At 39.6% G+C, this 81,281-nt stretch carries 69 protein-coding genes, 1 pseudogene and 1 riboswitch (1 of these 71 only partly in view); of the genes and pseudogenes, 32 read left to right on the top strand and 38 right to left on the bottom strand.

Annotated elements, in window-relative coordinates; genetic code table 11:
* Positions 1 to 527 precede the first annotated feature (527 nt).
* The 9 genes from CIK00_RS09790 to lrp form a co-directional block, all read right to left on the bottom strand.
* Positions 528 to 887: a hypothetical protein gene (locus CIK00_RS09790; protein WP_101768687.1), complete on the bottom strand. Its 360-nt coding sequence runs from the start codon at positions 885 to 887 to the stop codon at positions 528 to 530.
* Between the two features lie 233 nt (positions 888 to 1,120).
* On the bottom strand, positions 1,121 to 2,038 hold the full coding sequence (locus CIK00_RS09785) for a DMT family transporter (RefSeq protein ID WP_101768686.1): 918 nt from the start codon (positions 2,036 to 2,038) through the stop codon (positions 1,121 to 1,123).
* A gap of 349 nt (positions 2,039 to 2,387) precedes the next feature.
* A complete protein-coding gene (locus CIK00_RS09780; protein WP_101768685.1) occupies positions 2,388 to 4,178 on the bottom strand; it encodes a bifunctional metallophosphatase/5'-nucleotidase in 1,791 nt (596 codons plus the stop codon).
* Positions 4,179 to 4,342: 164 nt separating this feature from the next.
* Entirely contained in the window at positions 4,343 to 4,561 is a 219-nt protein-coding gene (locus CIK00_RS09775; RefSeq protein ID WP_101768684.1) for a hypothetical protein, read from the bottom strand.
* A gap of 217 nt (positions 4,562 to 4,778) precedes the next feature.
* Entirely contained in the window at positions 4,779 to 6,086 is a 1,308-nt protein-coding gene (gene serS / locus CIK00_RS09770; RefSeq protein ID WP_101768683.1) for a serine--tRNA ligase, read from the bottom strand.
* Between the two features lie 126 nt (positions 6,087 to 6,212).
* Positions 6,213 to 7,553 carry a replication-associated recombination protein A gene (locus tag CIK00_RS09765; protein WP_101768682.1) on the bottom strand — a complete coding sequence of 447 codons (1,341 nt, stop codon included), beginning with the start codon at positions 7,551 to 7,553 and terminating at the stop codon, positions 6,213 to 6,215.
* Positions 7,554 to 7,625: 72 nt separating this feature from the next.
* The gene (lolA, locus tag CIK00_RS09760; protein WP_101768681.1) at positions 7,626 to 8,246 is read right to left on the bottom strand and encodes an outer membrane lipoprotein chaperone LolA; all 621 of its coding nucleotides are present in this window, start codon (positions 8,244 to 8,246) and stop codon (positions 7,626 to 7,628) included.
* Between the two features lie 104 nt (positions 8,247 to 8,350).
* Entirely contained in the window at positions 8,351 to 11,410 is a 3,060-nt protein-coding gene (locus CIK00_RS09755; RefSeq protein ID WP_101768680.1) for a DNA translocase FtsK 4TM domain-containing protein, read from the bottom strand.
* 478 nt (positions 11,411 to 11,888) lie between these two features.
* The gene (gene lrp, locus CIK00_RS09750; RefSeq protein WP_101768679.1) at positions 11,889 to 12,383 is read right to left on the bottom strand and encodes a leucine-responsive transcriptional regulator Lrp; all 495 of its coding nucleotides are present in this window, start codon (positions 12,381 to 12,383) and stop codon (positions 11,889 to 11,891) included.
* A gap of 648 nt (positions 12,384 to 13,031) precedes the next feature.
* Between lrp and trxB the strand changes: the two genes are divergently transcribed.
* The 6 genes from trxB (at position 13,032) to infA (ending at position 19,569) form a co-directional block, all read left to right on the top strand.
* Positions 13,032 to 13,994: a thioredoxin-disulfide reductase gene (trxB, locus tag CIK00_RS09745; protein ID WP_101768678.1), complete on the top strand. Its 963-nt coding sequence runs from the start codon at positions 13,032 to 13,034 to the stop codon at positions 13,992 to 13,994.
* A 112-nt stretch (positions 13,995 to 14,106) separates the two neighbouring features.
* Positions 14,107 to 15,879, top strand: a complete 1,773-nt coding sequence (gene cydD / locus CIK00_RS09740) for a heme ABC transporter permease/ATP-binding protein CydD (RefSeq protein ID WP_101768677.1) — start codon at positions 14,107 to 14,109, stop codon at positions 15,877 to 15,879.
* The gene (gene cydC / locus CIK00_RS09735) at positions 15,872 to 17,596 is read left to right on the top strand and encodes a heme ABC transporter ATP-binding protein/permease CydC (RefSeq protein WP_101768676.1); all 1,725 of its coding nucleotides are present in this window, start codon (positions 15,872 to 15,874) and stop codon (positions 17,594 to 17,596) included. Before cydD ends, cydC begins: the two co-directional genes overlap by 8 nt.
* A gap of 128 nt (positions 17,597 to 17,724) precedes the next feature.
* Positions 17,725 to 18,429: a leucyl/phenylalanyl-tRNA--protein transferase gene (gene aat, locus CIK00_RS09730; RefSeq protein WP_101768675.1), complete on the top strand. Its 705-nt coding sequence runs from the start codon at positions 17,725 to 17,727 to the stop codon at positions 18,427 to 18,429.
* Positions 18,430 to 18,440: 11 nt separating this feature from the next.
* Positions 18,441 to 19,142, top strand: coding sequence for an arginyltransferase (locus CIK00_RS09725; protein ID WP_101768674.1), 702 nt, complete (start codon positions 18,441 to 18,443; stop codon positions 19,140 to 19,142).
* A 208-nt stretch (positions 19,143 to 19,350) separates the two neighbouring features.
* Positions 19,351 to 19,569 (top strand): translation initiation factor IF-1, encoded by a 219-nt coding sequence (gene infA, locus CIK00_RS09720; protein ID WP_045035821.1) that lies wholly within the window; start codon positions 19,351 to 19,353, stop codon positions 19,567 to 19,569.
* A 160-nt stretch (positions 19,570 to 19,729) separates the two neighbouring features.
* On the opposite strand, the gene clpA is transcribed toward infA, so the two are convergent.
* Together clpA and clpS are read right to left on the bottom strand one after the other, a co-directional pair.
* Positions 19,730 to 22,000 (bottom strand): ATP-dependent Clp protease ATP-binding subunit ClpA, encoded by a 2,271-nt coding sequence (clpA, locus tag CIK00_RS09715; RefSeq protein WP_101768673.1) that lies wholly within the window; start codon positions 21,998 to 22,000, stop codon positions 19,730 to 19,732.
* A 47-nt stretch (positions 22,001 to 22,047) separates the two neighbouring features.
* Positions 22,048 to 22,368: an ATP-dependent Clp protease adapter ClpS gene (clpS, locus tag CIK00_RS09710; RefSeq protein ID WP_080157900.1), complete on the bottom strand. Its 321-nt coding sequence runs from the start codon at positions 22,366 to 22,368 to the stop codon at positions 22,048 to 22,050.
* A gap of 220 nt (positions 22,369 to 22,588) precedes the next feature.
* Between clpS and cspD the strand changes: the two genes are divergently transcribed.
* The gene (cspD, locus tag CIK00_RS09705; RefSeq protein WP_101768672.1) at positions 22,589 to 22,810 is read left to right on the top strand and encodes a cold shock domain-containing protein CspD; all 222 of its coding nucleotides are present in this window, start codon (positions 22,589 to 22,591) and stop codon (positions 22,808 to 22,810) included.
* Between the two features lie 545 nt (positions 22,811 to 23,355).
* Here cspD and icd read toward each other — a convergent pair.
* A complete protein-coding gene (gene icd / locus CIK00_RS09700) occupies positions 23,356 to 24,609 on the bottom strand; it encodes an NADP-dependent isocitrate dehydrogenase (RefSeq protein WP_101768671.1) in 1,254 nt (417 codons plus the stop codon).
* Positions 24,610 to 24,752: 143 nt separating this feature from the next.
* Between icd and CIK00_RS09695 the strand changes: the two genes are divergently transcribed.
* From CIK00_RS09695 to purB, 4 genes are all read left to right on the top strand, one after another.
* A complete protein-coding gene (locus CIK00_RS09695) occupies positions 24,753 to 25,403 on the top strand; it encodes a pseudouridine synthase (RefSeq protein WP_101768670.1) in 651 nt (216 codons plus the stop codon).
* A 374-nt stretch (positions 25,404 to 25,777) separates the two neighbouring features.
* Positions 25,778 to 26,893 carry a tRNA 2-thiouridine(34) synthase MnmA gene (gene mnmA / locus CIK00_RS09690; protein WP_101768669.1) on the top strand — a complete coding sequence of 372 codons (1,116 nt, stop codon included), beginning with the start codon at positions 25,778 to 25,780 and terminating at the stop codon, positions 26,891 to 26,893.
* 14 nt (positions 26,894 to 26,907) lie between these two features.
* Positions 26,908 to 27,525 carry a high frequency lysogenization protein HflD gene (gene hflD / locus CIK00_RS09685; RefSeq protein WP_101768668.1) on the top strand — a complete coding sequence of 206 codons (618 nt, stop codon included), beginning with the start codon at positions 26,908 to 26,910 and terminating at the stop codon, positions 27,523 to 27,525.
* Positions 27,526 to 27,613: 88 nt separating this feature from the next.
* The gene (gene purB / locus CIK00_RS09680) at positions 27,614 to 28,981 is read left to right on the top strand and encodes an adenylosuccinate lyase (protein WP_101768667.1); all 1,368 of its coding nucleotides are present in this window, start codon (positions 27,614 to 27,616) and stop codon (positions 28,979 to 28,981) included.
* A 146-nt stretch (positions 28,982 to 29,127) separates the two neighbouring features.
* Here the strand turns inward: purB and oppF are convergent, their stop codons facing one another.
* The 10 genes and pseudogenes from oppF to moaA all read right to left on the bottom strand — a co-directional run bounded on the left by oppF (position 29,128) and on the right by moaA (position 38,185).
* Complete coding sequence (gene oppF, locus CIK00_RS09675; protein WP_101768666.1) at positions 29,128 to 30,114, bottom strand: murein tripeptide/oligopeptide ABC transporter ATP binding protein OppF; 987 nt, start codon at positions 30,112 to 30,114, stop codon at positions 29,128 to 29,130.
* Positions 30,115 to 30,116: 2 nt separating this feature from the next.
* Positions 30,117 to 31,078, bottom strand: a pseudogene (oppD, locus tag CIK00_RS09670) (oligopeptide ABC transporter ATP-binding protein OppD).
* 153 nt (positions 31,079 to 31,231) lie between these two features.
* Positions 31,232 to 32,143, bottom strand: coding sequence for an oligopeptide ABC transporter permease OppC (oppC, locus tag CIK00_RS09665; protein ID WP_101768693.1), 912 nt, complete (start codon positions 32,141 to 32,143; stop codon positions 31,232 to 31,234).
* Positions 32,144 to 32,159: 16 nt separating this feature from the next.
* Positions 32,160 to 33,080 (bottom strand): oligopeptide ABC transporter permease OppB, encoded by a 921-nt coding sequence (gene oppB / locus CIK00_RS09660; RefSeq protein ID WP_101768665.1) that lies wholly within the window; start codon positions 33,078 to 33,080, stop codon positions 32,160 to 32,162.
* 77 nt (positions 33,081 to 33,157) lie between these two features.
* Positions 33,158 to 34,789 carry an ABC transporter substrate-binding protein gene (locus tag CIK00_RS09655; RefSeq protein WP_101768664.1) on the bottom strand — a complete coding sequence of 544 codons (1,632 nt, stop codon included), beginning with the start codon at positions 34,787 to 34,789 and terminating at the stop codon, positions 33,158 to 33,160.
* 444 nt (positions 34,790 to 35,233) lie between these two features.
* Entirely contained in the window at positions 35,234 to 35,401 is a 168-nt protein-coding gene (locus CIK00_RS09650) for a hypothetical protein (RefSeq protein ID WP_194164781.1), read from the bottom strand.
* Between the two features lie 539 nt (positions 35,402 to 35,940).
* On the bottom strand, positions 35,941 to 36,381 hold the full coding sequence (gene moaE, locus CIK00_RS09645) for a molybdopterin synthase catalytic subunit MoaE (protein ID WP_101768662.1): 441 nt from the start codon (positions 36,379 to 36,381) through the stop codon (positions 35,941 to 35,943).
* Position 36,382: 1 nt separating this feature from the next.
* Positions 36,383 to 36,628: a molybdopterin synthase sulfur carrier subunit gene (gene moaD / locus CIK00_RS09640; protein ID WP_080173503.1), complete on the bottom strand. Its 246-nt coding sequence runs from the start codon at positions 36,626 to 36,628 to the stop codon at positions 36,383 to 36,385.
* A complete protein-coding gene (moaC, locus tag CIK00_RS09635; RefSeq protein ID WP_101768661.1) occupies positions 36,625 to 37,104 on the bottom strand; it encodes a cyclic pyranopterin monophosphate synthase MoaC in 480 nt (159 codons plus the stop codon). The genes moaD and moaC overlap by 4 nt, the downstream gene beginning before the upstream one ends.
* A 91-nt stretch (positions 37,105 to 37,195) precedes the next feature.
* Positions 37,196 to 38,185 (bottom strand): GTP 3',8-cyclase MoaA, encoded by a 990-nt coding sequence (moaA, locus tag CIK00_RS09630; protein ID WP_101768660.1) that lies wholly within the window; start codon positions 38,183 to 38,185, stop codon positions 37,196 to 37,198.
* Positions 38,174 to 38,346: riboswitch (molybdenum cofactor riboswitch) on the bottom strand. It overlaps the preceding gene by 12 nt.
* Before the next feature lie 184 nt (positions 38,347 to 38,530).
* Here moaA and CIK00_RS09625 point away from each other — a divergent pair.
* Both CIK00_RS09625 and yvcK read left to right on the top strand, forming a co-directional pair.
* Positions 38,531 to 38,758, top strand: coding sequence for a hypothetical protein (locus CIK00_RS09625; RefSeq protein WP_101768659.1), 228 nt, complete (start codon positions 38,531 to 38,533; stop codon positions 38,756 to 38,758).
* A 609-nt stretch (positions 38,759 to 39,367) separates the two neighbouring features.
* Positions 39,368 to 40,264 (top strand): uridine diphosphate-N-acetylglucosamine-binding protein YvcK, encoded by an 897-nt coding sequence (gene yvcK, locus CIK00_RS09620; protein WP_101768658.1) that lies wholly within the window; start codon positions 39,368 to 39,370, stop codon positions 40,262 to 40,264.
* On the opposite strand, the gene CIK00_RS09615 is transcribed toward yvcK, so the two are convergent.
* From CIK00_RS09615 to pepE, 4 genes are all read right to left on the bottom strand, one after another.
* Positions 40,226 to 40,585 carry an Hpt domain-containing protein gene (locus CIK00_RS09615; protein ID WP_101768657.1) on the bottom strand — a complete coding sequence of 120 codons (360 nt, stop codon included), beginning with the start codon at positions 40,583 to 40,585 and terminating at the stop codon, positions 40,226 to 40,228. The genes yvcK and CIK00_RS09615 overlap by 39 nt on opposite strands.
* Positions 40,585 to 42,033: a quorum-sensing sigma-54 dependent transcriptional regulator LuxO gene (gene luxO / locus CIK00_RS09610; RefSeq protein ID WP_101768656.1), complete on the bottom strand. Its 1,449-nt coding sequence runs from the start codon at positions 42,031 to 42,033 to the stop codon at positions 40,585 to 40,587. The genes CIK00_RS09615 and luxO overlap by 1 nt, the downstream gene beginning before the upstream one ends.
* Before the next feature lie 371 nt (positions 42,034 to 42,404).
* A complete protein-coding gene (gene uvrB / locus CIK00_RS09605; protein WP_101768655.1) occupies positions 42,405 to 44,432 on the bottom strand; it encodes an excinuclease ABC subunit UvrB in 2,028 nt (675 codons plus the stop codon).
* A gap of 476 nt (positions 44,433 to 44,908) precedes the next feature.
* A complete protein-coding gene (gene pepE / locus CIK00_RS09600; protein WP_101768654.1) occupies positions 44,909 to 45,646 on the bottom strand; it encodes a dipeptidase PepE in 738 nt (245 codons plus the stop codon).
* A gap of 407 nt (positions 45,647 to 46,053) precedes the next feature.
* Here pepE and rsxA point away from each other — a divergent pair, with 407 nt between their 5' ends.
* The 7 genes from rsxA to nth all read left to right on the top strand — a co-directional run bounded on the left by rsxA (position 46,054) and on the right by nth (position 53,011).
* Positions 46,054 to 46,635, top strand: coding sequence for an electron transport complex subunit RsxA (gene rsxA, locus CIK00_RS09595; RefSeq protein WP_045040333.1), 582 nt, complete (start codon positions 46,054 to 46,056; stop codon positions 46,633 to 46,635).
* Positions 46,635 to 47,219, top strand: coding sequence for an electron transport complex subunit RsxB (rsxB, locus tag CIK00_RS09590; protein ID WP_101768653.1), 585 nt, complete (start codon positions 46,635 to 46,637; stop codon positions 47,217 to 47,219). Before rsxA ends, rsxB begins: the two co-directional genes overlap by 1 nt.
* Positions 47,220 to 47,221: 2 nt before the next feature.
* Positions 47,222 to 49,828 (top strand): electron transport complex subunit RsxC, encoded by a 2,607-nt coding sequence (gene rsxC, locus CIK00_RS09585; RefSeq protein WP_101768652.1) that lies wholly within the window; start codon positions 47,222 to 47,224, stop codon positions 49,826 to 49,828.
* A 2-nt stretch (positions 49,829 to 49,830) separates the two neighbouring features.
* Positions 49,831 to 50,877, top strand: a complete 1,047-nt coding sequence (rsxD, locus tag CIK00_RS09580) for an electron transport complex subunit RsxD (protein WP_045040334.1) — start codon at positions 49,831 to 49,833, stop codon at positions 50,875 to 50,877.
* Between the two features lie 14 nt (positions 50,878 to 50,891).
* The gene (rsxG, locus tag CIK00_RS09575; RefSeq protein WP_101768692.1) at positions 50,892 to 51,524 is read left to right on the top strand and encodes an electron transport complex subunit RsxG; all 633 of its coding nucleotides are present in this window, start codon (positions 50,892 to 50,894) and stop codon (positions 51,522 to 51,524) included.
* Positions 51,525 to 51,526: 2 nt separating this feature from the next.
* The gene (locus tag CIK00_RS09570) at positions 51,527 to 52,228 is read left to right on the top strand and encodes an electron transport complex subunit E (protein WP_101768651.1); all 702 of its coding nucleotides are present in this window, start codon (positions 51,527 to 51,529) and stop codon (positions 52,226 to 52,228) included.
* Between the two features lie 147 nt (positions 52,229 to 52,375).
* Positions 52,376 to 53,011 carry an endonuclease III gene (gene nth / locus CIK00_RS09565; protein ID WP_101768650.1) on the top strand — a complete coding sequence of 212 codons (636 nt, stop codon included), beginning with the start codon at positions 52,376 to 52,378 and terminating at the stop codon, positions 53,009 to 53,011.
* 70 nt (positions 53,012 to 53,081) lie between these two features.
* Here nth and motY read toward each other — a convergent pair whose 3' ends face one another.
* On the bottom strand, positions 53,082 to 53,978 hold the full coding sequence (motY, locus tag CIK00_RS09560; protein ID WP_101768649.1) for a flagellar protein MotY: 897 nt from the start codon (positions 53,976 to 53,978) through the stop codon (positions 53,082 to 53,084).
* A gap of 201 nt (positions 53,979 to 54,179) precedes the next feature.
* Between motY and rnt the strand changes: the two genes are divergently transcribed.
* Together rnt and CIK00_RS09550 are read left to right on the top strand one after the other, a co-directional pair.
* The gene (rnt, locus tag CIK00_RS09555; protein WP_101768648.1) at positions 54,180 to 54,842 is read left to right on the top strand and encodes a ribonuclease T; all 663 of its coding nucleotides are present in this window, start codon (positions 54,180 to 54,182) and stop codon (positions 54,840 to 54,842) included.
* Positions 54,843 to 55,315: 473 nt separating this feature from the next.
* The gene (locus CIK00_RS09550; protein WP_101768647.1) at positions 55,316 to 56,638 is read left to right on the top strand and encodes a Na+/H+ antiporter family protein; all 1,323 of its coding nucleotides are present in this window, start codon (positions 55,316 to 55,318) and stop codon (positions 56,636 to 56,638) included.
* Between the two features lie 92 nt (positions 56,639 to 56,730).
* On the opposite strand, the gene grxD is transcribed toward CIK00_RS09550, so the two are convergent.
* Positions 56,731 to 57,069: a Grx4 family monothiol glutaredoxin gene (gene grxD / locus CIK00_RS09545; protein ID WP_101768646.1), complete on the bottom strand. Its 339-nt coding sequence runs from the start codon at positions 57,067 to 57,069 to the stop codon at positions 56,731 to 56,733.
* 329 nt (positions 57,070 to 57,398) lie between these two features.
* On the opposite strand from grxD, the gene sodB reads away from it, so the two are divergent.
* A complete protein-coding gene (sodB, locus tag CIK00_RS09540) occupies positions 57,399 to 57,989 on the top strand; it encodes a superoxide dismutase [Fe] (protein ID WP_101768645.1) in 591 nt (196 codons plus the stop codon).
* A gap of 69 nt (positions 57,990 to 58,058) precedes the next feature.
* On the opposite strand, the gene asd is transcribed toward sodB, so the two are convergent.
* The gene (asd, locus tag CIK00_RS09535; RefSeq protein ID WP_167388542.1) at positions 58,059 to 59,177 is read right to left on the bottom strand and encodes an aspartate-semialdehyde dehydrogenase; all 1,119 of its coding nucleotides are present in this window, start codon (positions 59,175 to 59,177) and stop codon (positions 58,059 to 58,061) included.
* A 719-nt stretch (positions 59,178 to 59,896) separates the two neighbouring features.
* Between asd and nhaC the strand changes: the two genes are divergently transcribed.
* The 4 genes from nhaC to CIK00_RS09515 all read left to right on the top strand — a co-directional run bounded on the left by nhaC (position 59,897) and on the right by CIK00_RS09515 (position 64,178).
* Positions 59,897 to 61,348, top strand: a complete 1,452-nt coding sequence (gene nhaC / locus CIK00_RS09530; protein ID WP_101768644.1) for a Na+/H+ antiporter NhaC — start codon at positions 59,897 to 59,899, stop codon at positions 61,346 to 61,348.
* Positions 61,349 to 61,774: 426 nt separating this feature from the next.
* Positions 61,775 to 62,506, top strand: a complete 732-nt coding sequence (locus CIK00_RS09525) for a nucleoside recognition domain-containing protein (RefSeq protein WP_101768643.1) — start codon at positions 61,775 to 61,777, stop codon at positions 62,504 to 62,506.
* Positions 62,506 to 62,967: a YjiG family protein gene (locus CIK00_RS09520; protein WP_101768642.1), complete on the top strand. Its 462-nt coding sequence runs from the start codon at positions 62,506 to 62,508 to the stop codon at positions 62,965 to 62,967. The genes CIK00_RS09525 and CIK00_RS09520 overlap by 1 nt, the downstream gene beginning before the upstream one ends.
* A gap of 86 nt (positions 62,968 to 63,053) precedes the next feature.
* Positions 63,054 to 64,178 (top strand): M20 family metallopeptidase, encoded by a 1,125-nt coding sequence (locus tag CIK00_RS09515; protein WP_101768641.1) that lies wholly within the window; start codon positions 63,054 to 63,056, stop codon positions 64,176 to 64,178.
* Positions 64,179 to 64,321: 143 nt separating this feature from the next.
* Here the strand turns inward: CIK00_RS09515 and CIK00_RS09510 are convergent, their stop codons facing one another.
* Positions 64,322 to 64,690, bottom strand: coding sequence for a nitrous oxide-stimulated promoter family protein (locus CIK00_RS09510; RefSeq protein WP_101768690.1), 369 nt, complete (start codon positions 64,688 to 64,690; stop codon positions 64,322 to 64,324).
* A gap of 295 nt (positions 64,691 to 64,985) precedes the next feature.
* Positions 64,986 to 65,999 carry a nucleoid-associated protein YejK gene (gene yejK, locus CIK00_RS09505; protein WP_101768640.1) on the bottom strand — a complete coding sequence of 338 codons (1,014 nt, stop codon included), beginning with the start codon at positions 65,997 to 65,999 and terminating at the stop codon, positions 64,986 to 64,988.
* Between the two features lie 76 nt (positions 66,000 to 66,075).
* On the opposite strand from yejK, the gene CIK00_RS09500 reads away from it, so the two are divergent.
* Positions 66,076 to 66,294, top strand: a complete 219-nt coding sequence (locus tag CIK00_RS09500; RefSeq protein ID WP_101768639.1) for a YejL family protein — start codon at positions 66,076 to 66,078, stop codon at positions 66,292 to 66,294.
* A gap of 54 nt (positions 66,295 to 66,348) precedes the next feature.
* Positions 66,349 to 68,217 (top strand): DUF3413 domain-containing protein, encoded by a 1,869-nt coding sequence (locus CIK00_RS09495; protein WP_101768638.1) that lies wholly within the window; start codon positions 66,349 to 66,351, stop codon positions 68,215 to 68,217.
* Between the two features lie 63 nt (positions 68,218 to 68,280).
* Here the strand turns inward: CIK00_RS09495 and CIK00_RS09490 are convergent, their stop codons facing one another.
* Positions 68,281 to 68,553, bottom strand: coding sequence for a hypothetical protein (locus CIK00_RS09490; RefSeq protein ID WP_101768637.1), 273 nt, complete (start codon positions 68,551 to 68,553; stop codon positions 68,281 to 68,283).
* A 276-nt stretch (positions 68,554 to 68,829) separates the two neighbouring features.
* Between CIK00_RS09490 and CIK00_RS09485 the strand changes: the two genes are divergently transcribed.
* Entirely contained in the window at positions 68,830 to 70,452 is a 1,623-nt protein-coding gene (locus CIK00_RS09485) for a GGDEF domain-containing protein (RefSeq protein WP_101768636.1), read from the top strand.
* A 66-nt stretch (positions 70,453 to 70,518) separates the two neighbouring features.
* Here the strand turns inward: CIK00_RS09485 and CIK00_RS09480 are convergent, their stop codons facing one another.
* From CIK00_RS09480 to CIK00_RS09460, 5 genes are all read right to left on the bottom strand, one after another.
* A complete protein-coding gene (locus CIK00_RS09480; RefSeq protein ID WP_101768635.1) occupies positions 70,519 to 72,471 on the bottom strand; it encodes a DNA topoisomerase III in 1,953 nt (650 codons plus the stop codon).
* Between the two features lie 234 nt (positions 72,472 to 72,705).
* Positions 72,706 to 73,794 (bottom strand): tRNA 2-selenouridine(34) synthase MnmH, encoded by a 1,089-nt coding sequence (gene mnmH, locus CIK00_RS09475; protein ID WP_101768634.1) that lies wholly within the window; start codon positions 73,792 to 73,794, stop codon positions 72,706 to 72,708.
* Positions 73,794 to 74,828 (bottom strand): selenide, water dikinase SelD, encoded by a 1,035-nt coding sequence (selD, locus tag CIK00_RS09470; RefSeq protein WP_101768633.1) that lies wholly within the window; start codon positions 74,826 to 74,828, stop codon positions 73,794 to 73,796. Before selD ends, mnmH begins: the two co-directional genes overlap by 1 nt.
* A 247-nt stretch (positions 74,829 to 75,075) precedes the next feature.
* The gene (locus CIK00_RS09465) at positions 75,076 to 75,624 is read right to left on the bottom strand and encodes an NAD(P)H nitroreductase (protein WP_101768632.1); all 549 of its coding nucleotides are present in this window, start codon (positions 75,622 to 75,624) and stop codon (positions 75,076 to 75,078) included.
* A 76-nt stretch (positions 75,625 to 75,700) separates the two neighbouring features.
* Positions 75,701 to 77,713: an NADPH-dependent 2,4-dienoyl-CoA reductase gene (locus CIK00_RS09460; RefSeq protein ID WP_101768631.1), complete on the bottom strand. Its 2,013-nt coding sequence runs from the start codon at positions 77,711 to 77,713 to the stop codon at positions 75,701 to 75,703.
* Between the two features lie 217 nt (positions 77,714 to 77,930).
* On the opposite strand from CIK00_RS09460, the gene sppA reads away from it, so the two are divergent.
* On the top strand, positions 77,931 to 79,778 hold the full coding sequence (gene sppA / locus CIK00_RS09455) for a signal peptide peptidase SppA (protein ID WP_101768630.1): 1,848 nt from the start codon (positions 77,931 to 77,933) through the stop codon (positions 79,776 to 79,778).
* 233 nt (positions 79,779 to 80,011) lie between these two features.
* Positions 80,012 to 81,025 (top strand): asparaginase, encoded by a 1,014-nt coding sequence (gene ansA, locus CIK00_RS09450; RefSeq protein WP_101768629.1) that lies wholly within the window; start codon positions 80,012 to 80,014, stop codon positions 81,023 to 81,025.
* 95 nt (positions 81,026 to 81,120) lie between these two features.
* On the opposite strand, the gene CIK00_RS09445 is transcribed toward ansA, so the two are convergent.
* Positions 81,121 to 81,281, bottom strand: the end of a protein-coding gene (locus tag CIK00_RS09445) for a YeaC family protein (RefSeq protein WP_101768628.1). It continues 163 nt past the right edge of the window; the window shows 161 of its 324 coding nt (coding positions 164–324); its start codon lies beyond the right edge, outside the window; it ends in the stop codon at positions 81,121 to 81,123.

The raw sequence follows: 81,281 nt of genomic DNA, 5'->3' as shown, positions 1-81,281 counted from the left end.
TAAACCCAGCACCAGAAAAAAGCCCTGACTTCCCTACTCTATAACCCCAATTTCACCACAATGAACTACCTTAAAAGGAGACATTTTAATCGGGGAATAATGAGGACATTTTAAAAGAGAGAAAACAACGCGATCTCTATTAATACAAAAAGTATCGATTAGGTCTTATTTTGATAAGTTTTATCCGTAAAAATCAGTCAAAACATCACATTGTTATTTTGTTACTCAGATTAACAATAACGACAATACACATTTAGTGATATTTAACGGACAGAAGCCCTAAAAAGATAAAATTAACCCTACAACGCGCGGATAGTAGATTCCCTATCTCGTTCGTAACCTCACTGTAGGGAATGACGGGGTTGGGGCTTAGTATTAACTGCAATAAAGGGCGAGAGAAAGGCTTGGCATTCACTTTAAGAAATGGCGAGGTATTAGTTCGTATGTTGACGATAACAATCATGACTAATTAGGATTTTAAGTATCGCAATACCGCCACTATAAGCGGTATTTAATATCAAATTTTTTTATTCAGCTAAAAATGGCATAAATGTTCGCAATAATAAAACCAATAAAACACCCAAACCTAAAATAATATATGAGTTTTGCTTAAACTGTCCTCGATAACGATCAACAATGAAAACACGAACATATAGAAAAACAACACTCACCATTAATAGTATTGGAATTTCAATTAGATGGCTCAAACTTTGATGTCCATATCCAACAGAAACCAAACAAGTCCAAACCAACAGCAATACTATTGGTAAGCAAATATCACTCCAATAAAGTGCATTCCTTCTTTTCGCATTAATCCAAGCTAAAGACGCTAAACTTACATAAACAAATAAAATCAAACCAAAAATCAATAAAATTTCAATAACCAATACCTCTTAAAAAATATATCTAATCCGCACTACTCACTTCAAGTCTCTATTTATACCCAAAGCACCAATTGCGTCGTATTTTGATAAATTGTATGCGTGAATAATAAATCACGTTTGTAATAAACCACAATACGCATTTAATAATATTTAGCACCATATACAATCAACAACAACGCATGCTTTTCATCTCGCTACCTCAAGACTCGAAACTAACCAACCGCAGGCGATCAATCTTAGTTGTTGTGCACTACTTTTAAAGCTGAACGCCGCTTGAAAATACCTTTAGGTACTTTAGTCAATAAAATACCCACAAGAAGAGGTAGCATCATGAACAATGATTGTTGAGACAGCGCCTCACCATTGATATAGCTAGAAATCAGTAACGCCACTACAGGGAAAATCAGAAAGCATATAGACGCTTGAAAGGGGGTTGATACCTGCACCAGTTTGAAATACGCAACAATACCGCCAACACTCGCGACAAAGCCAAGGTAAACAACCGCTGACATTGAATCCCACGTGAATGCTTCAACGTTTACGTTTTCACTCACAGCTGAAACTGCAAATAAAAATAGAGAAGCGATGAAGCTCGGTAGTGCGTTGTAAGTTAGCACTTCAATGCCTTTGCAGTGCTTTTGAACTAACACATACATAATAGCGTGCATAGCAACAGCAACACCTAAGCAAACAGTACCAATAAGATAATCATCGCTGCCCATTTGCATTTCATTTGCAAGAATTAAACACAAGCTAACAACAGCTGTAATTAACCCCAATATTTGATGCTTTGCCAATCTTAAACTCAAAAACAGACCTGACATTAACATTACTGCGACGGGCATATTGGCGAAGATTATTGATGCTAAACCAGAAGATATGTATTGCTCACCAAAGATCATCAGCGTAAACGGAATCGCAAAGTACATCAGTGCGACAATAAACAACCATCGACGCTTACCTTTAGGAAATAACAATGGTTGGTTGAGGATTTTTGCCAATACCACGAGTAAAGGGGCTGCCAGTAAAAAACGTAGCGCGGTGGCAAAAATAGGGGGAATAGAATTCAATGCGACTTCCATAGCGAACCAAGTGGTTCCCCAAATTAAGCAAACAGAAACAAAAAGAAAGATAGTGAGTAGCTTTGAATTCATAGTGATCCCTCATTAATAATAATTGTAAATCATTGCAGTGTGGCGCAATAATAATGTATTACAGTATAGAGATATTATTAGGGAAATAAATTTCATTTACATCTATAATTAAAACAATTTATAGAAAATTATTCTATTTTTAATAAATAAGTTATAAATATTTTCTATAAAAATCAAAAATAATAAAGACATCATTCTTCACAAGGTCTATTGGACGGTATTAAATATCGATGAAATTATGGGACTTATAGAAGAAAGACAGCAACATAGAAAGAATAAATAAAGGGCACATGATGTGCCCTTTTATAGCGTACTTAATATAATACAACCAGCAAACGCAATGGATGAATTAGTGCGTATTACGGGTTAAATCAGCTTCTGTTAATGCCGCAGTATTGGTGTAACGACCATTATCAATACTTGGTAATGCAACCTTGCCGCTATTAACCAGTTTAGCGATACGTTGTTGATCAGCTTTTGAGGTTGATAAGCCAATAACCGACCAATCATTTTCAGTTTTACCTGTAATATGGCCTTTTTTAACATCACGAATATAACGCATGGTTAATTGACGAACTGTGCCAGCTTCAGTGCCATAATGGGCTTTTGAATCAAACAGCACCTTAAATTTATGGCCTTCAAGTACCCCACCTTTTTTCGTTAAATGTCCCATACGGTAGCTATTCATGCCTAAATTAATAGTTTGTGCATCCGTAATCGGCTTACCGTTCATTTTAAGATTAGTAATACGATGACCTGCGGCTTTGGTTAAATCAATTTGGTAAGTGACGCCACCGAAAATGTCGTGGGTACTGTATTTTGATGAACGACGTTTAGCATCAAAGCTGTAAGTAAGATCAGTAGGCTTAACACTATTGAAATACCCCGCTGACCATTCCATATAGGTTTTTAAATCTTTCCCTGTCATTTCATAAACCGTGTATTCACCACCTGCATATTCATAGTTAAAGTTAATATCTTTAACTTTAATATCGCCGACAGGTAACGATGGATTCATATTATCAAGGTGTACCGCAATAACATTGGCTTGCGGAGCAAAATAAAAACCGACTTCTTGGAAAAGCGACGTTAATCCAGTGTCATGCAATTGGCTATCAGGAATGCCTTTAATGGTATTTTTCGGCACCAGATCTTGACCCTCTAATTGGCCGATAACTTTATTAGCATCTTGCTGAAGCTTATGATGATAAGGCTTAAAGATAGTTTCCATCGTTGGATCTGATGGTAATTTATTCATATTGTAAGTGAAGCTATCTTTACTGATTAGAGTGTATTTACCCTGTGCATCTTTTTTGAAATTCAAATCAATGCGAGATAACGCGCGACCATATTTATACGGTTCAGTAATAATAACCCCATTGATCATCGCCTTATCTACTTTAACGTGCATATGACCCGCAACAATGGCGGCTAACTCTGGGTTGGCACGTGCAATATCACCTACGCCAGTATCGGCAATGTTATTTTCGTTATCAATACCCATATGCGCCACTAAAATGATGGCATCGGTTTTATCTTTAATTTGGGTAATAACTTTTTTAACTTCCAGACTTGGGTTACTAAAGGTCAGATCTTGCAAGCGATCACTGCCATTAGCAAAAGCCGCGATCATTGGGGTATCCATACCAATGATGCCAATTTTGACACCCTTACGTTCAACAATTTTATAAGACGGTAAAAAAGGAGAGGTTGCATTATGGAAAATATTACCGGCGAGTGGCGTACCGTTAAACGTTGTAATAGTATTTTTAAGTACCTTTAAACCAAAATCAAATTCATGATTACCTAACACATAGGCGTCATACTTCAACTGATTAAAGCCTAACATCATTGGGCTAATGGGATCGTTTTTAAAGGTTTCGATATTATTGCCCTGAATCGCATCACCCGCATCGACTAATATAATCTCAGGATCTTGCTTTCTTAGCTCGCCAACTTTGGTCGCTATTTGGCTTAAACTACCGGATAAGTTAGGTTTATCGGTAGTGTAATCCCAAGGAATAAATCGCCCATGAAGATCTGATGTACCTAAAATTGTAATATCGACTTGTTCTGCATAAACAGATTGTGAACTGACTAAAAGGGAAAATAATACTGTTTTATAAATGTTCTTATTCATTACTTGAATTACTCATCCGTTGATTTAAACCGTATATGGCATAAGAGCATAATTATACACAATCAACATGCCAATATTCCTAGCATGTATAACAATTATGTAATTTATATTTAGGGATGAGGAAATAACAAAGGTCGCTTAACGACCTCTATTACATATTAAAATTAACGTCGTAGCTTACAACAAAATTTATTATACGTATTATCCATGCGACCAATACATTCTTGAGTAGTTATCTCATCTATACGATGTTGTGATTTATAATTATGTAACTCTCGCTCTAAAAGATGCAATGTGTTTTCAACAGCTATAGCAGCATGAGGTTTATTAATAACTATGATTGCTAGTTGTTTAACTAATGTGTCGTAATGCTGATGCGGCATATAATTATCCCTAACAAAAAACTTAAAAGTTAACGAAGCAGTATTTTACATGCCTATCTTATATTTAACGAGCATATCTGATAAAAAACATAATAAATATTCCAACAAAACAAAGGCCGCTTAAAATAAGCAAAAACCCTCTCCATCTTTCTTCCATAAAAAAACCCAGCCTTATCGACTGGGTTTTTAAGTTACATGCTTATTACAGTATCAGTGATTAACCGATATGCGTTGCGTTACGCATGTACTTACGAAGTACTTCAGGGATCATAATACGGCCATCTGCTTCTTGGTTATTCTCAAGAATAGCAACCATAGTACGACCAACAGCAAGACCAGAACCGTTTAGTGTGTGCAGTAGCTCAGGCTTCTTCTCGCCTTTACGACGGAAACGCGCTTGCATACGACGTGCTTGGAAATCCCACATGTTTGAACATGAAGAAATCTCACGGTAAGTTTCTTGAGCAGGAACCCACACTTCTAAGTCGTAAGTTTTGCAAGAACCAAAGCCCATATCGCCAGTACAAAGTACCACTTTACGGTAAGGTAGCTCTAGAAGTTGTAGCACTTTCTCAGCATGACCTGTTAGTTCTTCAAGTGCTGCCATTGAATCTTCAGGGCGAGTGATCTGAACTAGCTCAACTTTGTCGAACTGGTGCATACGGATAAGACCGCGAGTATCACGACCGTAAGAACCGGCTTCTGAACGGAAACATGGTGTGTGTGCAGTCATCTTGATTGGCAAATCTGCTTCATCAGTAATGGTGTCACGCATCATGTTAGTTACAGGCACTTCCGCTGTTGGAATTAATGAAAGCACACGAGGCTCTTCATCATTCACTTTTTCTGTTAGCGGTTGCGTGTGGAATAGATCTTCACCAAATTTAGGTAATTGACCTGTACCAAATAGGCTGTCAGCGTTCACTAGGTACGGTACATACATTTCTGTGTAACCGTGTTCTTCAGTGTGAAGATCTAGCATGAACTGTGCAATTGCGCGGTGTAGACGAGCAAATTGACCTTTCATTACGATGAAACGTGCGCCAGTGATCTTCACTGCACTTGCGAAATCTAAACCACCAGCCATTTCGCCAAGATCTACGTGATCTCGAACTTTAAAGTCATACGATTTTGGTTGGCCCCAACGTAAAACTTCAACGTTCTCTGACTCATCTTTACCCGTTGGTACAGAGTCATCAGCAATATTTGGTACCATTTGAGTAATAGTATCAAGTTGACCTTGAAGCTCAACTAATGCTGTTTTAGCATCATCAAGCTCAGAACCTAGGTTGCCGACTTCAGCCATAATACGTTCAGCTTCAGCGTGATCACCTTTCGCTTTTGCCTGACCAATCGACTTCGATCGCGAGTTACGCTGTGCTTGAAGCTCTTCTGTTGTTACTTGAAGAGACTTACGTTGCTCTTCTAAGTTGCGTAAAGTTTCTACATCAAGGTTAAAACCACGACGCGCGAGTTTTGCAGCTGTTTCATCCAGCTCAGTTCGAAGTAATTTAGAATCTAGCATGCTAATCCTGTGCTCTTAATAGTCTGAAATGCGCGTTATTTAGGCATTTCTTATTAAAATAGTTATAGTTGGGAGGCAATGATAACGAATTATTGCCAATCACTTAACGATACCCAAAAAGCCTTATTATTGGTAGCGCTTTAGCGGGCTTTTTGCATCTAAAGAAGCAAGATAATCCAACTTTTCTGATATTTTTATCTCTAAGCCCCGTTTTGAAGGCTGATAATAAACCCGATCACGAATTTCACGCGGCAAATACACTTCACCAGCGGCATAAGCACCCGGTTCATCATGAGCATAACGATAACCGTCACCATAACCCAATTCTTTCATCAGTTTGGTGGGTGCGTTACGCAAATGTGGCGGTACTTCAAAATCAGGGAATTCACTCGCATCTGCTTTTGCAAGATTGAACGCAACATACACTGCATTACTTTTGGCAGCACACGCTAAATAGACAATTGCTTGGGCTATCGCGCGTTCACCTTCATAAGCACCAACGCGAGTATAACAATCCCATGCCGATACCGCTACTTGCATTGCACGCGGATCAGCATTACCAATATCTTCTGATGCGATCGCTAATAATCGACGCGCAACATACAGTGGATCACAACCCGCTTGCAGCATTCGCGCAAACCAATACAACGCACCATCCGCGTTTGAACCACGAATAGATTTATGTATTGCAGAAATCATGTCGTACCAAAGGTCGCCTTTATTATCAAACCGAGCCACCTTTTCACCCGTCACTTCTGCTAATAATTCAACGGTAATTTGTTTAATACCCTGATCATCTTCTTCAGCCATATCAATCAGCTGTTCAAGATAATTCAGTGCCATTCGTGCATCACCACGCACAAATTCAGCCAATTGGTGTTTTACTTCACCAACAAACACAAAATCAGTTTCACTAATGCCACGTTCTTTATCTATTAGCGCTTGTTCGATCACTTCAAGAATTTCATTATCTTCAAGGGATTTTAATTTATACACCCGCGCACGGGATAACAGTGCATTGTTAAGCTCAAACGAAGGGTTTTCAGTAGTGGCACCAATAAAAGTAACAGTACCATCTTCAATGTGTGGCAAAAACGCATCTTGCTGACTTTTATTAAACCGATGGACTTCATCAACAAATAAAATAGTGCGTCTGCCTGCCATTTTATTATCACGCGCTTTATCTATCGCAGCACGAATATCTTTAATGCCAGAAGTAACGGCAGATACTCGCTCTACTTCAGCATTGGCATAATTGGCGGCCACTTCGGCTAAGGTTGTTTTACCTGTTCCTGGTGGTCCCCACAAAATCATCGAATGCAGTTGACCGGCTTTTAAGGCTCGACGCAGTGGTTTACCTTCACCAAGAATATGTTGTTGGCCAATATATTCCTCTACCGTACGTGGCCGCATTCTTGCTGCCAAAGGTCTAAAATCTGAGGAAAAATCTAGGCTGAGATTATTCAATATAATGACTCCCCTAAGACAGAAAAAGGTGGCTCATTCGCCACCTTTTATAATAATTTAATTCAATAACAATTAGTTACGTTGGTCATCTAACTCAACACCTTTAGGTGGCGTAAAGGTAAATAAACTGGCAGCAGGTATCGTACGTTTAAAATCGCTCAAGACATACTGACTGCGTTGTCCATCAGTTTCAACCACTGAAAAATTACGTACATCACCCGCTTTTGATACCGTGACCACGAATTTATCCATTGATGAGGTTTTATCTTTTGGCGTTAAAGTAAAGGTATCCACTAATTGGGCAACATTATACTTCGACCAATCACTTGCACTATTACGCGTTAACAATACAAATGGCGTTTGCTCTGTGGCGTCTTTAAGCCACATTGCTGTTACTTGCTCAACAAACGGGCTGTAATACCATACCGTTTTACCGTCTGAAACTAATAGGCTTTCATCGGGTGTTTTTGTTTTCCAACGAAATAAATTTGGGCGCTTAATCGATAAATCGCCAGTACCATTCACTAAAACTTCACCATCAGGGCTGGTGACTTTTTGAGTAAAGTTAGCGCTAAATGCATTCACTTTATCAAGACGGCTACTTAGTGCTTGTTGCGGTGTTGCAGCCCATGCACTTGACGCGACCAACATTGGTGCGGCAACTAACATGCTCATTATGAGTTTCTTCATCATATTCGCTAACCTCTTTAGTATTAAACCGCTGTGACAATCACTATCACAGCGGTTTTATTTACACTTTAGTGCTTACAGCAACTGAGTGGTTATATCGTTATTTATTAATCGTGATGCTGTACTGGCGCAGGTGCTAACACTTCACGGTTAGCATTATGCCCCGGTGCACTCACAATACCATGCGCTTGTAATTGATCAACAATACGTGCAGCACGGTTATAACCAATCTTAAATCGACGTTGTACACCTGAAATAGAAGCACGACGCGTTTCTGTTACAAATGCGGCAACTTGATCAAACAACTGGTCTAAATCATCATCACCTGATGGTGCTTCACCCGGCAGTAAACCATCAGCACCTTGGTTTGAATCAACAATATTTTCTATATATTGAGGTCGACCACGCGCTTTCCAATCATTAACCACATTATGCACATCGTCATCAGACGCAAATGCACCATGAACACGAATGGTATGACTTTGACCTGACGGTAAGTACAACATATCACCCATACCAAGCAAGGTTTCAGCACCACCTTGATCAAGGATAGTTCGTGAGTCTGTTTTGGTTGATACCGTAAACGCCATTCGCGTTGGAATATTGGCTTTAATTAAGCCAGTAATAACATCAACAGATGGACGCTGGGTGGCTAATACTAAGTGAATGCCAGCCGCACGAGCCTTTTGGGCTAAACGTGCAATCAACTCTTCTACTTTTTTACCCACAACCATCATCAAATCAGCAAATTCATCAACGATAACCACAATGCTTGGCATTTTTTCCAATAATGGTGGGTATTCGTCCATGGTGTCACCCGCCTTCCACAATGGATCATGGATTGGGTGTCCCGCTTCTGCTGCTTCTTTTAGTTTAGCGTTATAACCGGCAAGACTACGTACACCACACTTTGACAGCAACTTATAGCGGCGTTCCATTTCACCAACACACCAACGCAGTGCATTACCGGCATCTTTCATGTCAGTAACCACTTCCGTTAATAGATGTGGAATACCTTCATAAATTGATAATTCCAACATTTTCGGGTCAATCATAATAAAACGACATTCTTCTGGCGTACATTTGTAAAGTAAGCTCAAAATCATTACGTTTACACCGACAGATTTACCTGAACCTGTAGTACCGGCAACCAATAAGTGCGGCATTTTACTTAAATCAGCAACAACCGCTTCACCTGCAATATCATTACCCAACACGATAGGTAATGCACCACCCACGTTTTGGAATTTCTCACTGGCAATCACTTCCGACATAAATACCGTTTCACGACTTTTATTCGGTAGCTCTAAACCAATGTAAGGTTTACCCGGAATCACTTCAACAACGCGTACTGATGTAGTTGATAATGCACGCGCTAAATCTTTTGATAGACCTGAAATACGGCTAACTTTTACGCCAGGCGCAAGATCAAGTTCATAACGTGTAATAACAGGGCCAGGGTAGATACCTTTAACTTGAACTTTGATTTTATAATCAGCAAGTTTTGATTCAATTAAGGTAGCGATAACTTGTAACTCTTCATCTGATGCTTTTTCAACTGTTTTACGAGGTGGTTGCAACAGATCCAATGTCGGCATCGGTGAAGTAGGAACAGGTAAATCAATATCTCTTTGCATTAAGAATGGATTATCTAATCCGGCAAGGTGTGCTTGTTCTTTTTGCTTATCACGAATACGTTTTAGGAAGATTTCATCATCTGTTAACCCTTCTTCTGAAGTATCAACATCCGCTGTAGGAGCAACATGTTCTAGAGGCGCAACATATGGCTGAGGTGCAACATACGGCGCAGCATGTTCTACTGGCGCAACATATGACTGAGGTTCAACATATGGAGCCGCTTGTTCTACTGGTGCAACATATGACTGAGGTTCAACATATGGAGCCGCTTGTTCTACTGGTGCAACATAGGGTTGCGGTTCAACATATGGAGCAACTTGTTCTACTGGTGCAACATAGGGCTGAGGTTCAACATATGGAGCCGCTTGTTCTACTGGTGCAACATACGGTTGCGGTTCAACATATGGAGCCGCTTGTTCTACTGGCGCAACATAGGGTTGCGATTCAACATATGGAGCCGCTTGTTCTACTGGTGCAACATAGGGCTGAGGTTCAACATATGGAGCCGCTTCTTCTACTGGTGCAACATAGGGCTGAGGTTCAACATATGGAGCCGCTTGTTCTACTGATGCAACATAGGGCTGAGGTTCAACATACGGAGCCGCTTGTTCTACTGGCGCAACATAGGGCTGAGCTTCAACATATGGAGCCACTTGTTCTACTGGCGCAACATAGGGCTGAGGTTCAACCTGATGTGTAACGGTATCCATTAATGGATCAACTGCGGCTACCGCTTCCGTTGAACGAATAATGGGTGTTGTATTCGCAGAGGTATAAACAGGATCTTTACGCTCAAAAGAAGGTTCGCCAGGCTGAGATGGATGAGTATAAGATGATAATAATGGATCATCTTGTTCATCATTAACCTCATGCAGATGCTTAGCGAAAGGCATATCTGATTCGGCCATAATGTCAGTAGCAAACGGACGCATCATTTCATGTTTATCTGAACGTAACTTATTCAGTATCCACGTTAGGCTTGATAATGTTTTCTCGCCTAATTGATCAACAATCGTGGTCCATGAAACACCCGTAAATAAGGTAAAACCAACCGCCCATGCAAACATAAGTAGCAAAGTTGCACCTAATACATTGAGTAATGGTAACGATATATTTGCAACTACGTCACCAATTACGCCACCGGATGAAAAATACCAAATATCATCAAAGTTAAGATCTGCTAAACCACAACTACTTAAAATTAATAAAATTAACCCTAACCAGCGTGTACCGTAGACCATATAATCTAATGACAGCATTCTGGCTCGACGTAGAAAAACAAACCATCCTAATAACACTAAAACAATAGGAATAATGTAAGCCAGTGATCCAAAAATAAAGAACAGTGTATCTGCGACTAATGCGCCAAACGAGCCAGCTTTATTCTGAACAACACCTTCCCAAGCGGTCTGCGACCAAGATGGATCAGCAGGATTAAATGTGACGAGTGCTACCATCATATAAATGGCAACCAAAATACTGATGATCAAAAAACCTTCAATAATGCGTTGCCCACCTGATAAACGCATTTTGGGCAGTTTTTTACCTTTAAACTTCCTCAAGAATAACTCCGGTGTTTCTATCAAATTCGAATATTTTGCCAACATGCTGATATTTTCAGCGCCCAAAGTAAATACTTTGCTGCTAATAACAATCTTGCATCAGATACCAAGCAATATCGTCGGCAAACTCACAAATATAAAGTAAAAATCTTAATGCCATCATTCTATACTAAAAGACCACATTGTCTGTGTTCGTCGCCCTTTAAAATAAAAATTTTTTTAATCGTAAGCAATAAAAGCTAACTATCACAAACGACTCATCGCTATTTATTTTAGACGTTCAGTGATTAAATAAATTCATCATTATGTCAATTCATAGATCTGTTTGGATGATTAAGCATCAATTATTATTTTTATAACGTATATACAAATACACCCTGAATAACAGCAACGTTATTCAGGGTGTATATATTTATTAATTTCATATTGATGTAGACCCGAATATTTATCGAGTCTTAATAACCAAGTTATTGCTTTGCTTAACTTCTTCCATAACAACATAAGTACGAGTATCGTTAACACCAGGAAGACGTAGCAATGTTTCACCAAGCAATTTACGGTAAGCTGACATATCTGATACGCGTGTTTTCAACAAATAGTCAAAATCACCAGAAACTAAATGACATTCTTGAATATCTTCTAGCTCTTGTACCGCTTTATTAAACTGCTCAAAAACATCTGGCGCACCACGATTAAGTGTTATTTCAACAAACACTAATAATGATGCATCAAGAAACTGTGGATTCAATAGTGCAGTATAACCACTGATATAGCCTTGACGCTCTAAGCGGCGCACACGCTCTAAACATGGCGTTGGTGATAAGCCAACACGCTTAGAAAGCTCGACATTTGAAATTCGACCATCTTTTTGAAGTTCATTCAAAATATTACGGTCTATGCGATCCAATTCCTTGGATGGTTTCTTTTTGGTATCTACCATTTAATATTCCACCTTCTCACTTCCTTGCAAAAAAATATACTACATCTTATCTATTTTTAGAATCAAATACTCTAATAGTCAATCAATCTGTGATAAATATCAGACGATCGTGCTATTAAATAACGATATTGTGAGATTGTATTTCATTCCTTATCCCGCGATAGTTACTCTCAGCACCCAAGGATTGAACTAAATGCCACTCATCAAAAACAAATATTTAACCATTTGTACCAAAACAAAGCAGATTATCAAAGCAAATTAATCACATCAATTCAAATACATTAACATGACGTAACCAATCTGTGTTTTTATTGTCTCTCAAACTATCACTGTGATCGTTATACAACTACTATTTGAAAAATAAAAATACCTCTTATTAACTATTTTTCTCACTGGACTTTGTGCTAGATCAAAAAAACACGATCTGACTTTTCACTTTTAGAACTTCAAAAAAAACCCTTGCTACGGTATTTTTGTCGTCAATATAACAGCTATTTTTTATTAAATTTGAGACGGTATTAAACGCTTATCGCCCGAATTCAATAGGACAAGCAAATAATTGATTGTCTGACATCCTCTTCCTTTACGACTGCAATTTACCTACAATCAGTCTTCCATAATAATAATATTATTCAGCCTGGAGAAAAAATGAGTAACGTAAAACATTGTGAACTACTCATCCTTGGTTCTGGACCAGCGGGTTATACTGCTGCGGTCTATGCTGCGCGTGCAAATCTCTCACCAGTAATGATCACCGGTATGCAGCAAGGTGGTCAACTTACTACCACCACTGAAATCGAAAACTGGCCGGGTGATGCAGATGAGCTAACTGGCCCTGCACTTATGGACCGCATGAAAGCGCATGCAGAAAAATTTGATACTGAAATTATCACTGACTTTATTAGCGAAACAGATTTCAGCCAGCGCCCTTTCCGTCTCAAAGGTGAAACGGGTGAATACACCTGTGATGCATTGATTATCTCAACCGGCGCTTCTGCAAAATACATTGGTTTAGACTCTGAAGAAGCCTTTAAAGGCCGTGGCGTCTCTGCTTGTGCGACTTGTGATGGTTTCTTCTACCGTAACCAAAAAGTTGCCGTTATCGGTGGTGGTAATACCGCAGTTGAAGAAGCGTTATATCTGTCAAACATTGCCGCAGAAGTTCACCTTGTTCACCGTCGCGATAGCTTCCGTTCTGAGAAAATCTTAATCAATCGTCTGATGGACAAAGTCGCCAATGGCAACATCATTTTGCACACAGACCGCACGCTTGATGAAGTCTTAGGTGACGACATGGGTGTAACAGGTTTACGCCTTAAAGATACCCAATCAGACGCAACAGAAGAACTTGACGTGATGGGGGTATTTATTGCGATTGGCCACCAGCCAAATACAGCAATATTTAACGGTCAACTTGATATGGAAAATGGTTATATTAAAGTTCAATCAGGCATTCATGGTAATGCAACTCAAACCAGTGTTGAGGGTATTTTTGCGGCGGGTGACGTAATGGATCATAGTTACCGTCAAGCAATTACCTCAGCAGGTACGGGCTGTATGGCTGCATTAGATGCAGAACGTTACCTCGATGCTTTAGCTGACCAAAAATAAAGTATCAAGCCTCTGTTTAGGCAGTAGCTTTTCTTCTTACAGCACTATTGATCTCAACCTATATTGCTGTAAGAGCGACTTACCATAAATACTGTAATGAAACCTTATTTATATGGATAAACAATTACAACGCGATTTGACCAAATGGTTAAAATCCCAAAGTAAACTCGCCAAACGTTGGATGATGTTCAGCATTGGCTTAGGGTTTATTTCGGGATTATTGCTTATCGGGCAAGCGGCTTTATTAGCCAATATTTTGCATCAACTGATCATGGAGCATACGGATAAATACCAGCTTGTTAATCAGTTTGTTGGCCTTATTGTTATTATTGGTTTACGTGCTTTATGTAGCTGGGGGCGAGAAGTTTGTGGTTACCGTTGCGGTGAACAAATTCGACTCCACATTCGCCAACTTATTCTCAACCGCTTACAAAATCTAGGTCCTGCTTATATCAAGGGTAAACCTGCTGGCGTATGGGCAAGTTTAGTGCTTGAGCAAGTAGAAGAAATGCAAGATTTCTTTGCTCGCTACTTACCACAAATGTCACTGGCGGTATTAATTCCGGTGGTTATTTTAGTGGTAGTCTTCCCTCTTAACTGGGCAGCGGGTTTAATCTTCCTTATTACGGCACCGTTAGTCCCATTTTTTATGGCATTAGTCGGTTTAGGTGCGGCAGATGCTAACCGTCGTAACTTTAAAGCGTTACAACGTTTATCAGGCCACTTCTATGACCGTTTACAAGGTTTATCAACCCTACGATTATTTAATCGCGTTGATGTTGAAGCTGAAAATCTAGATGCGGCTTCACATGTATTACGTAAACGCACCATGGAAGTGCTGCGATTAGCCTTTTTATCGTCAGCCGTATTAGAGTTCTTCTCGGCAATTTCTGTTGCCATTGTTGCTGTCTATTTTGGCTTCGCTTTCATCGGCGAACTGAACTTTGGTAACTATGGTGTACCTCTTTCGCTATTTACAGGTTTATTTGTATTAGTGCTCGCACCTGAGTTTTATCAACCACTGCGTGATCTTGGTACTTTCTACCATGCTAAAGCGCAAGCGATTGGCGCGGCAGAATCAATTGTTGAATTTTTAAACATTGAAGCCGATGAAATGAGTAACGGTGAGACACCATTACCCACCCCTGATGCTATTCAAATAACGGTTACTGATCTTGAGGTTCTTAGCCCTGAAGGCCAAGTATTGGCTGGCCCACTAAGCTTTACCATTAATACCAGAGAACATGTGGCATTAATTGGTCCAAGCGGCGCGGGTAAAACCAGTTTACTTAATGCTCTACTTGGCTTTTTACCTTACCGTGGCAGTATTAAAATTAACGATGTTGAACTGAACGAACTTAAACATGATCAATGGCGTCAAGCGATCAGCTGGGTCGGTCAAAATCCATTATTAGTTCATGGTACAGTGCGCGACAATATTACGCTGGGTGATCCAAGTGCCAGTGATGCCGATGTCGACCAAGTTGCCCGCCAAGCTTATGCTGATGAGTTTATTCAGCGCCTTGAAAAAGGTTATGAACATCATGTAGGTGATCGCTCTGGTGGCTTATCTGTCGGTCAAGCACAGCGTATTGCCGTTGCTCGTGCAATGCTACAAAATGGCGCGTTTTGGCTCCTTGATGAACCCACTGCAAGTCTTGATGCTAACAGTGAACGCTTAGTGCTAGAAAGTTTGGCATTAGCGGTTACTGAACGCACCACATTAATGGTTAGCCATCGTCTGGATCAACTCCATGCTATGGACCGTATTCTAGTTATGGATAACGGTAAATTAGTTCAAAATGGCGCTTTTGATACCATTAGTCACCAAGGTTTATTAGCTGAAATGCTCACATCCACTGATAAGAGGGATCTCGATGCGTGATTTAATCCCTTACCTTAAACTCTACCGTAAACACTGGTTTGGTTTAACCTTAGGCATGATTTTAGGCTTATTGACATTATTGTCTGCCATCAGTCTATTAACGTTATCCGGTTGGTTTATTGCTGCCTCTGCGGTTGCAGGTCTAACTCTGGTGGGTAGCCAAACCTTTAATTACATGGTGCCAGGTGCTGGTGTCCGTGGTTTTTCTATGGTGCGTACTGCAGGACGTTGGGGAGAGCGTGTTGTAAGCCATAACGCAACCTTTAAACTACTGGCTGATTTACGGTTATTCTTTTTCCGTAAACTCACACCATTGATCCCCGGTCGTCATGCTAATTTACGTGATGCCGACTTGCTCAATCGCTTAGTTGCTGATGTTGATGCAATGGATCATGTCTATCTGCGTCTAGTTAACCCACTGATTATCGGTGTGTTAGGCATTATTATTGTTACCTGCTTTCTGGCTTGGTTTGATCCCATTATAGGCTTTACCCTTGGTGGTATTTTATTAGCATTAATGATTATTTTACCGATTGTTTTTTATCACTTAGGTAAACGCAATGGTGAAACACTAACTTATGCCAAAGCAAACTATCGCATCACGCTATTAGATTGGATCCAAGGCCACGCTGAGTTATTACTGTTTAATGCAGAAGAACGCTACCGTCAACAAGCCGAAGCAGAACAAGATAAATTACTTGATGCTCAGCGAAAAATGGCAGGGTTAACAGGTATAGCAAACGGTCTATTAATGGCAGCAACAGGTTGGACTCTGGTTATCATTCTGTGGATTGCCGCTAACGGTATTGCCGGCCATGCGCCGGATCCTTTTGTGGCAATGGTCGCTTTTACTACCATGGCAAGTTTTGAAATGATGATGCCTGTAGCTGGTGCTTTCCAGTATTTAGGTCAAACATTATCATCCGCTAAACGCCTAAATGAGATTATTGAGGCAACCCCTGACACCGTATTTGATCCAAAGGGTTACAACGCGATAGCTAAGGGTGACATTTGCTTTAATGATATCAGTTACACCTATTATGGCAGTGATAAACCCGTCGTTAAGCATTTATCACTAGATATCAAACAAGGTGAAAAACTAGCCTTACTTGGCCGTACGGGTTGTGGTAAATCAACCTTATTACAATTGCTAACCCGTAGCTGGGATCCGCAACAAGGATCAATTTCCATTGATGGTGTACCACTGCCAACATGGAGCGAACCGGCATTACGTAACGCAATCACTGTTGTTAGCCAGCGAGTCGACCTCTTTAATGGCTCATTGCGTGAAAACTTAATATTAGCAAAACCTGATGCTACTGATGAGCAATTTGTCGAGGTGCTAGCTAAAGTCGGTTTAAGTAGTTTACTTGATGACAATGGTTTAGATACTTGGCTTGGTGATGGCGGACGCCATATTTCAGGTGGTGAACGTCGTCGTATAGGCATTGCACGCGCCCTACTTCATGACGCCCCTATTCTGTTATTAGATGAACCAACAGAAGGGCTTGATCGTCGAACTGAACAGCAAATATTGACCTTATTACTTGAGTTTGCCAAAGATAAAACAGTGTTATTTATTACGCACCGTTTAGTCGGGCTCGGTAGTATGGATCAAATTTGCTTAATGGATGAAGGTGAGATCATTGAATATGGTCAGCATCAACAACTGCTGGCACAAAATGGTCGATATGCAGAATTATGTCGTCGTATTTAAGCTCTAATTGGTAATCTACTCCAAATATAACGTCAATAATCAATCGAGATTATTGGCGTTTTTTTTATCGGTAGTTAAATGTTATATTAACTACCGTAGCTTTTTGACTTGCATATTGTTGATAATAAATGACGATTTATATACCCGAAATTGATCCTTCATCATTACAATTTCCCGATCCAAGTACCGCCCTTGCCGATCCTAATGGACTACTCGCTTTTGGTGGTGATCTTAGCCCACAACGTCTACGCCAAGCTTATCGTCACGGCATTTTTCCATGGTACTCACAGGGCGAACCTATTTTATGGTGGAGTCCAACCCCACGTGGGATCTTTATTCCACAGCAATTTACACCCAGTAAAAGCTTACGCAAATTTATGCGAAAAGTATCTTATACCGTCACCATCAACCATGCCTGTCATGCGGTGATCCGTCAATGTGCTGAATCTCGTGGCCCAGAGCACACTTGGATCACTGAAGAGATGATTAACGCTTATCAAAAATTACATGATATTGGTGAGTGTCACTCAGTAGAAGTATGGCAAGATCAACAATTAGTCGGTGGTTTTTATGGAATTTCCATGGGCAGTGTTTTTTGTGGCGAATCAATGTTCTCCCTTGCGGATAACGCCTCAAAAATTGCGTTATGGTATTTTTGTTACCATTATTCAAACCACGGTGGCACTCTCATTGATTGCCAAATGATGAACCCCCATCTAGCCTCTTTAGGTGCGAGTGAATTAGATCGTCCGACTTTTTTAACACAATTGCATCAGCAACGAGATAGTGTATTACCCGCTGAATGCTATCACCCTCAAACTTTAGTGTTATAAACGAATTAATGATGAAAGAATTATCCTTACAACTGGGTCTTACACCTGAAGGTGACTGTAATTACTTACCACAACAACGTGATCAACTTGGGGTTGTAATGGATCAACCGTGGTTAACCCCTAATGGTTACGATTTATTAATTAGTTCAGGTTATCGCCGTAGCGGCAGTATCATTTATAAACCAATGTGTAAAAACTGTAATGCTTGTACACCATTGCGCGTTAATTGCACAGAATTCACACCATCTAAAAGCCAAAAACGCCAACAAAATCAATTAAAAAAATTACAGTGGGAATTTAAACAACAATTAGATCCTGATTGGTTTGAACTCTATGAGCGTTATATTACGGTTCGTCATGCTAGCGGCTCAATGTTTCCAGCTAATAAAGAACAATTTTTTGATTTTATTAGTGCATCATGGATGAATATTGCTTTCTTACATCTTTATCAAGATAATCAATTAATTGCAATTGCTATTACCGATGTATTTCCTGATTCACTCAGTGCGGTTTATAGCTTTTTTGAGCCAGATCATAAATTATCATTAGGCACATTATGTGTTCTACTACAAATTGAAATTTGCCATCAAACACAGCGCCAATGGCTCTATCCTGGCTATCAAATTGATCAATGCCGAGAGATGAATTACAAAATTCGCTTCTCACCACATCAAAAATTAATCAATGGTGAATGGATCTCTTCGGTATTATAAAAAAACCAAAGCGGTCAAAATAGCCGCAATAACGACTTATTTACATCACCTTTTGTTAATTAGCTGAGAAAAAATGGATTAATCGCGAACAAAAGCTGACAAAAACAGCTAGCAAGGGTAAAATTACGTCCTAAACTTTACACTCAAACAGTTTCAAGGCATTATCCAGCCCGATCAAGATGAATGGCTGGTAGCCTAAGAGGATTCAATGGCAAAAGAAGACGTAATTGAAATGGCTGGTACTGTACAAGATACACTACCAAATACTATGTTCCGTGTTGAGCTGGAAAACGGTCACGTTGTTACTGCTCACATCTCTGGTAAAATGCGTAAAAACTACATCCGTATCCTTACTGGTGACAAAGTAACAGTGGAACTGACGCCTTACGACCTAACTAAAGGCCGCATCGTCTTCCGTGCACGTTAATCTTTCTCTAAAAGATTAGTGCTGCAAATAAAACCCAGCCTATTTGCTGGGTTTTATTTTAGCGGATGATGATCACAAGTAGTCATAATATAAAAACGCCGCAGATAGTTGTTACTATCTACGGCGTTTTTGTTTATCGCTATATAACTAAAAGAGTACTTTAATGCGCCGCTTCCATCTCACTATTGAATTGGAAATCTAACTCGCCATTAATGTAATCAACACGTACTGAACCACCATTAACTAATGAACCAAACAACAATTCATTCGCAAGTGGCTTTTTAAGGTTCTCTTGAATCACACGTGCCATTGGACGTGCGCCCATCGCCTTATCATAACCTTTATCTGACATCCACTCACGAGCACGCTCAGAGACTTCCATCGATACACCACGAGCATCTAGCTGCGCTTGTAGTTCCACGATAAATTTATCGACCACTTGACCAATAATGTCTTTTTCAAGATGATTAAACCAAATGATATTATCCAGACGGTTACGGAACTCTGGTGTAAAGATACGTTTAATCTCTGCCATCGCATCATGACTATGATCTTGCTGAATAAGACCAATCGACTTACGTACTGTTTCAGTAACACCCGCATTAGTTGTCATTACAAAAATAACATTACGGAAATCAGCCTTACGACCATTATTATCAGTAAGCGTGCCGTTATCCATTATTTGTAATAATAAATTGAACACATCAGGATGCGCTTTTTCAATTTCATCCAGCAGAACAACGGAATGAGGATTTTTAATTACGGCGTCAGTTAATAAACCACCTTGGTCATAACCCACATAACCAGGAGGAGCACCGATTAAACGACTCACTGTATGACGTTCCATGTACTCCGACATATCAAAACGCAACAGCTCAATGCCCATAGTACGCGCTAACTGTACCGTTACTTCTGTTTTACCGACACCCGTTGGGCCTGCAAATAAGAATGAACCAACCGGTTTATTCTCAGCACTTAATCCAGCTCGACTTAATTTGATCGCTTCAGTTAATACACTAATGGCATTATCTTGACCAAAAACCAGCATTTTTAATCTGCTCTCAAGAGTTTTTAGTACGTCACGATCACTGCTGGAGATTGATTTCTCTGGAATACGCGCCATTTTAGCAATCATGGCTTCAATATCACCAACATTGACTGTTTTCTTACGGCGGCTGGCAGGTGCTAAACGACAACGTGCACCGGCTTCATCAATAACATCAATCGCTTTATCGGGTAAATGACGTTCATTAATGTATTTAGCTGATAACTCAACCGCAGCACGAATCGCTTTATTGGTAAAACGTACTTCATGATGCGCTTCGTATTTTGACTTCAAACCCATCAAGATTTTAGTAGTGTCATCTAATGACGGTTCAACCACATCAATTTTTTGGAAACGGCGTGATAACGCACGCTCCTTCTCAAAAATATTGCTGTATTCTTGATAGGTTGTTGAACCCATGCAACGAAGCTTACCGCTACTCAATAGTGGCTTAAGTAAGTTTGCCGCATCAACTTGACCACCGGAGGCTGCACCTGCACCAATAATGGTATGAATTTCATCAATAAACAAAATCGCGTGTTCTTCTTTTTCAAGCTGTTTTAAAATACCTTTAAAACGTTTTTCAAAGTCACCACGGTATTTTGTACCCGCTAAAAGAGAACCAATATCAAGCGAATAAATCACACAATTTTGAATAATCTCAGGCACTTGCCCTTCAACAATACGCCATGCAAGACCTTCAGCGATAGCCGTTTTACCGACACCCGCTTCACCCACTAATAACGGATTATTTTTTCGACGCCGGCAAAGTACTTGTACAGTACGTTCTAGCTCTTGATCTCGGCCAATCAGAGGGTCAATACCGCCTGATTTCGCTAATAGGTTAAGGTTAATCGCAAAATTCTCAAGCTTATCTTCAGAACTACCTTGCTCTGTGCGTTGCTCTTCGGTATTACCTATCTCAGATGGGTTTACGTCATCATTATCACTGCCTTTAACAGTGCCATGAGAAATAAAGTTCACTACATCAAGACGGCTAATATCACTTTTTTTGAGCAAGTATGCTGCATGTGATTCCTGCTCGCTAAAAATCGCAACCAATACATTAGCACCAGTGACTTCACTACGGCCAGAAGACTGGACATGAAACACAGCACGTTGTAACACCCGCTGAAAACTCAATGTTGGTTGGGTTTCACGACTTTCATCATCCACTGGAATTAAGGGTGTTGTTTGTTCAATAAAAGAATCTAGCTCTTTACGCAACAGATCAAGATCAGCACGACACGCTAATAACGCCTCTTGTGTGGCGACATTCTCTAACAGTGCCATCAATAAATGTTCTACCGTCATAAACTCATGACGCTTTTCCCTTGCTCGTGCAAATGCACCATTCAGGCTTGCTTCAAGTTCTTTATTTAGCATAAGGCACCTCCCCTAAAAACCACTCAATATGGCGTGCCGGAAAAAGATTATGCTTTTTCCATCGTACACAACAACGGGTGTTCATTTTCCCGTGCGTACATCATTACTTGCGCAACTTTTGTTTCTGCTACTTCGGCAGTAAAGGTGCCACAAATGGCTTTACCTTCATAATGTACCGCGAGCATTAACTGAGAAGCTTTCTCCAGATCCATGGAAAAAAATGTTTGTAACACATCAATCACAAAATCCATCGGCGTATAATCGTCATTATTTAGTACTACTTTATACATCGATGGCGGCTTAACTTGGATTTCTTCCTTATCTAACACATCAGATTCAGGATTCATCCATTCGTATAACTTACTCATAGTTTTATCTTAGTTCATTAATTCGTGAGCTGGCTATAGCCAAGTTAATAAAAGATTTTATCAAAATGTTACAAACAATACTTGACTGACTAGTTTATTTTACTACATTGTAAATTATAGTAGATGTAATCTGCATCAAAATCGCATTAGTATGCAACAAAACATTACTGAATAAGCAACTAATGTCAAATGGAACTTGAATGCAAAAAGGATGTATAGCATGGCAATAGGTACAGTGAAATGGTTCAATAACGCCAAAGGATTTGGCTTCATCTGCCCCGAAGAAGGTAAAGACGATATTTTCGCTCACTATTCAACAATTCAGATGGATGGTTACCGAACACTTAAGGCAGGTCAACAAGTGAACTACGAGGTTCAAACTGGCCCTAAAGGTTACCATGCAAGTGCTATTGTTCCCGCACAAGGCGATGAAGCCAAATAAGCGGACCCAGTATTAGATGCACATTAAAAGGTGAGATTATCTCACCTTTTATTCGTTAACTTGAAACCAAAATTTTAATGACTGATACAATATACTAATTACCCATCGACTTCGACAGCCATCTGAGGTTATTAAGTATTCGTATTCAATTTTACATTATAATATTCATCTATAGCTAAAAACGCAGTTTTTTACCCCTTGCACTAACTGCATAAAACTCGCATAAAAAAGTTCGATTATCATTCTTTTAAATGCGACTCAAAACGGCAGCATTTTTAACAAAAAACAAACATATTCATTGTAATCCTATCCTATTCCAATTTTAATCAACTGCCTATATCTAGATACTTTTGTTGTTATCTGTTTGAGAGTTAGCGCACGAGTACATAGTGTATTTGATTAATCTACCAACACATTTTTTCTGTTTACCCAACACTTTGGTATTAATAGATTAGTTGCATAATATAATAGGTATAAAAAATAATAGGTATAAAAAAGGCCCAGCAAATGCTGAGCCTTAAACGATTATCTAGCGGTATGAATAATTACATTTGTTCAATCATGTCATCAGCAAATTGTGAACACTTACGTAAATTAGCACCTTCCATTAAACGCTCAAAATCATAGGTTACGGTCTTATTACTGATCGCCGCTTCCATTGAACTAATAATCAAATCAGCCGCTTCTGTCCAACCCATATGGCGTAACATCATTTCAGCAGAAAGAATCAATGATCCCGGATTTACTTTATCTTGACCTGCATATTTAGGTGCAGTGCCATGCGTTGCTTCAAATAAAGCCACTCCATCACCAATATTTGCACCCGGAGCAATACCAATACCACCCACTTGAGCCGCTAAAGCATCAGAGATGTAATCACCATTAAGGTTCATGGTTGCAATAACATCATATTCTTCTGGACGCAGTAAAATCTGCTGTAAGAAAGCATCAGCAATGCAATCCTTAATCACAATTTCTTTACCTGTGTTTGGATTCTTTAACGTCATCCAAGGGCCACCATCAAGTAATTCAGCACCGAATTCTTGTAGCGCAACATCGTAACCCCAATCTTTAAACGCACCTTCAGTAAATTTCATGATATTACCTTTATGTACTAAGGTTAACGAATCACGATCATTATCAAGAGTGTATTGAATAGCGGCACGAATTAAACGTTTCGTTCCCTCTTCTGATACAGGCTTAATGCCAATACCACATTGTTGTGGGAAACGAATTTTCGTCGCGCCCATTTCTTGTTGTAGGAACTGAATAACTTTATCTGCTTCAGCAGTACCTGCTTGGTATTCAACACCCGCATAAATATCTTCTGAATTTTCACGGTAGATAACCATGTCAGTTAATTCTGGACGTTTAACTGGGCTTGGTACGCCATTAAAATAACGTACAGGACGAACACAAATATAAAGATCAAGCTCTTGACGCAATGCAACATTAAGAGATCGAATACCACCACCAACAGGGGTTGTTAATGGACCTTTAATAGCAACTTTATATTCGCGAATAAAATCAAGAGTTTCTTGTGGAAGCCATGCGTCATCACCATAAACTTGGGTTGATTTTTCACCCGTGTAGATTTCCATCCACTCAATTTTTCGGTCTCCGGCGTACGCTTTCTTAACCGCGGCATCCACAACTTTAATCATTGCTGGACTTACATCGATCCCGATACCGTCACCTTCGATGTACGGAATAATCGGGGTATTAGGAACAATCAATTTACCTTCAGCATCTACTGTTATTTTCTGACCTGCTGTTGGTACAATTACTTTACTATCCATTTTAAATCTCCTAGCGTCCATTTGTTAACGTTTTGTAAGAAGCGAGCAAATCATACTTTAAATTTTATCAATACGTCAATTGTGTAATTTTTCACGTATAATAAGTGTGTTCAAATCCTCAACTCTCACAATAACGCGTATTTATGAAGCCAAACACCACAAATCGTCAACCTCTTCGTGCCAATAATGAGCGCAGAGCGTCAAGAAAAATAAATAAACCGAAGCGTCCTCGCGGACCACAAAAAGTGATTTTATTTAACAAACCTTATAACACTTTGACCCAATTTTCAGGTGAACCAGGTGACAGCACCTTAGCTGATTTCATCCCGGTAAAAGATGTTTATCCTGCAGGAAGATTAGATAAAGACAGCGAAGGCTTACTGGTACTAACCAATGATGGTATTTTGCAAGCACGGTTAACGCAGCCTCAATCGAAACAGGCAAAAGTCTATTGGGTACAAGTTGAAGGTGCACCAACAGCTGAAGATTTACAGCAATTACGTGATGGGGTGACATTAAAAGATGGCCCAACATTACCCGCTGGGATTGAAGTTATTGAATCACCACAAATTTGGGAACGTACGCCACCTATTCGTGAGCGTAAAAATATTCCAACCACATGGTTAGCAATTACTTTACGTGAAGGTCGTAACCGCCAAGTTCGTCGTATGACGGCGCATATTGGCTTTCCAACATTACGTTTAATTCGCTATCAAATGGCACAATGGACTGTGGCAGATTTAGCACCAGGAGAATGGAAAGAGATCACTCTTCCAGCCCCAATTCAAGCGTAATTTAGCCTTTTATACTCTTCGCGCTCTATGTTTAACATCAGAGCGCATTATTCCCTTCAATATTCCTTCAATCGTGTAAAACTATTTCCCTCAACAAAAAACTACACATTTTTAGCAACATCCTCTATGATTGCACCAAATAGCAAACGTTTGCTATTTGGTGCAATCAAGCAGTTCTCTGATAAAAAAATATTACCTTTTTTATCTATATATCCGTTTTTAAATGGCTTTTTTTAGCGCTGTTGTCTTTATTCGTACAGCCACTATCGTTAATAACTATTTATTAAAGTGTGATTCTGTTCTCGATCTGTTTCAGGGGCTGGGTTTCTGTTAGAATTATGCCCTTAACACTAAATTAGCGACAGTAGAGAAATATGTCTGATAACAGCCAAAAGAAAGTCATTGTCGGCATGTCCGGCGGCGTAGATTCATCGGTATCCGCTTACCTGCTCCTTCAACAAGGTTATCAAGTTGAAGGCTTGTTTATGAAAAACTGGGAAGAAGACGATAACGACGAATATTGCTCTGCTGCTGAAGATCTCGCTGATGCACAAGCGGTATGTGACAAACTTGGTATTACGCTGCATACCATCAATTTTGCAGCTGAATACTGGGATAACGTGTTTGAATACTTCCTTGCTGAATATAAAGCAGGCCGTACGCCAAACCCAGATATTCTGTGCAACAAAGAAATCAAATTTAAAGCCTTCCTCGAATTTGCTGATGAAGTGCTTGCAGCAGACTATATTGCAATGGGTCATTATACCCGTCGTACTTTCCCAACAGTTGAAGGTGAAAAACCTCAAATGTTGCGTGGTGTTGATAACAACAAAGATCAAAGTTACTTCTTATACACTTTAGGTTATGAGCAAATTTCACGCAGTTTATTCCCTGTAGGTGAACTTGAAAAACCTGAAGTTCGTCGTATTGCAGAAGAACAAGGTTTGATCACCGCGAAGAAAAAAGATTCAACCGGTATTTGTTTCATTGGTGAACGTAAATTTACAGAGTTTTTAGGTAAATACCTACCTGCTCAACCCGGTAAAATTGAAGTTGCTGATGATGGTAGCGTTATCGGTGAACACCAAGGATTGATGTACCACACACTAGGTCAACGTAAAGGCTTACATATTGGTGGTCAGAAAGGTGGTAATGGCCTTGAAGACGCATGGTATGTTGTTGATAAAGATCTAGAACGTAATGTACTTATTGTTGGTCAAGGTAAAGATCATCCTCGTTTAAAATCAAACGGTTTGATTGCCTCTCAGTTACATTGGGTTGATCGTCAACCTATTCGAGAGACAATGGCATGTACGGTAAAAACACGTTACCGTCAGCAAGATCTTGCTTGTACTATTATCCCTATGGATGATGAAACCATTAAAGTAATTTTTGATGAGCCTCAAATTGCAGTAACACCAGGACAATCAGCCGTGTTCTATAACGGTGAACTCTGCCTTGGTGGCGGCATTATTGAAGAGCGAATTTAAAGGAGTTTTTGCGCGTGGCTTACTCTATTTATGATCGAACGATTGCGTTTGCAGGCATGTGCCAAGCAGTCAAATTAGTTCAAGACGTTGCCCGTAATGGCAATTGTGATTCAGCAGCATTATCCACTATGCTCAATAGCATTATGGCAACAGACCCAAGCGATACTATAGGCGTCTATGGTAGCGAAGCTGACTTACGTATCGGTTTAGAATCGATGGTACGCGATATTGATGGTTCATCATCAGGCAATGAAATAACCCGCTACCTTGTGGGTGTGATGGCGCTTGAACGAAAATTATCAGCGCGTCGCGATAGCATGGCACAACTGGGTGATCGAGTGGGTACATTGAAACGTCAAACGGTTCATTTTAACCTTCTTGATGAACAAATGCTGAGTAATATTGCCAGTATTTATTTGGATATTATCAGTCCACTAGGACCTAGAATTCAAGTATCTGGCACGCCAGCGCAATTACAATTACCTAATGTTCAGCATCGCGTTCGGGCACTGTTACTTGCTGCCGTTCGTAGTGCTGTCCTTTGGAGTCAAGTCGGTGGTAAACGCCGTCATTTATTATTTGGTCGTAAGCAAATGTTAGAGCAAGCAAAAATCTTACTCGCTCGAAATTAAACTAACGCATTGCTAACTTCAATTCAGCCTGAAAAATCAGGCTGAATATTAATTTTGTTTTAACCCTCATAAACCAGGAGAGATCAACATGGAACTGTCAGCACTGACAGCTGTTTCCCCAGTAGACGGCCGCTACGGAAGCAAAACAAGCGTACTACGCAGTATTTTTAGTGAGTTCGGTTTACTAAAATACCGTACTATCGTTGAGATCCGTTGGTTACAAAAATTATCCGCTACTGACGCTATTGTTGAAGTTCCTGCATTCAGCGCTGAAGCAAACGCATTCTTAGATCGTATTGCGACTGAGTTTAGCGAACAAGATGCGCTACGTATCAAAACGATTGAGCGTACAACTAACCATGATGTAAAAGCAGTTGAATATTACCTAAAAGAAAAAGTGGCTGAATTGCCAGAACTTCATGCTGTGAATGAATTTATTCACTTTGCTTGTACCTCAGAAGATATTAACAACCTTTCTCACGCGCTTATGCTGACTGAAGCACGTGAAAAAGTAATGCTTCCTGAAGTGCGTAACGTTATTGATGCGATTAAAGATCTTGCGCATCAATTCCGTGATATTCCAATGCTTACACGTACCCACGGTCAACCTGCTTCTCCATCAACGATGGGTAAAGAAATGGCAAACGTGGCATACCGCATGGAACGTCAATATAAGCAAATCGAAAACGTTGATATTCTTGGTAAAATCAATGGCGCGGTTGGTAACTACAACGCTCACCTATCGGCTTACCCTGATATCGATTGGCACCAATACAGTGAAGAATTTGTGACAGCGCTAGGGATCACATTTAATCCTTACACTACGCAAATCGAACCGCATGATTACATTGCAGAATTATTTGATGCGTTTGCCCGCTTCAATACTATTTTGCTTGATTTCGATCGTGATATTTGGGGTTATGTTGCTTTAGGTCACTTTAAGCAAAAAACAATTGCAGGTGAAATTGGTTCTTCTACCATGCCACACAAAGTTAACCCAATCGACTTTGAAAACTCAGAAGGTAACCTTGGCCTAGCAAATGCGATCTTTGGTCACTTAGCACAAAAGCTACCCGTTTCTCGCTGGCAGCGTGATCTAACAGACTCAACGGTTTTACGTAACTTAGGTGTTGGTTGTGGTTATGCAATTATTGCTTATACATCAACCATCAAAGGCATCAGTAAGCTTGAAATAAACCAAGCAGCACTAGAAGCTGAACTAGACCGCAACTGGGAAGTACTTGCAGAGCCAGTACAAACAGTAATGCGTCGTTACGGCATTGAAAAGCCTTATGAGAAGCTAAAAGAGCTAACTCGTGGTAAGCGTGTTAATGGTGAAGGTATGCGTACATTCATTGATGGCTTAGAACTGCCTGAACATGAAAAAGCACGCCTTAAAATGCTAACACCTGCTAACTACATTGGTGATGCAATTAAGCTAACTGATAAGCTATAAATTATCTTCGATATAGATTAGTTTAATAATTAAGGACGTTATCTCATAACGTCCTTTTTATTAACAATAGAATAATGCATTGATAAAATATTATCTAAAATGGAATAACGCATAGTTAATAACAGGTCATTATTCCTCTTTCATAATTAAAGCGCTAGACATGCTACAGTATGCTGATACGTACCCCGTAATTCAGGCTTTTGCTCTGCACAAACAGCGACAGCTTTAGGGCAACGTGTACGGAAAACACAGCCGGATGGCGGATTCATCGGTGAAGGTAACTCGCCTTCTAATAATTCAATCTGTTTATTACGTTCTAATTTCGGATCAGGAATAGGAACCGCTGACATTAATGCTTTAGTGTACGGATGCTGAGGATCGGCAAAAAGGGTTTTACAGTCTCCCATCTCAACGGTATTACCTAAATACATTACCAATACCCGATCTGATATATGTTTAACAACCGATAAGTCATGCGCAATAAAAATTAAACTTAGCCCCATTTCTTTTTGCAAAGATTTAAGCAAATTAACCACTTGCGCTTGAATCGAAACATCAAGTGCAGATACGGGCTCATCACAAATAATCATTTTAGGCTTTAAAATCAGCGCTCGTGCAATACCAATACGTTGACATTGTCCACCAGAAAATTCATGAGGATAACGGTTAATGACATTGGGTAATAATCCAACTTTTGTCATCATCGCCTGCACTTGTTGTTTCACCTCATCTTTAGATAATTGGCTGTAAAATGCTTTTAATGGCTCTGCAATAATTTCGCCAACGGTCATACGTGGGTTTAAGGATGCTAATGGATCTTGGAAAATCATTTGAATCTGTTTACGTTTTTCACGCAACGCACTGTGATTAAGTTTAGTGAGATCTTGTCCTAACCATACTACCTTCCCCTCTGTCGCCTCCACTAACCCTATGATGGCGCGCGCAAACGTTGATTTACCACATCCTGACTCACCAACAATACCTAAAGTCTCACCTTCATAAACGCACACATTAACCCCATCAACGGCTTTTAATTTTGATGGTTGGCTCCAAGGCCATGCTGATTTAGACGCAATATTAAAATGGACTTTAAGATTAGTAATATCTAATAATAATTTCTTTTCCAACTTCATTACTATGCTCCCATATCAGCAAAACAAGCACGTAATCTATCTTGTGCAAATGGCATTAATAGCGGTGATTCTTGCTTACAACGCGGTAATACACGATGACAACGCTCTTGGTATGGACAGCCAACCGGCAAACGCAATAAGTTGGGTGGATTACCAGGGATCGTTGGTAAATCTTCGCCTTCAGTATCTAAACGCGGAATCGCACGCAGTAATCCTTCGGTATATGGATGGCTCGGACGATAGAAAATATCGTTAATATCGCCATATTCCATCGTCCTTCCAGCATACATCACTAACACTTTGTCACAACTTCCCGCCACGCACCAAGATCATGGGTGATCATAATGATCGATGTATTAAAATCTGATTTAAGATCGTTTAATAACGTCATGATCTGCGCCTGTACCGTCACATCGAGTGCCGTTGTTGGTTCATCAGCAATTAACAGCTTTGGTCGGCATAATAATGCCATTGCAATCATGACACGTTGGCGCATACCACCTGAAAACTCATGAGGATACATTGCCATACGTTGACGAGCTTCTGGAATTTTAACCGCATCTAACATTCTTACTGATTCTTCAAACGCTTGAGACCTGCTCATGCCTTTGTGTAATGTCAGCACTTCCATTAACTGTTCACTGACTTTCATATACGGGTTTAGTGAGGTCATTGGATCTTGGAAAATCATCGCTATTTGTTCTGCACGAATCCGATTTAATTCTTTTTCAGATAAATTTAAAATCTCTCGACCTTCAAATTTAGCGCTTCCACTAATAATGCCGTTTTTCGCTAAGATACCCATAATTGCAAATACAGTTTGGCTCTTACCTGAACCCGATTCACCAACAATGCCTAAAGTTTGACCTTGCTCTAGCGAAAAATTCAAATCATTTACCGCAGTAACATTGCCATCAGGAGTCGTGAATTCAACTCGTAAGTCTTTAATTTCTAACAAACTCATACTACTTCCTTGTTATCAACAATAAGCACCGTACATTCTCTTCGGTTATTATTTATTATCCAGTGAATGATATTGGCGATACCTATTTTATTTATTTCACTGTACTGCCCTATAACAGTGGCATTGATCAATAAAATAGGTCGCTGCTTATTTTTATCTATCTTTAGGATCTAACGCATCACGTAAACCATCACCGACATAGTTAAAACAAAATAAAGTGATCATCATAAAACCAGCTGGAAATAATAACTGCCAAATAGCCACTTCCATGGTTTGTGAGCCTTCATTTAATAATGCGCCCCAACTGGTCATTGGCTCTTGTACACCAAGCCCAAGAAAACTTAGAAATGATTCGGTCAAGATCATTGCTGGTACTAATAATGTTGAATAAACAGCGACAATACCTAACACGTTCGGCACAATATGCCGAGTAATAATCCGCCAACGACTAACACCACTGACATGTGCAGCTTCAATAAATTCTTTTCCCCGTAGAGACAAGGTTTGACCGCGAACAATACGTGCCATATCCAGCCAAGAAATAGCCCCGATAGCGATAAAGATCAGCATGATATTTCGACCAAAAAAGGTCACTAATACGATCACAAAAAACATAAATGGAATCGAATACAGAATTTCTAATATCCGCATCATCACCCGATCCGTTTTACCACCAATAAAACCAGAAGCGGCACCATAAAGTGTGCCAATTACCACCGCAACTAAAGCACCTAATAATCCCACCATCAGTGAAATTCGACCACCGACTAAAGTACGCGTATAAAGATCACGTCCAAGACTATCAGTACCAAAGAAATGTCCTTCCGCGCCTAATGATGGCACCGCATGTAACGCGTACCAATCGGTATCATCAAAGGCATATTGGCTCATCATTGGTCCAAAAATAACAGCAAGAGAAATCAGTCCTAAAATAACAAGTGACACCATTGCCGCCTTATTACGAAAGAAACGTGAGCGCGCGTCTTGCCATAAACTACGACCTTCGATTTCAAGGCTTTCTGAAAATTTCTCCAGCGCTTCAATATTATCTTTTTTTGTTAAAATCATAATTATCAGCCTCTTAATAGCGAATTTTAGGATCGATCATCGCTAGCACAATATCGACAATGGCATTGAAGATAATCGTTAACGAACCAATCAAAATCGTAATACCAAGCACTAATGAATAATCACGATTAAAGGCGGCATTAACAAACAGCTTACCGATACCGGGCAAACCAAAAATAGTTTCAATCACTACTGAGCCGGTAATAATGCCGACAAAAGCAGGTCCCATGTATGACACCACGGGTAATAAGGCTGGGCGCAACGCGTGTTTTAAAACAATATGTCGGTAACTCAATCCTTTAGCACGAGCGGTACGAATAAAGTTACTGTTTAGCGTTTCAATCATACTGCCACGAGTGATACGCGCGAAGGTTGCTACATACAATAAAGCCATGCCTAACATTGGCAGAATAACAAACTTTAACGATCCATCTTGCCAGCCACCCGCAGGTAACCACTGTAAATTAATGGCGAAGATATAAATCAACACCGGAGCGAGAATAAAGGAAGGCATCACCACCCCCGCCATCGCGGTCGACATAATGGTGTAATCAAGCCACGTGTTCTGTTTTAACGCGGCAAGAGTGCCAACGGATACCCCCATAACCAACGCAAAAATAAAAGCGAAAAAGCCTATTTTTGCCGATACGGGTAACGCTTTAGACACTAACTCATTAACCGTGAAATCTTTATATTTAAATGAAGGACCAAAATCCCCTTGAACAATGTTGCTTAAATAGGTGGTGTATTGATCAAACACAGGTTTATCTAAACCATATTTAGCTTCAATATTAGCGAGAACTTCCGGCGGTAAAGGGCGATCTGAAGTAAAAGGATTACCAGGAGCGAAGCGCATTAAAAAAAATGAGATGGTGATCAATACCAACAGTGTCGGTATCGCTTCAAAAATCCTTTTAGCAATGAATTTAATCATATTAAAGCTACCGTATTAATTGTGCACGCGAGGGCTGCCTTCAGCATCGAAGACAGCTAATAATTATAATGGCAAGATTATTTAGCGATGAAATACAGATCTTTAGAATAGACGTTGTCTTCTGCATTTTTCATAGGATAACCACCTAATTGTGGATTCACTAAACGGGCATTTACGTAGTGATAAATAGGCATAATCGGCATATCTTGCGCTAAACTTGCTTCTGCACGTTTATAATCTGCTGCACGCTCAGCCGCTGTAGGGGCAAGAATGGCATCATCAATCGCTTTGTCATAATCAACACTGGCATATTTAGGGTAATTCTGTGAGTGACCAGTACGCATAATCGCTAAGAAGGTTGAGGCTTCATTATAATCACCACACCAACCCGCACGAGAGACATCAAAGTTACCTTGGCGTTTACTGTCTAAATAACTTTTCCACTCTTGGTTTTCAAGTTGAGCTTCAACACCTAATCCTTTTTTCCACATTGATGCAATCGCAACGGCAATCTTTTTATGGTTCTCTGAAGTGTTATATAACACTTTAAATGTCAGTGGATTACTCTGGTTATACCCAGCCGCTTCTAATAATGCTTTGGCTTTTTCTAGACGTTGCTTTTGATTTAATTTAGCGTAATCCGGCATATCAACATCAAGACCGTTAGTTGCTAATGGGGTAAAGTTATACGCAGGCGTTTCACCTTTACCCACGATAAATTTCGCCAATACATCACGGTCAATGGCGTAGGATAATGCTTTACGTACATCGCCATTATCAAACGGCTTACGTGCGGTATTAAACTCATAATAATAAGAGCATAAATAAGGGGTTACTTTGACATCTTGCGGATAATCTTTGGTTAAACGCTTGAAATGTTCATTGGGCATTTCATACGTCATGTCCACTTCACCCGCAAGAAAACGATTCATTGCAGCAACTTGGTTTTCAATCGGTAAAAATGTTACTTGGTTAATTACCGTCTCTTTATTATTCCAATAATTATTATTACGGGTTAATACAATACGTTCATTAACAACCCACTGATCCAATTGATAAGCACCATTGGAAACGTAATTGCCGACCTTAGTCCACTTATCACCAAATTTTTCAACGGCATTTTTATTAACAGGCTTCATTGAGGTGTGCACAAGCATTGACGCAAAATACGATAATGGCTTATCTAACGTTACTTTTAAGGTATGGGCATCAACGGCTTCAACACCTAACGTTTCAGGTGGTTTTTTACCCGCAATAATATCAGAAGCATTAGCCATCGTTGTCATATCAAGGTATGACGCATAAGGAGATGCGGTTTTAGGATCAGCAAGACGACGCCATGTATAAACAAAATCATCGGCGGTTACGGGATCACCATTTGACCATTTAGCATCATCACGTAGCTCAAAAATCCACGTTTTATTATCAGTTGTTTGCCACGATTTTGCGACGCCAGCAACCAGATTACCATCGGCATCTTGATTAACTAAGCCTTCAAGTAAATCACGAATAACGTTAGATTCAGGCACGCCCGATACTTTTTGAGGATCAAGAGATTCAGGTTCAGTGCCATTTGCGCGGACTAGCTCTTGTGTGTCAGCTAATTTAACGTCAGCGGGAACTTGCGCTGCAAAAATTGAAAAAGAAGGAAGGGCAACAGCGAGACCAGCGCCAAGTAACAAAGCTTGGGTGATTTTATTCTTATACATGCATTAACTCCAATACATCAATTTATAACGTCCATGACATTTTCAGTAGGTCATATTAATTAATGACAAAATAGTTATTCTCAATCCTAGAGAACAACTATCAAACCGAAGAATTGTCTAAAACATTAACAGGAGTTATATTAATTTGCCACAAACAGACAAATGAAACACATTAAAAACCAAACATTTGCTTAACAACAGCTAGTATCAACTAGATCAATGTCACATTTCTAGTTTTTTACACCTATTATTGGTAAGGTTAAAGCTATTAATATTATCAAAAAGCGTTAACTACCCCCTTTTTGTGGTTATAATTTGTACATTAGTTATAAATCAGAATATAAAACCAATAAAATGGCTAACAACCCATCATAAAATAAACAAGAACAGAATAAAAAAGGCACTACCTAAATAATGCCTTTCTATAAAAATACCTTATCATTATTACTTACTTTCACTGTCTAATTTAATTAACTGCTTGTCTTGACCCACAGCTTGCTCTTTCTGTTCAAGCAACAGCTGCTCTTGATTGCCATCATCATGATGATTATCATTAACGCCAATATCAGCCATCATCTGTTTGACTCTTTTGCAAGACATACGTTTATGCATTATTAACCACTCCATTGTTAAATGATGCCAGTAGACCTTTATGACAACTTTAACTACTTGGTCTTATACCAGCTAAAATAATATCTTTTTTATTTCCACCTTTTAAATATGGCACATAAACCACAACCCCACCAAAAACTCACCAAACAACCACTTATTAATAACAAAACGGAATTAAAAAAATAACAGATAGATTATTTTAGTAAACAACATCATAAGCTGGTAAGGATCCTATAATTTAGCCAATAAGCTCGCTATTATTTAACCACTAAGAAATATATCCTGTACCTACGCCAATTTCTTAGTAATACCTCTGTCATTTCATACGATGAGAATAAGAGTAAAATTATGAGACCTACAGGCTGCATTTCACGACCAAGTCCATCCCGTTTTCGCACAAGTTATGTTCCAACAACGACTGCAAATCGAGATAAGAATAAAAATAAAAAATAGTCTTTATCGTTAATACTTACCAATAAAAAAGCATAAAAAAAGGAGCTAAAATTAGCTCCTTTTTTATATAAATCAGATTATTGGAATTACCATCTATCTGCGGCAGAATTATCAGTTTCTCGCGCATCAACCCAGCGACTTTCTACTGGGGTTTGTTCTTTTTTCCAAAACGGGGCTTTGGTTTTTAAGTAATCCATAATGAATTCACAGGCTTCAAATGCAGCACCACGGTGAGCACTTGTTACACCAACAAAAACGATTTGATCACCTAACTCTAAATCACCAACACGGTGGATCACTCGTGTTTGTAATAACGACCAACGACTACGCGCTTCCACTATAATTTCTTGAAGTGCTTTTTCTGTCATTCCTGGATAGTGTTCTAATGAAAGCCCAGTAACAGCATCACCTTGATTAAAATCACGCACTTTACCGATAAACGTGACGACTGCTCCCGCTTCATTACCTTCAGCAAGTTTAGCGTATTCATCAGCAACAGAAAAATCATCTTGTTGTACTGAAATCATATTAACCCCCAGTGACAGGTGGAAAGAAAGCAACCTCATCACCGTCTTTAATAGCTGTATCTAAGCGGCAAATAGTTTGATTAACCGCAACCAATAATTTACCTGACTCTAATGCTAGCTGCCATTTATCACCACGGCTTAGCAATGCTTGGCGTAAATCATCTGCCGTTGCAAATTCCGCAGCAACTTCAATTTTATCAACACCCACTAACTCTTTAATTTGAGCGAAAAACAATACATTAATCATGCTTCTGCCTTAAAGTGACCCGATTTACCGCCTGTTTTTTCAAGTAATCGAACTTGACTAATAACCATGTCTTTTTGAACGGCTTTACACATATCATAAATAGTCAGTGCAGCAACAGATGCTGCTGTTAAGGCTTCCATTTCAACGCCAGTCTTACCTGTTAATTTACAACGAGATTCAATGCGAACTTTATTTTCAGCGGGCATAGCTTGCAATTGAACTTCAACTTTCGTCAGCAATAATGGATGACATAATGGAATTAAATCCCATGTTTTTTTTGCCGCTTGAATACCAGCGATACGTGCCGTTGCAAACACATCACCTTTATGATGTTGGCCTGAGACAATTAATGCCAATGTTGCAGGGGCCATATGCACAAATGCTTCTGCGCGAGCTTCACGCACTGTTTCGACTTTAGCTGATACATCAACCATGTTAGCTTCGCCAGAAGCATTAATATGGGTAAACTGATTCATTTTTTATTCCCAATAAAAGCGATAATTTAAGTACAGCCGATCGTTCTATTTCGACTGTTTATTTATTATTTATAATCGTGCATCGTGTAGCCTAACCACCAATAGAAGCTAGATTTGGCGTCATTCCAGTTTTCCCTTCATCTAAGAAATGACTCACGGCTTTAGTTTGTAGACTGGCTTGAATACGTTCAATAAGTTGTGATTGCTGGCTATCATCAGCCAATAAGTCGCGCAATTCCACACCATCTTCACCAAAGAGACACAGATGTAACTTGCCTTTTGCCGAGACACGAAGACGATTACAGCTTTCACAAAAATTCTTTTCATACGGCATAATAAGGCCAATTTCACCTAGATAATCAGGATGATAGAAAACTTGTGCAGGGCCATCATTATTGTCTTTTACTTTCAATAACCACCCATTAGCAATAAGATGATTACGAATACTCACACCTGAAACATGATGTTTACTGAAAAGACTATCCATTTCACCAGTTTGCATTAACTCGATAAAACGTAATTGAATCGGGCGAGTTTTTATCCATTCTAAAAACTTTGGTAGTTCTTGAGAATTAAGATCTTTAAGTAAAACAGTGTTGATCTTTACTTGCTCAAAACCAGCATCAAACGCGGCATCAATACCTTCCATTACCTGATGAAACATATTTTCACCGGTAATTTGATAGAACATTTTAGGATCTAAACTATCAACACTAACGTTAATATGGGTTAATCCTGCTTGACGCCATTCATGAACATGCTTCGCCATGCGGTAACCATTAGTCGTAGTGGCTACCTTAGTTATGCCTGGTTGGCTCGCAACCGTACGAATAATATCGGTAAAATCACGACGTAAACTAGGCTCACCGCCTGTAATTCGCACTTTGGTTGTGCCGCAATCAGCAAAAGCTGCAGTCACCCGATGAATTTCATCCAGCGTTAAAAAAGAAGGTTTCTTTTGATCTGCAGGCTGGTAGCCATCAGGTAAGCAATAGGTACATTTGAAGTTACATACATCTGTAACTGAGAGTCGTAAATAATAAAATTTACGTTGAAAACTATCTTCTAATTGTTTAGCCACGGAACACCTTTCCAAATACGGGAGGCCGATTCATTTCTAAACCAACCCTGGTGACATTATGTCACTGGCGTTAATCACTTATTGATATTGATTTTTCTTTTATGAATAAATCAAACAGCACGTAGCAACTTAGTGAAAAAAGCTCGGAGTTATGGCAGTTGTGCCCATCAGTCATTGATTAATTATTAATGTCACACAACGGCATGTCTTATTTAAAAGTATCAGAGTTTTTCGAAAATTGACAAATAACTGAAAAAAACAGGCTGACATTCTACCTTTCGAGCAGAAATACGACAATACTAGTTAGGTATTTAACATTAAAATGATGTCAATAGTGGAGGATTTATGTCCAATATAATCGAATCAGCAACATTGAATGATATTGCGCTTTATCTACAACGAGAAGAAAGCCTTGATTCAGATTCTGCTCATGCAGCAGCTCAGCAAGTATTAGGTAATTTTATTGAAATGCGCAATAAAGGATTAATAAAAGGATGGTATTTTGATGATTTTGGACATTTAGAGTTATTACCAACAGATAGTATTCAATCATGGATCGATCAAACAAAGTAAATAGCGACAAACTCTCAGGCACAATGGTTTTTATTCTGCATATAAATATGGCCAAATACTTAGAATAAGGGGTATACCATTCTTGAATTGCAATTATTTACTTTAAAATCAAAATATTACCTTGTTAACTGCCTTTTTGTGATTTCGGCACCAGACTTGCTTGCCTACAAAAGAAGACATCTAATGAGATAGTGTAATAATAACAACGCTGTATATACCATTATTATTTCAAAAACAGGTATCGGAATTGGCATATTTAGTGATCAATCCTCGCGCCAACAGTTATTATCAACACACTTACAATTTATGTTTAATAAACATTCGGATCTACATCAGTTACATCAGTTACATCATCAGCAAGAATTCCATAATTTAAGTTGGTTATGTCAGCAGTAGCTGGAAATACTCCCCGTATCGACGCAGGAAAAACAAACGCTACTCAACTACATCACCTGTCTTTTCGCTTGCAACTACCTTATGAGCATGATCTAAACCACCATTAAACCTTAAATAATATGATCCATGTCTCAATCAGCGTTAACCAACAAATGCACTAACGCATATCCTTTGTTAAAATATACTCATAATATAATAATTAGAACAAACATTATGTCTACAAAGAGTACGGAAACAACTCGTATAGTCGCCATTGGTGGCGGGCATGGACTCGGACGCGTCTTATCATCATTAGCCGATTACGGTTCACAGGTTACTGGTATTGTAACAACAACAGATAACGGTGGATCGACGGGTCGAATTCGAGCATGCCAAGGCGGTATAGCATGGGGAGATATGCGGAATTGTATTAATCAATTAATAACAGAGCCATCTATTGGTTCAATGATTTTTGAATACCGTTTTCGTGGTAATGGCGAGCTTAATGGTCATAACCTTGGCAACCTAATGCTAACTGCACTTGATAACCTTTGTATTCGTCCTCTTGACGCCATTAACCTGATTCGCGATATGCTTCAGGTTAAGCCTTATATTATTCCAATGTCGGAACACCCTTCTGATTTAGCCGCCATCACATACGACGGTAAAATTATTAATGGTGAAACCAGTGTTGATGAATTAGCAGAAATACCCAAACGTTTATATTTAGAACCAGCGGTACCTGCAACTAAAGAAGCCGTGAATGCTATTATGGAAGCCGATATTATACTATTAGGCCCTGGCAGCTTTTTAACCAGTATTATGCCAGTATTACTGTTGCGTGATATAGAACAAGCATTAAAAGTCAGTACCGCTAAAATTGCTTTTATTACTAATATTGATAAAGAAAAAGGCCCGGCAGGAGAAATGAGCCTTAAAACCATGTTGCATTGGTGCGAACGCGCAATGGAGGGAAGAGTGATTGATACCATCATTACTGATGAGCATCAGCCACAACTTGCGCCTAAATACCAACAAATGGTGCTTGATTTAGCCTCTAATAATCATGAATGGCGTCATGACCGTAACAAACTAAAGCATGCGATTGATAGACTCATTGCTTCCAGCTAATTGTTTATATTCAACTGCCATGCCTGCGACCATTTGTCTAAATTGAGGCAAATGGTCAATCATCCAATCATCTTGACCTTGTCTAACACGAGATTCACATTCCTGTGCCATTAGTGCTAAATCGTCAGCACCGAAACTTGCCGCACTACTTTTAATCGCATGGCTAATATCACCAATTTGATTTACTGATGGTTGATTTGACAGTTTTTTTAAATATTGTTCGAGCTCATCACTAAACACATTCAATAATATCACGACGGTTTCTTCACCGACTTCATCTGCCAATCTTTTTAATGTTTCTGCATTTATATTCGTTGCCATTAATCAACCTCCCGACTACCCACAGCCTCTTGCCAAGTTTGTAATTTACGATAAATGGTTGATGGGCTCACCTCTAATAATCCAGCCGCACGAGGGATATTACCGTCACAAGCATCAATCGCCCATTGAATAGCACGTTTTTCGACTATCCAAAGAGGCTCAACCTTGTCTTTTTGTATATCATCGACAAATGATGAACTTACCGTTGATGTTAATGTATTTAAGTGTGGATAGCTTGTATTTTGAGATGCAATTTCTACGCCAATAATAGCATTTATCGGAGGTGGTACCATTTCCTTCGCAACTTCTTCAGCAGTGTTTAACACCACAATATTACGAATAATATTTTGCAATTCACGCACATTACCCGGCCAAGAATACGATTTAAATAATTGTAAAACTTCAGTTGAAAAACGACTAAAATCTTTTCCCTCTTCTAATGACATTAATCCCAATAATGCATGAGCAATTTCAATAACATCATCACCGCGATCACGTAAAGGAGGTAAAGTAATAGGTATAACATGGAGGCGATAATAAAGATCTTCTCGAAAACGCCCTTCTTGAACTTCTTGCCATGGATTTCTATTAGTTGCACACACAAAACGCACATCAACATGACACGTTTTAGATGAACCCACTTTTTGGTAAGTCCCCGTTTGGATAAAACGTAATAGTTTACTTTGTAAATCCAAATCCATTTCACAAAGCTCATCTAGCATTAACGTACCAGTATGGGCAATTTCTACCGCACCTTGACGTTCTGTCGATGCCCCTGTAAAAGCACCTTTGACATGACCAAATAATTCGCTTTCAATAAGATCTTTAGGAATAGCAGCACAATTTAAAGCAATAAACGGTTTATCATGCCTTGGGCTAGCCGCGTGGATTGCTTCAGCACAGACTTCTTTACCGGTTCCACTTTCACCCATGATAAAGACAGTTGCTTTACTTGATGCTGCGGATTCAATAACACGATACACAGCTTGCATCGGTAAACTGTTACCAATAAATCCTTGATATTGTGCACCATCAGATTGTTTTGCCGATGTATCTGACAATGACTTAGTTTTACCTTTAAATACGTTATTTACTGTTATTCGTAAACGATCCGCTTCACAAGGTTTAATAAGAAAATCCTGAGCGCCTTGCCGAATAGCATCAACGGCAATATCAATTGATCCGTGTGCTGTCATGATAACAACCGGAATATCACTGTGATCTTGTCGCACTAACTGTAAAACTTCCATACCCGTCATATCGGGTAAACGAAGATCTAATAAAATCAGATCTGGAATAGTCTCCTTGATAAAGCTCAGTGCTTCTTTACCCGTGCCGACAATACTCACATTGAGTCCGAGTGGATTTAAGTAAGATTTATATAAGGCAGCCACTGACGCGGTATCTTCCACCATTAATACTTGACGTTGTCGTGTAATGCTTTCCATCGCTCCTCCAAAAACGAACTCCTTACCCTAATTGTAATCAATACAATAGAAACTGGACTCCTAAATTTACATTTTTTATATTATGCCCGATCAAATTGCATAATGGTTTGCATTTTGCGAAATTATTCTTTTTATGCGTTACTGGCACGACAAATAAAAGCAACAATAGGCAATAAATAGACAAAAAAAGCCTTATAGACCCTATAAAAAAGTTGGCATGAGGTATGCAAAACTAATAATGACTCTTATCTTAGGGGTCAACCTAGCCAACTGACGTTGTTTGTGAATTCTTTCACTTAACAATGAAGCCAACCGAAACTTTTTATCGGCTGGCTTTTTTTTTATCGCAAAAATATGATAAAAAATTATTATTAGCTATTGGCAATAAATTGCTGTCTTAATTGATGGATCTTGTCACGAGTATTTGCGGCTTGTTCAAATTCTAAATTCTGCGCAAAGTCATACATTTGTTTTTCTAAACGTTGAATTTCAAGCTCCAATTGTTGCGGGGTTAATACTGAATAAGTCCCTTTCGATTCTGCCACTTTGTGCAGATCAGCGGCTTTATTTCGTGATCTTGAACGCCCACTTGGTGCGCCCAACGCTAATAAATCACCAATTTTTTTATTGAGTTTCTGCGGTATTATATTGTGTTCTAAATTATAAATTATTTGCTTTTCACGTCGACGCTGTGTTTCATTTATCGCGCGCTCCATTGAACCCGTAATACGATCACCATATAAAATAGCTTTACCTTCGATATTACGTGCAGCACGCCCCATAGTTTGAATTAAAGATCTTTCTGAACGTAAAAAACCTTCTTTATCTGCATCTAAAATTGCCACTAAAGAAACTTCAGGAATATCTAATCCTTCACGCAATAAGTTAATACCGACTAACACATCAAACTTACCTAACCGTAAATCACGAATAATCTCAACTCGCTCAACAGTATCAATATCAGAATGAAGGTAACGTACTTTCACCCCATGTTCAGTAAGGTATTCAGTAAGATCTTCTGACATTCGCTTGGTTAACGTCGTAACTAATACCCGCTCTTTTTTAGCCGCTCTAATATGAATTTCAGACAATAAATCATCAATCTGAGTTGCTACGGGGCGCACTTCGACTTCAGGATCAAGTAAACCAGTAGGACGAACAACTTGTTCGGCAATATCCCCACCAGATTTTTCAATCTCATAGTTACCCGGCGTAGCAGAAACATAAATAGTTTGTGGGGCTAACGATTCAAATTCCTCAAACTTCATTGGTCGATTATCAAGTGCGGAAGGAAGTCGAAAACCATATTCAACCAGGTTTTCTTTACGAGAACGGTCGCCACGGAACATCGCACCAATTTGAGAAACCGTAACGTGTGATTCATCAATAATTAATAAACCATCAGCAGGAAGATAATCAAACAAGGTTGGTGGTGGCTCACCCTCGGTACGACCACTAAGGTAACGTGAATAGTTTTCGATACCAGAACAAAAACCAAGTTCATTCATCATTTCAATATCAAACTGGGTTCGCTGTGAAATACGTTGTTCTTCAACTAATTTATTGTTATCCAATAATTGTTGCTTACGCTGGGTTAGCTCAAGTTTGATACCTTCAATAGCTTCTAGAATTTTCTCTCTTGGTGTCACATAGTGGGTTTTAGGATAGATCGTAGTACGGGCTAAATCACGTTGAATAATCGCACCAGTAAGTGGATCAAATGCGGAAATAACTTCAACTTCATCATCAAACAATTCCAATCGAATCGCTTCTTTTTCAGATTCTGCTGGGAAAATATCAATCACTTCCCCTCGAACACGGAACGTACCACGTTCAAAAACAGCATCATTACGTTTATATTGAAGTTCAGCTAAACGACGTAAAATATCACGCTGATTAAGTACATCACCTCGGCGTACATGTAACATCATTTTTAAATAAGATTCAGGATCGCCTAAACCATAAATAGCAGAAACAGACGCGATAATAATAACATCACGTCGTTCCATTAATGCTTTGGTTGCGGATAATCGCATCTGTTCGATATGGGCATTAACCGATGCATCTTTTTCAATAAATGTATCAGTGGTAGGCACATAAGCTTCAGGTTGGTAGTAATCGTAATAGGAAACAAAATACTCAACCGCATTATCAGGAAAGAAATCTCTCATTTCCCCATATAATTGTGCTGCTAATGTTTTATTTGGCGCCATGATAAGAGTGGGCCGATTTGCTTGAGCGATAACATTAGCAATCGTAAACGTTTTTCCTGATCCCGTAACCCCAAGTAACGTTTGCTGTGCCAGACCAGAATCAAGTCCATCCATTAGTTGTTCAATTGCAGTAGGTTGATCACCTGCTGGAGAATAATCAGATACAAGCCTAAACAGCTTACTCATTACATATACTCGTAATAACAATACTGAGTATCATTGTGAGCACCCACCCAATAATGTCAATACTGGTTTGGTTAAGTTTGAGAAGACATCATCAATGTGTCGCGTATCACAAAATAATTCGATCAATACGAACTTATTATTTAAATACCATCCACAGCTTTTACAACAATAATTGCGTCCCGCACTATTTTGTATATCTCTATATTTCTTCATTTTTAATAATATTATTCTATTTGTTTTTTTAAATTATTCCTTATAATTATTGATTTTACGGTTAAGATCACCATTAAATATTTATCAACAGCCCTAAAAACAACGATCCATATCAACATAGTTATCCACAGAAATTGTGGACAACCACTAAAAACCCAAGTCATTAGGCACTTCTTAAAAATCAAGCATTTTCTGTAATATATAAAAAAAGCTAACCTACAGGGTTAGCCTCTTATTTTATCGTCACTGTAATACCAATAACGTTAGTAATTAAGATCCATCAAAAACTGTACATCATCACCTGGTTGGTAATAAATCGGCTCATTGCCATAGCTGAAGAATTTTAGAGGTTTTCCATTGGCTGCATGATAACTAATTTTATTATCGGTTAGAGCTAGCCATGTCCCTTCAGGAATACCAATAACAGGTTCATGTTTATTGACCTCAAGAAACTCTTGAATACGCTCATCACGAGTTTCACCCATATGACCTTCAACAGAGGCTTCTAAATAGTGAGGATTAATCTGGAAAGGTACGAAATTCAATGAAGATAGAATAGCGCCAGTAACAATCGGCATATCATTCGTAGTACGAATAGTAGGGCAACCGATATTCGTTCCCGCACTCCAGCCAATATAAGCTTTACCTTGCTTTAATACCGCTTTACGAATTGGGCCAACTAAACCTAAATCATGTAAGGTTTTATTAAGTACCCAAGTATTACCGCCACTAACGATAATACCATCAGCTTGTTCAATCGCCGTGACTGGATCTTCAGCACGGTGGAGACCCGTTGCGATACAATCTAGACCCAATTTATCAAATGTTGCTTGAATTAAAGCCACACGATCATCATGGCTTGAACGAATAACAGCATATGGGATCACGACAAAATGCTTCGCTCCGGTACGCTTTACTTGCTCAATAATGGCATCAGCAGCAAATTCCATTACATGTGTGTTACCCGCAATTTTACCGTTACTAAGTAATAAAATATCCATTGTTTCATCCTAATAGCTTATGTTGATTCGTTATGCGTGTAATGACGAACACTACTTATATTAAACTCGGCTATATCAAACGCAGAATTGGCTAACTTTACAACCGTCACAATCACAATTTACAAAAACACTCATAAAAAACCGCTATTTTTTATAATGGTGAGCAATACATTTACTGTTAAAAAACACAAAAATCACAATTAAAAACCAAAAACAATGTATTTAATTAACAACCCATATGGGGCTATCAACTTAAAATAAGAAATTTATTGCATTAAAAACTTATATTTCAATCAACTACTCAAATTTAAGGGCATTAATAGATAAAACCCTACCCTTGAGGAGTTGTTATAGCGCTCACAAAATCAGATAATGTTGAGATCTCTTGCAATGATAATGAACTCGGTATGACTGAATACCTTTTACTCCTCATCGGGACAGTGTTGGTTAACAACTTTGTACTCGTTAAATTCTTAGGTTTATGTCCATTTATGGGCGTATCTAAGAAACTAGAAACCGCTATCGGTATGGGCTTAGCGACAACATTTGTGCTAACGCTTGCTTCTGTGTGTGCGTATCTTGTTGAAACCTACATCTTGGATCCATTAGGTATCCAATATTTGCGTACGCTTAGTTTTATACTTGTGATTGCCTTTGTGGTGCAATTTACCGAAATGGTAGTACATAAAACTAGCCCAACGCTTTACCGTTTATTAGGTATTTTTCTACCATTAATCACAACCAACTGTGCGGTATTAGGTGTCGCTTTACTCAATACCAATGAGCACCATAACTTCATTCAATCTGTTATTTATGGCTTTGGCGCGGCAGTCGGTTTCTCATTGGTATTAGTATTGTTCGCTTCTATGCGTGAACGTATTGCAGCAGCAGATGTGCCAGCCCCCTTTAAAGGTGCCTCGATTGCAATGATCACTGCGGGCCTTATGTCTCTTGCCTTTATGGGCTTTACTGGATTGGTGAAATTGTAATGAGCGGGATCTTAATTGCTGCCATTGTAATCGCTGTATTAGCAGCAATATTTGGCATTGTTTTAGGTTTTGCTTCAGTGCGTTTTAAAGTTGAAGCCGATCCTATTGTTGAACAAATTGATGCTATTTTGCCGCAAACACAATGTGGTCAATGTGGCTTTCCTGGTTGCCGTCCTTATGCTGAAGCGATAGCGAATGGCGAAATCATTAACAAATGCCCTCCTGGTGGCCAAGCTACCATTGAAAAACTCGCTGACTTAATGGGTGTCGAAGTGCCTCAGGCTTCAGACGAAGTGACCAATAGTATTAAAAAAGTCGCTTTTATTCATGAAGACATGTGTATTGGTTGTACCAAATGTATTCAAGCCTGCCCAGTGGATGCCATTGTCGGCGGCACTAAATCAATGCACACGGTAATAAAAGACGAATGTACAGGCTGTGACCTTTGTGTTTCTCCTTGTCCTACAGACTGTATTGAAATGATTCCAGTTAAAGAAACGCCCGATAACTGGAAATGGCAACTCAATCAAATACCCGTTGTGAATATTGCTGCGACAGCGAATGCAGAAAAGGTTAAGCCATAGTCATGCTATCGATTATTGAACAAATTAAGCAAGGTAAATTGTGGGATTTCCACGGTGGTATTCACCCTGCGGAAAACAAAGCATTATCCAGTAAGCAACCGATTAAAGCGGCAGGCATTCCTCACGAATTAGTATTACCACTAAAACAACACATAGGTTCTCGTGGTGATATTATCGTCAACATTGGCGATCACGTACTCAAAGGCCAACCACTAACGCAAGGTGATATTGCGATGTGTGTGCCAATTCACGCCCCGAGTTCTGGCACAATCACGGCAATTGAGCAACGCACAACTGCCCACCCTTCTGGCTTAACCGATCTATGTATCGTCATTGCAACTGATAACCAAGATACTTGGTGTCAAACCAAGCAATATCCTGATTATCAAGATCGCGATCCAGCTGAACTGATTGAAGCTATTCGTTTAGCTGGTATTGCTGGCCTTGGCGGTGCAGGTTTTCCAACTGCGCGTAAACTTCAAGGCGGTTTAGGTAACGTTGATATTCTTATTATTAACGCAGCAGAATGTGAACCTTATATCACCGCCGATGATCGACTCATGCAAGATTATGCAGATGAAGTCATCGAAGGTGTACGTATTTTACGCCACATTATTGCGCCAAAATTAACCTTAATTGGTATTGAAGATAATAAACCTGAAGCAATCAAAGCATTAGAAGCCTGTGTCAGTGAAGACGATAATATTATTATTCGTGTTATTCCAACCAAATACCCTTCAGGCAGCTCTAAACAACTGGTTAAGCTATTAACAGGTCGAGAAGTACCGAGCCAAGCACGTTCAACCTCAATCGGGGTTATTATGCAGAACATCGGTACTGCTTTTGCGATTAAGCGCGCCATCGTTAATGGTGAGCCTTTAATTGAGCGCGTGGTCACGTTAACAGGTGAAGCCTTTAAGCAACGTGGAAATGTATTTGCATTATTAGGGACGCCTATTGCTTATTTGCTTGAAAAATTTGGTTATCAAGCCGATAAAAAATACCCTCGCGTCATTATTGGTGGCTCATTAATGGGCTTTACATTGCCACATGCCAATGTACCGATTACCAAAATTACTAACTGTATCTTAACGCCTAAACGTAAAGAATTACCGCTACATACTTACGAAATGGCCTGTATTCGTTGTTCTGCTTGTGCCGATGTTTGCCCATCTTCATTATTACCACAACAGTTACAATGGTATGCAAAAGATAAAGACTACGACAAATGTGAAGAATATAACTTAAGCGACTGCATTGAATGTGGCGCTTGTGCTTATGTCTGCCCAAGTGAAATTCCATTAGTACAGTATTATCGTCAAGCTAAAGCTGAGATTTGGGAACGTAAACAAGATGAAATGAGTGCCGAACGCGCTCGTCAGCGTTTTGAAGCCAAACAACAGCGCATGGAACGCGATAAAGCGGATCGTGAAAACCGATTTGCTAAAGCTGCCACTGATCGTCGCCAAAATATGGCAGCATCTGGTGGTGATGACGCCGTCGCAGCCGCCATTGCGCGAGTAAAAGCCAAACAAGCCGCTGCGGCAACAACACCAACCATCAAACCCGCTGTTGCAGCCGCTATTGCTAAAGCAAAAGCCAAGCAAGCCGCTTCAACATCAGAAGCGAATGCTGAGCCAGATAACAGTGAAATGGCTGCCTTACGTAAGCAGCGTAAACTTCAAGCTCGCGAGCAAAAAGCAGCCAAACATGCTGAATTAATGCAACAACAGCAAGCCGACACTGATCAACCATCTGCGCAAAATACAGATAAGAAAGATGCTGTCTCTGCTGCCGTTGCGCGTGCAAAAGCCCGTAAAGCGGCTCAACAAGCACCAGCAGCTATTGATGCTGAGCCCGTTACCGCTGAGCCTGTTACTAAAGTGAACACTGACGCTGCGGTCGATCCTAAAAAAGCGGCTGTAGCTGCCGCCGTTGCGCGTGCAAAAGCCCGTAAAGCCGCTCAACAAGCACCAGCGGCTATTGATGCTGAGCCCGTTACCGAAGTGAACACTGACACTGCACCTGCTGCCGAAGTAAATACTGACGTTACAGTCGATCCGAAAAAAGCGGCTGTTGCTGCTGCCGTTGCACGAGCAAAAGCCCGTAAAGCCGCTCAACAAGCACAAGTTAGCATCGAGACTCAAGCTCCCGTTAACGATGCAACAACAAACGCTGCACCTGCTGCCGAAGTGAACACTGACGTTGTTATCGATCCTAAAAAAGCGGCTGTCGCTGCTGCCGTTGCACGAGCAAAAGCCCGTAAAGCCGCTCAACAAACACCAACGGTTATTGATCCTGAGCCCGTTGCCGCTGAACCTGTTACCGAAGTGAACACTGACGCTGCGGTCGATCCGAAAAAAGCGGCTGTTGCTGCTGCCGTTGCACGAGCAAAAGCCCGTAAAGCCGCTCAGCAAGCACAAGTTAGCATCGAGACTCAAGCTCCCGTTAACGATGCAACAACAGACGCTGCACCTGCTGCCGAAGTGAACACTGACGTTGTTATCGATCCTAAAAAAGCCGCTGTCGCTGCTGCCGTTGCACGAGCGAAAGCCCGTAAAGCAGCACAACAAGCAAATAAAGCACAATCCAACATTGAGGAAGAATAATCGTGGCTTTTAATATTGCCAGCTCACCCCATGCACATAATCGTCGCAGCACAAGTACCATCATGCGTACGGTTATTTTATGTGCAGCTTTTGGTGTTATTGCTCAATGCTACTTTTTTGGGTTGGGAACACTGATCCAAATTGTTTTCGCCTCTTTGTGTGCACTTACATTTGAAGCAATTGTACTTAAATTACGTCAACGTCCATTAGCACCTTATTTACGTGATAATACTGCACTATTAACTGGGGTATTAATTGGTATTTCTATTCCCCCACTGGCACCGTGGTGGATCACCGTTATTGGCGTATTCTTTGCGATTGTTGTCGCGAAACACCTCTATGGTGGCATGGGTCAAAACCTGTTTAACCCAGCAATGGTTGCTTATGTCGTATTATTGATTTCATTCCCCGTTCAAATGACAACATGGTTACCACCCGCATCATTAAGTGCTAACCCTGTGACCTTTATGGATAGCCTGTCTGCAATCTTTACTGGTTACACACCTGATGGTTTCAGTATCCAACAGCTAAAAATGTCCGTTGATGGCTACACCATGGCAACCCCATTAGATACTCTAAAAACATCGTTAAAAACTGGACTGACAATTGCAGAAGCAATGAAAAAACCAGTTTACGGTACACTGGCGGGCATTGGTTGGGAGTGGGTTAACATTGGTTTCTTATTAGGTGGTTTATTACTGCTTAAATTGCGTATTATTCAATGGCACATTCCAGTCGCAATGCTAACGTCATTACTGGTTATTAGTAGTGTTATGCATGTGCTTGATCCAAGTGTTGCTGCTTCACCGCTATTACATATGTTCTCTGGTGCAACCATGCTTGGCGCATTCTTTATCGCCACCGATCCAGTAACAGCCACAACCACCGTAAAAGGTCGACTGATCTTTGGTGCTTTTATTGGCGTAATGATCTACCTCATTCGTACTTGGGGTGGTTTCCCTGACGGGGTCGCCTTTGCAGTGCTACTCGCCAACTTATGTGTGCCAATCATCGATTACTACACTCGTCCACGCACTTATGGACACTAATAATGAGTATGCCCATGTTTAAATCCATGAAAAAAAATGGTCTGATTCTGGCTGTTTTTGCCTTACTGTCGACAGCATTAGTTTCTCTCACTCACTATTTAACGGCTGATCGTATTTTTGAACAACAGCAACAACAGTTACTGAATACGCTTAATCAAGTTATTCCTGTCGCAAGCCATGACAACCTACTTTATAAGAGTTGTACGCTAGTTAAAGATCTACGTTATATCGGTACTAAATCACCGATGCCCGCTTATATTGCAACTCAAGCGGGTAAAACAACAGGAATTGCAATTGAAGGAATTGCACCGGATGGATACAGTGGCGCAATCAAATTAATTGTTGGCCTAGATACTAAAGGAGTTATCACTGGCGTTCGTATTTTAGAGCAGCATGAAACTCCAGGACTGGGTGATAAAATTGAAACCACTGTCAGTGATTGGATCTATAGTTTCACAGGTAAGCGAGTCAATGGTGCTAACGATCCTAAATTCCATGTCCGTAAAGATGGTGGTGAATTTGATCAGTTTACTGGCGCAACCATTACTCCACGTGCTGTAGTTAAAGCGGTAAAAAATATCTCGTTGTACTGGCAAAATAATCAACAGCAGATCCTAAGCCAGCCACTAGACTGTCCGAGTGAATAATTATGACCACATCTTATAAAGAGTTGATGAAAAATGGCTTATGGTACAACAACCCAACTGTCGTGCAGTTGTTGGGTTTATGTCCATTACTCGCGGTATCATCAACAGCAACCAATGCACTGGGATTAGGACTTGCGACGACCATGGTTTTGGTGATGTCTAACTTTACTATTTCAGTCATTAGAAAATTAGTCCCATCAGAAATTCGCATACCTGTTTTTGTAATGATCATTGCATCACTGGTAACCTGCGTTCAGTTATTAATGAATGCCTATGTTTATGGCTTATATAAATCATTAGGTATCTTTATTCCGTTGATCGTAACTAACTGTATTATTATCGGTCGAGCAGAAGCCTTTGCCTCAAAAAATAAGCCATTACCTGCGGTATTAGATGGTTTATGGATGGGTCTAGGTATGACATCAGCGCTATTTTTACTGGGTGCAATGCGTGAAATTTTAAGTAAAGGCTCATTATTTGATGGTGCCAACCGCTTATTAGGTGATTGGGCGTCAGTACTGCATGTTCAAATATTTCATTTTGACAGTAGCTTTTTACTCGCAATGCTACCACCAGGCGCATTTATTGGCGTTGGTTTCATGATCGCTCTAAAAAATATTATTGATCAATATAAAGAAAAGAAACAATCACCCCAAGAACAACAACCAAAAGTGGAACGTGCACGTATTACTGATGTTAAGTAAGACGGTATTTGTGACTTTTCAGTACTAAAACTGGCTTTCGAGCCAGTTTTACTGTTGCTATAAATATTCTCAAATATGCTCATTATCCCTATAGGTGCTCACCCTTAATCATGGTGATATTGGCATTATATTGCGTCAGGAAAGACTATGAATAATAAAAAACGGGTTCAAATATTAGAACGATTACAAGCTGAAAACCCACATCCACAAACTGAACTGCATTGGACGACACCGTTTGAGTTGCTAATTTCGGTATTACTGTCAGCGCAAGCAACAGATGTCAGTGTCAATAAGGCCATGGATAAGCTGTACCCTATCGCTAATACACCCCAAGCTATTTTTGATCTTGGGGTTGATGGCGTAAAACAATACATAAAAACCATTGGCTTATTTAATTCTAAAGCTGAAAACGTTATCAAAACTTGTCGTTTATTACTCGATAAACATAACGGTGAAATTCCTGAAGATCGCGAAGCATTAGAAGCCTTACCCGGTGTCGGACGTAAAACAGCAAATGTCGTCCTTAACACAGCATTTGGTTGGCCAACTATTGCGGTTGATACTCATATTTTCCGTGTCTGTAATCGCACCAAGTTCGCTATTGGAAAAAATGTCGAACAAGTAGAACAAAAATTACTAAAAGTAGTCCCTGCCGCATTTAAAGTTGATGTCCACCACTGGCTTATTTTACAAGGCCGTTATACCTGTATTGCACGTAAACCCCGTTGTGGTAGCTGCATTATTGAAGACCTTTGTGAGTATAAAGATAAAGTGGAAATTTAATTGTAATGCTGCGAGTAACAAGAGTGAAAGCAGCCTTTCTAGCACGTTCAACCGATAATTTACTTACGTTTTACGCTTTACTACGTCCTAATGAAATCACCACTCGGCGGTTTTGATTACGACCAACAGGGGTTGAGTTATCCGCAATCGGTCTTCTTTTTCCATAGGCTTCGACTTGAATTCGATTTTCAGGTAAACCTAACGCCTTAAAATAGCCTTCAATTTTAGTAGCGCGCTGTTCTGATAAACGCTGACCTTCAACCGTACCGAGGGCGGAATCACTGTATGCCGCCACCAGCACTAAATCAATATCATCCGAATAGCGAACATAATCAGCAATTTGTGCCAATCGTTGCTGTGACATATTATCCAACTCATCACTGTTACTATTATAATGCAGAATTGTAAAGGCTATATCATCAAAGCTAAACGGCATTAATTTAGTCAAACACTGGCTAAAATCTTGATATGCTTTATTAAAATTTACCGCTGACAAACCGACTTCCAATTGGCGTTGTTGCTGTACTGACCACGTTTTATAACTAAAAGTAGGATTACGCCCATCTTCTAGTTCAGCTAACATTTGCCATGCGGTATTACCTTCAATGTACCCATCAAATTGTTTGAAAAACTTCAAATTAATCATCGCATAAGCCGCATCACCCGGCATCCATAACGGTGGCATTGATGTGAGTTTAACGTTACGAGTAGCCCCCAGTTGGCGATTCATTTTTAATTCAAAATGGATATTCATTTTTTTACTTGAAAGAACTGAAAATTGCGCACGGCCATAACTGGGAATAATATGATTAAGACGGCATTCTAATGGGGTATCAACCACTACTTGCCATTGTGATTGGCTTGGTTGAGCCAAATAATTTTTAGCTACAGCCATTGGCATTGAGAAAAACACACTCAGGATCAATCCAATTTGCAACCAAGGTGTTAATAATTTAATTGAATTCATTTTATAACCAAATTAGAAGAAAATAATACAACAGCAATTACAACAATATACTTCTATATCGGCATCCATGATGCGAGCTTTAGCTTTCTCTTCTTTTACAAAATTACTAATTCATAAAATCAAATCCAATAGTTTAACAGCAATGAAATTAAGCCGTTAATCTGCCATAATATCGGATTCTATTATTTTGACAGCAGTGCTATGAGCCAAGATAACCAATTTAACACCCTAAAAAGTCGCTTTCGCGGCTACTTTCCTGTCGTCATTGACGTTGAAACTGCAGGTTTTGATTCAAAAACAGATGCCTTATTAGAAATTTGTGCTGTCACTTTACAGATGGATGAGGATGGTTGGTTAAAACCTGCAACAACTATTCATTTCCATGTTGCACCTTTTGAAGGCGCAATTTTACACAAAGAAGCCTTAGAATTTAATGGTATTCGCGACCCGTTTAGCCCATTACGTGGTGCAGTATCAGAAGAAGTGGCACTGAAAGAAATTTATAAGCAAATCAGAAAAGAACAAAAACACACTGATTGCACTCGTGCGATCATGGTGGCGCATAACGCAACGTTTGATCATAGTTTTGTGATGGCAGCATCTGAGCGTGCAAAACTAAAACGTAACCCATTCCATCCGTTTGCGACCTTTGATACTGCCGCATTAAGTGGGTTAGCATTTGGACAAACAGTGCTTGCAAAAGCTTGCCAAACCGCAGAAATCCCATTTGATAATCGTGAAGCACACTCAGCGCTATACGATACCGAACGTACCGCTGAATTGTTTTGTAAAATAGTCAATAAGTGGAAACAATTAGGTGGGTGGCCGCTATGCACTCCCACAGAAGAGCCATCAGCAGAATAAGTATTTATCCTTCTCCTGCTCTTTATTAAGCCCATCTTAGTATGGGTTTTTTTATACTCCTGCAATAATTCCAACTCAAAAAATTAAATCCGACAATAATCCCCGCGGTTACACAATAAATGCAAACTGAAATAGCATCATTTATAAATACAAAGGGGTAAAACACAACGATTAACGATAAAAATGTAATGATGACAACACCTTAAACTTTTATTTAATAAAACTAACTATAATAAAATCGGATTAAATACCTACCTTTTTTTGTTATATAAAACAATATGATATTTTTTATATGCCCGTTGTTAGATATAAATATCAGTATAAAATTAGTGCTCGACAAATGCTGAAAATCAAGCACACTGTGATATATGAGATCAAAGTCTCATATATCACAATTAAATCGCGTGTTGCAGTGATTATCACTGACAAACAAACGAAGTAATAATACAAACAACGGATGGAACTCACGTTTTATGAACCCTGTAATTATCGCCGTATGCATCATGCTGGTACTCGCTTTAATGCGAGTCAATGTCGTGGTTGCACTTACATTTAGTGCCATTATTGGTGGCCTCATCGGAGGGTTATCCCTTACCGATGCTGTTTCAGCCTTTGAAGGTGGTTTAGGCGGAGGTGCAACAACAGCCCTAAGCTACGCCATGTTAGGTGCTTTTGCTGTCGCTATTTCGCGTTCAGGCATTACCGATGTCCTCGCTCAAAAAGTTATTAAACACATTAGCGGCCATGAAAATATCGCGGCGGCTACTGGTGTAAAATATAGCGTTCTTATCATTTTAGTGTTACTAGCCATTTCTTCTCAGAACGTTATCCCTGTCCATATCGCTTTTATTCCAATTGTAATTCCACCATTACTGCATGTGTTTGCCAAACTTAAACTTGATCGACGCTTAATTGCCTGTGTATTAACGTTTGGTTTAGTAACACCTTATATGGTACTTCCTATTGGTTTTGGCGGTATTTTCCTAAATAATATTCTACTGAAAAACTTACATGATAATGGGTTAGATGTTGTAGCAAGCCAAGTGCCGATTGCCATGATATTGCCAGCTTGTGGGATGTTGTTTGGTTTATTAACCGCTATTTTTGTAAGCTACCGTAAACCACGCGAATACTCAGTAGCAAAAATTCTTGCCAGTGAACCAGAGAAAAAAGTCATTGATATGCGCCATGTTTATGTTGCTGTTGGTGCCATTTTTGCCGCATTAGGCGCACAACTTTATAGTGGTTCAATGATTATCGGCGGCTTAGTCGGTTTTATGGTGTTTACATTTACTGGCGTCATCAAGTGGAAAGAAACCCACGATGTGTTTACTAAAGGTGTGCACATGATGGCAATGATCGGTTTTATTATGATCGCGGCAGCAGGTTTTGCGGCAGTAATGAAAGCAACGGGTGGTGTTGAAACCTTAGTTAACTCATTAGAAGGTGTTATCGGCAATAACAAACCATTGGCGGCATTATTAATGCTCGTTGTTGGTCTATTAGTCACTATGGGAATTGGTTCTTCATTTTCAACCATTCCAATTCTAGCGACTATTTACGTGCCATTATGTTTGTCTTTTGGTTTCTCACCAATGGCAACAATTGCTATCGTAGGTACAGCAGCTGCGCTGGGTGATGCAGGTTCTCCAGCCTCTGACTCAACCTTAGGTCCAACATCTGGTTTGAATGCCGATGGACAACATGACCATATTAGGGATTCTGTAGTACCAACGTTTATCCACTACAACTTGCCATTGATTGCCTTTGGCTGGATAGCGGCAATGATACTTTAGTGATCTAAGACTACGTATTAAATACAAAAAAACCGCCAACAATTTGTGGCGGTTTTTTTATCAGTGCAAAATAACACACTTAGCAAACTAACTTATTCAGCAGCTTGTGCATCACGACGTGCAGCAGACTCTTTAATTAATGTCTGTAATTCACCTTTTTGGAACATTTCCAAAATGATGTCACAACCACCAATTAGCTCACCGTCAATCCATAATTGTGGGAATGTTGGCCACTGTGCATAGATAGGTAATTCAGCACGAATGTCAGGGTTTTGAAGAATATCTACAAACGCAAATTTTTCACCGCAGTTCATTAGCGCTTGTGATGCTTGTGATGAGAAGCCACAGCTTGGTAATTTTGGAGAGCCTTTCATGTACAACAAAATAGCGTTATCTGTAATTTGTTGTTTAATTTTATCGATAGTTTCCATAACTTCCTCGTCCGATTCTAATAATCATTTGTTATAAACCCTACCATTCTACTTGGTTATCGTCACCAATAAAAATACTTTCAAATTATGTTTAGCTGCTCTTTTAAGCAATAAAGCGCAATCTTAGTTATATTGATATCTATTCAGTGGTTATTGACCTTACCAATAACGAGGTATAGGGTATTTTTTTAAGCTTAATGCTTTTAATAAACAAAAAACTTGCTAAAATAAAACGGTCAGATTCAAATAATAAGTAGGCGCCAACGTCTACTAGAAGTAATGTCGGGGGCATAAGCCCAATAACAACAATTAAAATGGAGAATTGAGCAATGGCATTTGAACTACCAGCTCTACCGTACGCAATCAACGCTCTTGAGCCACATATTTCTCAAGAAACGCTAGAATACCATTACGGTAAGCATCACAACACTTACGTTGTTAAGCTAAACGGTCTTGTAGAAGGTACTGACCTTGCTGAAAAATCTCTTGAAGAAATCGTACAGACTTCTACTGGTGGTGTTTTCAACAACGCAGCTCAAGTATGGAACCACACATTCTACTGGCATTGCCTAGCTCCAAACGGCGGCGGTGAGCCAACAGGCAAATTAGCAGATGCAATTGTTAAAGCATTTGGTTCTTTCGCAGAATTCAAAGCTAAATTCACAGATTCAGCAATTAACAACTTTGGTTCAGGCTGGACATGGTTAGTTAAAACTGAAGATGGCGCATTAGAAATCGTTAACACTTCAAATGCAGGTTGCCCTATTGCAGAAGAAGGTCTGAAAATGACACCACTTCTAACTGTCGATGTTTGGGAACACGCTTACTACATTGATTACCGCAATATGCGTCCAAGCTACATGAATGCATTCTGGGCATTGGTAAACTGGGATTTCGCTGCTAAAAACCTAGCCGCTTAATTTACAGTAGTAAAAATACTAAAAACCCGCTTATTTAAGCGGGTTTTTTTATGACTCTAATCTTTAATATTAGGCTTTAGCGGCTAACAAGATACGTAACGTACGTCGTAATGGCTCAGCAGCTCCCCAAAGTAACTGATCGCCAACCGTAAATGCATTAAGGTACTCATCACCCATCGCTAATTTACGCAACCGTCCCACAGGTACTGATAATGTTCCTGTTACTTTCGCTGGACTCAATTCTTGAACAGTTATATCGCGTTCATTAGGGATCACTTTTACCCAATCATTATGGGATGCAATAATCGCTTCCACTTCATCAAGTGGTACATTTTTCTTAAGCTTTAATGTTAACGCTTGGCTATGGCAACGCATCGCTCCGATACGTACACACGTACCATCAATTGGAATAGGGTTGTCTTGCAAACCTAAAATCTTATTGGTTTCAACTGACGCTTTCCATTCTTCTTTGCTTTGACCATTATCACGTTTAACATCAATCCATGGAATCAATGAACCAGCCAGTGGCGCTCCAAATTCTTGAGCAGGAAAATCTTTAGCACGTAATGTTTGCGCGACTTTACGATCAATATCTAAAATCGACGTTGCAGGGTTGGCTAACTCACTAGCAACGGAATCATTAACTACACCCATTTGGCGGATTAACTCGCGCATGTTCTTTGCGCCAGCGCCTGATGCAGCTTGATAAGTTTGTGATGTCATCCACTCAACTAATCCTGCTTTATATAAGCCACCAACGGCCATAAGCATTAAACTAACAGTACAATTACCGCCAACATACGTATTAATGCCGCTATGAATACCTTGTTGGATCTGATCAAAGTTAACCGGATCAAGAGTGATAATTGAATCAGACTCCATACGTAACGTTGATGCCGCATCAATCCAATAGCCTTTCCAACCAGCTTGGCGTAATGCTGGATACACTTTCTCAGTATAACTACCACCTTGGCAGCTAATAATTACATCAAGTCGCTTCAAAGCCTCAAGATCAAACGCATCTTGTAATACACCGGCATCTTTTACAAAATTAGGTGCCGCTAAACCCACTTGTGATGTGGTAAAAAAGACCGGATCGATAACAGCAAAGTCACCTTCCTCAATCATACGCTGCATTAATACAGAGCCCACCATGCCACGCCAACCCACAAAACCTACAGTCATCATTTGCGATTACACTCCCTGTTGTATTGAAATTATATTGAAATTTCTTTATTCATCTATAGAGATTTACAAGATTAAAAACAAGCATAATTTTCAATTATAAATAAAAAAATACTGAAGATTAACATAACCATATTTTACCGCTTAATTATCATTTGAATTTCTTATCAGTCACATTAGGTTTTGTTATCAACAGTAAAAACACAAAAAAAAAGAATAAAAACCAACCGTTAATCGTTCAAAAACAAACTTTAATGTATATTTAAAGAGCTTACTTATGCGTTATGCAACTAAATTAGTAAAAAGTTAACATTGTCATATCTTTGAAAAAAATGCCTTTCCCTGATAATCTTCAGCGCTGTGATTAAGTAGCGAGATAGTTCATAACTCTTATCATTAATAGCTTTTTATGCTTTATCTATTACTTTTTGTACTATTTTTACAGATACACTATGACTTTATAATAAATATAAAACACAACATAAGAACCATCAATTAACACTAAAAGAACAACTAAAGTCAGTGTTTTACGAAAGAGCAGTACCAAAAAGACTTAGATCACAGAAAGAAACATTATTTATCACGATGATAAATCAATTTGATAGAGTAGCGCCGATTCAAGCGCCGTCTTTTTCAATCCGATCTAAAAACCAATGATAAATAGTATTGATTGGTTGGGTTGATCCCAATTTCAACAAACTCGATAAAACAAGGTTAGAAGTATGGAAAAACAGACAATTGTGAAACTACCCTCAGTAATGCAAGTCATTATTGCCCTCGGTATTTTCCTTGCCCTTGCATTCTCTTTTACCTCAAAATTGAATTTGCCAATCCAGCTAGCGTTATACATTGGTTGGTTTGTGATTATTGCATTAGGTATTAAACTTGGACACGATTACAAATCGTTAGAAAAAGCAGCGACTAAAGGTATTGCTAACGGTTTAGGTGCAGTATTAATCTTATTAGCTGTTGGTTCATTAGTCGGCACTTGGATTGCTGGCGGTATTGTTCCCACCATCATCTATTACGGACTTGAAGCGATTCACCCTTCCATTTTCTTGCTAGCAACAATGATCATCTGTTCATTAACCGCATTAGCAACAGGCACATCTTGGGGCGCTGCGGGTACTGCGGGTATTGCGATGATGGGTATTGGTCAAGGTTTGGGTATTCCCGCACCAATGACAGCGGGTGCCGTCCTTTCTGGCTGTTATTTTGGTGATAAAATGTCACCACTATCAGATTCAGTGATCCTTGCCTCTTCAATGTCTAATGTTGAGATCATGGAACACATCAAAGGCATGTTACCTATTGCGCTTATCAGCTATATCATCACAGGTATTCTATTTACAGCAGTCGGTTTCCACTATGCTGGTAGTGTTGATATGTCACAGGTTGATTCTGTAATTGCGGCAATGGATAAGCAATTTGTTATTTCGCCATTATCTTTTATTCCCGTCATTATCGTACTGGTGCTATTAGCATTCCGTTTACCTTCTTTCCCTGTTATTTCATTTGGTTCACTACTCGGTATTGTATGGGCCATTATGGTTCAGGGCATGGATCCTCTTAAAGCGATCAACGCCGCTTGGGCACCATTCTCTATCAGTTCAGGGGTTGAGTTTATTGATGCCATCTTGAACCGTGGCGGTATGTCATCGATGCTGGGTTCAGTAGCGGTTATTATCTTTGGTTTAGGTTTTGGTGGCTTACTTGATAAAGTCGGCGTACTACAAACTATTGCCCGTTTATTTGAGCGTAGAGTCAACTCAGCAGGTAGCCTTGCCGTTTCTACTATTGCAACCGCTTTCTTGGGTAACGTATTTGGTTCAGCAATGTACGTATCATTAATTCTAACGCCAAAAATTTGTGCCAAGAACTATGACCGTTTAGGTTACCAACGTAAAAACTTGTCTCGTAATGCCGAGTTTGGTGGCACGCTCACCTCTGGCATGGTGCCGTGGAGTGATAATGGTATCTATATGGCGAGTATTTTAGGTGTTGCAACCTTCTCTTACGCACCATTCATGTGGCTCAGCTTTGTCTGCATTATCGTTACCATTGTGACGTCTTACATGGGTTGGTTTGTAGATCGTTGTCCACCAGCAAGTGCAGAACAACTAGCAGAAGATGACGAAGATGAACTAATGACAATAAAACGTTTAACGTCATAAGCTGTATTACATCATCTCGATTACATTAACGCACTTCTAAAGAAGTGCGTTTTTTTATTAAAACAAAGATAAAAAAACGCATTTTCCAATCTAGAACTAATAACTCAACCAATTGATACCTAAAAGGTATTTATTAAAAATACGTATATATCCCCCATTCCTACTCGTCACGACATCCCCTTTATTGACTCAACTATCAGCACCTTTATAGAGCCAGTTCACAAATATAAGATCCACATTTCATCAAACTTACTATTCAATCCAACACCTTGACCCTTATCAATATTTCAAACTCATTTTTAATGAAAATACCGCTATTACCAAATTAACCACTAAATACAACATTTGAAAACGTAGCCATCAAAATAATTATCGGTGTTTATTTGGTAAACCATTTTTTATTTTACGTTTTATAAGGATATATCGATGAATAATAATGCAATAGAAGGTCGTAAAGTTACCATTGGCAGCTACCTTGCCCTCATTTTTGCCGTCATTTTCTTTTCAGGCGCACTGCAATCAAATCAATGGTATGGCGTATTTGACTTCACAACCTTAAACGGCTCATTCGGTAATGTGGTTTATTCAGTTAACGATACCGCAGAAGGTGTAGAAGCCGCATCAACCTCATTCCGAGGCAAAGGCGGTAACGGTGCCCGTGATGGCTTTATTTTTGCGCTAACGTTAATTCCAACAGTAATGTTTGCTCTTGGTATGATCAATGTACTTGAACATTACGGTGCACTCGATGCTGCGCGTAAGTTATTAACCCCACTACTACGTCCATTAATGGGTATTCCTGGAAATTCAGGTTTAGCATTAATTGCCTCATTACAAAGTACCGATGCGGGTGCGGCGATGACCCGTCAGTTAAATGATGAGGGCCATCTAACCAAAAGAGAAACCGACATATTCACCATGTTCCAGTTCTCAGCAGGCGCAGCTATTGTTAACTTTTTCTCATCAGGTGCGGTGTTATTTACCTTAACCACAACATCAGGTGAACCCGCTGTTACCTCTTCTATCGGTCTTGCAGTTGCGATTATGTTTATCTTTAAATTCGTCGGCGCAAATATTTTCCGGGTGTATTTAAACATCACCGAAGGCAAAGACAACAAAGACACTAAACCAACGACTGTTGCTCAGGAAAACGCATAATGACTATTACAAAAAAACCAATGATTACTGATATTTTTATTGAAGGCGCTAAAAAAGGTTGGGTAATTGCTACTACCTCAACAGTACCTAACGTATTAATGGCGTTTGTGATCATCAAAGCATTACAAATCACCGGTGCATTGGAACTAATGGGGACATTATTCTCACCTATTATGGCTATTTTTGGTCTTCCAGGTGAAGCCGCGGCAGTATTAATTGGCGCATGGATGTCAATGGGCGGTGCGGTAGGTGTGGTTATTACCTTATTTGACCAAGGTATTTTAAATGGTGAACATATTGCCATTCTTGCTCCTGCGATTTATCTAATGGGCTCACAGGTGCAATACATAGGCCGTATTATGGGTCCAATTCGTACTGAAGGTCGTTACATTCCAATCATGATTGCTATTTCAGTTCTGAATGCCTTTGCCGCTATGTTTGTGATGAACGTATTAGTGTAATGACTTAACGCACTGGAGCTGTCTTCGTTCCAGTGTGGTCCTCTCTTTGATTACCGATAAGCCACCAATGGCTTGGAGCCTTTACTATGTCTTTTTCTCTCAATAATTATATTGAAGAACTACGCCCTCTTATTAATCTTGATTGCGGTACATTAACGGTTGATGGTATCGATGTTGTTGCAACCACCATGGCACAAAAATACCTTGATTTAGGTTGGAATGTTAAACGCATTGATTGTGGTATTGCAGGCACTGGTCTTGAAGTACGTAACAAGCCACTAGCAGATCATATTGATGTAATGCTAATTGGTCACATGGATACAGTATTCCCTGTTGGCACTGCTGCTGCTCGCCCGATGACTCACGATAATGAGCGCGCTTATGGTCCTGGTGTATCTGACATGAAATCAGGCTTATTAAGTGTGGTTTATGCTTTGCGTGATCTTGATCCTACCGCGATCGATGCTTTATCCATTTGTGTATGTATGAACCCAGATGAAGAAATCGGTTCGCTGCATTCAGAAACATGGCTAAAAAGCGTGGCCGTTAATGCTAAACATGTTTTAGTCGCAGAAGCTGCGCGTGCTGATGGCTCATTAGTTAAAGCGCGTAAAGGCATGGCACGTTACCGTTTAAGTTTCCACGGTAAAGCGGCTCACGCAGGTAATGAACCTCAAAATGGTCGCAGTGCGATCACAGAAATGGCACATTGGATTTTAGCGATTAATGCTATGACTGATTTTGACTCTGGCACCACATTAAATGCAGGGGTTGTCAGTGGTGGTGCTGGCGCTAACATTGTGCCTGATTTTGCAGAAGTGGTGGTTGATGTTCGTTTCTGGGATAACGATGAATATGCGGCGGTTGATGCTCAAATTCGCACACTAACAGAAACACCGTTTATTGATGGCGTAACAATTACGGTTGAGCGAGAAGCACATAAGCCGTCAATGGTGCCAAGCCCACAAACTGAAGTGTTAATGGCGCAAGTTGAAGCAGTCGGTCAAGAATTAGGGATTGATATTACGTGGCAAGCGGTTGGTGGCGGTTCTGATGCCAACCTAACTGCAGTATTAGGTATTCCAACTCTAGATGGTTTCGGTCCAATTGGCGCGGGTTTCCACAGTGCTGATGAATGGCTAGATTTAGCGTCGATTGAACCACGTATTCGTTTGTTACAACAAGTACTAGTGAAAATATCGCAACAATAATTGATAAAAAAACATTAAAAAAGGCTGCATTTCTGCAGCCTTTTCTCCTTTTAAGTAATACATAATGGCATTACCAAAGGAGGGACAATCTATTTTCAGTTGTTAGATCAAATCACTATTGGTTGAACGCAATAAATAGTGATTTAACTCGTTTTTGCGATAATATTGGCTTTCGCGGCTGACATTTGGACACTACGTAAATTGTCTAACTTAAAGTGTATAGCCCGAAATGGATGACGCCAAAAATAACGCGGATACGTCCAGCGTAAAATATGGATCATCTGAAGACGCTTCGCAGATTGATAGCAATGCCCAATACAATGCATACAACTTGGTTTCTGTTCACCAAGACGACAACCTGTTACTCTCTCTTCAACATACTCGATAAGACTTTCACATTCAGAGCACATTACGGCTCCACGGTGCAACGTTTTACAATATAAGCGAATCATCGCTTTCACTGTATTCAGTTCACGCTGCGAACGAACTGAATGATTGTTAATAACTATCATAGTTGTGCCATTATCCATCCATCCCCTGCAGTGCCAATGATAAAAATCAAATTTATGCAAAAATCAGAACCTAATGGGCAAAAATCATAACCACAATCGATCTAGTGGTGATTTATCACACTTTAATACATTGTTCGAATAAATTGCGAACAATGTACAAATATAAAAAGATACTCTCGATGTTCAATATCGGCGCTTTAAATAGCAAAAAACCACTGTGATATATGCAAATATTAGTGAGTGCATACTTCACAATGGCTTTATTTGTTACTAACAAGCGGCATAACAACCGTTATTAATTATCGCTATTTAAACGACGTAATAACTGATCTTTTAAATTAGGCGGCGTGCCTTTGATGGTTAATGTATCGGTTTCGGCAGCATAGAAAATACGCTCACCTAATAACATACTGTCAAAGTTAAGTGTCATACCACCACCTGAACCCACAAATTTGGTCAATTTACGCATTGCAGTACGATCGGCAGGAAAACTTTCTTCTAACTCATAACCTTGCTTAGAGGCAAAATCATAAAAGTTAGTGCCGTTATCAGAAGCAGGTAATTCACTCGATAATTCTTTGACGGTAACTTCATCACCAGCTTGCAGCTGACCATTACAATAATCATAGACTTGCTTACGATATTGTTGCTTTTCTTCTTTATCTAAGCGCGAATCTGCACAAAAATCTTCTACGGCTTGCATCAATACTTGATTTTGAACTTTTACATCTAAGCCAATTTCTGCTTGCATGAAATCAAGAAAGAAATCAGCAATTTTGCGGCCGACGCGTCCTTTAATAAAAGTTAAGTAACGCGTTGATTCAGGATTAGTTTCCCATGATGACAAATCAATACGAGCAACGATATCCATTTTATTAATATCAAGATAATCAGTCGCACTGATGCCTAATTGATCAGTTACTTTCATGCTATGGCTCGTCGGTAACATGCCAATAAACAAATAATCAGTTGCCAATGACTGATATTCAGCCATGACTAACGTACCCGCTTCAGCAAATGGATATTTAACTAATTCAGCCTGTAAACGTTGTACTGCTTGATTAGAAAATGTTAGGAAATCTAACTCACCTTGACGAAATTGTTTCAACCAATGGGAAAACTCACTATCTGCTGCAAAATGAGCAAAGCCTTTTGTGCCTTTACTGCTATAAATTCGATGTAATTCAGCAACAAGATCTTCAGTCGCAGAATCATTATCAAGCGTTTGATTTCTAAGATGAATTTCTAGCTCATCTTGGCCGTTTTTTACTAATTGATGTAGAATGACGTTCGAAAGTGTAAGACTCATAATGGAAAAGGTTTTCAGGAAAACTGAACTCTAGGTTATCATAAGTCGTTATCCTAAACATTAAACAAGATTTCCTATGCCAATTACTTCAAAATATAGCACTAAAAAAGTTGAACAAATCATTGATGACGTGTTCGATGTTCTAGACAAACATAAAACATCACCAGAATTAGCCTTAATGGTTGTGGGTGATATTGCTACTAATATTATCAATGCTAATGTACCTGTTGCACAACGTGCTGTTCTTGCACAAAAATTTGCAAAAGCACTACAGGCCTCAATTAAAAAAGATTAAGTTTAACGTTGTATAGTTAAACATGGCATTGAAGACTGAGAAGAATTGACATTTATGGTCGCCAGCACATACAAAGACAAAGTTTCCCTGCTAATTAGTTGGGGACACTGGTTTAGCTTTTTTAATATCATCGCGGCCATGTTATTGGGTACGCGTTATATTATTTATTCAGAATGGCCGACAACAACGATCGGGCAACTGTATCTAGGATTAAGCTGGATCGGACATTTCGGTTTCCTTGTCTTTGGTATTTACATACTGATCCTTTTTCCTGCCAGTTTTCTGATCCCCTCACAACGCTTAATGCGAGTGTTTGCGGTATTAGTTTCAACGGTAGGATTGACGACACTGTTACTCGATACTTATGCCTATCAAAGCGTCGACTTACATTTAAGTCCGCTCGTGTGGGATTTGTTATTAAGCGGTGAAAAAACAGAGTTAAATACACGCTGGCAATATCTATTTATCGTCGTTCCAGTCATATTCCTGATCGAGATGATATTCTCAGAATGGATCTGGCGTAAACTTAGAAAGCTAACCCGTAAAAACGTCGGTGGTCCCATTGCCATCATGTTCGGTCTATGCTTTCTAAGTAGCCACATTATTTATATCTGGGCGGATGCTAACCTTTACCGTCCCGTTACGATGCAACGCTCAAATTTCCCATTGTCATACCCAATGACCGCAAAAACGTTCATGGAAAAACATGGCTTATTAGATCGCCAAGAATATGTTAAACGCCAAGCACAACAAGGCATTAATAACAGTGAAATGATGCGTTACCCCATCGATAAAATTAATTTTATCGATAAAGGTACCAAGCAAAATTTACTGATTATTATGGTCGATAGTTTACGCAGTGATATGGTCAATACCACCACAATGCCAAACCTTACGGCTTTTGCTAATAACAATATTAATTTTACTGATAACTACAGTACCAGTAATAATAATAGTGGTGTCTTTGGCTTACTGTATGGCTTACCAAGTGGCTATGCCAATAGTATTCGAGCGGAAGGAAAATCCCCTTTATTACTTGATACTTTACAAGATCGAGATTATCACTTTGGCTTATTCAGTGGTGAAGGGTTTGAACAACCTATTTATCGTGATGCTATATTCTCAAAAACTCAGCTCGCAACCATTGATAATCTTGATAATGGCAAACGTACCCCAAGTGATCGTTTAGCGTATAATGATTGGCACCATTGGATAGAAAAACAAAAAGTCGATGATCCATGGTTTAGCCTACTTGAATTAACCTCAGTTGATCAATATGAAGAAAGTAGTGATTATCAAACTAAATTTACGCCATCTTTAGGCAGTAATTTACTCCATGATAAAAAAATAAACTCTAATGTATTACTTAAAAATAGCTACCGTAATGCGGCTTATCATATTGACACCATTTTAGGTAAAGTGTTTGCACAGTTAAAAGCACAAGGCATGATGGATAATACTATCGTGGTTGTGACGTCAAATCATGGCACTGAATTTAATGAAACGGGTAATAATAGTTGGGGCTCTGACAGTAATTACAGCAAGTACCAAATAAAAGTACCGATGATCATTCACTGGCCACAACACTCGGCTCAAGTTGTGACCCATCCAACCAGTAACCTTGATTTAGTACCTACATTGATGGAATCACTGTTTAATGTGGCGTCTAACCCATCAAATTACAGTTCAGGTATTAGTCTGTTTGATAATAATAGTGATCGTCGTTGGATCTTAGCGGGTAATAGTAATGATATTGTGGTGATTCAAAAAGGGACTACCACCGTTGTCGATAAATACGGTAATTACCGCGTTTATAACGATAAGTATCAGTTAATGGCTCAAGATAAACCAAAACTGTCGACACTGATGCAAGTTATGCATGAATTAAAACGTTTTTATGTACCAAATGATCTTAATAATTAACGTCAGATAATACTGAAAAAAGCAGCTTTCGAGCTGCTTTTTTTATAATTATCCTTTTTTCACCTACAGATAATCTACCTGATTATCCGCATAGCAATGTTCAAATCCATCTTGCCAGCCATTACGGTATTTTAATACTGTTGCCATTCGTTCAGGATCACGTCGAAAGCCATCAAGATATGTATTCCCTGCGACTGAACGGCTATAACAACCATCCTGATATCCATCAAGATAAGCACGCTCAAAACCAAGCTCTGCTAATTGCTGATGACGACTATTACTGCAACCATTTAATAAACTAAAACTTATCAGGCTCATCAGTAACAGATTCTTCATCTTATAATCCTTTTGTTCTCACTATAATAACGCCAATTAAAAATAATCATTTTTATAATTAGCGCTTTTTCTACAATAGGTTAAGAATAGATAATCAAGTTGAGTTTACGGTGTAAGATTAATAAGAATAATCACTAGTAAAGATGGATTAGATCTCACTTTTTAGTGTAAAACAGAATATATCACTAACTTGTGGCATATATCCTGCTAATTTCACAGATAATAGTTAACAATAACACCATCACTCACTAACTGATTCATGGAATAAGAGTATTAATGAACGAACAGATTGCAGTTTTCTATCAAACAGTTACTAAACAATGCAGTAATGCCCATAGCCTTAGAACTATTTGTGAATTAGTCTGTCGTAATCTTATTCAAAGCTTCTCTGTTAATCACCTGCAACTTATTATTAAATACAATAATGAATGGAAATTATTATTAGAACTAAACAGTAAGGGAATCCAATATTATTTCCCGCCAGCAATAATACCAACAACAAATGAACATTATTATAAAACTGTTCATTATTATAATAATAAAACCGAAGCTTCTATTGATATATTACCTAATTATCGTTATATATTAATTCCATTAAAACATCATTCAGCCATTATTGGTCACTTAACCATTGCCGTCCCATTAGAATCAAACCTTCAACCTAAACACCTGACGATACTAGCAGCATTACTCTCTGCTGAAATCACTACAGAATTAATCAAAAAATCCACAAAAAATCACAATATTGGACGTATCAACGCCGAAAAAGCATTACTTTCTAGTAAGGAACAACAAAAATCATTACTGAGTTATCTTCAAAATATGCATGATATTTCATTCCAATTATGGCGCAACAATATAATGGAAGATATGCTATTTATTGCCGTCGAGGAAGGTAAAAAACGGCTGAATATCGATAGAATGGCTATTTTTCTATTTGATGAACAAAAACAAATGCATGGTACTTTTGGCACCGATATTAATGGTAAGACTGTTGATGAATTTTATTTCAAATCTGCAATCCCTGATCAATGGTATGCCGCTAATACATTAAACGATAAAGAATATATTGCATTTCAAGAAAACACCCCGTTGTATCATGACCTAAAACAAATAGGTTTTGGTTGGAGTGCTTATATTGCTTTATGGGATGAAGATACGCCTATTGGATGGATTGCTTGCGACAATTTAATTACAGGCCAACCCTTATGTAATTATCATCATCAGTTACTTAAACAATATGGTTTTATTATTTCGCAACATATTTTACGGCTACGGGCAGCCGATAAACTTATCAAGCTCAATCATAATTTGGAACAGCGCGTACAAAGTCGAACTAAAGCACTCAATCAAGCTAATGAACAACTCCAAAAATTATCACGGATTGATGCACTCACTAATATCGCTAATCGGCGTGTCTTTGATGAGACAGTAATGACAGAATGGTGTCGAGCTAATCGGCTTGGATTACCACTATCATTACTCATATTAGATATTGATAATTTCAAAACCTATAACGATAAACTCGGTCATGCCGCAGGCGATCAATGTTTAAAAACTATCGCATCAGCACTCTCTAAAGTAGAACGTCGAGCAGGGACATTATTTGCCCGTTATGGCGGTGAGGAATTTGTGCTGTTATTACCAGGACAAGACCAACCAGCCGCAATTAATAACGCCCAACGTTTACTTAATGCAATGCATAATCTCGCATTACCTTTTCCTAGTGAATCTAAAAAAGATAAAGCGATTATGACGGTTAGTATTGGAGTAAGCACCATTATTCCATCTCAAACAATAACTTACGATGAATTTTTTAAAGATGTCGATAATGCTCTTTATCAAGCGAAAGCTGAGGGTAAAGATTGTTTTCGCGTGCTGCTACCTGAACTAATATAACGCAATGAATATTCACACAAGCAACAGCAACATTGAACCAAATAAAATCTAATTAATAATATTTAATCAGCTCTTACGCTTTGGTGTGGCTTTTGTTTTAGCCGCGGTGCCTTTTTTTGCATAGCTACGTTTCTTCGTTCGTGGTGTAAACTCAGGCGATGTTAGTGATCGTAAACTTGGTGGCACATCACTGACTTTTACCTGCTCCATTAAGGCTGTTACTTGTTGTTCTAATGCCGTCATAAACGGTTGATACGCACATTTTCTATCGGCCATATCATGCAGTTGATGTTCCCAATGCGCAGTCATATCAGGATAGGTCGATGTATCGGGTAAGGCGTAAATCAAGCCTTTCCCCGCCTCAGAAGCATGAATGGCTTTACCTTGGCGTTGTAATAACTGGCGCTTAAACAACATTTCTAAAATACCTGCTCGCGTTGCCTCAGTGCCTAAGCCATCGGTATCACGTAGTATTTTCTTTAATGACGCATCGGATACAAACCGCGCAATACCCGTCATTGCTTGTAATAACGTTGCCTCAGTAAATGCTTTTGGTGGCTCGGTCATTTTATCTTTGATCTCACCATCACGGCAGACCAATATGGTGCCTTTATCAAGTGGTGGCACTTTATCTGCTAAGTCACTGTCTTCTTTTTTATCATCACGGCCTAATAATGCTCGCCAACCTGGTGACATTAATTGACGACCTTTAGCTATAAATAGCCCCTGAGCGATAGTGAACACCAACTTAGCATCAGCATATTCTGCGGCTGGATAAAATTGCATTAAGTACTGGCGAGCAATTAACTGGTATATTTTCGCTTCATAACCGGTTAATACTGACGATGATTTAGGGGTTGGAATAATCGCATGGTGAGCATCTACTTTTTTATCATTCCATGCTTTTGATTTTAATGTCGTATTCGCATTATCTACCGCAGAAGCTAACTGGTTATCTGTCGTCGCAATAGCACGACAAACATCATTAGCTTGTTTGAAATGATCCGATGGTAAGTGACGACTATCTGAACGGGGGTAAGTGATCACTTTATGTTTTTCATACAGTGACTGACAGGTCGATAGTACATCCGCAGCACTCATACCAAACCGTTTCGCAGCATCAATTTGTAACGCTGATAACGAATATGGTAGCGGTGGCGCTGTTTTAGTTCGTTTACGTTCAGATTCCGTTACTTCTGCGGGTTGACCTTTAATCCGTGCGATTACATTTTCACACAGTTTACGGTTAAGAATCCGCCCTTCTGAATCTTGATGAGGCTCACACGATTTGCTGGGTTGCCACTTGGCATAAATCGTTTGCTCACCGTAAGCAATTAACGCCAAGACTTCATAAAATGGTTTGGCGACAAAATTAGCAATATCATCATCACGTCGAACAACCAGTCCTAAAATAGGAGTTTGCACTCGTCCAACCGATAACACACCTCGATAACCGCCCTTCTGCCCAAGTAAAGTATAAGCACGAGTCATATTCATGCCATATAGCCAATCGGCACGCGAACGTGCAAGGGCAGAGACAGATAACGGAATAAAATCACGGTTACTGCGCATTGTTGCTAAAGCTTTTTTAACCGCTGCTGGATTTAAATCTGAAATAAGCAGTCGTTGTGCCGCTGCTTTTTTAGTTTTGGATATTTTGACGTAATCAATCACTTCATCCACCAACAATTGTCCTTCACGATCGGGATCACCAGCATGTACTACAGACGTCGCTGTTTTTGCCAGTTTTTTAATAACCGCTAATTGTTGTTTAGCCGCTTGGCGGGGAATGAGTTGCCATTGCTGGGGCACAATCGGTAAGTCTTCCAAGTGCCACTTTTTATAGCGCTCGTCATAAGCATCAGGTTCAACTTGCTCTAACAAATGCCCAATACACCATGTGACAATATCGCCATTACCTACTTCAATATAGCCAGTATTATTTTTATGTGGACGAGGTAATACAGCGGCAATTGCTCGGCCTAAGCTTGGTTTTTCAGCTATATATAAGCAGCTCATGGGGATCTTTATCTGAAAGGATTAATGCTATGACTGTACCGAAAATGAATGCTAACGGCAAGATAACACTGGATATTAAACCAGTACTTGTTTAAGCGGTAATGCTTTTGTGCAACTGATCTTGAAAGATCATCAATGGTTAATGTAATGATCGCTAACAAAAAAAGCCAAACGCATCATATTATATTAATAGATGTGTTTGGCTTTTTATCAAATCGGTTTATAGCAAATAAACTAGCGAGCAGCTAACCAATCTTGTACTTGGTGGTAATCACCTCTAAATACGATACGATCAGCTTTTTTGCTTAATTGGTAAGTATACATAGGATCATAATACTCTTCTAACAAGGGTGCTAACCAAGCATCATGCTCAATTAATGACCCGTTAGATTGCATCATTTTCACTGCATGTTGTTGTGATTTAAGCATCACTTCATAACGTTCAAGGCCTAAACGCTTACGAATATTAAACATGCCTTTTTCTAAATACTCAGCAAATAAAATCCAACCTTGTTCCTCACCGTAATGAGCCACATAATCACGTTGCATTTTAATGACATAATCATCTAATAAACGCGCTAAACGCACATCGACAGGATCTTCAATAACGGCAATATCAGCGTCTTGCATCGCGCGATTGATCGATAAAGGAACAGTGGCACAACCAATGTTTTTACCTTCGTCTTCAAACACAAAATGTTCAATACCACGGTCTAATTTCTTAACCATTTGTACGGCAAGATCATTCTCAAATGCAATCTGAGTTCGCTGTGGTGTAACATAACGACCAAACGATGAACCACGGTGATGTGCCGCACCTTCAAGATCAAGGCCATTAGCCAATACATTAACCATAATAGTCTTACCGCTGCCCGTATTACCGGCAACAATTGACATTGGTTTAGCAGCAACATCTTCAATCGTATCAAGTAAATAACGACGTAATGCTTTATAGCCACCAGTAATAAACGGATAATCAATACCCGCGTCTTTTAGCCATTGCTGAGTAATTTGAGAGCGTAAACCACCACGGAAACAATAAAGGTAACCGTTTGGATTGGCTTCACAAAATGCTTTCCATTGCGCTACACGTTCTGCTTTAACATCACCATTAACTAACTTATGACCAAGCGCTATTGCCGCATCTTGACCTTTGTTTTTGTAACACGTACCAACAGCTGCACGTTCGTCATCCGTCATTAACGGACGACTATGAGCGGTTGGAAATGCACCTTGAATAAATTCAACAGGTGCTCGCATATCCATTAATGGTGTGTCGTTCAAAAACAGATGACGGAAATCTTCGCAATTGGGACGCGACATTAGCAAACCTCAATAAAGATATCGCTATCCATAGGTACAAGTTCACCAATAGCTTCCAGCAAGATGTTATGTTTTTTAGCAATCGCTTTTACTTCAGCTTCGCTACTTGGATCAACGGCTAACAGTAAGCCACCTGATGTTTGAGGATCACATAATAGTGCTTTTTGTTGATCCGTCATTTGACCCACTTTATGGCCGTAGCTCATAAAGTTACGCTCAGTACCACCAGGAACACAACCTTGAGCGATGTAATCATATACACCCGGTAATGTTGGAATTTTATCAAACCAAAGTTTTGCTTTTAGGTTGCTGCCTTCACAAATCTCAGTTAAGTGACCCATTAGACCAAAACCGGTTACATCTGTTAGTGCTTTTACGCCTTCAACATCAGCAAAGTCTGCGCCAGGTTTATTTAGCTTACACATCCAATCGCGTGCCAAACCTTTATGCTCATCAGCCAACTTAGATTGTTTTTCAGCTGTTGTTAATACGCCGATACCTAATGGTTTAGTTAAGAATAGATGACAACCTGCTTCTGCACTGTCATTACGCTTAACACGATCAGTACTAACTAATCCTGTTACAGCAAGACCGAAAATTGGCTCAGGAGCATCAATAGAGTGACCACCAGCAAGAGAAATACCTGCTTCGCGACACACTGAACGGCCACCATCAATCACTTTTTGAGCAATTTCAGGCGATAATACGTTTATTGGCCAGCCTAAAATAGCGATCGCCATGATAGGTTTACCGCCCATCGCGTAAATATCACTGATTGCGTTAGTGGCAGCAATGCGACCAAAATCAAATGGGTCATCCACGATTGGCATAAAGAAATCAGTAGTACTGATCACTGCTTGACCATTACCGATATCATAAACAGCAGCGTCATCTTTACTTTCATTACCGACCAATAAATTAGGATCAGCAAAAGGAGCTAATTGAGAACGCAGAATAGTATCAAGTACTTGGGGAGAAATTTTACAACCACATCCGGCACCGTGGCTGTATTGTGTTAGGCGAACATTTTCCATGACACGCTCCAAAATATAGAAAGAATTAGCGATTCTACTCTAGCCCTCGACAACTGTCATCTTTCCACCCCAAAAGCCGCTATTTTCTATTAAAACAAAGTACCATTAACCGCAATAACCATTAATTAGTGACAAAAAAGGCGATGCCATTCACGGTATTCCACCATAAAACAGCTCTCGCCTTCCATTTTTAATGCCTAAGTCACATCAATTACAGCTTAAATGTGAGTTAGCGTTATATCCGTTATTATAAATACTCAACGTATTGAGCAAGATCGCGCTCATGAACTTTTGCTTCACGGCAACCAATTGAACCTAGATATAAAAAGCCGACAATCATGTCTTCGCCAGTCAGCCCTAATGCTTCACGAACGACGGAATGATATGCCCAAGAGCCTGTACGCCAAAAACCAGAATACCCTTGTGCGACCGCTGCCATCTGCATCGCTTGTGCGGCACAACCCGCAGACAAGTGTTGTTCGATCACTGGTACTTTATGACCAGAGGTCACTTTACTGACAACAGTGATCACCATTGGCGCTCGAAAAGGGGCTTTTGATGCTTTTTCAATCACAAAATCATCAAGATGATCCGCTTTCGCCGCCGCAACAAGAATATTTGCCAGCTTGGTTAACCCTTCACCTTGAGAAACAATAAAACGCCACGGTGTTAAGCCACCATGATCAGGAGCACGTAATCCAGCACGAAAGATATTCTCAAGAACGTCTCCTGCTGGTGCTGGCTCAACTAATTTTGGTAATGAGCGACGATTAAGCAGAAGTGATAGCGCGTCCATAACAACCTCAAAATGAAAATAATTATTGTTTCTCATATAATAAGGCAGTTAAAGCGCAGAACACAAGCCATGGTGATTATAACTTCGCGGCTAATTCAACCCCTTGACGGATCACCCGTTTTGCATCGACTTCCCCTGCATCTTCTGCGCCACCAATTACATGTACCGATACCCCTTGCCGCGTTAATTGTTGCGATAAATTATCGACAGAAGTTTGGCCGGTACAAATAACAATATTATCGACGGCTAATATCTGCGGTTGCCCATCAATAATAAGGTGCAAGCCTTCATCATCAATGGCTTGATAATGCACTCCCGCCCATAATTTTACGCCACGTTTTTCTAATGTTCGACGATGGATCCACCCCGTCGTGCGCCCAGGGCCTTTACCTACTTTTCCTGGTCGACGTTGTAATAACCACACTTGGCGAGGACTATTATAATCACTACTTGGTAGCAAGCCGCCACGATGACATAGACTTTTATCAATATCCCATTCTCGCAACCAACTATCAAGATCATGCTCAGCAGGTTCCGTTAGCATAGTAGCGACATCAACCCCAATGCCACCCGCACCAATGATAGCGACTTTTTCCCCCAGCACTCTCTGCTGACTAATCAGGGTTTGATAATCAATCACTTTAGGATGATCAATCCCCGTAATGGGTGGAATATTCGGTTGCACGCCAGTGGCAATAATAACGTCATCATAATCAAGTAATTGTTCTGCTTTTGCTTCAACCCCTAACCGTACTACAACGCCGGTTTGTTCTAAGCGCCGAGTAAAATAGCGGATGGTTTCTTTAAATTCTTCTTTACCGGGGATCTGCATCGCTAAATTAAATTGACCTCCAACATGATCATTTTTTTCAAACAAATCAACCTTAAACCCGCGTTCTGCCGCAGCAACGGCACACGCCATTCCCGCAGGACCGCCACCAACCACAGCTACTTTCCGTGCTGTAGCCACCGCCGTTAATACCAATTCTTTCTCATAACAGGCTTGAGGGTTAACTAAACAACTGGCGCGTTTACCGACAAAAACATGATCCAAACACGCCTGATTACAGCCAATACAGGTATTAATATCATCAGCGCGATTTTGCTCAGCTTTTAAGACAAATTCAGGATCAGCTAAAAATGGCCTCGCCATTGACACCATATCCGCTTGTCCCTGAGCCAAAATATCTTCGGCCACTTGCGGAGTATTAATTCGATTACAGGTCACGATCGGAATCGAAACTTGCTGTTTAATTTTTTCAGTGACCCAAGCAAATGCAGCCCGTGGTACTTGAGTCGCAATGGTAGGAATTCGCGCTTCATGCCAGCCAATACCGGTATTTAAAATAGTGATGCCCGCCTCTTCTAATTCAAGCGCTAACTGCACCACTTCATCATACGTACTCCCTTGTTCGACTAAATCCAACATCGATAATCGAAAGATAATAATAAAATCATCACCAACACGCGCCCGTACTGCTCGAACAATTTCAATGGCAAAACGAATTCGATTATCATAACCGCCCCCCCAGTCATCGTAACGTTGATTTGATCGCTGACAAATAAACTGATTAATGAGATAGCCTTCAGAACCCATTAATTCAACCCCGTCATAGCCAGCTTCACGCGCAAGTTCGGCACTGTGCGCAAAATCATTAATGGTATTATTAATTTGGCGATGACTCATTTTACTGGGGGTGAATTTAGAGATAGGCGAACGAATAGCAGAAGCACTGACTGCAAACGGTGACATTGCATAGCGTCCAGCATGCAATAACTGCAACGCTATCTTCCCTCCTTGTTGATGTACAGCGGCAGTGATATGACGATGTTTGCGCACATGACGATGATTACTAAGTTCGGCACTTAATGGATGTAATCGACCACGAAAATTAGGCGAAAAACCGCCCGTAACAATAAGTCCAACTCCCGCCTTAGCTCTAATAGCATAAAACGTAGCAAGTTTATGAAAGCCTTCCCGTTCTTCTTCTAACCCAGTATGCATTGAGCCCATCAATACTCGATTACGCAATTGAGTAAAACCAAGATCCAATGGCATCAATAAATAAGGGTATGCTTTATCGTCCATGAACGGCTCCTAATTATTATGGTCTGACCAGTATATTAAGCTTAGATAACAATACCAATCATAGTTAACAAAAAATCAACATTTACATGATACCCCTTACTATTTATAATCAATCGCATATGTTTATTTCACTATTACTAACAATTACACCGTAAAAACACTGTAATTCAATAGTGACTAGGCTACGATACCGCTATCATCATTATCAGGAATTTTCATGAAAGCCATATTCTCAAGGATTGGAAAATTCTTCCTCGCTATCGGGAAGTTAATTAACTTTACTCGCAAATTTGTCCTCAACATTTTGTTCGTTCTTATTATTGGCGCGATAATTTTTGCATTAACCGATGACGATAAGACCACCGATAATACTGAGCCATCAGCATTAGTACTCAACTTGTCAGGTCCAATAGTTGAACAAAAAAACTATGACAATCCACTTGATAGTGTGATGAGTGAAGCATTAGGCAAGCCTGATGTGCAGCAAAATGTATTATTTGATGTTGTCGAAACTATTCGTGCAGCCGCAACAGATAAAGATATCACCGGCTTGGTGCTTAACCTGAAAGGTATGTCTGAAACCAGCCTAACTAAACTACGTTATATCGCAAAAGCCATTGAAGAATTTAAAGCCGCAGGTAAACCTGTTTATGCTTATGGTGATAATTACAGCCAAAGCCAGTACTACTTAGCCAGTTACGCAAATAAAGTATTTTTATCACCTGATGGTGGCGTAATGCTAACGGGTTATGGCACTTACACTCTGTATTATAAGAGCTTACTGGCTAAGTTAGATGTAACTACTCACGTTTTCCGTGTGGGTACTTATAAGTCATTCGTTGAACCTTATATTCGTGATGGCATGTCAGCCGCAGCCAAAGAAGCTAATACCGTATGGTTAACCCAACTATGGGGGGCATTTAGTGATGATGTTGCCAATAACCGCCATATTAAACCTCAAACATTAACACCCAATATCGATGAATTTGTGACTCAACTTGAATCAGTTAATGGTGATTTTGCTCAGTTAAGTAAAAAATTAGGTTTAGTTGATTCACTCGTCACTCGCGATCAAATGACCCAATATTTAATCGATACTTTTGGTGCTAACGACAAGCATAGCTTTAAGCAAATTAGCTATTACGATTACCTGCCACTATTGGTCGACAATCAACAACCATCACCCAATAAAGTAGCGGTTGTTATCGTAAGTGGTGCGATTGTAGACGGTCAAAGTAGCCAAGGTTCTGCTGGCGGTGACACGGTTGCTTCACTATTACGTAAAGCACGTTTTGATAAACAAGTGAAATCCGTGATCTTACGCGTTGATAGCCCAGGAGGCAGTGCGTTTGCCTCAGAGATTATTCGTAATGAAGTTGATGCACTCAAAAGAGCAGGTAAACCTGTTGTTGTATCAATGTCGAGTGTCGCTGCATCTGGCGGTTATTGGATTTCATCCAGTGCTGACGAGATCATTGCTCAGCCAACAACGATCACTGGCTCTATTGGTATCTTTGCTATCTTAACTACCTTTGAAAAAGGCTTAGAAAAACTAGGGGTCTACAGTGATGGTGTCGGCACTACGCCATTTTCTGGTGTCGGTGTCACTCGCGCTCTGCCTGATGGTGTGGCAAAAGTATTCCAACTAGGGGTTGATAATGGCTACCAACGTTTTATTGGCTTAGTCAGTAAATACCGTCATATGTCATTAGCTCAAGCAGATAAAATTGCTCAAGGCCGTGTATGGACAGGTACAGATGCACAGCAACGTGGCTTAGTTGATAAATTAGGTGACTTCGACACAGCCATTACGGCGGCAGTAGAATTAGCGAAAGTAAAAGATTATCAATTAGTATGGATGCAACAACCACTATCACCAGTACAACAATTCTTTAAAGAACTGTCTGGCCAAGTAAAAGTCCAAATCGCAACCATGATATTAGGAGATATGCCATCAACGTTAGCGCCAGTAACGAAAGTGGCCAAAGATCTTACCTCACTCACTAATTTTAACGATCCTAATGGGCGTTACGCCTTCTGCTTAAACTGCAGCACCGTTAATTAAAGACAATTACAGTCTTCAACCCGGCTAATATTGGCCGGGTTTTTTAATGCCTTCACACGCCACCATCCACTAGTCATTAACAGTTAATTACACTGACACGGTGTAATAAATCAGCACACTCCACTACGATCATATTTTAACTCATACAATCACACTGCAAATCTAACTAATCTCGCATCTTCATGCAGTTTGCGTATAATATGCGCACTCATTCGTTCATTCTGAGCTTAAAAATGGAAAGAAAACACATTTACATCGCTTACACTGGCGGTACAATTGGTATGCAAAAGTCAGATCATGGCTATGTTCCTGTTGCTGGTTTTATGCAGAAACAATTGGCAAGCATGCCAGAATTCCATCGTTCAGAAATGCCAGAGTTCACTATCAATGAGTATGAACCACTCATCGATTCATCCGATATGACGCCGATGGACTGGCAACGAATTGCTGATGATATTAAAGTTAATTATGATAAATATGATGGTTTTGTAATTTTACATGGTACCGATACCATGGCTTACACCGCATCAGCATTATCATTTATGTTTGAAAACTTAGACAAGCCTGTGATTGTTACCGGTTCACAAATTCCACTGATTGAGTTACGTTCTGATGGTCAAAGTAACCTATTAAATGCACTTCACATTGCGGCTAATTATCCAATCAATGAAGTGACCGTATTTTTCAATAATCAATTAATTCGTGGTAATCGTAGTACTAAAGCGCATGCCGATGGTTTTGGTGCTTTTATTTCACCAAATTTACCACCGCTATTAGAAGCGGGAATTAATATTACGGTTAACAACATTACCCAAATCGATAAAAAACCAGACGGTGCATTTAAAGTTCACACCATTACCCCACAACCTATCGGGGTTATTACTATGTACCCTGGTATTTCACCTGAAGTGATCCGTAATACGTTACGTCAGCCCGTCAATGCAATGATACTACTGACATTTGGCGTGGGTAATGCTCCACAAAATAAAGAATTATTGGAACAATTAAAGGCAGCGACAGATCGCGGTGTTATTGTTATGAACCTTACCCAATGTCTATCAGGCAAAGTGAACATGGGCGGTTACGCAACAGGTTGTGCTCTTGCAGAAGCTGGCGTATTAAGCGGTTATGATATGACACCTGAAGCGGCATTGGCTAAATTACATTATTTATTAAGCCAAGATCTTACCATGGAAGCGGTTCGTAGCCTGATGCAACAAGATCTACGTGGTGAATTAACCCATTAATCGATAATTAACCATTTAATTACCGACAACATAAAAAGAGCCACTATGGCTCTTTTTATGATCTCACTGGATCCATAATCTCATTAATATGGTAATTACAACTGATCATGATCAAAGCGAGCAATATTATTTTCATTCGCTGCATTATCTGTATCACGGGCCATCGCTGTGATATCAACAGCAAAGTCCCGTTTCAATTCTGCTTTTGATTTGAATTTAATCTCACCACCAGCAGCTACCGTCATATGTTCCGCAT

Origin of the sequence: Photobacterium carnosum (genome assembly GCF_002849605.1) — a bacterium.
GTDB lineage: Bacteria > Pseudomonadota > Gammaproteobacteria > Enterobacterales > Vibrionaceae > Photobacterium > Photobacterium carnosum.
This window is presented reverse-complemented; position numbering and strand designations above follow the sequence as displayed.

Excerpts from the sequence above, each read along its gene's own strand:
- CIK00_RS09495 (WP_101768638.1), top strand. The coding sequence starts at position 66,349 with ATGGTCGCCAGCACATACAAAGACAAAGTTTCCCTGCTAATTAGTTGG.
- infA (WP_045035821.1), top strand. The coding sequence starts at position 19,351 with ATGGCAAAAGAAGACGTAATTGAAATGGCTGGTACTGTACAAGATACA.
- CIK00_RS09615 (WP_101768657.1), bottom strand. The coding sequence starts at position 40,585 with ATGGCAACGAATATAAATGCAGAAACATTAAAAAGATTGGCAGATGAA.
- pepE (WP_101768654.1), bottom strand. The coding sequence starts at position 45,646 with ATGGATATTTTATTACTTAGTAACGGTAAAATTGCGGGTAACACACAT.
- CIK00_RS09490 (WP_101768637.1), bottom strand. The coding sequence starts at position 68,553 with ATGAAGAATCTGTTACTGATGAGCCTGATAAGTTTTAGTTTATTAAAT.
- CIK00_RS09780 (WP_101768685.1), bottom strand. The coding sequence starts at position 4,178 with ATGAATAAGAACATTTATAAAACAGTATTATTTTCCCTTTTAGTCAGT.
- cspD (WP_101768672.1), top strand. The coding sequence starts at position 22,589 with ATGGCAATAGGTACAGTGAAATGGTTCAATAACGCCAAAGGATTTGGC.
- CIK00_RS09550 (WP_101768647.1), top strand. The coding sequence starts at position 55,316 with ATGAACCCTGTAATTATCGCCGTATGCATCATGCTGGTACTCGCTTTA.
- rsxA (WP_045040333.1), top strand. The coding sequence starts at position 46,054 with ATGACTGAATACCTTTTACTCCTCATCGGGACAGTGTTGGTTAACAAC.
- oppF (WP_101768666.1), bottom strand. The coding sequence starts at position 30,114 with ATGAAGTTGGAAAAGAAATTATTATTAGATATTACTAATCTTAAAGTC.
- purB (WP_101768667.1), top strand. The coding sequence starts at position 27,614 with ATGGAACTGTCAGCACTGACAGCTGTTTCCCCAGTAGACGGCCGCTAC.
- CIK00_RS09755 (WP_101768680.1), bottom strand. The coding sequence starts at position 11,410 with ATGCGTTTATCAGGTGGGCAACGCATTATTGAAGGTTTTTTGATCATC.
- cydC (WP_101768676.1), top strand. The coding sequence starts at position 15,872 with ATGCGTGATTTAATCCCTTACCTTAAACTCTACCGTAAACACTGGTTT.
- oppB (WP_101768665.1), bottom strand. The coding sequence starts at position 33,080 with ATGATTAAATTCATTGCTAAAAGGATTTTTGAAGCGATACCGACACTG.
- rsxC (WP_101768652.1), top strand. The coding sequence starts at position 47,222 with ATGCTATCGATTATTGAACAAATTAAGCAAGGTAAATTGTGGGATTTC.
- mnmA (WP_101768669.1), top strand. The coding sequence starts at position 25,778 with ATGTCTGATAACAGCCAAAAGAAAGTCATTGTCGGCATGTCCGGCGGC.
- moaE (WP_101768662.1), bottom strand. The coding sequence starts at position 36,381 with ATGATTTCAGTACAACAAGATGATTTTTCTGTTGCTGATGAATACGCT.
- CIK00_RS09480 (WP_101768635.1), bottom strand. The coding sequence starts at position 72,471 with ATGAGCTGCTTATATATAGCTGAAAAACCAAGCTTAGGCCGAGCAATT.
- lolA (WP_101768681.1), bottom strand. The coding sequence starts at position 8,246 with ATGATGAAGAAACTCATAATGAGCATGTTAGTTGCCGCACCAATGTTG.
- CIK00_RS09460 (WP_101768631.1), bottom strand. The coding sequence starts at position 77,713 with ATGGACGATAAAGCATACCCTTATTTATTGATGCCATTGGATCTTGGT.
- CIK00_RS09570 (WP_101768651.1), top strand. The coding sequence starts at position 51,527 with ATGACCACATCTTATAAAGAGTTGATGAAAAATGGCTTATGGTACAAC.
- moaD (WP_080173503.1), bottom strand. The coding sequence starts at position 36,628 with ATGATTAATGTATTGTTTTTCGCTCAAATTAAAGAGTTAGTGGGTGTT.
- rsxB (WP_101768653.1), top strand. The coding sequence starts at position 46,635 with ATGAGCGGGATCTTAATTGCTGCCATTGTAATCGCTGTATTAGCAGCA.
- lrp (WP_101768679.1), bottom strand. The coding sequence starts at position 12,383 with ATGGTAGATACCAAAAAGAAACCATCCAAGGAATTGGATCGCATAGAC.
- CIK00_RS09655 (WP_101768664.1), bottom strand. The coding sequence starts at position 34,789 with ATGTATAAGAATAAAATCACCCAAGCTTTGTTACTTGGCGCTGGTCTC.
- aat (WP_101768675.1), top strand. The coding sequence starts at position 17,725 with ATGACGATTTATATACCCGAAATTGATCCTTCATCATTACAATTTCCC.
- selD (WP_101768633.1), bottom strand. The coding sequence starts at position 74,828 with ATGGAAAATGTTCGCCTAACACAATACAGCCACGGTGCCGGATGTGGT.
- grxD (WP_101768646.1), bottom strand. The coding sequence starts at position 57,069 with ATGGAAACTATCGATAAAATTAAACAACAAATTACAGATAACGCTATT.
- asd (WP_167388542.1), bottom strand. The coding sequence starts at position 59,177 with ATGATGACTGTAGGTTTTGTGGGTTGGCGTGGCATGGTGGGCTCTGTA.
- CIK00_RS09625 (WP_101768659.1), top strand. The coding sequence starts at position 38,531 with ATGTCCAATATAATCGAATCAGCAACATTGAATGATATTGCGCTTTAT.
- rsxG (WP_101768692.1), top strand. The coding sequence starts at position 50,892 with ATGTTTAAATCCATGAAAAAAAATGGTCTGATTCTGGCTGTTTTTGCC.
- sppA (WP_101768630.1), top strand. The coding sequence starts at position 77,931 with ATGAAAGCCATATTCTCAAGGATTGGAAAATTCTTCCTCGCTATCGGG.
- motY (WP_101768649.1), bottom strand. The coding sequence starts at position 53,978 with ATGAATTCAATTAAATTATTAACACCTTGGTTGCAAATTGGATTGATC.
- mnmH (WP_101768634.1), bottom strand. The coding sequence starts at position 73,794 with ATGTCGCGTCCCAATTGCGAAGATTTCCGTCATCTGTTTTTGAACGAC.
- CIK00_RS09785 (WP_101768686.1), bottom strand. The coding sequence starts at position 2,038 with ATGAATTCAAAGCTACTCACTATCTTTCTTTTTGTTTCTGTTTGCTTA.
- serS (WP_101768683.1), bottom strand. The coding sequence starts at position 6,086 with ATGCTAGATTCTAAATTACTTCGAACTGAGCTGGATGAAACAGCTGCA.
- rnt (WP_101768648.1), top strand. The coding sequence starts at position 54,180 with ATGAGCCAAGATAACCAATTTAACACCCTAAAAAGTCGCTTTCGCGGC.
- yvcK (WP_101768658.1), top strand. The coding sequence starts at position 39,368 with ATGTCTACAAAGAGTACGGAAACAACTCGTATAGTCGCCATTGGTGGC.
- CIK00_RS09695 (WP_101768670.1), top strand. The coding sequence starts at position 24,753 with ATGAAGCCAAACACCACAAATCGTCAACCTCTTCGTGCCAATAATGAG.
- trxB (WP_101768678.1), top strand. The coding sequence starts at position 13,032 with ATGAGTAACGTAAAACATTGTGAACTACTCATCCTTGGTTCTGGACCA.
- CIK00_RS09725 (WP_101768674.1), top strand. The coding sequence starts at position 18,441 with ATGAAAGAATTATCCTTACAACTGGGTCTTACACCTGAAGGTGACTGT.
- icd (WP_101768671.1), bottom strand. The coding sequence starts at position 24,609 with ATGGATAGTAAAGTAATTGTACCAACAGCAGGTCAGAAAATAACAGTA.
- sodB (WP_101768645.1), top strand. The coding sequence starts at position 57,399 with ATGGCATTTGAACTACCAGCTCTACCGTACGCAATCAACGCTCTTGAG.
- yejK (WP_101768640.1), bottom strand. The coding sequence starts at position 65,999 with ATGAGTCTTACACTTTCGAACGTCATTCTACATCAATTAGTAAAAAAC.
- CIK00_RS09485 (WP_101768636.1), top strand. The coding sequence starts at position 68,830 with ATGAACGAACAGATTGCAGTTTTCTATCAAACAGTTACTAAACAATGC.
- ansA (WP_101768629.1), top strand. The coding sequence starts at position 80,012 with ATGGAAAGAAAACACATTTACATCGCTTACACTGGCGGTACAATTGGT.
- CIK00_RS09500 (WP_101768639.1), top strand. The coding sequence starts at position 66,076 with ATGCCAATTACTTCAAAATATAGCACTAAAAAAGTTGAACAAATCATT.
- CIK00_RS09465 (WP_101768632.1), bottom strand. The coding sequence starts at position 75,624 with ATGGACGCGCTATCACTTCTGCTTAATCGTCGCTCATTACCAAAATTA.
- CIK00_RS09775 (WP_101768684.1), bottom strand. The coding sequence starts at position 4,561 with ATGCCGCATCAGCATTACGACACATTAGTTAAACAACTAGCAATCATA.
- CIK00_RS09650 (WP_194164781.1), bottom strand. The coding sequence starts at position 35,401 with ATGCATAAACGTATGTCTTGCAAAAGAGTCAAACAGATGATGGCTGAT.
- CIK00_RS09515 (WP_101768641.1), top strand. The coding sequence starts at position 63,054 with ATGTCTTTTTCTCTCAATAATTATATTGAAGAACTACGCCCTCTTATT.
- moaC (WP_101768661.1), bottom strand. The coding sequence starts at position 37,104 with ATGAATCAGTTTACCCATATTAATGCTTCTGGCGAAGCTAACATGGTT.
- CIK00_RS09520 (WP_101768642.1), top strand. The coding sequence starts at position 62,506 with ATGACTATTACAAAAAAACCAATGATTACTGATATTTTTATTGAAGGC.
- clpA (WP_101768673.1), bottom strand. The coding sequence starts at position 22,000 with ATGCTAAATAAAGAACTTGAAGCAAGCCTGAATGGTGCATTTGCACGA.
- cydD (WP_101768677.1), top strand. The coding sequence starts at position 14,107 with ATGGATAAACAATTACAACGCGATTTGACCAAATGGTTAAAATCCCAA.
- uvrB (WP_101768655.1), bottom strand. The coding sequence starts at position 44,432 with ATGAGTAAGCTGTTTAGGCTTGTATCTGATTATTCTCCAGCAGGTGAT.
- CIK00_RS09525 (WP_101768643.1), top strand. The coding sequence starts at position 61,775 with ATGAATAATAATGCAATAGAAGGTCGTAAAGTTACCATTGGCAGCTAC.
- nhaC (WP_101768644.1), top strand. The coding sequence starts at position 59,897 with ATGGAAAAACAGACAATTGTGAAACTACCCTCAGTAATGCAAGTCATT.
- luxO (WP_101768656.1), bottom strand. The coding sequence starts at position 42,033 with ATGGAAAGCATTACACGACAACGTCAAGTATTAATGGTGGAAGATACC.
- nth (WP_101768650.1), top strand. The coding sequence starts at position 52,376 with ATGAATAATAAAAAACGGGTTCAAATATTAGAACGATTACAAGCTGAA.
- clpS (WP_080157900.1), bottom strand. The coding sequence starts at position 22,368 with ATGAGTAAGTTATACGAATGGATGAATCCTGAATCTGATGTGTTAGAT.
- CIK00_RS09510 (WP_101768690.1), bottom strand. The coding sequence starts at position 64,690 with ATGATAGTTATTAACAATCATTCAGTTCGTTCGCAGCGTGAACTGAAT.